The organism is Collinsella aerofaciens, assembly GCF_019131995.1.
GTDB lineage: Bacteria > Actinomycetota > Coriobacteriia > Coriobacteriales > Coriobacteriaceae > Collinsella > Collinsella aerofaciens_S.
This window is the reverse complement of record NZ_JAHONA010000002.1, coordinates 1-115,343: the sequence shown is the minus strand read 5'-3', so window position 1 is coordinate 115,343 and position 115,343 is coordinate 1. Positions and strand designations below refer to the sequence as shown.

Genomic DNA, 115,343 nt, shown 5'->3' with positions numbered 1-115,343 from the left:
CTTGAACTCGATGCTCTTGACGTCCTTGGCGTCCTTCAGCTCATGCGTAGCCACCAGCTGGCCCTTGCCGTTATCGCTGATGGTCGTCACGATGGTGTAGACCGTTTCGTCGTAGGCAATGCCACCGGCGTTACCCTTGACCTCATGCAGCTTGTAGGTGTGCTGGCCGATCTCAGTGTACTTGATGGCCTTGAACGCCACCTTGCCGCTGGCGTCGTTTTTAACGGTCTCGACAGGTTTATCTTCCTTGTCCACGACTTCGAGCAGCTCAAAGCTGAACTCGCCGGCCGCAAGATCGCGCCCGGTCAGGGACTTGGTCACGTCAATCTTGTCGGTAACGCTGGACTCAACAGGCTCCGCAGTGTAAACGTTCTTGAACTCGTTCTCGCCTGCTTCGCTCCAAGTCACCTTCACGTCAGCGCTGAGCTCGCCCTTCTTGTTGGGCGTCACCGTCACGGTGATCTCCGCGACGTTCTTGCTGTAGGCAATGCCGTCAACCGTGGTCCCAGCGTTCTTCTCGCTGACCTTGTAGACATACGTACCAGGTGCCTTGTATTCGATCGTGCCGAAGTTAATGGCCGCCTTGACCTCATTCGGATCGTCATTGGTCACGGACACAGTCACGGGATCAGTCGCGGACTCGGGCATCGGGGCGTTGTTCTCGGACGTCAGCTCAAACTCAAACGCGTCCTCTTTCGTCCAGGCGCGGCCCTCGAGCACCTTGGTCAGGCCGAAGTCGGCCTTGGTGTCCACCGTCGTCGGCGTCATGTCATACTTGTAGCTGATCTTGCCGTTGTTGCCCAGGTAGGAATTGACATGCGTCGCGGTCGCCTTGGCGGATGTGTCGTTCCACTTGGGATTGAGCACGTCGGAGGCGGTACCGGTGTTGTTGCCGCCCACGCTCTTCTTGGTGGTGTGGAGCTCGTCAATAAATGCCAGGCGCGCAGTTCCGATACTAAACACCAAGTTACCGTTCTCATCGGGAACAATCGCGCCATCGGACTTCGCAGCGTCGCCGCCGATAAACTCGATGACGGCGGTGGCGGACTTGGCCTCGCCGTTCTCGCCCTGCTCCTCAAACTCATCCTTGTAGTAATACTTACCGTCAGCAGTCAGCGAGCCCTTTGCCGGCTTCGTGCATTCCTCATCCGTGTAAATGGGCGTCTGCTTCTGGAAGTAGTAGTAGCGGTTGGTGTCGGCCGGCTCAAAGGTCGCAACCGTATCACCCAACGCACCACCGCTCCACTTGTTCGCGTAGAAATTCACGGTATTGGTGCGGTCAACGACGGTCGTATTATGCTCGATGTAGTCCTTGAGCCCCGTGACCTTCTCGGGCGTAAACAGATTGTCGAGTGCAGCGCTCTTCACGCTCGAGGCGTACTTTACGCGGATAGGCTGAGCGCTGTCGACCGAGAGCTTGCCGTCTTCGTTCTTAAAGTGGCTCTGCGGAATCAACGACGCAGGGATGCTGACCGTTACGATATCGCCCTTCTGGGGATTGTCCTTGTCAGCGTGCTGCACCGTGATAAGCAGGTCTTTTGCCTTGCCGGTAAACTCGTAGGTGCCGGTATTGGTTTCCTTGTTGAACGTCTTGCTCGTCTTGGTAAACGACGTACCGTTGATGATGGCTTCGGTAAAGCCGTCGACCTGCATAAAGTCGCCCAGCTCATCGGTAAACGTAATATAGCCGGACTTGTTCGCGTCGTAACCCTTATGGATTTCGGTCGGATGAGGTGCTTCAGACGTAATGGCCTTTGAAATGTCGTCGAAGACCTTCTTGAGCTCATCGGCATTGGTCGCCGACTTGTAGAAATCGGGGTTTTCCGCACGCGTACCAAGCTGATCGCTCGTATACGACGTGGCGCTGGGATAGTTACTCGACACGGCGTGCATGAACTTGTTGACGTCACTCGTTCCCTTTTTCGAAGGGTCGGCAGTGGGATCCGCTCCACTAAAGATGCCGATGGTATAAACGGTGGCCTTGCCGTCCTTCATCTCTTTGGCAGCCGTCACGGCAGCCTTGGCGACGCCAGAATCAAACTCGCTGACGCTCGTTGGCTTGCCGTCGGTAAAGAACACAACAATCTTCTTGGCGTCTTCGCGGCCAGAAGTGATATCCCCGGCCAGTTCCAGACCATGGTCGGCATGCGTGGCGCCGGCAGGTTTGATTCCAGCAATTTTATTCTTGAGATTGGTTGCCTTGCCGCCGGAACAATCGGACAGGCCCTCCACTACCTGCGAGTAGTTGTACCAAAATTGCCCCTGCTTGTACTGGTCATTGCCGATTTTATCGGTCTTATCGCCCGCAAACTTAACAATGGCAACCCTATGTTGCCTATCGACACCCTCGATACTCTCGTTTTGCTTGGCGATGGTATCGATAAAGCTGTTGGCAGCGCTCTTGAGCGCATCGATACGCTTGGTGCGATCTCCGCCACCCATAGGATCATCCATCGAGCCAGAGGCATCCAGCACCATCACGATATCGAGCGGCGTGGTGACCGTCACGGTCGAATTGGACGTCGAGGACATCGCCGAAAGCGTAGTCAAGAAGTCCGACTCTTCGTTTTCTCCGGTTGCCTCAACCGTTTTGTCGGTCCAGATTCGGCCGACGTTTTGGGTCGTTACTTTATTGCCGCTGTGGCCGGCCGCCCATTTTTCCCAGCGTCCGCTGGTGTCGGGGTCGACGACCGTCGGTCCACTCACTGTCGGTCCGTCCATTCCTGTGCTGGACCTGGCGTTGGCCTCGGGCAGCATGGCGAATGCTGCAGCCGGCAACACCAGCACTACGGCCAGTATCACCGCCAAGAGACCCCTCGTGTACTTACTCATCGCGTCTCCCTTCTCGCGGTCTCAGACCTTGCATCAGCCTAAAGTTACGGAATGAGACACAATTAGGGCAGGTGACACATGTTCCAGATTCGGTTTTTAGGCGTGAGACAAATGTCTCACCAAAGTTGAGACACAGCGTTTTCGCAGGAAAACGGGTGCGACTCGAGATCGACTGGTCATAATGGCCCGTTTTCTTCCATCCCCAAGGGAGCAGTCGGTGGCGTCCGCCACGAAACTGGCCCATCTACTACGTTTAGCCCGGTACCCCCGACCATGCCCACGTTTTTCGAAAAACCGCAGGCGTTCTACCTGCGGTTTTGTTTTCGCGTTATTCGTCATGGTTGAGGGTAGCCGCCCAAACGTAGTAGATGGGCCCATTTCATGGCAGACGGGTCACGCAGATGTCCTCGCGAGGCCAAAATGGTCCGTTTTCCTCCGTCCCGGGGGATCAGAGGCTGCTACTGATACGGTGCCATTTCAAAACTATGCCGATTAACGGGGCTAAAGTCAGAACCCTCATCCATACCCGCGTTTTCTGAATAACCGTAAGCCGTCTACCTGCGGTTTTGATTTCGCGATTTCCGGTATGGTCGGGGGTTCGCTCTCCAGCCCCGTAAACCGGCATAGTTTTGTTCGCGACGGCCTGACCGCGCGCTTAAGCGCGGGGCCGGCGGGGCATTTTTGCCCCGCCGGCCCCCATTTCTGCGCTATTCCGGTTTGGTTTCCACCGTGGGAGTCTTGTCCGCCGCGACTGGAGTGCGGGCGGTGTCCATAGTCAGGCAGTGTTTGGGGCAGCTCTCGATGCACTCGCCGCATACCACGCAGGCATACGGGTCAATCGACCACGTTCCTCCCTTGCGATCGACCGCGAGCGCGCCCGCCGGGCAGCGACGCGCGCACATGCCACAGCAAATGCACACGTCCATGTCGTTGACGATATGCCCGCGCAAGCGCTCGGGTGCCGCGAGCTTCTCCTGCGGATAGCACACCGTTACCGGCTGCTTGACCATAGAGCCCAAGGCCGTCTTGGCAAATGTCAGCAAACTCATGCCGCGCCTACCTTTCCGTGCAGCTAATGCAGGGGTCGATGGTCAGGATAATCATGGGCACGTTGGCAAGGAGCACGCCCTGCAGCGCATGCGTCAGACCAGCCAGGTTTTGCGACGTCGGCGTGCGCACGCGGAAACGCTCCAGGTTCTTGGTGCCGTTGCCGCGCACATAGTAATACGCCTCGCCGCGCGGCTGCTCAATCACGACTTCGCCGCGCGCACCGTCGGCCGGCGTGAGCTTGGTGCGCTCGCCGATGCCGTCGTGCGGAATCTTGTCCATGAGCTCCTTGATAATGTCCATGGCCTGCGTGACCTCGGCGCAACGCACCTGGCAGCGGGCATAGCAGTCGCCGTCGGTTGCCACGATGGGCTCAAACGCGGCCAAGTCCGCATAGGCACCGTCGCCGAACATACGCACGTCGTAATCCACGCCCGAGGCGCGACCGAACGGCCCGACCATCGAAAGATCCAGCGCGTCCTTCTTGCTGATCACGCCCACGCCATGCAAGCGCTCGCCGCAGCTGGCATCATCTAAAAACGTATGCACCAGGGCCTCGTAGTCGGGGCGCATGGCATCGAGCGTCTGGACGATTCCCGCCAACTCGGAGTCCTCGATATCGTGCTTAAGGCCGCCGATCTCGTTGATCGACAGGATCACGCGCCCGCCGCAGGTGCTCTCAAAGATCTTGAGAATCTGCTCGCGCAGGGTCCACGAACGATAGAACAGCGCCTCAAAGCCAAAGGCATCGGCGAGCAGGCCCAGCCACAGCAAATGCGAGTGGATACGCGACAGCTCGTGCAAAATGGTGCGGATATACTGCACGCGTCCAGGCACCTCGATGTCGAGCATGCGCTCGCAGGCGCTGGCGTAGCCGCAGCTATGGCCCACGGCGCAGATGCCACAGATGCGCTCGGCGATGTAGCCAAACTGATGCATGTCGCGCTTTTCGGTGAGCTTCTCGAGCCCGCGGTGCACAAAACCGATCTGCGGAATTGCCTCGATAACGCGGTCGTCCTCGATCACTAGGTCCAGATGAAGCGGCTCGGGCAGCACCGGGTGCTGCGGGCCAAACGGAATAACGGAGCGATGCGCCATGGACCTTACGCCTCCTTTTTCTGCTTGTCGCGGGCGGCCTTGGCGGCAAGCGCCGCGCGGACCTTGGCCGCTTTCTCGGGATCCATGGCGGCGAGCTTTGCCTCCATCTCGGCAGCTTTAAGCGCAGCCTTGGCAGTGGCCTCGTCATGCTGGGCATCGGAGCCGGCAGCCGCAGCGGGCTGGGCAGTGGCAGCGTCCGCGGTGCCACTGCCATCTGCGGCGCCCTCCCCCGCAGTAGCCGCGGCGGCGGCCTTCTCGGCCGCGGCCTTGCGCGCCTTGGCCTCGGCAGCAGCGCGGACCTTCATGGCCTTCTCGCGCGCGGCCTTCACCTCGGGCGTGATCACGCTCATGGGCTCGGCGGTCGAGACCTGGTAGAAAAAGCCCTTAAAGTCGATTTGCATATCGGTGATGGCAAGGCCAAACAGGTCGTGCGCCTCGTTCTCAAACGGGAACACCGCCGGATAGTACGAGCTGATGGACGGGATCTCCTGGTACTGGTCGATGCCCTCGACCACCAGATTCTCAATCGCATAGCTACCGTCCTGCGCAATGTGATCCAGGGCGGCGCGGACGTTGATAAACGTATAGACCAGGCGATACGAACCGTCGTCCACGCAGCGCTCGGCGTGCATCTGCACAAAGCGCGCGCCGGCACCCTTGAGCGCCTGCACATGCGGCAGCAACTCATCGATCCCGACGGTGGTATAGATTGCCTTTTGCATTACTCGGCCTCCTTTGCAGCGGCGGGCTCGTCGGCAGCGCCGTCAGCAGCGGCGTCGGCGCCGGCCCCATCCCCGGCCCCCGCAGCGGCCACAAACCCGTCCTCGCCCAGCTCAACGCCACCGTCCCAGGTAGCGGCGCCGCCCACGGTGAGCGGATCGCCGCCGGCGCGCATCATGGCCTCCTTCTGGTCCAGAATGCCGCACGCCTCCACGATGGCATCGATCACGGTCTCGGGGCGAATGGCGCATCCGGGCGCGTACACGTCCACGGGAATCGCGCGGTCCACGCCGCCGATCACGTTGTACGCATCGCGGAACACGCCGCCCGAGCACGCGCAAATGCCGCACGCCACCACGCACTTGGGCTCGAGCATCTGGTTGTAGATCTGGCGCACGACGGGCAGGTTCTGCGCATTGACCGAACCCGTCACCAAAAAGATGTCCGCATGCTTGGGGTTGCCGGTGTTGACCACGCCAAAGCGTTCCGCATCGAACAGCGGCGTGAGCGAGGCCAGCACCTCGATATCGCATCCGTTGCAGCTCGAGCCGTCGTAATGAATAACCCACGGCGAGCGCGACATTTTATGATCCATAAACGCCGCCTCCTAAATAAACACGTCGACGAGGATGGGCATAAGGTTGAGCAGGCCAAACACCAGCGCCACGCCCCAGCCAAGCTTAAAGCAGCTGCGCCAGGTGCTACGGGCGAAGGTGTTGTCGATCAGCACCTCGACAAAATACGTCGCGGCCATCACGACCAGGGCAACCACCCAGCTCACCGGGTTGTCCCAGACAAAGAACATGCCCACCCACATCAAAAACAGCACGGTCTCGCACCAGTGCATAAGGGTCATCTTGGCCAGCGTACTGCCGCTCATCTCGGTGGCGACGCCCTGGACGATCTCCTGATGTGCGTGGTGCGAGTACGAAAGGTCGAACGGCGACTTGCGCAGCTTGATGGTGAGCACCGCGAGCAGCGCGAGGAAAATGGGCGCACTGTACACGATGATGGGAGCGGACTGCCCCGTCACGGCGATGGAATCGAAGCTATCGGTGGCAAGATACAGGCCCACGCTCATCAGCAGAACGGCGGGCTCGTAACTCATTACCTGCAGCAACTCGCGGTCGGCGCCAACCTGGGCAAACGGGCTTTGCGTCGAGGCGGACGCCAGCACCACAAAGATCGCGGCGAGCGTAACCATAAAGGCGCACAGCAGCGTGTTGGAACCCGACACAAAGATGCCGCCGCCCACGACGGTAAAGATGAGCGCGCATGCCATATAGGTGTCGTCCATGGTGTTTACGCTGGCAGGGGCCTTGCGCAGCAGCTTGGCAACGTCGTAGAAGGGCTGCAGCAGGCGCGGGCCCACGCGGCCCTGCATACGGGCCGAAAGTTTGCGGTCAAGGCCGTCGATCAGGCCGCCCACAAGCGGCGCCAGCAAGGCAAACGCCACGGTGCCAATAAAAATGCCCACGACGCCCGAGCCTTCGAAATACTTGCCGCGCAGCACCGAGGGCGCGCTCATGGCAAGTCGCTCGGGCCCAATCCACGCGCAACACAGCAGCGCAAACAAGATAATGCTGCAGCACACGACGCTACCCACGGGGCTAATACGCTTCTCGCCAAGGGCGTCCTCCGAGTACCAATTGCGCTTTTCGGCCTTTACCTCGTGTCCCATCGAGCCGCGGAAATGACGATAGCTCTCGGTTCCAACGCCCGAAAGGTACACGTTGACGTGCGGCTTGTTGCTCACGCGGAACGAGGTCAGCAGCACCACGGCGATAAACGCCACGATGACCACCATCAGATACATGGCGTCCTTGCCAATAACGTACGGCACGCGGCCAAACACCATGGCAAGGTAAGGCGAAACCAGGCCGCTCGAAATAATCGGGAACGCCACGCAGCACAGCACCAGCAGTGCGGCGATGGTGTTGAGCGCCATCCATTCGGTCTTATGGACATTGACCTCAACGTTTTGAGCCGTGGGGTCGACGCCCGAAAGCTTGGCCAGCCACTTACCCCAAAAGAAGAACGTTGCGGCCGAGCCAAAGGCAAGCACCATGATCATGAGCACGTTGCCGGTCTGCGCGAACGCCACCAGGGCGCCCCACTTGGACACGAGCATGCCAAACGGCGCCACAAACATGCCCATGATGCCCAGCATCATCAGACGCGTCAGGTGCGGCATGCGGCTGAACATACCGTCCATATCCTCGATGTTGCGGCTGCCGATATGGTGCTCGGCCGTGCCCACGCACAGGAACAGCAGCGACTTGGCCACCGTATGGAACAGGATTAGGAAGATGGCCGCCCATACGGCCTCGGGTGCGCCGACACCCAAGCAGGCACTGATGAGGCCCAAGTTGGAAATTGTGGAGTACGCGAGCACGCGTTTGGCGTTGCTCTGCGAGATGGCCATGAGGGCAGCGAGCAAAAACGTGATGGCACCCACACTCGTGACCATAAAACCGGTCACGGGATAGATGGCATAGAGCGGGCTGAGCTTGACCATCAGGAACACGCCGGCTTTGACCATGGTGGACGAGTGCAGCAGGGCGCTCGTGGGCGTGGGGGCAACCATGGCACCCAACAGCCAAGTGTGGAACGGCATCTGTGCGGCCTTGGTGAGTGCGGCGAGCGACAGCAGAACGACCGGCATCACCAGTAGCGCGGATTGCACGGTTCCGGCGCCGGAAAGCTCGATCATGCCCGAGATGGTCAACGGCATACCGTTAACGTGCAGGAACATGAGTCCGGCCAAAAACGCGATGCCGCCCAGCATGTTAAGGATGATCTGGGTGAAGGCGTTCTTGATGGCCTCGGGCGTGCGCGTGTAGCCAATCATGAGGAACGAGCACACGGTGGTGATTTCCCAGCCGCAGAACAGCCACTCAAGGTTATCGCTCGTCACGATGACGAACATGGCCGAGAGGAACAGGAACATAAGCGCCAGGAACTGCGGGCGACGGTCGGGCGCGGTCTGCCCGCGCAGCGCGGCCTCGTGCTCGTCATGAGCCTGGAAGTCCTTCATGTAGCCCAGGGCATACACGCAGATGAGGCTGCCGACAATGCCAACGGCGAGGACCATGATCACGCTCATGTAGTCCAGGTAGAGCGGCGTCGCCGTGACGGCTTCGGCCGCGGGCAGCGTCATGGCTGCAAAGGCGAGCGAGCCCACCAGCTGGACTATGCCGAGCACCGTGGTGAGCGCGTTCCTATATTTATACGCGTTGTACAGGATGACGGCGCACAGGATGACATCGATGGCGGAGCTGATGATCGAGAGCACATGCGAGGTGCCGGGGGCAACCTCAAAGCTCTGCGGACCCGTGCCAAAAAACAAGACGGCGACTACAACTGTCACCGCCATAATAATGCCGGAGCCTACAAGCCCCACCGCATCGCGGGCGCGGTCACCGCGCGCGAGCAGCATGCCCAGCGCCGGTACCAGCGGAAACAGGGTAAGGAAATACAGTAGCGTCATACCATCACTCCCCCATGCAAAAACGCTGCAATTGTTTAACGTTATAGCTCAATTGAGGAGTAGCGGCGGCGGGTTTTCGGTCAACTGGGGAGTTTTAGGCGTACGGGGCAAGGGCACGTCCGCTTTGGAGCAGAGAGGCGACGCTCCCCCTATCGCAGCGACAGGTGCGCGGGCCACTGCTCGCAGTTTATTGACCACTTTGGAGGATGTCCCGACAGGCTCGCGCCGGTCCAAAAAGTTGGCGCGGCAAGAAAAATGCGCCCCTGTGGGCGCACCATCCCGTTTGCTATTCCGCCTTTTTAACGCGCGGCTTGCGACCGCGCGGCTTATCGACCAGTGCGGACTCACCGCTCTCGCGGTACTGACGGCACCAAGCCTTGACCGAAGACTCGCTGGGAATCTTGTGCTTGATCATGGCCTCGCGAACCGTCAAGCCGTTTTCCAAGCGGTCCTTAACCACAGCGAGCTTTACGTCGTACGAATAGGTGTGATGATGCGAGCCGGCATTGAGAACGGCGTCGGCACCGCCCACGGCATACGCGCGGGCCCACTGACGAGCCGTGGCCTGGGGAATGCCAAGCTCCGCGGCGAGGGCGCGATGACCGACCCCCTCTTGAAGGATCTCGACGGCGCGCTGCCTAACCTCGGGCGCATGCGTGCGAGTCCTAGTTGCTTCCGACATACCTGCCACTTCTTAGCCTTAACCGTTAATCTGCTTTCTTACGTGCAAGTTAGATAGTAGCATTTTACCGTTTGCTCAAAGCAGTTAATTAAAATAGACGCGGCGTTATCTGGGCATTTGGCACCAAATTACGACATTTCTTTATCGATTATTTACGCTGGTAGCTGACTCGCAGCTAATCGTCATTCGCTTGTCAACAAAATTGGCATCTCCTTATATCCTTTGGTATAGAGGATATAGTTATTAACCCCTCCCCCAATAATTTTGAGTGATCTGCAAGGCAGTAGACGTCCTCACTCCTCATGATTACCGCGCATTGCCATCCACCGGAGCAAAACAAAAAGGGCGGGACCTGCTGCGCTTGCAGGCCCCGCACCGATTGACACCCGACGGGACACAGCCGGGCGAAACGGATCCGCGCTACCGTCCCGCCTGGCCGCGATGTTCAACTACAGCTCGTTGGCCGCGCGATATGCCGTGCGAATGGCGCTCGCAATGTCGGCGGTGCGCTCGCCCGAGCAGTCGCCCACGCAGGTCACGGGCACCGTCACGCCATCCAGGTCAAATGCGTTGGCCTTGGAGCCCACGGCCATCACCACGTAATCGCAGGCGATCTTCACCGGCTCCTCGGCGCCGTCCTCGGTGGTGCGAACAGCCTCCACACCCTCGTCGGTAATGGCGGTCAGGCGGGTCTTCACGTGCTGCTCCACGTTGTGCTCGGCAAAGTCGCTCATGATCAGCGGCAGAATGGTCTCGGACTCGCCCGCGGCAATCTTGTCGAGCATCTCCACGATCGCCACCTCGCAGCCATGCTGCAGCAGGTACTCGGCAGTCTCGGTGCCCACCAGGCCACCGCCAATGACGGCGACGCGCCCGCTGAGCTCCACCTTGCCGGCCAGCACGTCCCAGCTCGAGACGACCTTCTCCGAGTCGGCACCCGGAACGGGGATGACCACGTCGTGTGCGCCCACAGCCACAATCGCGGCGTCGGCGGCGTTGAGGTCCTCAGCGGTAGCGGCATGGTTGAGCTCAACCTTCACTCCCAGGCCGGGCAGAATCTTCTCGTAGTACTCAACCGAGCGCATGATCTCGTCCTTGCGCGGAGGCGCGGCCGCCAGCACAATCTGACCGCCCAGATGATCGCTCGCCTCGTAGACGGTCACACCGTAGCCGCGCTTGGCCGCCACGCGTGCGGCCTCCAGGCCGGCAATACCGCCGCCCACCACGGCGATCTTCTTGTCGCCCTCGCCCGGCTTGATGGCGATGGTCGCCTCGTCGCCGTTCTCGGCGTTGAGCACGCACGAGATGTACTTGCGATTTTGAATCGCGTCGACGCAGCCCTTGTTGCAGTTGAGGCACTCGCGGATGGGCTCGCCGGTCGCGGCCTTCAGCGCGATGTCGGGGTCGCACATGAGCGAGCGGCCATAGGCGATGATGTCTGCCGAGCCGTCCTCCAGGATCTTCTCGCCGGCCTCGACCGAAACCACGCGGCCGACGGTTGCCACCGGCACGGAGACCAGGGCCTTGACGCGCTCGGCCACGGGCAGCGTCCAGTTGTAGGGCATGGCGCCCATGGGCGGAATGGTGTCGCCCATGTTGCCGGTGTGGTTTGCCTGCGCGACCTGGATCATGTCGATGCCGGCGCCCTCGAGCAGCTTGGCAAACTCGCAGGCCTCGTCGGGCTGCAGACCACCCTTGCCGCGCGGCGTGCCGTCGGGGTTCTCCATGATCACGGGAAGCTTGTACTCCACCATCAGCTGCGGCGCGGCCTCCTTAATGGCGGCGACGACCTCCAGCGCGTAGCGAACGCGGTTCTGGAACGAGCCGCCGTACTCGTCGGTGCGCTGGTTGAGGAGGGCCGAACATAGCGAACCCACCAAGCGGTCGCCGTGGACCTCGATGGCGTCGATCCCGGCCTGCTGCGCGCGAGCGGCCGAGGCAGCGATGGCCTCCTTGATCTGGGTGAGTTGCTCCACACTCGCCTCGTTCACAAAGTGCTGCATGTCGTGGTGCAGCTTGGCGTAGGCCTGGTTGCGGATCTCGTTGGACTCGGCCATCTTGGCGGCAAAGGTCTCCTCGTCGCCGGCGACCTTGGCCTCCTGCGCGGCCTTGGCGGCGGCCATGGATCCCATGACCATGCGGCCGACACCGGGCACATCGTACTCGGGATGGAACAGCTGCAGCGCGACCTTGGCACCGTGCTTGTGAACGGCGTCGGCCAGCGCCTTAAACGTGGGGATCTGGGCGTCGGTCGCCAACTTGGGCGTGGGGCTTGCGGTCATAACGGGAGCAACGTCGCCGATGACGATGTAGCTCACGCCGCCACGGGCCAGGCGCTCGTAAAAAGCCAGGCTGCGCTCGCCAATGGAACCGTCGCGCTCCTCGTAGCCAGTGGTCAGCGGCGGAAACATAATGCGGTTTTTGAGCTCAAGGGGGCCAACCGTAATGGGCTGGAGCAGCTTGGATACAGGTGCGGTCATGGACATTCCTCTCTTGTAGGCGCGGCGGCGATGATGCCGCGTAGTTGTCTAGAGGATATGTCATAGGAATACAACAGCGCAACGGAAATCGGCGGACAGCAGGTAGCGGCAGGTGGATGGGGCAGGGCGGCCCGCCGGTTTATCTCAATCTGTAACAGTTACGCGGCAAAACCGGGTCTTACTGTTACAGATCGAGACAAACCAAACCCGCCTGCTAGAAAATCTCAATCTGTAACGGTTACTCGGCAAAAACCGTCCCTCGTGTTACAGATTTAGACAAACACGACCAAGCCCACCGGTATATCTCGATCTGTAACACCTAGCCGCCCAAATCGGGTCTAGATGTTACAGATCGAGATTTTGTTTGAGAGGCCGAGAATTGGATCGAAAACACGGTCCCGAAATAATCAAAACCACCCCTAAAAGGGGTGGTTTGCTCTTAGGGTATAACCCTTGGATTTCCGGCACGCGTCTAAAGGCGCCGGCCCTCACGGGGTTCGGGCCGCACTGCAGATTGACCCGTGGCGGGCCGGTCAAACCGGCGCTATTTACGCCCCGGCCCCCTGCCGAAGGGGTCCTCGTACTCCTTGACGCTCAGCCGGTCGAGCGCGATGTCGGCCTTCTCCTGCTCCCGGATGTACTTCGCGATCGTGGCCTCGTTCAGGCCGACCGTGGACACGTAGTAGCCCTCGGCCCAGAACTTCCTGTTGCCGAACTTGTACTTCATGTTCGCGTGCTTGTCGAATATCATCAGCGAGCTCTTCCCCTTCAGGTAGCCCATCACGCTCGATACGCTGTACTTCGGCGGTATCGCCAGCAGCATGTGGACGTGGTCAGGCATCAGGTGCCCCTCGATTATCTCGATCCCCTTGTACTCGCACAGCTTCCTGAGGATCTCCCCCATGTCGCTCCTGATTTGGCTGTAGATCACTTTGCGCCTATACTTCGGCGTGAACACGACGTGGTACTTGCACATCCACTTCGTGTGGGAAAGGCTGTAGGCCTTCTGGGCCATACGCCACCACCGCCCTCTCGACTCGGATTCCTTGCGGCCTGAACAATCGCAAGTGTCCGGCGAGGGGGCGGCTTTGTAAAGCTGTTTGGCCCCACCCGCATAGCGGGTGGTTTCCGATGCGGCGCGCTGCGCGCCCCGCACAGGCTAAAGCCTCTAACAAAAAAGCTCGCCGGCTAGGCCGACGAGCTGCAAGTTCTTGGTCGCGGGGGCAGGATTTGAACCTACGACCTCCGGGTTATGAGCCCGGCGAGCTACCAGACTGCTCCACCCCGCAATGTCTGGGCGCTTCATGTGCGCAAGAAAGAATATTACGCGGGAGTTCGGTAAGCGGCAAGGAAAATCTCGTAGAGCATAATTCCTTCATATTTAAAACCCCTCAGCCCCTATCACCGTAAACGAATCGCAGCCGAGCGCCGTCGGCGGCGCGTATACAATGGTGCGCGTCCTTTTATGCCAACACTGGGAGTAGACATGCTGCTCGCTATCGATATGGGAAACACGCAGACGGCCATGGGCCTGTTTGACGGAGACGAGCTGGTGCAGTCGTGGCGTATGCCCACCGACCGCTCCTATACCGCCGACGAGATCCACGTGCGCCTGATGGGTTTCTTTAAGATGTACGGCCTTTCGCTCGATGCGGTCGACGCAATCGCCTTTGCGGGCGTGGTGCCGCAGCTCTCGCGCGAGTGGCACGCCGTGGCCGACCGCATTGCCGCGGACGCCATCGTCATCGGGCCGCAGACGGCCGCGGTGACCAAGCTGCGCGCGGCGCGCCCCCAGGCCGTAGGTGCCGATCGCGTCGCCAACGCCGTTGCGGCCGAGACTTTCTACGGCGCGCCGGCAATCGTGGTGGACTTTGGCACCGCGACCAATATCGACGTCATCGATGAGGACGGTTATTACATTGGCGGAGCGATCGCGCCGGGCATCCGCATCTCCATGGACGCGCTTGCCGCCCGTGCCGCCAAGCTCGCCAGCGTGCCGCTCGAGGCGCCCGAGCACGCCATCGGCCGCGATACCGAGGAGTGCATCAAGGTCGGCGCCGTAACGGGCGCCGCCGCCATGGCTGAGGGCCTGGTCGCGCGCATGAAGCGCGAGCTGGGCCGCGAGGATGCCACCGTTATCGCCACGGGCGGTCTCGCCAGCATCGTCGCCGATTCGACCGATGCCTTCGACGTGGTCGACGGACAGCTCACCATCAAGGGTATCTGCGAAATCTACCGCCGCATGCAGGAGCTGGGATAGGACAGGGGCTTAAGTCGAGCACGAGCGCGAGCGGCGAACTAGGCAACGCATCGGCCCTATTCCTCAAAATCGAAAGATTTTCAGTTTTGAGGAATAGGGCTTTCTGCTAGGCCTCGTCGCACAGCCACCTCGCCAGGTCCACGATCTGCACCCCATTGCGGTCCGTGGCCTCGTGATGCGTGCGGGCGAGAATCATCTTGGGGTACGCGTCGCCAATGCTCAGCAGTGGTGAAATCTCGCGTTCAAATGTCTTATCCGAGCTGATGTCGTCGCTCACCTGAATGTAGAGCTTCTCGCTTCGCTTGATTGCTACAAAGTCTATTTCCTTTTTATAGAGCACGCCGACGTATACCTCGTATCCGCGGCGCAGCAGCTCGATTGCCACCATGTTCTCGTATACGCGTCCCCAATCCATATCACGTGTACCGAGCAGCGCGTATTTGAACGCGTGGTCTGCCAGGTAATACTTCTCGCCGCTCTTAAGGTATTTTTTGCCGCGGATGTCGTACCGACGAACTTTATAGAAGGCAAACGCATCGCACAGGCACCCCATGTACGTGCCGACCGTCTTGTTCGTTATCTTTAGCCCATCCGCGTTCAAAATATCCGTAATGTTACGTGCCGACGTTATGTTGGATACGTTGTCCATCATGTAATCGGCAATGCGCAGCAGCGCCGATTCGTTTCTCACGTTATGCCGCTGCACGATATCTCTCACGATGAGCGTTTTGAAGACATTGGAGAGATATTGATAACGCTGCTCCTGCAGTGGATAAGGGTAGGAGCCGGACATACCGCCGGTTCTCGCGTACTCATCGAAGTCGCGGTCGACCTCGCCCTCGTCGCCATAGAGTCGATACTCCTCAAACGAGAATGGGAAAACCTCGATCTCGAACGTACGCCCCGTAAAGAGCGTCGACAGATCGCTCGACAGCAAAAAGGCATTCGATCCGGTAATGAATATGTCGTACTGCTCGGATGCGTGGAGGCTGTTGATCGCACGCTCAAAACCGTCGCACATCTGAACTTCATCGATAAGCAGAAAGTTTTGTTTGCCGGACACTCGATGCTCTTCTACATAGGCGAGCAGCGCGTGATACTCGAGCAGATTCTCGAACTCATCGAGGTTGTAGTTGATATGGATGACATTCGAATTGGACAGATTTGCCTCCACGTAATCGCGGAGGGCCTCGAGCAATTTTGATTTACCGCTACGACGGATGCCCGTGATGACCTTGATGTCCGGCACGCCAATAAGGCTCGTCAACGTGTCCATATATGACGTTCTATTGATGAGTTTCATTGGGGCCTCCTCGCGGTCTTTTATCGCTATTCCTCAAAATTGAAAAATTTTCAGTTTTGAGGAATAGGCTCTATAGCGAATATACCTCGCGAAAGACCGAGCTGCCTTAATCCTATTCCTCAAAAACGAAAATTTTTCAGTTTTGAGGAATAGGGCGCTGGCAACCCATTCCCCAGATAGGCGAAACCCTCCCCGGCACAGGCCGAGGAGGGTCTTGTTGTCATGTCTATCTTTGGGCGCGAACGCCCCGCGCTACAGCCCGCGAATGCGCACGGCCTCGGGCGGAAACTCCTGCTCGCCGGCATCGGTCTTAATGGTCGCGCGACCCCAGATGTCCAGGCCCGCAAACACACCGACCGCAAGCGGCAAGCCGTTGGGCGACACCGCCGCAACTTGGCGGCCCAGCAGCGGCACCATGTCGAAGTACTCGCCCAACACGGGGGCCAGCGGACCGGCAGCGCCCTGCGGCGTGTTGGCAACAACCGCCCAGGTGTCCACACGGGTCAGCACGGCGGCGGCCAACTCCTCGACCAGCGCTTCGTCAGCCACGTCCACACCAAGCTCGCCCAGCGCCGAACGCTCAATATCCACCGTCACGGCACCGAACATGCCCGCAGCACCGGCACCGCCGTTCACGGCAACACGCGCGAGCGACGTCTCAAACGCAGGCGCACCGCACACGATATCGCTCGGCCACTGGATACCCACCTTACCGGCAAGGCCCAACCCCGGCGTCGAAGCCGTGCCCACGAGCGCGTCCATCATGCCCATCGCAGCCACAAACGGCAGGCCGTGGAAGGCATGCATGTTCACATCCGGACGCACGACCAGCGAAAACGTCAACGACGCCTCGCCCGCGCTCCAAGCGCACCAGCCCGCGGACACACCCTCGCGGCCCGCGTCGCGCGCGGCGTCAAGCTCGGTACCGGCGGCAACAGCGTTCATCTCGATCATCTACATACGCCCCAATTCGCCCACGATATGGCCCACGCGGTCCTCGGGCTCCTTGACCTCGACGCCGTTGTAGCGGAAGAACCGCGCCGGGTCGTGCATCAAGTCCTCGAGCGGCACCAGCACAAAATCGCGCTCGCCGATCAGCGGATGCGGCAGGCGCAGCTTTTTGCCGCCGTGGGTCTCGCCGTCCATCCAGAGCAGGTCCAGGTCGATGGTGCGCGGACCGTTGGCCTTGGCCTTTTTGGAGCGGTCGCGCCCCAGCTCAGCCTCGATCTTCATGAGTTCATCGAGCAGCACCAGCGGCGCCAGCTCGGTCTTGATCTCGATGACGGCGTTGGCAAACGCGTCCTGGCGCGTCTCGTAGGCCGGCTCGCTCTCGTAAATCTTGGAGGAGTTGGACACGCAGGTGAGTGGAATCTCGGCGATCATCTCGCGTGCAGCGCGGATGTTGTCGCAGCGATGCCCCAGGTTGGAGCCCACAGCCACAAACGCGCGGCGCGGCTGCGGCTTGGCAACCGCCCAGTAACCGTTCAGGAACTGCGCAAAACCCGCGGCGTCGTGCACGCGCATGATGTTGGCACCGGCCTGGATGGCGCCCAGGCACACGCCAAACGTAGCGGCATCGCGCTCGGCGGCCTCGGTCACGCCCGAGACGGCGCCCACAAAGCGCTTGCGCGACACGGCGCACATGAGCGGATAGCCCAGTGACGCCATCTTGGCAGTCTCGCGCTGGATGACGATGTCCTCGTTAGCCGACTTACCAAAGCCCGGGCCAGGATCAATGCAGATGCGGTCGCGCGACACGCCGGCATGGATGAGCGTGCGGGCCTGGTCGGACAGAAAGCCCATGACGCGGCGCATGATGGGCGCCGAATCGGGCAGGGTGAAGCGGCGGAGCTGCGAGGTGGGCACGTAGGCTTCCTCGCGGCGGGCGCTGCGGCGCATCATGGCGGCCAGGCGGTCATTGGGCTCCGATGCGGCCTCGGTGGCTGCGGGCGCGGCCTCGGGCGCGAGCGCGACGGTCTCGGCTGCAGCAGCCTGCTCGGCGGCCGGCGTCTCCTGCTCGCTTGCAGGCTCGGACGTGGGCTCCGGTTCGCCAAACGGCAACGAGGGCTGCACCACGCCGCCCGGAAGCTTGGTCTCCGGCTTAGGATCGCCCAGCAGCTTGCCGCGACGGCGGCGAGCCGGCTTCTCGGCCTCACGCGCGGCCTCGGCAGCCGCCTCGCGCGCCTTCTCGGCAACAAACGCCGCTGCCGAGGTATCGAGCTGCACCGTTGCGTGCGTGCGGGTGGGCGCGGCGACCTCGCCGGCATGCATCACGATGACGCCGCAGGTACTCGTCTTAACAAACTCGACCATCTTGGGATCGGTGAAGCCCGTCACGTCGTTGACGATCGAGGCGCCGCAGCGCACGGCCGCCTTGGCAACCGCCACATGACGCGTGTCGATCGAGACGATGGCGCCCTCCTTGGCCAGCGCGCGCACCACGGGCAGCACGCGGCGAGCTTCCTCGTCGGGGTTGACCGGGGTAAAACCAGGGCGCGTGGACTCACCGCCCACGTCGATGATGTCGGCGCCGGCATCGAGCATCGCCAGGCCGTACTCGATGGCGGCATCGGGGTCGAAGTGCTCCCCGCCGTCGCTAAACGAATCGGGCGTCACGTTGAGGACGCCCATGATGCGCGGACGGTCAAAGCTGAGCTCATACTTTCCGCACCGCCATGTCTTGCTGTCGTTCGCCATGAACATCCTCCTAAAATGCCCACGCCGCCGAGCTTGGGGAGCTGGCGGCGGGGTCGCTTTGCACTCAGTCTTTCTATTGTATCCGCGCGCGCGGGCTAGAACGCAAACGCGGCCGCGATGTCGCAAGAAATCAGCAGGTCGGCATTTGCATCCTGATCGGTGGGAGCAAGGTTGCATATGGCCAGCGTATCGCCGGTAAAGTAACGCGTAAGGCCCGCCGCCGGATACACCACGAGCGAGGTCCCACCCACAATGAGGGCATCGGCCGCGGCGATGGCGGCAACGGCACCGGTCAACACATGCTCGTCGAGCGGCTCTTCGTAGAGCACTACATCGGGCTTGATGCGGCCACCGCACGCGGGGCACGCAGGCACGCCCGCGGCATCCTCGTGCTCGCGCGAGCAAATCCACTCGGCGCTATAGACCGCGCCGCACGACTGGCAAATGTTGCGATGGACCGATCCGTGCAGCTCAAACACTCGCTGTGAGCCGGCCATCTGATGCAGGCCGTCGATATTTTGCGTCACCACGGCGTCGAGCTTGCCGGCGCGCTCCAGCTCGGCCAGCTTGGTGTGGCAGCGGTTGGGTTTAGCGTTGAGCGCGATCATCTTGGTGCGGTAAAAGTCGAAGAACTCCGCAGGATGCGCCTCGTAAAAGCTATGCGACAGCATGGTCTCGGGCGGATAGGCAAACTGCTGGTGATACAGGCCGTCCACGCTGCGGAAATCGGGAATGCCACTTGCCGTGGAAACACCAGCGCCGCCAAAGAAGACCACGCGCTTATGGGTGCCGAACAGCTCCGCCAGCGCGGCGGAGGCCTGCTTGGGATCCGTTATTGCCTGCGTCATATGAGTCCTCCGTCCTTGTTGGTCGGGCAGCGTCGGGCGATGTCCCAGCATGCGGCCTTTGGGTCAGCACGCGCGGTGCCCACCACCGCCCCTGTTGCGCTAATCTTAAGCCTGCCAACCCCGTCGAAAGGACACCATGCCTCAGACTTACACTTTCGCCTCGTGGAACGTCAACGGCCTGCGCGCCGTGCTCAAAAAGGACCCGAGCTTTATCCAGATCGCGCAAGAACTCGACGTCGATATCCTGGCGTTGCAAGAGACCAAGCTGCAGGAGGGCCAGGTCGATATTGACCTGCCCGGCTATCACCAAACCTGGAGCTACGCCGAGCGTAAAGGCTATTCGGGCACTGCGGTCTTTAGCCGCCAGGAACCGCTGCGCGTGCTGCACGCCGACGCACTGCTACCCTACGCCGGCGAGAACGAGGCGGCCGAGCTCGTCGCCCAAGCCGCAACCGAGGGCCGCGTCTGTGCGCTCGAGTTCGACAAGTTTTGGTTTGTCGACGTCTATACGCCCAACGCACAAAATGAGCTCGCGCGCATCGACGTGCGTATGGCCTGGGACGATGCCTACCGCGGCTTTTTGAACGCGCTCGAGCGCGAGACCGGCAAACCCGTCGTAACCTGCGGCGACTTTAACGTGGCGCATGAGGAGATCGACCTTAAGAACCCCAAGTCCAACCGCGGCAACGCAGGCTTTTCGGACGAGGAACGCGGCAAGTTTACCGAGCTGCTCAACGCCGGCTTTACCGATACCTGGCGCGCGGCAAACCCCGACGTCGAGGGCGTCTACAGCTGGTGGAGCTATCGCTTTAATGCCCGCAAGAACAACGCCGGCTGGCGCATCGATTACTTTCTGGTAAGCGATTCGATCGCCGCCAACGTTCGCGACACCGGCATCCGCGGCGACATCTTTGGCAGCGACCACTGCCCCGTCACCCTCACGCTAGAGCTCTAGCCCCAAGTAATTCCTCTAGGGGACAGAGGAAAACAGATCATGTGACCCCTCTCCCCCTATAAGGTGCGGTGGAATAGTTCCTGTTTGGGCAGCAAATAGCCAAAAACGAGAACCATTCCACCGCAAGTTCGTGAGGGAACGCGAAATGCCTTACAGCCCGTATTTCACGACGACACGGTTAATGCGACGGCACCAAGGCTTGTACAAGGCAGCCAAGAACACGCAGGTCGCGAGGCCGTGTGTGATATCGAACGGCACTGCCGTGGCAAGACGTGCCATGGCACCCGCCCACGTGAGCGGTTGAACAAAACCGATAATGTCGTAGGCGTTGATCACAACGCCGTACAGCAAACCCGAAGCAAAGCCGTAGGTCAGCAGCGCCGGCATACGCACGGTGCCATCGGCGCGATCAAAAGCGCCGGCATGCGCCAGCGCACCGCCAACGTATCCCACGAGCCCCCAGGCATACATCTGCCACGGCGTCCACGTGCCCTGCCCAAAAAAGAAATTGCTGGTCAGCGCCGCCAACGCACCGACCATAAAACCATTGCGGCGACCAAGCGTCGCCCCCGCGATAATGGCGATGGCACTCACGGGTTTAAAGTCGGGAATGGGGCCAAACAAGATGCGCCCCGCCGCGGCCAATGCTGCCAGAACCAGCGTGGGCATAATCTGGCGCAAACCCGGACGAGATGCCTCGTAACCCGCAAAGAACAGCGCGAGCACCAGCGCCACCACAACCAGCATGGCCAATGCTGCCTGCTCAACACCCGACAGCAACGCGGCAGCCATCACCGCCGGCACCGCCAACAACAGCGGGACCTCCAGTTTTGCAAGCAAGCGCGCGACGCGATAATCCGTCATCCCATCACGCCCTATAAAACACGTTATCGGCAAAGAAGTCGGCCGGCGGCTCCATGCAGGCAATCTCGCCGTCAAACATCATGACGACGTCGTCGGCTACCTGCTCGGCAAAGTCCAAATCGTGCGTAGCCATGATGACGGTGCCGCCAGCCTTCGCATGGTCACGCAGGGCGCGGGCGATGATGCGGCGGCTGAACAGGTCTAGACCCTTGGTGGGCTCATCGAGCAATAGCAGTTCGGGGCCGATTAGCAGCAGTTTTGCCAATGCAAGCAGTTGACGCTGCCCGCCCGAAAGATCGTACGGATGGCGTCCATCCAGACCCGACAACCCCAAGCTCGCCGCACGCTCCCGCGCCAAGTTCTCGTCATATCCGCAGGTCGAGGCCCATTCCATCAGCTCATCGCGAACCGTCTCGGCAACCAGCAATGCTTTGGGATTCTGAGGCAGCAGCGCCGCCGAGGCCGCTCCGCGCACCATGCGGCCGCGCTGCAGCTTGGCGGTCTTCGCCAGCACCGAGAGCATCGTCGACTTGCCGCAGCCGTTACCGCCAACAACCGCATGCACCGCACCGGCCGAAAACGACGCATCGAGCCCACGCAACACCCAGCCGGACGCTCGATCGTAGCGAAACCAGCCTTCCGACAGGGTGGTAGCCGACCCGCCGTGCATTTTTTGGAGTATTCTGCTTCCATCCGTGCGCGAGAAGGCTTCCGAGCCGTTCTCGAGCGACGTTTGCGCCACAAATTCGGACGATTTGTCCAATTCCGAACTTTTTTTCGCGCTCGATACGTCCCCGGGCGGCTCCAGAGAACCCAAATTGTCCTCACGCCTGCTGAATACTCCGTTTTTTGCACATCGGATGGCACCCCACCCCAACATGTCATCGGAAAACAGCGATTCTCGGCGTCCCAAAGAAGACATATCCGCCACCTCGCGCACGCGACCGCCCTCAATCCGGTACGTACACGTCGCATACTCGAGCATCGGCCGCGGCTGATGCGTCGCCACAACAACCGTGCAGCCCAGCTCGCGATTCACACGAAACAGCGCGTGCAGGAAATTCTTCTCCGCAACCGGATCAAGCTGAGACGTGGGCTCGTCGAGCAGCAGCACGCGCGGGCGCAACGCCAGAACGGCCGCCAACGACAGCAACTGTTTGCGACCACCCGAAAGCGTGTCAGTATCGCGGTGAAGCCAATCTTCCAGCCCAAAGAAATAGCTGGTCTCAGCTACGCGACGGCGCATCTCATCACGTGCTAGCCCCAAGTTTTCCAGGCCAAACGCCATCTCGTGCCACACGGTTTCGCACACGATCTGGTTCTCGGGATCCTGGAACACATAGCCCACGCGCTCCGCCGATGCCCGCACATCCATGTCGGCGACGGGCTCGCCCAGCACGCGCAGCTCGCCGGAGCGCGTACCCGCCGGCGCGATCTCGGGCTTGAGCAGCGACAGCAGCGTCGACTTGCCCGAACCGGTACCGCCAACAAGCAGTGCAAACGCACCTTGGGAAACACGCCAATCAAGCCCCTCGAGCACCGGTGCCTCGGCCCCGGGATAGGCAAAACTAAGGCCTCGCACCTCAATCGCCGGCGCGGCCGAGCCATATGCCACACCCGCCGCCGAGCTCCTATCCAACCGAGCCATCAGCCAAACCTCTTCTCATCAATCGCGTGCGACGCGCAAGGCAGCATCATCCAGGCAGCGTACACGACATAGCCCAGCCACGGCGCCGGCACCGATAGTTGCGGGTAAAACGAATACTGCATCGTCGCAGTCCACGCCACTGCCGTCGTGGCCATGCCAAACAGCGCAAGTCCAACCAGCGCGGCAACATCGCCGCGCCCCAGCCGATACCGCGCATACGTCGTTCGACGCGTCGCGGCGCCCCACCCACGGGAGCGCATGGCGTCCGCGCGCTCCAGCGAATCTTCCATGCCCCAGCCCATCAACACGCTCGACGCCCGCAGGCGCGATCGCACGGGATCGGTGGGCGCGCGGCCCGGCACATCAATCGCATCCTGCACCGCCAGCACCGTACGACCGCGGCGTAAAAACTGCGGGATAAGCCTCATGCACATCGAGATCATGAGCGCAATCACCGGTGCGGCATTGCCCAGCAGCGCGAGCACCTTGTCGTATTCGAGCATCGACGCCGCGGCCTCAAACCACAGCACGCTCGCCACAAACAGCCCGCCCATGCACAGGCCGTATACCATGCTTTCCAGATACACCGCGCGCATGCCAATACGGAACAGCTCCGTCGAGCCCGAGGCGCTAAACAGCGGATTGACCAGCGCGATAATCAAAATCACCGGCAGCTGCCAGCGGAGTGCGCCCAGCGTGCGGGCAGCCCCGCGCGTCGCAAATCCATACGCCAGCCCGCCCGCAAGTGACAGCGCAATCAGCACCGGCTGCATCGAGAACATGGTGAGCCCCAGCGTCAGCACCATGTAGAGGGCCGGCACAGCCGGATGCGACATCGAGAATGCCGCGACGGGCTCGCCGCCAAACTCCTCTTGTATGTTGTCCACGGGCACCCCCGTCCCCTCGCTCAAACGACAGCTCCGCAGCACCGCCAACGCCGCACGCAAGCAGCGCAAACGCCACGCCGGCGGCACCGACATCGGCCGCCATGAGCCAATCGCTACGCGCTCAACATATGCCTGCGGTATCATATTGCGCCGTGTATCGTTTCCAAACACACGTCTCTATAACGTAACAGGAGATCACATGGACGCAACCGCAATTATCCTCGCTGCCGGCGAGGGCACCCGCATGAAGTCGAACCACTGCAAGGTTTCGCACAAGATCCTGGGCAAGCCCATGGTCCAGTGGATCGTCGACGCCACCATCAAGGCCGGCTGCAGCCGCGTCGTGGTCGTCATCGGCAGCCACGCCGACGAGATGCGCGCCCTCATCGACGGCGCCTATGCCAACAGCGCCACCAAGGTCGAGTGCGTTGAGCAGACCGAGCGCCTGGGCACCGGTCACGCCGTGAAAGTCGCGCTCGAGGCCTGCGGCATCACGCAAGGCCCCGTCGTCGTGCTCAACGGCGACCTGCCGCTCATCACCGCCGACACCGTCGCCAAGTTCGCGCAGACCGTCGCCACCGGCGAGCTCGCCTGCACCGTCATGACCATGACCCCGCCCGACCCCTTCGGCTACGGCCGCATCAAGCTGGGTGCCGACGGCCAGATCGAACGCATCATCGAGCAGAAGGACTGCACACCCGAGCAGGCCGCCACGCTGCTCGAGTGCAACGCCGGCTGCTACGCCTTCGACGGCGCGCAGCTCGCCGCGCACATTGACGAGATCGGCAACGACAACGCGCAGTCCGAGTACTATCTGCCCGACATGCTCGAGATCCTCAAGGGCCACGGCCAGGCAGTCTCCATCTTCCACTGCGATGACTACCGCGACGGCCTGGGCGTCAACAGCCGCATCCAGCTCGCGCAGCTCACCGCCATCGCGCGCGACCGCATCAACGAGCACTGGATGGCCGAGGGCGTTACCTTCATCGACCCCACGCAGGCCTGGATCGGCCCCGACGCCACCATCGGCCGCGACACCGTCGTGTGGCCGCAGACGCACCTGATCGGCCACGTCACCGTGGGCGAGGAGTGCCAGCTCGGCCCCAACAGCCGTCTCACCGACACCACCGTCGGCAGCGGCTGCATCATCGATGAGACCATCGCCATCGAGGCCGTCATCGAGAACGGCGTCGACTGCGGCCCGCGCGCCTACCTGCGCCCGGGTACCCACATGCTCGACGGCTCCAAGGCCGGCACGCACGTGGAGATCAAGAAGTCCACGATCGGCGAGGGCTCCAAGGTGCCGCACCTGTCCTACATCGGCGACACGACCATGGGCTCCGGCGTCAACGTGGGCGCCGGCTCCATCACCTGCAACTACGACGGCGTACACAAGCACAAAACCGTCATCGGCAAGGATGCCTTCATCGGTTCCGATACCATGATGGTCGCGCCCGCCCAGATTGGCGACGGCGCGCTCGTGGCCGCCGGCTCCGTCATCACTGAGCCGGTCCCGGCAGACGCACTCGGTCTGGGCCGCGCCCGTCAGGTAAATATTGAGGGCTGGGCCGCCGATTATCGCCGCCGCCTGCACGAGGACGACGAGGTATAACGTTTTACCAAGCATCTAAGGAGCCGCTTCCGTGGGGACGGCTCCTTTTTCTATGCTGACCTGCGCGGCCGGATGAGTGGTCGGTTCGTGTCCGTTGACGGTAAAGACGTTATCAAGACTCGATAAACCCCGCCGCGCGGTTACAATGCAACAAGGCATCTATATGGCATTCGATATAAAGGAGAAGGGTAATGCCGATTAATGATCCCGAGAAGTCGGAGAATATGCGCAAGTCCATCCGCGTGTATTCCGGTTCCTCCAACCGTCCCCTCGCTCAGAAGATCGCTGAGTACCTTGGGGTCGAGCTTTCGGGCCTTACGCTAAAGCAGTTCGCCAATGGTGAGATTTACGCCCGCTACGACGAGACCGTCCGCGGCGCCGACGTCTTCCTGATTCAGTCCGTGGCCGGCGGCAACGTCAACGACATGCTCATGGAGCTGCTCATCGCCACCGACGCTGCCAAGCGCGCATCCGCCCGCTCCATCACCGCCGTCATCACCCACTACGGCTATGCCCGCCAGGACCGCAAGGCCGGCCCGCGCGAGCCCATCACCGCCCGCCTCGTCGCCAACCTGCTCGAGCGCGCTGGCGTCAACCGCATCATCACCCTCGACCTGCACCAGGGCCAGATTCAGGGCTTCTTCGATATCCCGGTTAACCACCTGTCCGCGCTGCCGCTGTTTGGCCAGTACTACAACGACATGCACTTCGACACCGACAACCTGGTTGTCGTCTCCCCCGATGTGGGCCGCGCCAAGGCCGCCAAGAAGCTGTCCGACATGCTCGGCTGCGACCTGGCCATCGCCCACAAGGGCCGTCCGCGCCACAACGCCGCCGAGGTCATGGGCATCATCGGTGACATCAAGGGCAAGACCTGCATCATCAACGACGACATGATCGACACCGCTGGCACCCTGTGCGCCAACGTCAAGGAGCTCAAGGCTATGGGCGCTGGCGACATCTACGTCTGCGCCACCCACGGCATCTTCTCCGGTCCGGCCATCGAGCGTCTGAACGACGCCCCGATCGTCGAGTGCCTCGTCACCGACGCCATTCCCGTCGAGGTCGGCGGCAAAATCAAGACCATCTCGGTCGCCGAGGAGTTCGCTCAGGCCATCTCCGCCGTTTACCACGAGGAGCCCGTCTCCACGCTCGTCGGCGGCGACTTCGCGCTGTAATCCAGCGTGCATCTCATCATCTTTGGTGTTTTTAAAGGGTCGGAAGCTCGCTTCCGACCCTTTTTCTACCCCTCGACAACCTTCCCTGGACAATTAGTTCAGATACGTATTTTTTTAAAGCTCCAAAGGCCGTTCTGAGCCTTCTGAGCTCCCCGGCGAACGCCATACTGCCCAAAGCTCATCGCTTTCGAGTACGACCGCCGCATATTTACCCTCAAATCACCCTCGAAAGCCCTTAGAAACGCCTCGAACGCCCGCCGTCTTATACGTATCTGAACTAACTGTCCAGTAGCTATCGTCAACCTTCGCGGCAGAGCTCAATTTCCTGCAATCCCCTCAACCGATTCCACCGATTTCATAACACCCAGCCGTTCATGGCGCGCAGCGCCCCGCTGAGCGAAAAGAACGGTATGGCGGTCGCATTCTGCCGCCAACTTAGTACGTTATAGCTATGACGACCGTGATTTCACATCTCTCCGCCCTCCGCGCAATTCGTCGCGCACGACGGGCGTACTCTGCCCTACCCTGGGACTCCGTTGATAGCGAACAGCAAGCACAGGCCTTGGCTGGCTGCATTCCCAACAATGACGCGATAGACTTTGGCGCACTTTCGATACTCGACGCCTGGAATGAAGATGATTCCGAACTGCTCGATCTTCTCGTTTCAAACGAAGACAACAGGCGCCCCGACAAGCGACTTCTTCAGCATATTCTCTCCACTCCTCTTCCTGAAGGTGCAATTATGCACGTCGAGGCCGACATCTACGCAACGTCTCCTGCCATGACAGCCATGCTTTGTTCTAAAAATGAATCGGTCGCCAAAACCTTGATGCTCCTTATGGAGCTGCTCGGAACCTACTCCCTTCCGCCCGAGGCAACCTACCCCATCGCCTATGACGACATCTGGCCCAAGGGCGATAGCTGCGCAGCGACGGGCGATCTTGATTGCCTGGGCGGCCAGTCGGCAGCCAAACAGCAGAACGAAACCCGCTACGAACAGGCGCACTACAAATGCGAGCCCGCCACGACCATCGAAGATCTCGAGGCGGTCGCGCGCTTCGCCAAAAGTAGTTCCTACACCTCGTTTCGCACGGCAGTCAAGCTTGCCCGACCCGGATCTGCATCCCCAGCCGAATCCCTAATGTTAGCCGTTCTCGGAGCGCCCATGCGCTTTGGCGGATTCGGATGTTGCAGCCTGCCCATGGGAGGCCTGCTACTCAACTATCGAATCGACTTCGACACTCTTGCGGTTAACATGTCCTCCGGCATCCCTTACGCCATCTGCGACCTATATTGCCCGGCCGCCGGAGTCGACAACGAATACAACGGAATTGGGCATGAGCTTCAAAACGCTCGCATCCACGATGGCAATCGAAATAATGGCCTCAAGGCAATGGGCATCCACGTCCTGGTTATCAATCGCGACCAAATGAAAGACCTTGTTGCACTCGAAGCCTTCGCCCAAACGATGCATCGACTCGCAGGAGTCCGATTCCGATATCGCATCAAGGGCTATCGCAAGCGTCAGGCCGCTTGGCTCAACGCTCTGCGGGCCGGAATCGGCCTTGCGCCGGTCTAAACGGCGAATCACCCGTGCGCCGTCGAACAGGGCTGGACAGTTAGTTCAAATACGTATAAATAGACACATTGAATTAGGCTGTTTTGCAGCTATCTCTATACCATTCGCCCTATTTGAAAGCGGGGTAGACTTCAAAACAGCGTCATATGGACTAACTAAAGTTCCAAAACAACGTATCGGCATTGAATTGAGCAATTCGAGTCCTCAGAACTTATACGTATCCGAACTAACTGTCCACCTCGGATTTTGACGGCCGTCCAAACGCCCCCAAACAACCTCAATTGCCCTCCATTTGACAGCGGCAACAGGGTCGCTCACCATAGCAGGCGACAAATCAACGAAAGGATGAACATGGCAGCTGCACAGCCGCTTAAGATTCGCATGGTTGCCGGGCTTGGCAACCCTGGCGATGAGTATGCCGAGACCCGCCACAACGCTGGCTTCAAAGCAATCGACGAGTTGGCCCGTCAGGCCGGTGTCACGTACTGGAAAAACCAGGCAGGCGCCGAGGTCGCGCTCATCAACATCAACGATCCCGAGGAAGAGGGAGGCAAGCGCCAGATTGTACTGGTCAAGCCGCAGTCATACATGAATACCTCGGGCGGTCCCATCTCCAAGCTTTGCCGCGAGTACAAAATCAAGGCCGAGGAGCTACTCGTAATCCACGATGAGCTCGATATTCCCGCCGGCGACGTACGCGTTAAGGTGGGCGGCGGCCATGCTGGCCACAACGGGCTGCGTTCCATCATCGACAAGATGGGCAGCCGCGACTTCAGCCGCATCCGCACCGGCATCGGCAACCCTCCCGGCAAGATGGCTGTCGCCGACTACGTGCTCAAGCAGCTACGCGCCCGCGAGGCCGAGGATTTCCAGGACACCTGCACCCGCGCCGCAGATGCCGCCGGTCTGGCCATCGTCCACGGCGTGATCTACGCCCGCGATCACGTAAACGGCTCCGCCTCCGCCAACGGCAAGCACTAAAACCTACCATTTAGGGATGTTTATTTTGGCAGGTTTTATCTGCGGAAACGCCGCGGCAGCCGCGTCGCAATAAACCTTGTGCCGCCATACGTATGCAGCGCTCCAAAGGGGGCCGGCCTCATCACAACCCGAGGCCGGCCCCCTTTGCCGTTTTACCCGATAAAACTGACCAAAATAAACCTGCCCCTATTTGGTAGGCCAAAGTGGATAAACCCTGCTCCCAACCGCCAAAGATACACGTAAGCGACATTGCCATGAGGGTATAATTTGCACCGTATGTCTGCACAACGCCTGTGCGCGTACGGTTTTATTCGGGCTACCGTCCATTTCCGTGGAGGCACGGTTCGGCAGCCCTAACAAGAGAGGGGTTCTATGTATAAGATCCTGGAGAAGACGCAGTTCTCGGAGAAGGTGTTCAAGTTCCGCATCGAGGCGCCCGCAATCGCCAAGCATGCGCACGCTGGACAGTTCCTCATGGTTCGCGCCAACGAGACGGGCGAGCGCGTCCCGTTTACCCTGGCCGGCTGGAACGGTGACGAGGGCTGGGTCGAGTTCATCTTCATGGTGATCGGCAAGACCACCGAGATGCTGTCCACCTACGAGGCCGGCGAGTCGCTGCGCGACGTCGTGGGCCCGCTGGGCGTTCCCACCGAGATGGCCGAGGGCCCCTGCGCCGTCATTGGCGGCGGCGTCGGCCTAGCAATTGCCTTCCCGGTCGCCAAGCACCTGGTCGAGACCGGCCACGAGGTGCACGCCATCATGGGCGCCCGCACCAAGGACCTCCTGCTCATGGAGGACCAGTTCCGCGAGCTCCTCGACGAGGACCACATCCACATCACCACTGACGACGGCTCCTACGGCGAGCAGGGCGTTGTCACCGCTCCGCTGGAGCGCCTGCTGCAGGACAAGGCCGTGAGCCAGGTCTTCTGCGTCGGCCCCGTTCCGATGATGAAGTTCTCGACCCTCACCGCCCAGAAGTACAACACCCCCATCACCGCGTCGCTCAACCCCATCATGGTTGACGGCACCGGTATGTGCGGCTGCTGCCGCGTCGAGGTGGGCGGCGTGACCAAGTTCGCTTGCGTCGACGGCCCCGACTTCGATGCCACCCTGGTCGACTGGGATGACCTTCGTGCCCGCCAGGCCGCTTACCGTTCCGAAGAGGGCGAGTCCCTCAAGGCCTATGAGGAAAAGAGCTGCGCATGCCACTAGTTAACGGTCGTTTCGTTGCCGATATGAAGTCGCCCCGCACCCCCGATAACGAGGAGCCGGCTGCCGAGCGCGCCTGCGACTTCCGCCCCGTCGACAAGGGCTTCACCGAGGAGATGGCGCTGGCCGAGGCCGAGCGCTGCCTCAACTGCAAGAAGCCGTTCTGTGTTGAGGGCTGCCCCGTCAACATCAACATCCCCCGCTTTATCGAGCAGATCCGCGCGAAGGACTTCGGCGGCGCTCTCGATACCATCCGCGAGGACTCCATGCTTCCCGCCATCTGCGGCCGCGTCTGCCCGCAGGAGAACCAGTGCGAGGGCAAGTGCATCCGTGGTAAGAAGTCCGAGCCCGTGGCCATCGGCCAGCTCGAGCGCTTCCTGGGTGACCGCCCCGAGCTCGCTTCCACGCCCAAGATGGCCCCCAAGAACGGCAAGAAGGTCGCCGTCGTTGGCTCCGGCCCGTCCGGCATCACCTGCGCCGGCGAGCTCGCCCGCAACGGCTTTGACGTTACCGTTTTTGAGGCCTTCTTCACCGGCGGCGGCGTGCTGGTCTACGGCATCCCCGAGTTCCGTCTGCCCAAGGCAGTCGTCAAGCGCGAGATTGACGGCCTGGAGGACATGGGCGTCAAGTTTGAGTACAACTCCGTCGTGGGCAACATGGCCACGGCCGAGGAGCTGTTCGAGCAGGGCTTCGACGCCATCTACGTGGCGACCGGCGCTGGCCTGCCCAAGTTCCTCAATGTCCCCGGCGAGAACCTGCCCAACGTCTTCTTCGCGAACGAGTACCTCACCCGCGTGAACCTGATGAAGGCCAACAAGTTCCCCGAGTACGACACCCCCACCAAGCACGGCAAGAACGTCGTCGTCTTTGGTGGCGGCAACGTGGCTATGGACGCCGTCCGTACTGCCAAGCGCCTGGGCGCCGAGCACGCCATCATCGCTTACCGTCGTACCGAGGATGAGATGCCCTGCCGTCGCGCCGAGCTGCACCATGCCAAGGCCGAGGGCGTCGAGGTTCTGCCGCTCGTCTCCCCGCTCGAGTTTGTCGCTGGCGAGGACGGCTCCGTGTGCGCCGTCAAGGTCCAGAAGATGGAGCTCGGCGAGCCCGACGAGTCCGGCCGCCGTCGTCCGGTGCCCATTGAGGGCGCCATCGAGGAGATCCCCTGCGACGTCGCGATCTCGGCTATCGGCACCAACGCCAACCCCTTCGCAAAGAAGATCGGCGGCAAGATGGAGCTCAACAAGTGGGGCTACATCGTTGCCGACGAGGAGACCGGCCAGACCACCGATCCCCGTATCTGGGCCGGCGGCGACATCGTCACCGGTGCCGCAACGGTCATTCTGGCGATGGGCGCCGGCAAGAAGGCCGCCGCTTCCATCACCAAAAGCCTGCTGGGCGAGTAATCATCCGCAGCGCTAGCCATCAAATGGCAAAGTCCCCGTCGAGCACACGCCCGGCGGGGACTTTTTCTATGCCGGCCGCCCGACCACCATAAAGGGGCGGCGCCTTCGTGGTGGTTTTGGTCGGTTAGTCTTCGAGCTGCGCCACCTTGTAGCGGTAGGCGGCGGCAATAACGTCTTTGCAACCCTCGCGGCCCAGCTTGGCGCGGTTGACGACGATGTCTTTACCGCTCGTCATCTTCCACTTTCCGGCACTGTAGCGCTTATAGAACGCCTCGCGCGCCTTCTGCTGCTGCTTGACCAGCTTGGCGCCCTTCTTTTTGTTGAGGCCGCGCTTCTTGCGCACGATCTCGACGCGGTCCTCAAAGGGCGCAGTCACCAGCACGGCGATGTGGTTGGGGTTGTTGCGCAGCAGATAATCGGACAGACGGCCTTCGATAATGCAGCTCTCGGTCTCACCCAGATCCAAAATCACCTGGCTCATCTTTTGGAACAACTTGTCCGAGTACGAACGCGCATCGTAGCGGTCGGGCAGAAACGCCATGTTCTCCACGGCCAGGCGCTCGTCGTAGGCGGCCATCTTGTCGAGCGACTCGCCCGCGCGCAGCGAAGCACGCACCAGCAGCTCGTTATCGTACAGCGGAATCCCCAGCTCATCGGCGAGGATACGACCAATCTCGTGGCCCTCGGCGCCAAAGTCGCGCGCGATGGTAATGACCACAGGATTCTTCTTGTTCTCCAGATCGCTCATCGCGATTCCTTTCTCTATGTGACAAAGGGGCTGTCCCTTTGCCACATTCTACGCTGCCACCATTCGCCTCTGATATGCGCGAACCAGCAGCGAGATACCAAAGTTGAGCACAAAGTACATCGCAAACACCAGGCCGTAGAGCATAAGCACCTGCGACAGGTCGATCGCGTGGGCCATCACGACGTTAGCCGTGTACATGAGCTCGGCCACGTTAATGCCCGAAAGATACGAGCTGTCCTTGATGACGGTCGTGCACTGGCTAAACAGCGCCGGAATGATCGTCTTAAACGTCTGCGGCAGAATGATGTAGCGCATGGTGGCAAAGAAGCCAAAGCCCTGGCTCTGCGCCGCCTCAAACTGGCCGCGCGGAATCGAGTTGAGGCCGCCGCGCACAATCTCGGCCATAACGGCGCTGGTAAACAGCGTAAAGGCGATGGTCGAAATCACAATGTCCAAACCCTGCACCGTAAAGTAGATAAACAGGATCCACAGCAGGTTTGGCGTGCAACGGAACAGCTCGATATAGGCGCTTACCAAAATACGGAACGGGCGGGGCGCATAGCTCTTAACGAGCGCCAGTACCGTGCCAAAGATGAGCGAGAAAAAGATCGACAGCGCCGAGATCTCGATGGTCTTAACAAAGCCGCCCCAAATGTAGAGCAGGTTGGTCGCGTTGAAGATTTCCATGCGCTAGGCCTCCTCTACGTTGTCGAGCCCCAGCTCGGCCAGGCGCACGGCGCGCAGACGCTCCTTGGAGCGGCGCTCGAGCCACTGCACCAGCATGGCGAGCGGAAAGCATATGATGAAGTACATAAGGCAGCAGACGATGTATCCCTGCAGGTAACCATACAGACTCACAAAGTTGTCGGAACGGTACATAAGGTCGCCGCCGGCCACAAGTGCCAGCACCGACGTGTTCTTGACCAGGTTGAGCGCCTGGTTACACAGCGGCGGCAAAATGATCTTGAATGTCTGGGGCAGCACGATGTACCAGTACGCCTGCGCACGGGTGAAGCCCTGGCTCTGGGCCGCCTCCATCTGACCGCGCGGAACCGCCTCGATACCGGTGCGGATGACCTCCGAAATGTAGGCCGCGTGATACAGACCCACGCCCAAGAAGCCCAGCACGAACGGCGCGATGCGCACCGGCTGGTCGGCACCGGTTATGGCCTGCAAAAACTGCGGTCCGGCCATGTACATAAAGAGCACCTGCACGGGCAACGGGGTGTTCTGGTAAAACTCCACGTACACGCGGCTTATGGCGCGCAACACGCGCGAGCGAGTGGTAGAGAACACACCCAGTAGCGTGCCCAGCACCAGCGACAGCAGCAGACCGGCAACGACCACCTGTAGCGTCACGCCAAAGCCCTCCCAGAAGGGCCCCATGTTTTGAAATGTCGTCGACCAACGGTCGGCGTCAAATAATCCTTCGAGCATTTGATTCCTTCCTTGGACGATGCGCCTATACAAGACCCCAGGTCTTGACCTCTTGGTCGAGCCAGCCGTCGGCCAGGCGATCGCAAATCACCTGATCGACCACGGCCGAAAGGTCGCAGCCCTTCTTGGTCGCCACGCCGTAGCCCTGCTCGCCAAACTTGACCTCGGGCTGCAGCAGCTCAACGGTCTCGTTCATGTAACCGGCCAGCGTGGAGCGGTCCATGGCAAAGACGTCGATATTGCCGGCGTCGAGCGAACTCTTGATGATTGGGTAGCCGCTAAAGGCCCTAAACTCGGGCTTACAGCTAAAGCCGTTGTCCTTAATCATCTGCTCGATCAGGCCCTGCGTGGTAGCACCCTGGCTCACGCCGATGATCTTGCCGTCCAGGTCCTCAATCGAGGTAAAACCCGAACGCTTCTTGACCATGAGTCCCACGTAGTCGGTGCGGTACGGCGTCGAGAAATCCCAGCTCTTCTTGCGCTCGTCGGTGATGGTGTAGGTCGCCGCGACCACATCGAGCTGGCCGTTATCGATCAGCGGGCCGCGCGTCTTGGGCGTTACGTCGGTAAACTCGACAAGCTCCTGGGCACGGGCATCCTTGTAGCTCACGCCAAAGACGGCAGCGGCGATCTGGTAGCACAAATCGACTTCCATGCCCTCAAAGCGGCCCTTGGCGGTGTCGTAATAGCCGTAACCGGGAACGTCCTTCTTAACGCCGGCATTCAGATGGCCACGCGACTTAATGGCCGCAAGCTTAGACCCCTTGTCGGAGCCCTCGCCGCTGGTGGAGTTGCCGCAACCGGTAAGCGCGGTCCCCGTCAGCGCAAGCATGCCGGCGCCCGCCAGCTGCAAAAAATGACGGCGCGACACGGCCGCCCTCATCATATCCGTCATGTCCATCACCGCGCCTAGTGCAGAATCTTGGACAGGAACTCGCGGCAGCGCGGGTTCTCGGGGTTGTCGAAGAAGTGCTCGGGCGTGCCCTCCTCCAGAATGCGACCGTCCTCCATAAAGATGACGCGGTCGGCCACCTGGCGCGCAAAGCCCATTTCGTGCGTCACGCAGATCATGGTGATGTCCTCCTGCGCGAGCTCAATCATAACGTCCAGAACCTCCTGGACCATCTCGGGGTCGAGCGCCGAGGTCGGCTCGTCAAACAGGATGATGGGTTGCTTGGTGCACAGGGCACGGGCGATGGCGATGCGCTGCTGCTGACCACCCGAGAGATTCTGCGGATACTCGCCGGCCTTATGTGCCATGCCGACGCGCTTGAGCGCAGCGATGGCGATCTCGGTCGCCTCCTCCTTGCTCTTCTTTTGCAGTTTGATGGGCGCGAGCGTCAGGTTGCCCAGCACCGTCATGTTGGGATACAGGTTGAACTGCTGAAACACCATGGAACTATACTTGCGAGCCATCTCCAGGTGATTCTTTTTGGTGAGCGGCGTACCGTCGATGACAACCTCGCCCGACGTGGGCTCCTCCAGATAATCGACGCAACGGATGAGCGTCGATTTACCCGAGCCGGAAGGCCCGATCATTACGAGCTTCTCGCCGCGTTTGACGGTGAGGTTGATATCTTTGAGCACATGTAGGTCGCCAAAGTACTTGTTGAGATGCTTGATCTCGATCATGTCTGCCATGAATGTCCCTTCCCTGCGTTTACACGAGTTGAACTATTGTACGGAAAGAATCACGTTTCCGCAGCCCACACTACATTCCCGTAAAGAACCCGCAACCTTCCACCTAGTCATTGGGGACAGACTTAAATGAGTACCTGCTCATTGGGCACTCATTTAAGCCTGTCCCCAATGAGTGCCCAGCCCAGCAAAAAGGGGCGCGACCATGACGGCCACGCCCCCCCCTAAACATCAACTATGTACCGCTCGGCCCCTACGCGAGTTTGGCTCCGACGATCTTTGCCGCGGCCGGCTTATCGAAGTTGCCACCGGTGGCCTTGCCGAGTGCGCCCATAACCTGGCCCATCTGCTTCTTGGACGTGGCGCCCAGCTCGGCGATAACCTGCTCGATCAGGGCCTCGAGCTCCTCGCCCGAAACCTGCGCGGGCAGCAGGCTCTCCAGAATCTTGACCTGCTCGGTCAGGTTGTCGGTACGCTCCTGGTCGGTGCCGGCCTTGATGGACATCTCCAGCGTCTCGCTCGTCTGCTTGATCAGACGCTTGATCATGCTGTTGACGTCTTCCTCGGTCACATCGCGGCGCTCATTGACCTCGATATTCTTCACCTCGGCCTTAACCTGGCGAATGATGGACAGGCGAACCTTGTCCTTGGCCTTCATGGCCGCAATCATTTCCTTCTGCAGCTCTTCGTTGGTCATCTGCAAATCCTCCTCAATAGTGTGGGCGGCACTCGCGCGAGCACCGCCCCATGATTACTCAGTCGTCGACGAATCGTCGGTCGAACTCTTGGTGACACCCTTCAGACTCACGTTATAGGGTACGTCTTTGGGCATGGGGTTGACGGTGATGTCGGCATCCTTCTTGTACTGCTCCAGCCACTCGCTGTACGCGGTGCTGGCCGCTTGCGTCTTCACCACGTTGGAGACGTACTTTTTGATGTCCTTGGGCACCTGGTTGATGTCATCAACCTGATTATCGACATGGAAGTAGTCGGTGCACTTGATGATGTGGTAGCCATAGGTCGACTCGACGACTTCGCTCACGTCGCCCTTGTTGAGTCCCTCGAGCGCCGTCTGGTAGCTGTCGACAAAGGTGGTGAGCTTATCCCAGCCCACATCGCCCTTCTTCTCCTTGGAACCGGTGTCCTCGGAGTACTGCTCAACGGCGTCCTCAAAGCTCAGCTCACCGGAGTTGATCTTGTCCAGGCACTCCTGCGCCTTGGCCTTGGCGGCAGCCTTGTCCTCGTCGGAAGCGTCGGAATCAACCTTGATCAGGATGTTCGACGAGCGGCGGGCGTCGTTGTAGCTGGACAGATTTTCGTTGATGTAATCGACAATCTCGCTGTCCTTGGGCTTGCTCGTGGGCGCGACGGCATCCTTGAGTTTCTGTTGCGCCAGACTCTCCTTGAGCGAGTCCTTGTAGGTGTCCTCGGTATAGCCGTAGGTCTTGAGGGTCTTCTTAAAGGCCTTGGCTCCGCCCGCGCTCTTGCACGCGTCCTTCCAAGCCTTCTCGACCTCCTCGTCCGACACCGTCACGCCGTTCTCCTTCTGTGCCTGTTGAAGCAGAATCTGCTGCGTGTAGGAGTCGATGAGTTGCTTGCGGTACTTCTTGGGCGTGAGGTCGTTGTCAACCAGATACTGCGCCCAATCCTCATCCTTGGTGTAGCCGTAGGACGTGCGCATGCTCATGATCTGCTTGGTCACGGTGTCCTCGGTAAGGTTGGTGCCGTTGATAGTGGCAGCAACACCGCCGGTCAGCTTGTAGCCCGAGGTGTCCTCAGCCTGCGACATAAGGCCGGAGCACGCCATCGCCGAGACGGAAAGCAGCATCGCCAGCACGCCGATGACCACCAGAACGATCTTGACGGTCTTAGACACGTACGTCTTGCGCTGCTTCTTGCGAGAGCTGGAGGCAGCGCGGGACCGTTGCTCGGACGTCGGCGCGACCTCGGGGTTCTTTTTCTTATTTGCCATGTTTGGCCTTTCGCATCACGAATCGAACAAACGCCATTGTGTCACAACGCAGCCCCCGCGGCACGCTTGGTGCATTGGGGACAGGTTAATCTGCACCATTTTGGTGCAAAGGGGACAGCTCTGGCAGCCGGCAGTTAGGGACAGTCCCCAAGTGCCGGCTCAGCCCCACCTTAGAAGTGACGGCGGATGGCGTCGACCATGCCCTGGGGCGTGGTCTGGCCGAGCACGTCGGCTGCGGCATCGGCGTCCATAAAGATATTCATGAGCGCCTGCAGGGCCTCGACCTGGCCGCCCGGCTCGGCAATACCCAAATTGATGACGATCTGCGCCGGCACCGGAGCGCCCATGCCAGCCATAGCGTTAAATGTCACGGGCGCGGCGGGCTTCACCACCGCGATATAGGGCTTGGCCACAAACCCCGGATCGGTATGCGGAATGGCAATGTTTGCCGCCGGCATAGCGAGACCCGTGGGATAGGCATCCTCGCGCGTGCGGACGGCATCGAGCCAACCGGATGCAATGTAGCCATGTGGTGCAAGCTCGCCCTCAAGCCGCGCGAACACCTCATCCGGCGTCGCACACTCCCAATCAAAAAACACCAACTCAGGCGTAAACAGCGCTTCGTTATTACCAGACATAAGCCGCCTCCTTCTTTTCATTCCCTGTCTTTAGGCCCAATACGGAATATACCTTTTGTATTTGGAACCCGCGTCCTCGTCCTCTTCCTTTATCAATGCCTCTTCCAGACACTCTTTGATTAGACGAGACATCGCCACCGTGTTTTTCTTTTCATCGGAAAGTCCAAAACGCTCTCGCAGCGACTGATTGCTCATCGACTCACCTTGGGCATACAAAAGACAGGCATGCCAGTACACGGCGTTTTTTCGCTCACTTTTTTTCATTCGAGTATACGGACAGTCGCAATAGAGTGTCACGAGCGTTCCCAGCCCGCCCTCACTCTTGATAACCGGTGAAGGCATGCCGGCTTTTTCGAGCGAATCTACGATTAAATCCCAGCCCGTACCGCCTTCTTCGCAAAGATCCATTTGGCGCATGAGGGACGCCATCATCGAATTTCGCGTTTTCGGCTGAGCGTTGAGCACTCGTTCTGCCGGAATAAGCGTTGTCCCGGGATTAGAGAACTCAATGCGATTGTCGTAAATCGCAACAAGAGGCCCCGCCGTATTGTCAGCAATGTCTTGATGAATCACGGCGTTTGATAGCAACTCGCGAATCGCCCTTTGAGGATAAGCCGTCTGAATACGTCGAAATGCGCCATCCAGTGCCTCAACAGCCGGAATCATCGACATGACCAGCTGTTCAGCCTGTGGAAGCGCCAAAGCGTAGCCCTTGTCGATTTCAGTATCCCCGACAATGTCAAAACTGCCTTTTCCCGCATATCGCACGATTCGCAGCATGCGTTTCCTGAGCTCCGGGTAGCGAGAGAGCTTTTTTCCCACCAGAAGCATTCCCAAGCGCGTCACACTATATCGGCCGTTATCTTGACGACGAATCAGCTCTTGTTCACAAAGAGCAAGCATCACTCCGTCCAAATCGACAGGTCTTCTCAATCTGCACAACTCAAAATACGCATCAACATCTAGTATTTCGGCGACCTCTCGAGATGTCAGATCTCTCTCAACTACAGCGAGCTCCGCGTTCCCTGACTGTAAGCGACGCCACAGCTCCGCCTCTCGTGCACTACCGGGAACCAGTTCTGCCGTCGAAGAGCCCTCTCGAATGTAGGCTGTCTTATCAAAATAGACCGGCTGAGCGCTCGCGGCGTGCACTTTCAGCACCACAAAGTGCTTTGTCTCATGATCAATAACCGCAAACTCGTAATTCGCATTGTTTGAGAGCGCAAGCTTGAGCCACATCAAAAGCTCTTGGTTTCCCTTACCCTTTGCGTGATATGGGTTGAACTGGGTGCCCACAAGCTCATGCGTACCGTCGCTCACGCCCCAGATCTTATAGGCATATGCGCGGCCGCAGTAAGCGGCAGCATTGGCAAGCGCCGAGATGTCACGCCCCGTTCTAACGGGATCGCTATTGCCTTCTTTAAATTCAAGCCACTCGGTTTCATCAGGATAACCGACGAGTGAATAAATCAGCTCCACGCCATCTGCTTCACCCATTGAGCCAGCCTCCTTGCGCTCATTTTTGATAACAAAATGTTAAATAGATGATAAATAGAATTATGCGCAATTTGAAGCCGAAGGCCAAGTTTTCTGGTCGTTTTCCCAGATAATCTCATGCCGGAAGCTCGGCATTCCACATGAGAGTCGACTACTGTAATTGACAGGCAAGAAGAGCAGCCCATTCAATTCCAGCTAAATCAAACAACATAAAGCGCAATAAAAAAGGCGGTTAGGCGTCTTCGATGTGCCTAACCGCCTTTACAAGCGGGTAATTATTTCACAGGATCCACGGCGACCTTGCCGCTCTCCAGCACGTGGACGCGACCGTCGGCAAGCATCTGCACGACCTCGGGATACAACACGTGCTCGATCGCGTGGATGTGCTCCTCGAGCGTGTCGACGTCCCAGCCCTCCTCGACAGCCAGCGCACGCTGGGCGATGATGGGGCCGTTGTCGTAGATCTCGTTGGCAAAGTGCACAGTCACGCCGGTCACCTTGACGCCGCGAGCAAACGCGTCATCGATCGCGTGCGCGCCGGTAAAGCTGGGCAGCAGCGCCGGATGCAGATTGACCACGCGATTGGGGAACGCTGCCAGCAGCGGCGTGTGCACCATGCGCATGTAACCGGCCATGACCACGTACTCGCAGCCGCGCTCGAGCAGCTCATGCGCGATGATCTCGTCGGCAGCGATGGGATCGGCGTACACATCCTTGGACAGCGTGAGCGTCTGGATGCCTGCGCGCTCGGCACGTTGCAGGCCCTTGGCCGAAGGACGGCTCGACACCACAAGCTCAATCGAAGCGTTGAGCTTGCCGGCGGCGATCAAGTCGATGAGCGCCTGCAGGTTGGTGCCCGAACCGCTGATGAGCACGCCGATCTTGAGTGGCTCGGCCGTATCGGTGCCGGTCGGACGGGTGTAGGGATCCCAGGTCAGGCCCTCGGCGGCAGTCATCTGCTCGTTAGCGCTCATCGGAGTACACGACCTTACCGGAACCCTCGACGCACTCGCCCACGCGGAACGGCTTCTCGCCGAGCGCGACCAGAGCCTCGGTCACAGCGGCCTCGTCCTCGGGGGCAACGATCAGGCACAAGCCAACACCCATGTTGAAGGTCTTGCACGCCTCGTTGGGCGCGAGCTCGGCCTGGCGCGACACGTAGGTGATGACGGGCGGAACGTCCCAGCCCATCTCGGCACCGTTGCGGGTGACCACGGCGTCGACGTCGTCGGCAAGCGCGCGGTTGAGGTTCTCGGTAATACCGCCGCCGGTGATATGGGCAATGGCATGAACGTTGGCGCCACCGCGGAGCAGCTCCAGAATCGGCTTGACGTAGATGCGCGTGGGAGCCAGCAGAGCGTCGGCCAGCGAAGCACCGCCGAGCTCCTCGAGCGGACGGCTTAGCTCCTCGGCCTTAGCGGCGGCCTCGGGCGTGCCCGGCTTGATGCCGTCGACACCGATAACCTTGCGCACGAGCGAGTAGCCGTTGGAGTGCACGCCGGTGGAGGGCAGGCCCAGGATCACATCGCCGGGGCGAACGTTCGCGGGGTCGAGCATCTTGGGACGATCGACAACACCCACGGTAAAGCCGGCGAGGTCGTAATCGGCGGGAGCCATGACGCCCGGGTGCTCGGCCATCTCGCCGCCCACGAGCGCGCAGCCCGCGAGCTTGCAGCCGTCGGCCACGCCCTTGATGATCTTTGCCATGTGCTCGGCCTCAATGTGACCGATGGCAACGTAATCCAGGAAGAACAGCGGCTCGGCGCCCGAAGCCAAAATGTCATTGACGCACATGGCGACCAGGTCCTGGCCCACCGTCTCGTGACGGTCCATAATCTGGGCGAGCACAAGCTTGGTGCCCACGCCGTCGGTGCCGCTGATCAGGATCGGGTCTTCCATATCCTTGAGCGCGGCGGCCGAGAACAGGCCACCAAAGCCACCGATGCCGCCGATAACCTCGGGGCGGTTGGTGTCCTTGACCATCTGCTTAATAGCGTCGACGGCGCGGCCACCCTCGGCGGTATCGACGCCGGCGTCCTCGTACGTCACATGCTTGCTGTCGCTCATCTGAGCCTTCCTCTCCCACTACCGTGGCGCCGCGCGGGCGCCAAACGGTGCTCATAGTTGCGTTCATTTCGGCGCACGCCATAACAGCACGCGCCGTCATATCAACAAAACAGCAGGTAAAACCTACCAAAATAAACCTGTCCCCACATGGCAGGTTTTAGGCCTCGCCGTGCTCCTCTTCCCAGCTGCGGTCATCGTATTTCTCGACCACGGCGTCGTCGTCAAAATGCAGCGGCTTATCCAGGTTGCGGGGCTTAAAGCCCTCCATGAACTTGTCGCGGCCAAAGCTCTCGGGAATCGCCACGGGGTAGCGTCCGGTAAAGCACGCATCGCAGTAGCCGCCCTTGGGCATGACCTTCAGCAGGCCCTCGACCGAAAGGAAGGCCAGCGAATCGGCGCCGATGTACTCGCAGATCTCCTCGACCGTCTTGTTGGCGCTGATGAGCTGCGACTGCACGTCGGTATCGATACCGTAGAAGCACGGCCAGATGACCTCGGGCGAGTTGATGCGGATGTGAATCTCCTTGGCGCCGGCGTTGCGCAGCATCTTGACGAGCTGCACCATGGTGGTGCCGCGCACGATGGAGTCGTCGATGACGACCAGGCGCTTGCCCTCGATGTTGTCGCGCAGCGGATTGAGCTTCATGCGCACGCCCATGGCTCGCAGCTCCTGCGTGGGCTCGATAAACGTACGGCCCACATAACGATTCTTGATGAGGCCCTCGCCAAAGGGAATGCCGCTCTCGTGCGAATAGCCCTCCGCGGGCGGCAGGCCGGAGTCGGGCACGCCGATGACCAGGTCGGCCTCGACGGGCTCCTCATGTGCCAGCTGACGACCCATGTCATAACGGCAAGCGTAGACACTCTTGCCGTTCATGATGGAGTCGGGGCGAGCGAAGTAGACCTGCTCAAAGATGCAGTTAGCAGGCTCTTCGGCGGCAGGCACGCCCTGCTCGGACACAAGGCCCTCGGCGCTGATGCGCAAAATCTCACCGGGACGGACGTCGCGGACGTACTCGGCGCCCACGATATCGAGTGCACAGGTCTCAGAAGCGACGACCCAGCCGCCGGCGCGGGTGACATGGGTGGCAGCGTCGACCGTCGCGGCGTCGTCTTGCGACGGCAGTTGCGAAACGGAAGCGGCATCGGCCTGGTCCAGGCCCTCGTCCACGAGCTTGCCCAGCACCAGCGGGCGAATGCCATGCGGATCGCGGAATGCGTAGAGCGCCTGCTCGTTGATGAGCGTCATGGCGTAGCCGCCGCGCACGAGCTCCATGGTCTTACGAATGCCCTCGCGCAGGTGGCCCGTACGCTGGGTAAAGTAGCCGATGAGTTTGGTCGCGACCTCGGAATCCGAGTTGGAGAGGAACGGCACGCCCAGCTCGATCAGCTGGCGGCGCAGCTCGTCGGTGTTGACGAGGGTGCCGTTGTGCGCGAGCGCGATAATGACGCTATTGATGGTAGAGAGGTGCGGCTGAGAGGCTTCCCAGCTCTTGGCGCCGGCGGTGCCGTAGCGCACATGACCCACGGCCAGCTGACCGGAGAGCGTCGACAAGTCGGCATTGGAGAACACGCGGTCGAGCAGGCCCAGATCCTTGCGGACCATAACCGTACCGCCGTCACCAACAGCGATTCCCGCCGATTCTTGGCCACGGTGCTGCAGTGCACGCAGGCCAAAGTACGTCAGTCGAGCCACGTCGCGATCGGGCGCCCAGACACCAAAAACGCCGCATTCCTCATGCAGCTGGTCAGAGTCCGGATCATACGTCGACATGGCGTTCACCTGTCCCGCGGCGCGCTCGGCCGCGCGGATGGTTTCTTGAGACATGGCATCCCCTCAGAGCCTCGTATTTTGGCGTTACCCGCCTTATTATACGCACGGCGCGACGCGCTCCCCAGCGCATGAGCAGCGCTTTTTAAAAGCCCACCGAGCTAATAATCCGTTTTGCGGCCAAACATTTTATTGGTCTGCCCAGTGCAAGCGCCCGCGCCCCCATATGGCCGCCGCGTCCACCGTTGGGGATTGCAAAGTTGCAATTGGGACGTTCGTCCTGTCTTTTAGCAGGTCGGCGGCGTATCCTAGTAACCTAGGACAAAGCGAGAAAGGTTCTGTATGGATCGAAACGAACTCGACCCCAGCGTCCCCAGCGCCACGGAGGTCAAGAAGATTCCCCTCATCATTAAAGTGTACGCCGTCCTGTGCATCCTGTCCGGCGTGGGCACACTCCCGTCGGTCGCCGTCTTTATGTGGCAGGTCATCACCGCACTCATTAACGGCAACGCCGCCGCTAAACTCGGTGATAACACCCTGGTCGCGGTTGGCCTTATCGTCGCCGGCATTATGCTCTCGGCGGCAAGCGCGATCATCTTGATCGTCTTTGGCCTGGACCTCATCAAGGACCAGCGGCGCAATGCCGCCCGCCTGTCTTACGTCCTCATCGCATTTACCGTCGTGGAGCTTTTAGTTGACGTGATGCTCCAGGGTATCGGACCCTTCCTGCTGCGCCCCGCCATTCAGCTCGGTATCCTCATTGCGCTGTCGGCCACCGTCGACCCCACGCTACGCCAGGAGCGCGAACTGCAGCGCCGTCTGCAAGAGATGCTCGACCGCGATGCCGCCGCCGAGGGGATGCTCGGCCGCGACGAAACCGGCGAGGGCTACATCAAGCTCAACTACTTCAACCTGTTCTGGGTATTCTTCGTCTGCAGCGTGTTAGGTCTCATTCTCGAGGAAGTCTGGCATATGGTCGTCGTCGATCCCGGCGTCTATCAGGACCGTGCCGGTATGCTATTTGGCCCCTTTAGCCCCATCTACGGATTTGGCGCGGTGCTCATGACCATGGCGCTCAACCGCTTCTATAAAAAGAATCCTCTGATCATTTTCCTGGTAAGTGCCCTGATCGGCGGCGCTTTCGAGGTGTTTGTAGGCTGGTTTATGCAGACCTCATTTGGCGTGGTGTCGTGGAGCTACTCGCACATGAAACTGTTCGGCATGCCCGACCCACTCGCCGTCCTTACGGGCGGACGCACCTGTACGGGCTTTGCCTGCCTGTGGGGCCTGGGTGGCCTTATCTGGATCAAGCTGCTGCTGCCGAGGCTGCTCAAGCTCATCAACATGATTCCGTGGAAAAGCCGCTACTCGGCTACCGTCATCTTTACCGTCATTATGCTGGCCGACGGCGTCATGACGCTACAGTCGCTCGACTACTGGTACCAGCGCGTCAACGGCACGGAGCCGGATATTCCCGTCGCGCAGTTCTACGGAGAGCACTTCGATAACGAATACATGGAAAACCGCTTCCAGAGCATGACCATGAGCCCCAAGGATGCGACGCGCGTGTAGCGCTCACCGCGCCCAAAACGCAAAATGCCCGCCGGTATCACACGTACCGGTGGGCATTTTTATAAACGATCCTTCTATCGACGCAAGCCTCTACGCCTCGCGCTCGACCTCACTCACGCATTCGTTCTTGATGGTGCCAACGAGCGCCTGCAGCGCATCGACCACGTGTGGGCGAATGTCCCCGCCGATAAGCACGAGCATGATGTCGTCACCTACGGCAAGCCCGCCGGTTGCCAGCCACACGCGCACATAGCCGATACCCGGCATCGCGCGCGTGGCCTCGATAGCAGACCGTACCTTTTCGGCGTCGTAGTCAAAGACCATGCCGCCCACCCTGTGGCCTGGCGCCACGCCATCGGTCTCGACTCCGCGCACCTCGGCCTTGGGCGTCGCGCGCACCACACCGTTATGCGTCAGATACATCCCACAGCCTGCCGCCGAAGCATCGGCCTTGGCCTCGCGCAGCCAAGCATCAATCGAAGGCATCAATTTGCCACTCTCGAGCATCATTTCTCCCTTACCGTCGTCGAGTAGCCAATTTGGGACGGGGCCTTTTTAGCTACTCTCGAACAACTTATTCCTCGACCGGCGTGAGCACCATGACGGCGCGTGTGTTGCTCAGCGACAGCGAACGACAGGTCACAAGCGTTACAACCTTAGTTGCCGAAGCGGCACGATCGGTGGCATCACTCGCCACGGCAGAAGCGCCGTCGAGCATCTCGGACAGGTAGTTCTTGAGTCCGTCGTCGCCCTCAAAATTGGTCGTGCGCGCCTTGGCATACGTGTCCTCGACCACCTTGGTCGCCAGCGGACGCAGCTTATACGTCGCATCGCGCGTGATGTAGTACACATATTCAATGCTATCGAACGTCGCCTGATCAGTGGTGTCCGAAATCACGTTGAACATCGACCCATCGTTCATATGGTGGCCGTAGATCGTGGTCTGCTGGTCGACCATTCCCGGCGCGGTGTCATCGCTATCCAGGAAAATGGCACCGGACGCGTTAGCCGTTCCGTCGAACAGCGTGTTGAGGTATTTGGAGTTGTTGTTGGTCTGCACCACGGGATAGTTGATGTTGGTTCCCGGCACGTAAATCCAACCCACAATCTCGGGGTTCGTCTGAGCAAGCGCATCAAAGTCGATAATCGGCACGCCGCTGGCGTCCTTATCGCTTACATATTGCTTCTCGATTTTCTGATACGAATCGCTCGCCTGCTTATAGCCAATCTGGGCATTAATAAAAATAGCGGCGGCGGCGACAATCAGGCCGATACCGATGATGATGAGCAGAATGGGAATAATGGAGCGACGCTTTTTGCGCGGCGGCTCGGTGTAATCCGACGGCGCGGCATGCGATGAAGACCGGGGCGGCTTCTTAGCGTTGCTATAAGATGAAGGTCGATATGCGGCTGGCGCGTCCTGTCGACGATGCGTCGCCGGTGTCACGGGGCGCAGCGCGCGCGGCTGCTGAGGAGAGGATATCCGACCCTGCTGCGGCACGCGAGCTGCTCCCGACTTGGCTGGATCGGGAATCCGAGAAGCCGAAAAACGCTTTCCCTGATAGTCGGACATGGCTCTCCTTATGCTACAAATGGACTGGCAGAGCGCTTAGGCGTCAGCCATCTCCTGCTTCATCTTCTCGATAACCTTGCGGTACTCGGGGTCGCATGCGCCCAGAATCTGCGTGGCGCAAATGGCAGCGTTCTTGGCACCGTTGATGGCCACACAGGCAACGGGCACGCCCGAAGGCATCTGCACCATCGACAGCAGCGAGTCCATACCACCCAGATCGCTCGTCTTCATAGGCACGCCGATAACCGGCAGCGGCGTAAACGCAGCCACGACACCACCCAGGTGAGCAGCCTTGCCGGCGGCGGCGATAATCACCTTGATGCCGCGGTCGGCAGCAGTCGAGGCCCACTCATGGACCTTCGCCGGCGTGCGATGCGCGCTTGCAATGACGAGCTCATAGGGCACGCCCAGTGCCTCGAGCTCGGCAGTGCAACCTTCCATAACGCCCAGATCGGACTTGGAGCCCATGATGATCCCGACAACCGGCTTCTGATCTGCCATAAACAAAGACCTCCTGTTGAGAGCGGTGACGCGGCGAATCCGCGACCCTTAACTACTGAGAGTAGTATAGCTGCTCCCGTCCCTGCGGTCTTTGTGGCGCTTCGCGGGCGGGCCAGGCTCTATCTGAACGACTTTGCGAAGCAACCGGAGTGAAGATAAAGCCTGGCCCGCCCGCGAAGCGCCCTGCGACCTACCGGATATTGCCATGACGTACGTTGGCTGAAATAGTAAAGCAATGCCCGCCGTCCTTGACGGAGCGGCGGGCACGTTTGCTTAGTTGTCGCTGGGACTACTTAGCCTTGCTGCGACGATGGAAGAAAGCGCCGATCGCGGCGATGATGGCGCCAAGACCACCGACGGCCGCGACGGTCGCCGCCGTCTGGTCGCCGGTATTGGGGATCGCCGAACCGCTCTTCTTGCTGCCCTGGGCCTTGTCGCCTGCGGGCTTGCCCGCCTGGTTGCCGCCGTTTGAGCCATTGCCGGAACCCTGGTTGCCGGAATCGGCATCCTTGAGGCTCTCAATGGCCAGCTTGAGCTGGTCATAGGCCGCCTGGAGCTGGATGTCGGAAGCATTCTCATCACCCAAGACGTCCTCGGCGTAGGTAATGGCATCCGTCAGGGCCTTGACAGACTCGTCCGTCTTGCCCCTGGTGTCAGTCTCCTTCGCCTGCTTGACCAAGGCCTTGAGCTGCTTCTTGGTCGGGTTCTCGACCGGGGTCACCGGAGTCTTCTCAAGCGCGTCGCGAGCACTCTCGAGTGCCTTGAGTGCCTGGTCGACCTCGTCCTGCGTGGCGTTCTCGTCGTTCAGGATGGCGCGGGCGCTCGCCAAGGCGTTCTGGAACGCGGTCCAGGAAGCCTCGGTGTAGTCGCTGGCCTTAAGGTCGCCGGCTGCAACCTCGGCATCAACCTTTTCAATCGCGGCAGTGAGGTCGTCCTTCGCCACCGGATTGGGAACGGCCGTACCGTAGAACTTGAGCTCCGCCATGCTGCAGTAGGCGTCAACGCTGCCACCGCCGGCGTGGAGCACCTTGACGGTCACGTAGCGACCGCGCGCGGCACCAAAGCTCATCTGCTTCCAGTCGCCACGGTCGGTGAGCACGCGGCCGTCGTTGTCGAAGGTAAACGTACCCATCGACGTGGCGGTGCCCATCTCATAACCGTCGGCGGTGTCGGAAACCAGCACCTCGGCCTCAAAGATATCGCCGTTCGTGCCGCCGTCCTGGCGCGGCAGGAACGTGACGTCGGTGAGATCGTAGTCGCGGCCCAGGTCGACGGTCAGGTACTGGGGCATACCGGCCTTATAGGCCCAGTCGCTGTGCCAGAGCGTCTGCTCATCGCCGTCAAGAGCGTTGACGGCGTTGCTGCCCTCATAGTCGGCCTCGCTCGAGAAGCCGGTCACCTTGACGTTCTCGCGGTTCTCGGGCGTGTTGATGAGGCTCTTCTCATCGACGGGGCGCATCTTGAGGCCGTCGATTGCCTTCTCGATCTTGGCCGTGGCGTCTGCGACATCCTTCTTGCTATAGCTGCCCTGGCCGCCATCGAGGAGCTTCTGAGCCGCCTCGACCGCAGCGGTGAGGGCTGCATAGGAATCCTTGGTGTAGACGGACTCGCTGTAGCCCGCGGCCTTGGAAAGCGCTGCCATGAGCGCAGAGGTGTCGACACCAGCCTTGACCTCGACCTCATAGGATGCGGTCTTGGAGGGATCGAGCACCGACGCCACCGTGATCGTTGCCTTGCCGGCCTTGTTGGCGCGCAGGTAGTAGCTCACGCTATCGCCGGCCTGGACAGCGGAGACGCTCACCACAGAAGGATCGGAGCTCTCGACCGTCACATAGGGGTAGCCGGCGCTCTCGGGCGTGGCCTTGGCGTCGACGAGCGTCACATCGCCCTCGAAGAACTCGGTCTGGTTCTTGCCCAGTTCGACACCCTCGATGGCCTCGACACCCTGTGTGTAGTTGAAGTTGATCTCGCGCAGCGTGAGCATCTGGTCACCCGATGCCTCAAGCGGCGTGATCTCGACCTTGGTCGCCTTCTTGCCCTTGTTCTCGGCAGAGAGGCCAAAGGCGTAGCGAGCCTGATAGGAATCAAAGCTTCCGCCCGAGAACTCCTGGGTCGAGCCGTCCTCGAACGTCACGACGGACTTAATCTTCTGCACGGTGCCGTTGCCACCGTTGCGGTTAACGACCTCGACGCTATCGAGTTTCGACGGCGTCTTGAAGGCGAACGTCATCGTGGCGGGCAGCTTGACGTAGGTCGGCATCTTGCCGTCGATCCAGTTGGGCCCATAGTTCCACAGGAACTCGAAGTCGTTGCCGCCCTCATTGTTGTCGAACAGTCCGTCATAGCTCTTCTGCTGGATGAGCTTCTCGACGTTGGTGCCGTCGTCGGTGGGGAGCTCGTCGTTGGTCATCGTGATGTCAAAGGCGTCGCGGCCGTACTCGGACTTGGTGGGCTGCGGGACACCGGGCATCGTCACGGTGCCATCACTCACGAACTCGAGCGCGTCGCACGCCGGGCCGACGAGCCAAGACGTCGAGGGCAGCTCGACCTTGCCGGCCGTCTTAGCCTTGAGTTTAAAGCTCGCGACCACACCAGTACTGTTGAAGAGCTTGGCGTCGCCGCGGTTGGCGAAGGCCAGGTTGATGGTCTGGTGGCCATCCGTGAACTGCACTTTCTCGCGCGAGAGGTTCTCCATGCCCGCCGTCGACGCATCCTGCGCGATGCTCTCGGAGACATACTCGAACTGGTCGCTGTTGAAGTTGACGAGCGCACCGAGCGCGTTGATGTTCTCGGCGTCGGTGGCGTAGACGTCGACCGTGATCTCGTCGCCGGCCTCGACCTCCATCTTGCTCGGGATCACCGCGAGGGTGCCAGCAGCCTTGCCCTTTTGCTTGGTGCCGCCGTCGAGCGCCGCCATGGTGAAGGAGTAGTCGTACACGTCGTAGACGCCGTTGCCGTTGAGGTCGGCGAAGTGGGCGCGGATCTGGGAGTCGAACGTCGAGGTGTCGGGCTCGCGGTTCTCAAGACCCAGGTAATTCTTCATGTTGGAGTAGTCGCCGTCGGAGACCGTGGCCTTGTTGAGGTTGGAGCCCACAGCGAAGCCGTCCGTGCCGTCGGTCTTGTAGATGGCGATCTCGGAGGCGGAGAAGAAGTTGCCCACGGACGCGAGCGGCGTCATACGCACGTAGCGCGCGGCCACGGCGCCGTCGAACGCCACCGTCTTGCAAGCGGCGGAGCGCTCCCAGTCGACCTCCTGCGTCGTCCAATGCACGCCGTCGAGGCTCGTCTCGATGCGCATCTTGGTCACAGTGCCGTTACCGGCATCATCGCGCGGATAGTACTCGAGCTTGTCGAGCTTGTAAGCGCGACCGTAGTCAACGGTAAGCGCCTTGCCCAGATCGTTGCCACCGGAGTGGAAACCGCCGTCGCCCGACTGGAACTCATGGTCGAAGGCGAGTTCGGCCTTATGGCTACCGTAGAGCGAGCCCTCCCAAGTGATTTCCTCGGCCTCAGGCACGTTCCGCCACGGGTCGAGCGCAGAGTTCGCCTCAAGCACGTCGCTCCATGCGGAGTAGCCATCGGCGTTGCGCGAACGAATCTGGTAGGTATGCTTGCTGTTGTAGGCAAGATCGGTATGCGTGAATTCTGCCGCATCGCCCACGGCGAACACAGTGCCGTCTACCTTAAGGTCGTAGGAGGTAGCACCATCGACCTTCCCCCAGGTGAGCTTAATGCTCGTGGGGGTCGTGGCGTCCTCGGGGGCAGCAAGGTTCGCGGGTGCGGAGAGGTTCTCGTTGAAGCGGTCGGCCGCGAGCGTGGCATCGGCGTTCACGAAATCGCCCAGTTCGAGCGTCTGCGCTGCCGTGGCGACATCGGTCTTCGCGAACTTGACGTAGACCTTGGGATTCGTGGTGATCTTGGTGTTGTTGAAGCTCTCGCCCTGCTCGGCCTCGGTGCTGCCTGCGTCGCTACCGTAGTGGTTGAGGTTGGGGGTCTCGTTGTAGAAGTAGACCGCCTGGCCGGGCTCGGGGGTCGCGGCGTCAAAGGCCTCCTGCGAGTCGACCTCAACCACGTTGAGCGCGGATCCGCCGTTCTTGGCGGAGACGCTCGTGGGCTTGGCGGAGACGTTGGCCACAAAGGTCGTGGTGCGGTTGGAGTCGTAGCCGCTGTAGCCGCCCTGCGATGCCTCGGCGGTAAAGGTCGCCGTGCCGCCCACCACGCTCGACTTATAGACGGTGCTCACATGCTCACCGTAGGAAATATTGTCGATTGTGCCGTAGGAATCGTCCTCGGTCGTGTTGTTCTCGATGGAGGAGCCGTCATCCTCGTACTGCGTAAAGCTGCCCTCACCCTCGGTGGCGAAGAACTCGACGATACGCTGGCTGCGATTGGTGCCCTTGGTGTTGGTCTCGGTCACAGCCTCGGGGTTGTTGTTCTCGGCGTACATCGGCACGATGGCGTTGGCCTTAACAAAGAGTGGCAGCTTCCAAAGCGGAGCCTCGTAGTTGTTGAGGACCTGACCGCCGCGGTACTGCTTGCCCGAGAAGTAGTCAATCCAGATGGTGGGATTCTCGTCGGTACCGTAGTTGGGCAGGTAGATACCGTTGCGGACATCGTTGCCGTTCTCATCTGCCTGGGTATCCTGATACACCGGTGCCACCAGGAAGTTCTCACCGAACATGTACTGGTACTGCGTCGAGGTGCTTGCGGCGTACTCGGAGTTGTCGGAAAGCAGCATGGCGCGGATCATGGGAAGGCCGGTATCGCCGTTGCCCGTGTCGATGTTGGCCGCCGAGGCCGCGCTCGTGTAGATATAGGGCATGAGTTGTGCTTTGAGCTTGAGATAGAAGCGCGAGATGCCCGTGTATGGATCGCCGTGCGTCATGGGCGACTTGCGGTAGGTGCCCCAACCGTCCATGTCAAGCATAGAGGGCGTGAATGTCTTCCACTGGTAGTCGCGAGCGGAGATGATGGGATCGCCACCAAAGATGCCGTCCATATCGGAGCCGATGTTGGGGTTGCCCGAGAGGCTCTGGCCGATATACGTGGGGATATGGAAGCGAATGTACTCCCAGTTACCGCCGTACTGGTCGCCGGTCCAGATGCCGCCAAAGCGCTGCGTGCCGGCCCAGCCGTCAAGCGTGATGATGTTGGGGCGCTTGTTGGCGCCGGTGGTCACGGTGTCATAGGCCGTCTTGATGCCGTTGAGGCCAAAGGAGTAGCCGGAGCCGACCCAAGCGACGTCGGTCTTGAGCGTGGTGATGCCACCAGTCTTAACCTCAGAATCGAAATCGCGCAGCAGATGCCACGGGGTCTCGGAGTTGCTATCGGGCTCGAGGTTCGACTGGGTCCAGAGACCGGTGCTCACGCCCTTGGAGTTGGCATACTCGGTGAACTTCTTAAGATTGTCGACGTTGGCGCGCACGGCGTTGAGGCGCTCGGCAGAACTCGTTCCGTCGGAGTTGACGCCGCCAGTCTTGTAGTAACCGTTCTGGCCGTAGCCAGCACCGTAACCGTCGTTCGGCAGGAACCAGCCGAGCGGCATGTCGTTGTCCTCGTAGTCATTGATAACCTGCCGGGCGGAGAACTGGCGGTCGAAATCGGTCGCCTTCATGTTCTCGGTATCAACCGTAGGGCCCTCACCGTTGAGCGTCTCGGCCGCAAGCGTGCCGTCGAGCTTGTAGCCCGTCGACATGCCGGACTCGTATTTAACGTCGCCCTTCTCACTCGAGGACTTGCTGCCCTTGGTCTCCCACTTCTTTTGACCCGAGGTCGTTGACCAGCCATCACGGTTATAGGCATTAAGATGACCCAGGTAGAAACCGTACTCGGGCAGCAGCACCGGATTGCCGGTCACCTTGTAGTAGTCCTGCAGCATCTCGGTTGCCACGTTCGAGGCGCCCTCGTTGGTCGCCACGAAGTAATAGGCATCAAACTCATTCTCGCTGTGCAAAGTCGTGACCGTCGATGAGTCCGTGGAACCGAAGTCGTAGGAACCCTCTGCAAACGTGTTTCGGAGCACGCCGTAGCCGTCGCTCGTCCAATAGAACGGGTTGGGCGAGGCAACGCCGCCATCGGTCCAGTTGTTAGTGTTGGAGATGGCGATGGTCTGGTTGGTGTGCAGGAAGCGGCCGTTCTGGGTGCCGCCGCCAAAGAAGTTCTCGGACTTCTCCTTGGCGAGCGTCTGGACGGTACCCTTCTTATCAAGGTCGAGGGGCGCAGACTCAGAAACCACGCCACGGTCGCCTGACTTGATACTCATCTTGCCAGTCGCCTTGTCCAGGATCACGGTCGCCTTTCCGCCGGTGATCTCGATAGTGTCGCCCTTGTCGGCAACCGTCGCACTCGGCTTGCTGTAGGTGTCCGAGGTATCGGGCTGAGCCTGGATCTTAGCCGTGTGGGACTTACTGCGCGGCGTGGCGTACTCGGAAAACTCACCCTTGGGGTCGACGTTATAACGGAAAATACCGTCCTCGAGGAACGTAATACGGCCCTTGATGCCGTCAGCGAAATCGATGTCGACGACGTTCGAGGCAGACTGAGACACGGTCGCTGAGTCGACACCCTTGAGTGGCGTGGCAATCGCCTGCTGGGGATTGGCAAACACAAGCGTCGCTGCAGTGGCAACGAGGACCGCGCTTCCCTTCACCCACCGTTTCGTAAAAATGGAATTCCTACACACCTGGACTCCTTTCCTCCGACATGCGGAAGTGTCGCGGACGCACGCCCTGCAGCATGGCGCACGCATCAAACGGGAGGGGTGTTCGGTACATTCCGTGCAGTGGGCCCACCCGTTACCAAGTAGTCAACTGGTAGTAACCAGATATCCACCTATTAGGTTGAATCAGCATACAGGAGCAGTTGCGCAACCAAGTTCGGAATTCTCCCAGTGGTATTAAAATGAGCGTCAATGGCAAAGTGGGCTTAATAAGCCACACCAATTGGTTCTTCTCCCAAATATCAATTAAGCAAAAATGTACTGTTTATCTGGTATTACACAGACCATACCTTTCCCTCGGGAACTGGACTTCGCGAAGTTTCCCGAAGAAAAGGCTCAGCCGCCACCCTGCGACCTACCGGGGATTGCTATGACATACGTTGGCTGATTTGGTTTGAATAGAAAGGTTGACAGAGGGTGGTGGGCAGTTAGTTCAGATTTGTATTTTTTTGGCAGTGGCTTTTGCTTAATCATCTCGGTTTTTGAGTCACTGGGACCCAGCGATAAGCCTTTTCCGCCCTTGAGTAAGCATATCTGCCTCATTAGGAAAGCGAAAACAGTTCAATTGAGCCTAAATTAACCGACTTCTGCTCTTTGAGAAATACAAATCTGAACTAACTGTCCAAAGACATATCTCTCCCTTGGTAAAAGGCCTTCATATGATTGCAATTCACCTGAAGGCCCCATACAAAATGTGGGCTCTGTCGTCCGAATGAACGACAGAGCCCACACTCATTTTCTGTTCAGCCCCAATCATCGCGCAAAGCCCCTTCGGCAGCACACGGTGCAATTGAGCCACCGTAGGCCGGGGCGGGAGGGGCCGTGTTTCCTCCTGAGCGACTCTGCTTGCAGCCGGAGCGAAGGGGGGGAAATCTCGGCCCCTCCCGCCCCGACCGGCCAGGTCAACTACACCGTGTGCTGCGGCAGGTCCTGCAGGGCGATGACGTCCATGCCCATGTCGTTGGCGCTGCCGTGACCCTGCTGGTCCTCGCGCACCGCCTCGATGGCACTCACGTACGTGTTGGCCGCAGACATCGCCGTCACGCAGGTCACACCGCGTCGCACTGCCTCGGTGCGCAACAGATAGCCGTCGCCGCGCGAGCCCGGACCGTACGGCGTGTTGATGATCACCGCGATCTTGCCATCGGCGATGAGGTCGCCGATGTTGGGGCGCTCGCCGTCGTGCGGGCCGCTAATCTTCTCCACAACCTCGCACGTCACGTTGCCGCCGCGCAGCACGCGCGCCGTACCCTCGGTGGAGCAGATATCAAAGCCCAGGTAGCGCAGGATGCGAGCGACCGAAAGGATATGACGTTTGTCGCGGTCGCACACGCTAATGAACACCTTGCCGCTACTGGGATCGGGCAGCTTGTAGTCGATCGCCAGCTGCGTCTTGGCGTATGCCTCGGGATAGCTCTTGGCGATACCCATGACCTCGCCTGTCGACTTCATCTCGGGGCCCAGAATAACGTCGGCTCCCGGGAAACGGCCCCAGGGCATAACGGCTTCCTTCATGCAGAACCAGTCCAGCTGACGCTCGTCGTTCGGCAGGCCCAGGCTCGCGATGGAATCGCCGGCCATGATGCGCGCCGCGCACTTGGCCAGCGGCACGCCGGTGGCCTTGGAGATGAACGGCACGGTACGGCTGGCACGCGGGTTGGCTTCGATCACGTAGACGGTCTCGCCCTTAATGGCATACTGCACGTTAACCAGGCCGCGAACCCCCAGCGCCATCGCGATGCGGCGCGTGGTCTCGCGGAGCTTGGCCTGCAGGCTCTCGCTAAAGCTGAACGGAGGAATGCAGGTCGCGGAGTCGCCGGAGTGAATACCGGCCTCCTCGATATGCTCCAGAATGCCGCCGATGTAGACCTCTTCGCCATCGCACAAGGCGTCGACGTCGGACTCGATCGCACCCTCCAGGAAGCGGTCCAGATACACCGGGTAGTCGGGGCTAATGCGCGCAGCCTCGGCCATGTAATCGCGCAGATGCTCGGCATCGTAGGCGATCATCATGCCGCGGCCGCCCAGCACGTAGCTCGGACGCACCAGCAGCGGGTAGCCGATGTGCGCGGCCACGGCCTCGGCCTCCTCAAACGACGTGGCCTGGCCCGCCGGCGGGTACATGATGCCCAGCTTGTCGAGCAGGGCGGCGAAGCGCTCGCGGTCCTCGGCAAAGTCGATGGCGTCGGGCTTGGTGCCCATAATGTTCACGCCACTCTCCTCGAGCATGCGCGCCAGCTTAAGCGGGGTCTGGCCGCCGAGCGTCACTACGACGCCGTCGGGGCGCTCAACGTCGATAACGTCCATGACGTCCTCGTAGGTGAGCGGCTCAAAGTACAGGCGGTCTGACGTGTCGTAGTCGGTCGAGACGGTCTCTGGGTTGCAGTTGACCATGATGGTCTCGAAGCCGCGGGCCGCCAGCGCATAGCTCGCGTGCACGCAGCAGTAGTCAAACTCAATACCCTGGCCGATACGGTTGGGACCGGCACCCAGAATCATCGCCTTGGGCTTGCTTGCCGGCGTGGTCTCGTCGGGGGCAACGCACTTCTTGGCGACCGGGCTCGTGCGGTAAATGTTCTCGTAGGTCTTATAGTGGTATTCCGTGGCACTCGAGAACTCGGCGGCGCAGGTGTCGACCGTCTTCATGCTGGGAACCACGCCCAGACCCTTACGGTAAGCGCGAACAAAACGCTCATCCGAGCCGGTCAGCGCGGCAATCTCGGCATCGCTCGTGCCATACTGCTTGAGCAGGCGCATCGCGTCGGCGTCAATGTCCTCCACGCGCAGGCCGCGGATGCCCTCCTGGACCTGCACCATATCGTTGATGCGGTTGAGATACCACGGATCGATACCGCAGATGGCATGGATGTGGGCGATGTCCCAGCCACGGCGCAGGGCCTCGACCACAAAGAAGATGCGGTGCTCGGTCGGGGTTGCCACGGCCTGAGCGAGCTCATCGTCGCTCAGCTTGTCGGCACCCTCCTTGCCACCGGCGCAGATGCCCTGGTGACCGTCCTCCAGTGAGCGCATGGCCTTGCCGAAGGCCTCCTCAAAGGTGCGGCCGATCGCCATAATCTCGCCCACGGCCTTCATGCGCGTGGTGAGCGTGGGGTCGGTACCCTTAAATTTCTCGAAGGCAAAGCGCGGCACCTTGACCACGCAGTAGTCGATCGTGGGCTCAAAGCAGGCGGGCGTTGCCTTGGTAATGTCGTTGACGATCTCGTCGAGCGTGTAGCCCACGGCCAGGCGAGCGGCGGCCTTGGCGATGGGGAAGCCCGTGGCCTTGGAGGCCAGTGCGGACGAACGGCTCACGCGCGGGTTCATCTCGATGACGATCAGGCGGCCGGTCTGGGGGTTCACGGCAAACTGCACGTTGGAGCCGCCGGTCTCGACGCCGATCTTCTCCAAGATGGCGAGCGAGGCGACACGCATGCGCTGGTACTCAAGATCACTTAGTGTCTGCGCCGGCGCCACGGTGATGGAGTCGCCGGTGTGCACGCCCATGGGATCGAGATTCTCGATGGAGCACACGATGATGCCGTTGCCGGCGTGGTCGCGCATGACCTCCATCTCATACTCTTTCCAACCCTCGATGGACTCCTCGACCAGCACCTCGTGGGCAGGCGAGAGCTCCAGGCCCTGGCTCACGATGGAGACGAGCTCCTCGTGGGTGTGAGCGATGCCGCCGCCGGCGCCGCCGAGGGTAAAGCTCGGGCGCAGTACGCAGGGATAGCCCACGCGCTCGGCGATAGCCTCGGCGTCGGCCACGCTGTAGGCATAGCCCGAGTGCGCGACCTCCAGGCCAATCTCGGCCATAGCCTCGTTAAAGAGCTTGCGGTCCTCGCCGCGCTCGATAGCGGCCAGGTCGCAGCCGATCATCTCGACGCCGTACTTGTCGAGCGTACCGTACTTTGCCAGCTCGACGGCGGCGTTCAGACCGGTCTGGCCGCCCAGCGTGGGCAGCAGCGCGTCCGGGTGCTCTTTCTTGATTACGCGCTCGATAAACTCGGCGGTGATGGGCTCGACATAGGTGCGGTCGGCAAGACCCGGGTCGGTCATGATGGTCGCCGGGTTGGAGTTGACCAGGATGACCTCAAAGCCATCCTCCTTGAGCACCTTGCAGGCCTGGGCGCCGGAGTAATCGAACTCGCAGGCCTGGCCAATGACGATGGGACCCGAGCCAATGACGAGGATGCGCTTGATGTCGGTACGTTTAGGCATGTTTAAAACCTCCTAGAGAGGCTGACTCAATGTTTTGAAAAAGTCAGCGAGGGTGCAGCTGGTGCATCAGGTTGCCGTGATGCGAGGGCGCGCTGGGCTTATGCCCGCGCGTCCGAAGCAGAACGGCAAGATGATGTGCCAGATGCAGCCGCAGCGTCGACCGGTCCGCCGTTCGGTAGAACGGCGGAACCAACATCGGCGAAATTCCAGCCCTGCAGGCGGTCCTTGGCGGTATCGATGTCCAGATAGTTCTCCTCGCCGTCCATGAGTCGCGTAAAGGCGGTAAAGAGATAGTGAGCATCGGTAGGGCCAGGTGAGGCCTCGGGATGGTACTGGACCGAGAAGCACGGCGCATCGAGCAGCTGAATGCCCTCGGCGGTGCCGTCATTGAGATTCACATGCGTCAGGCGAATGCGGCCGAAACGCTCGTTCATCACGACCGGCGCGATACCGCGGCGCACCCAGACGCGCAGATCGCCATCGGCCGCGTGCTCGGTCTCGCCGCCCGAAAGCTCGGGGACAAGCTTGCCCAAGCTGGGGAACAACAGGCCAAAGCCGTGGTTTTGCGCGGTGATCTCCACACGGCGGCTGACCAGATTCATAACCGGCTGGTTGCCACCACGGTGACCGAATTTGAGCTTTTCCATCTGGGCGCCGCACGCCAAGCTGATCATCTGGTGACCGAGACAAATACCAAAAATTGGCACCTTGCCGATCAGCTGCTGCACCTGCTCGTAGGTCTCCACCACGGCATCGGGGTCGCCGGGGCCATTGGACAAAAAGACGCCATCGGGATTCATATCGAGCACCTGCTGGGCGGGCGTATCCCACGGCACGACGGTCAGGTCGCAGCCGGCACGGACCAGGCCCTCCAGAATGCCGCGCTTCACGCCGCAGTCGTAGGCAACCACTTTGTGGCGGGCAGGAGCGGCAGGGGCAAGCGCAAAGTCATGCGTAGTGGGCAGGTCGCTCGCGGCAAAAGCGTGGGGCTCAGGGCAGCTCACGGTCTTGACCAGGTTCTCGCCGACCAGCGTGGGCGCGGCGGACAGGCGCTCGGCAAGCTCGTCGACGTCGAAGATCTCCGTCGAGATTATGCCCATCTTGGAACCGTTGTCGCGCAGGTGGCGCACGAGAGCGCGGGTGTCGACGCCCTCGATAGCGACGATGCCGTGTGCACGCAGGTACTCCGGCACGCTGACAGTCGAGCGCCAGTTAGAAGGCGTGGCGCACATGTCGCGGACGGCCATGCCACGCATGGCGGGAGCACTCGCGGGGCGAGTGGTATCGCCGGGGAAGGCCGACTGGACATCGGTCTCGTCAATGCCGTAGTTGCCGATCTGCGGATAGGTCATGGTTACGATTTGGCCGGCATAGCTCGGATCGGTCATGACCTCAAAGTAGCCCTCGAGCGACGTGTTAAAGCAGACCTCGCCGGTTGCGGTACCCTCGGCACCACATGCACGGCCATAAAAAATGGTCCCATCCTCAAGATACAGGATGCAGGGACCGCAGGTGCCCTTGCTGGTTTTAGCCAGCATACGCTGGCACAGCTCGCTGGGCGCGACGGTGCGGGCGGCAGCGCCCGCAATATGGTTGTTCGCCATAGTTCTCCTTCCCGGTCTCACAGGACCGGCTTAAAGGTGTGTAGTTAGGCCTCGCGGTATTCTAACCGCAAGCATCGCCCATGGCATTAATTACATAGAATTGTTTACAAAATGATAATTATGACTTCCTATGCATAATGATTTTTCTAGGACGGGGATTAAAAATCATCCCGCGTGATCTTGTGACTCACGCGGGATGACATCGTTCTATGTGGCTGCGGACTACTTTTGCTTGTCCTGCTCCAGCAGCTCGGACGGCGTGCGATCGGGCTTTCCGCCGCGGAAGATCTCTCGACCGTGCAGACGATGCTCAAGATCGCGCTCGGCCTGCTCCTCCGTGATCTTGGTCTGGCTCACCACCGGGTCCTCGATCAGCGACGAAACCGAGTTGACCTGTTTTTGAATGCGCTCGGCAATGGTGTCGTCCATGCTTACGATGCGCATCTTCCAGTCGATACTCGTGGCGTTGGACGAGCTCTTGGTCCAAACGAACGTCAGGATGGCGCTTTGGTGCCCCTGAGCAGGAAACATGCCAAAGAAGGAATCATGCTGGATCCTGCTGTCCTCGTCGATATAGGCGTGAACGTTATACACCACGCGGTCGATCTTGTCGTTGAGCAGAGCATTGGTTGCGAGCGCCGCCGCCTGAATCTGACCGTTGGACAGCAGCTCGAGTTCATTGGCAGAAGACGTGTCCAGCACCGTCACCTCAACCGTGCCCGTGCGCTCATCTGCCTCGTCGACGGTAAAATCGAGCGGGAACTGCGTAAAGCCATTGCCCCATTCAAGTCCACCCTTGAGCGCGGTCGAAACGGTATCCACCGAAACGCTCTCGGAGAGGTTCGCGGTATTCAGACGTCGCATCACGCCGTAGCCAATCTGCATGCCAACAATCAGCACCAAAATGCCGATAACCACGGCCATGGCGGTCTTCGTAATGGTATGGCTCACCTGCGAGCCCGAAGGGTCGTCCTCGGACAGCGGGTCGATATGTTTTGCCTGGCTCGCGCGATCCTCGCTGCGCAGCCGCGCCAGCGTCGCCTTGTCACCGCGCTTGACGGCGGCCTCTTTCTCGCGCATGCGCTCGGTGCGCTTTTTGGCGAGCGTAGGATCCAAGACGCCGGATGCATCGATTTCGGAGAATAACTCCGTCACTTCTTCCGGAGTCAAAGGGTTCTTATCAGCCATGATCTTCCTGTCATATCAATCAGTCGAGCTCGTGCGCACGCGCACCTTCGAACTGCATTCGATAGTAACGGGCATAGGTGCCGCCACGGGCGAGAAGCTCCTCGTGCGTGCCACGTTCCACAACGCGACCATGCTCAACGGTCGCAATCTCGTCAGCATGCTTAATAGTCGAGAGACGGTGGGCGATGATGATTGTGGTACGGCCGCGTGCCAGCTCTTCGAGCGACTTCTGCACCGCTTCCTCGCTCTCGTTATCCAGGGCACTCGTCGCCTCATCCAAAATAAGAATCTTGGGATTCTTGAGAAACACGCGTGCAATGGCGACGCGCTGCTTTTGACCACCCGAAAGACGGCTGCCACGCTCGCCCACCACGGTGTCGTAGCCTTGCGGAAGCGATTCGATAAAGGTATCGATATTGGCGCGGCAGGCCGCCTCGGCGATCTCTTCTGCCGTGGCGCCCGGCTTGCCGTAGGCGATGTTCTCGCCGATCGTTCCATCGAACAGGTACACATCTTGCTGCACCAGGCCGATGGCACGGCGCAGACTATGTTGCGTCACGTCGCGCACATCCTGGCCGTCGATGCTAATGGAGCCGGCGGCAACGTCGTAAAAGCGCGGCAACAGCGAACAAGTCGTCGATTTTCCGCCGCCCGAGGGACCAACCAAAGCGATGGTCTGACCGGGCCTAATGGACAGATCCATATGGTCGATAACGGGACGTGCGCCATCACCCGCGAGCTCGACATCCTCGTAGTTAAAGCACACGTTGCGGTACTCCACGGCACCAGCCGTCACCTGCAGATCTGCAGCACCCGGCTTATCCTGAATATCGGGGACAGTCGAGAGCACCTCATCCATGCGCTTAAAGCCGGCGATGGCTTTCTGATACGTCTCGGCCGAATTGACGAGCGTCTCGAGCGGCGTGCAGAACAGCGAAATGTAGAGTGCGAAGGTTGCCATATCGACCGCCTGCAGCTGACCCTGGGCAACGAGCCAACCACCCAGCAGCACCACGATCACATAGAGCACGCCCGAGAGCAGGCCATACGTCGCGGTGTAGACGCCCATGGCGTGATACATGTTTTCCTTGGACGAAAGGTAGCGATTGTTCGAGGCACGAAACTTAGAGCGTTCGGTCTGCTCGTTGGCAAAGCTCTTGACCACACGCATGCCCGTCAGCGAATCCTGCAGCTGCGCGTTGATGCCGCTAATCTTTTTGCGGTTATCGCTAAAGACCTCGCGCATGCGCATATTCTGCCAAAACATAATGACCGCGAACACCACCGTCACCACAGCCATGGCGAGTGCGAGCACCGGCGCGATGGTAAACAGAATCACAAACGAGCCGATGATCTCGATGCCGCAAATAATGATCCACTCGGGCACGTGGTGCGCCGCCTCGCAGATATCGAACAGGTCGTTGACCACGCGGCTCATCATGTCGCCCGAGCTGTTGCGGTCGAAGTACGCAAAGCTAAAGCGCTCATACTGGTCGAACAGGTCCTCACGCATTTTGGACTCCATACGCGCGCCCATCACGTGGCCCCAATAGCTCACAAAATAGCGGCAGGCACAGCGGACGGCATACATCAGCACCAGCCCCACCGCGATCATACCGAGCGCCTGCATAATAGCAGCCTGGCCCTGAGTAAACAGCCCACCGGTCAAATTGCGCAGAATAATGGGGAACGCCAGGTCAATGGCGGCAAGCACCAGAGCACAAACAGTATCAGCAACAAAAAGCCCCATCTGGGGCTTGTAATAAGACAAGAATCTTCTAAACATGCAGTCCTCGGAGATAAAACAACAACGTGAAACCCTGGGACAAAATAATCAGTAGTGTTTGTCCCAGGGTTGCCCTCGCTTTTAAAGATCAGTTCCACCCAAGCGGTGCGCGATGCTATCGCAGGCCAAGGCGCCTACGACGGTCTTGGCGTCTTCGATTTTGCCGTCGAGTACGGCGTCGATCAGCTCGTGCAGCGGCACCAGGTCCACGTTGACAAACTCGTCATCATCGGGGTTGGGCGCGTCGAACTCGAGCTTGGTGGCCAGGTAGATATGAATAATCTCATCGCAAAAACCGCAGGACGTGACAATCGACGTCAAAAAGCGAATACGACCAGCCCTAAAGCCCGTCTCCTCATGCAGTTCGCGCTTGGCGCAATCGAGCGGGTCCTCGCCTGGATCGAGCTTGCCGGCGGGAATCTCGACCGTCACGCGGTCGATGGCGGTGCGGTACTGACGCACCAGTACGATCTTGCCGCTCTCGGTCAGTGCCACAACGGCCGCCGCACCCGGATGGCGAACGATATCGCGGGCGCTGTGGCGACCGTTGGGCAGCTCAACCTCAAGACGGTGGACGTCGAGGATCTTGCCCTTCCAGGCGCACTCCTCCGAAAGAATCTTCTCGTGCAGCTCGGCATCGTGCGGGTCGTCGCCGCCCAGCACCAGTGCCGGCTCGTCAGCGACCTCGCCACCAGGCTCGCCCTCGGCGTGCCCATACATGCGGCTGTCCTCTTCGACGACCTGCGCGTCCACGAGCTCTTCGTTCTTCTCGTCCATCCGTCTCATTCCTCTCGGATTTTAGGCATCCCAGGCGTCGCGACCGCGCAGCGCGCGCAGGCCGATGTCGTGACGCAGGGTCTTGCCCTCAAAATCAATCTTCTCGCAGGCCTCGTAGGCAAGGTTGCGAGCGTTCTCGAACGTGTCGCCCAGAGCGGTCACGGCAAGCACGCGGCCACCATTGGTCACGAGCTGGCCGTCCACCACGGCAGTGCCCGCGTGGTACACGGTCACGTTCTCCATGGCCTCGGCATCGGCGATACCGGTGATGACCTTGCCCTTCTCGTAGCTGCCGGGATAGCCCGCGCTCGTCAGGACAACGGCCACGGCCCACTCGTCGCGCCAGTCGAGTTCAATCTGGTCGAGCTCGCAGTTGGCACAAGCCAACATAACCTCGACCAGGTCGTTCTTAAGGCGCGGCAGCACGACCTGAGTCTCGGGATCACCAAAGCGGGCGTTGAACTCCAGTACCTTGGGGCCGGCGGGGGTGAGCATAAAGCCGCCATACAGGCAGCCGCGGTAGTCGATACCCTCGGCAGCGAGCTCGGCCACGGTCTGCTTCATGACCGCCACCATGGTGGCGTGCTCCTCGTCGGTCACGATGGGCACTGGGCTGTAGACGCCCATACCGCCGGTGTTGGGGCCCTTGTCGCCCTCGAGCGCGCGCTTGTGGTCCTGCGAGGTAGCCATGGGGCGCACGGTCTTGCCGTCGGTAAAGGCCAGCAGCGAGCACTCGGGACCAACGAGCATCTCCTCGATAACCACGGTGCTGCCGGCATCGCCAAAGGTGCCGCCAAAGCACTCGCGCACGGCCTCCTCGGCCTGCTCAAGTTCGGTCGCCACGATAACACCCTTGCCCGCGGCAAGGCCGTCGGCCTTCACGACCAGCGGAGCGCCCTGCTCGCGCACGTAGGCGAGAGCCGAAGCCTCGTCGGTAAACGAACCATAGGCTGCCGTCGGAATGCCCGCACGCTCCATGAGCTGCTTGGAGAACAGCTTGGAACCCTCCATCTGGGCACCCTCGGCACCCGGGCCAAAGCAAGGAATACCCGCCGCGCGCACGGCGTCGGCCACGCCCGCCACGAGCGGAGCCTCGGGGCCAATTACCACGAGTCCGCATCCGTGGCTCTGTGCAAACGCCGCCACGGCCGCAGGATCGCAGTCGTCGAGAACAACGTTCTCGCCACAGCTCGCGGTGCCGCCGTTGCCCGGCGCGATGTAGAGCTTGCCGGCGCGCGGTGATGCTGCGAGCTTAGCTGCCAAAGCATGCTCACGGCCGCCGCTGCCCAACAACAGGATGTCGATGGTTTGAGTGTCCGCCTTCAAGGGTGCCTCCTCTATGGATGAACGGCCCGCTCCGCGCGAGCCCTTTGCAAGCAAATATACCCCTCGGCCGCCCGCTTGGGCTGCAAAGGGGTATATCGCAATAACCAAATAGTCCCGATTACTTCCAGAATCGGTTGATGATCTGCTCGCGACCAGCGCCAACGCCAATGAACGTCACGCGGGTGTGTGCCAGATCCTCGATAAACGCCACGTAGTCCTGCGCCTCCTGCGGCAGCTCGTCAAAGCTGCGGCAGCCGGTAATGTCGCACTTCCAGCCGGGGAGCTCCTCGTAGATGGGCTTGGCGTGCTCAAAACGAACCTGATGCTCGGGCACGCTGGTGTAACGCTCGCCGTCGACGTCGTAGGCCACGCACACCTTGATGGTGTCGAAGGCCGAAAGCACGTCGAGCTTGGTCACGGCGATGTCGGTGAGGCCGTTGACGCGCGAGGCATAGTTGGCGATAGGGCCGTCGAACCAGCCGCAGCGACGACGGCGACCGGTGGTCACGCCGTACTCATAGCCCTCCTCGGTCAGCGTGTGGCCGGCCTCGGACTCATAGGAAAGCTCGGTGGGCATGGGGCCCGAACCGACGCGGGTGATGTAGGCCTTCATGACGCCCAGCACGCGGTCGACGTTCTTCATACCCACGCCGGAGCCGGTAATGGCGCCGCCGGCGGTGCAGTTGGAAGACGTCACGTACGGATAGGTTCCGTGGTCGATGTCGAGCAGCGTCGCCTGGGCACCCTCAAACAGCAGGTTCTTGCCCTCATCGATCATGTTGTTGAGCAGCAGGCTCGTCTCGGTGATGTAGGGGCGCAGGCGCTCGGCCATGGGCAGATACTCGTCGCAAATCTGGTCCACGGTGTAGGTGGGCAGGTTGTAGATGAGCTCGAGCTCGGGGTTCACGCGGGCGAGAGCGGTCTCCAGCTTGTCGCGGAACAGCGCCTCGTCCAGCATGTCCTGCATGCGCAGACCAATGCGGGCCATCTTGTCCTGATAGCACGGACCGATGCCGCGCTTGGTGGTACCGATGTTCTTCTTGCCGAGCTTCTGCTCAAAGGCGCCATCCAGATCGATGTGGTACGGCATGATGACATGCGCATTGCCGCTAATCTTGAGGTTCTTGGTGGTGATGCCGTCGGCCTCGAACATGTCGATCTCCTCAAGGACAACCTTGGGGTTGACGACGCAGCCGTTACCGATCACCGACACGTGGTCGGAATACATGATGCCGGAGGGCACCTGGTGCAGGCCGTACTTCTTGCCGTTGACGACGATGGTGTGGCCGGCGTTGTTGCCGCCCGAGTAGCGCACGACGGCATCGAAGTCGCCGGCGACCAGGTCGCAAATCTTACCCTTGCCCTCATCGCCCCACTGGGCACCGACCAAAACGGTTGACGGCATGTTTACTCCTTACATTCATGGACTGTCTACGCGCCACGCCGGCACGCAGAAGCACAAAACATTCCCAGTATACCCGTGCAACGGGCGCCTGTCCTACTCCTCGGCATGTGCCCCATCAAGCTCATAGAACTTGGTGGATGCCGGCAGGAACATCAGGTCGACGTCGCCGATCGGGCCCGAACGGTTCTTGGCCACGACGATACGCGTAACGCCCTCGTCGGGTCGATCGTCGCGCGAGGCTTCGGCCTCGTCGGCGGAGCGGTCCAAGAACATAACGATATCGGCGTCCTGCTCGATGGAGCCCGATTCACGCAGGTCGGACAGCTGCGGGCGCTTGCCGGTACGGGACTCGACCTGACGCGACAGCTGCGACAGCGCGATCAAAGGAATCTTAAGCTCCTTGGCCATGATCTTTAAACCACGCGACATCTCGGAGACCTCGACGGTACGGCTCTCGGAGCGACGCCCCGGCGGAGGACTCACCAGCTGCAGGTAGTCCAGGATGATGATGGCCTTCTCCTTATTGTGGAGCATGCGGCGGCTCTTGGCGCGGATCTCGGTCACCGTGGTGCCGGGCGTATCGTCAATCAGGATGTCGAGCTTAGACAAGGTCTGCGTGGCCTCGTTGATATTGGCCCACTGTTCGGGACTAATGCGGCCCGTACGGAAGTCGCTGATTGAAATCATGGCGTAGGCGCAAATCAGGCGCTGGGCAATTTCCTTGCCCGACATCTCCAGCGAAAAGAAGCCGACGGTATAGCCCGCAGCGGCGGCATTCAGCGCCAAGTTCAGAGCGAACGACGTCTTACCCACGGCAGGGCGGGCGCCGATAATGATGAGCTGGCCCTCGCGGAAACCCATGAGCATGCGGTCGAGCGACGGGAAGCCGGTGGGCACGCCCGCGGCCTGTCCGCCGGCCTTACACACTTCCTCGGCCTCGTTATAGGCCTCGACCATAAACTCGGTCAGTGTCTTATAGCTCGACTTGACCTCGCGCGCCGTGACCTTGAGCAGCTTGCTCTCGGCCAGCTCCACGACCTCTTTGGTGTCGGTAGGGGCGTTATAGGCCAGGGCGTTGATCTCGTTGGTGGCACCGATCAGCTCGCGCAGCATCGAGTCGCGACGGACGATGGCGGCATGGTGCTGCCAGTTCACGAGCGACAGGGTCTGACCCATCAGCTCCAAAATGTAGGCCTCGCCGCCCACGGCATCAAGCTTGTTGATGCTGCGCAGGTAATCGATCAGCGAGATAGAGTCGATGGGAATGCGGCTGTTGTACATATCGACCATCGCGGTGTAGATGGTCTTATGAATGGGTCGGTAGAAGTCATCGGGCTGCAGCTCGACCTGGGCCTCCTCGACCACCTCGGGCGACAGCAGCATGGCGGCCAGTACATTGGCCTCTGCATCTTGGTTTTGAGGGAGACCCAACTTGGAGCCACGGTCCTCGACCGTCAGCCCCGTCTCCCTTTCGTCATATGCCATGAGCATCCTCATTCATATCGCTTGCGAGCATCCATAGTATCAGCCACAGTCCCAAAACGGGCCGCGCCCCGGCAATCATCACCGAACGAAACGGATGAACGGTCCCGTATATAGGACTTCGACGCAACGTTCACCATGACACTCACTCAGCGCAAAAAACAAAAGGGCGCCCTGGTCTCCCAGAGCGCCCTTCTTAGAACAAGATTGTTGCGTTGCAGCAAATGCTACTCGGCAGCAGCCTCAGTCTCGACCTCGGCGGTCTCGGCCTCGGCGACCTCAGCGGTCTCCTCAGCCTCAGCCTCGGCAGCGAGCTCCTCGGCGGTAACGCCAACGAGAACGACAACCTCGGCCTTGATCTCGCGGTACAGCGAGATGGCAACGGTGTGGGCGCCGGCAACCTTGATGGGCTTACCGAGCTCAACGCGCTTGCGGTCGATGTCCATACCGAGCTGAGCCTTGATGGCGTCAGCGATCATGGCGGCGGTAACGGAGCCAAAGAGGATGCCCTCGTCGCCGACCTTGACGTCAACGGTGACCGTCTTGCCCTCGAAGGCAGCCTTGGTCTCGTTGGCGGTAGCCAGACGGACGGCCTCGCGCTTGGCGATGTTGTTGCGACGCTCGTCAAGCTGCTTGAGGTTGCCCTTGGTGGCGGCAACAGCGAGCTTCTTGGGGAACAGGAAGTTCTCAGCGTAACCCTGAGCGACCTCTACGACGTCACCCTCGCCGCCCTTGCCCTTGATCTCATCGAGAAGAATAACCTTCATGATGCGTCTCCCTTCTTAGCCGCGGTCGCGGTTGCCACGAGAGGAAACCACGGGGACGGTGTACGGCAGGAGAGCCATCTCGCGGGCGCGCTTGATGGCGTTGGCGATGTCATGCTGATGCTGCGTGCAAGCGCCAGTGACGCGACGGGGCTTGATCTTGCCACGGTCGGTCATGTACTTACGGAGAAGCTGAGTGTCCTTATAGTCGATGAACTCAGTGTTCTCCTTGCAGAACTGGCAGTACTTACGACGCGGCTGACGTGCAGAAAAATCATTAGCCATGTCAAAATACCTTTCGTTTGGCAACTTCGGCGAACCGAAGCCGCCTCTCACTCAAAAATAGGTGAACAACCCTTAGAACGGGATGTCCTCATCGTAGACGTCGACCGCGGGCGGCGTAGCCACCGGTGCGGCGGGACGTGCTGCAGGCGCGGGAGCTGCGGGGGCGTAACCGCCCTGATCGTAGCCACCCTGACCACCACGGGAGCTCATAAACTCGATCTCATCGACGATGACCTCAAGCTTGCTCCGGCGCTGGCCGTCGCGCTCCCAAGAGCTGTAGCGCAGCTTGCCCTCGATCGCGACCTTGTTTCCCTTTGCCAGGAAACGGCTCACGGCCTCGGCGCGGGTGCCGAACATGGTGCAGTCGACAAAGTTGGGATAGTCCTCCCACTCGCCAGTCTGCGCGTTGCGGCGACGATCGTTCACGGCGACGCCAAAGGACAGAACCTGGGTTCCGCCGGCGGTGGCGCGCAGCTCGGGATCGCGGGTGAGGTTACCGGTGATGTTCACTCGATTGATGCTCATAACTCACTACTTCCTCTTGGGGCACAAGCCCAGTCCAAAACGACAGTCTTACTCCTGGTCGTCGCGACGGACGATCATGTGGCGGACCACAGCGTCGGTGATGCGCAGGACGCGATCAAGCTCGGCGATCTGGGTAGGATCTGCGTGGAAGTTGATGAGGGTGTAGTCACCATCGGTGAGGTCGTTGATCTCGTAGGCGAGCTTGCGCTTGCCCCACTCGTCAACGGAGTCGACCTTGCCAGCGCCCTCAGCGATCGTGGTATCGATACGCTTCATAACAGCGAGACGAGTCTCGGGGTCGAGCGACGGGTCAACAAAGAACAGCAGTTCATAAGCCTTCATATTGTCACCTCCTCTGGGCAAATGTGGCTTCAGGTCGTGAAGGTGCGCCTGAAGCAGGAAAAGACTTGGTAATAATATCTTTCAACCTCCTAGGCTGCAAGAATATGCAGCTACAACCTCATGACCTCCACATATGCCCATACTCGCACGGTGTTTCATGCGCATTCCAACCAAATGCCGACCAAATGCTTGACGGATTTGTGGACAAGATACGGTGCCGCGGGGACAAGCTGAGCCAAGCCGCAGGTCAACGGGCACAAGGCTGTGGTCGCAAAATGCATACCAGTGGCCCACAGCACCAATCAAAGATTTTTAAATTCATTGCCAAGTCGCTTATGAATACCCTTTTTGAACAATTGAGTTGATCAACCACGCTGGTCGGAAGCCGTTTTTTGGCACCTCAAACCCCACTGCAACGCCAAGTGCGGCCAAGCGTTTTAAAAAATGCTAAGTTTTCGGCTTGCACCTTGCGATTCCTCGTGTATACTAACTTTCGCATTTAACGGAGAGTTGTCCGAGTGGCCGAAGGAGCACGATTGGAAATCGTGTAGGCGTCAAAAGCGTCTCCAGGGTTCAAATCCCTGACTCTCCGCCAGTTAATTCCAAAGCAGGCCTTTGAGCCTGCTTTGTTTTTACCCCACGCGGAGGGGTGGCAGAGTGGTTGAATGCGGCGGTCTCGAAAACCGTTTGGCCTGTATAAGGTCACGAGGGTTCGAATCCCTCCTCCTCCGCCATTTTGGTTGAGAAAGCTCCCAAGAATGGGAGCTTTTTTTTATCGAAATACGTCTCGATCCCACGCTTCCCCAAACATGTACGTCAGCCTCAAAAAACGACATTTTTCGACATCTTTGGAGGCTGACGTACACGTTTGGATTGAGCTCACGGGAGCGGCGCTATTCGGAAGGTGCCTCCTCGTCTCGTATGCTTTTCCAGTTGCGGATAAGTGCCTTGCGTAGTTCGTTTTGTTTTCTCTGGTACCCGGTGTCGGTACAGCGAGGCATGCCGAGTGCTTCGCGAATGTTGTTCATGGCGCGGTGAAAGGCGAGCTGGCTGCCGAACTGAGCCGAAGTGAGCGTAACGATTCGATATCCCATTTGGGAGAGAACGGCCTCTCGCTCCGCATCTGCTCCCTTGCGCTCGAGCTCATCGTGAAAACCGCCCTTATATTCGATACCGAGCGCCCTGCGCTTATAGGTCACGAGCGCATCGATTTTGAGCGTTCGAGCTTTGGCGCAATGCCAGAGACGTTGAGGGATCTCGAGCGGTTTGTTGAGTTCGACACCTCGGATGCCAACGCCGCCTTCGCTTGTTGGGAGCGAGAGGGCGATTGCCGAAGCGGTCTCCATAGGCGAGGCCGAGCGATCGTAGATGTGCCTGAGCGCGAGCCGTGCACGTGTGGCACCGGGTTTGCCGGGGTGCCGATCGAGCAGTTCGGTTATTTCATCCTTGGAGGTGGTGGCTGGTTGCTCGGTATAAGGGTCGGCGGGATTGAGCCTCATGCGATAATCGCCGCAAACTTCATAGCCATATTCGAGATATTCGATCTTATCCATCCACTCGGCAGCGAGCACGAAGGCGAAGGCTTCGTCGGTGATGAAGATTCCGGGCGTCAACTCGTTAATATGCTCGTAGGGAAGATTTTGTCCAAGAATGTGGCAAACGACGCCTTTGGTACGAATTCGCTCAAATTCGAATACAACCGCGATATCGATAGTCTTAAGTATATCGGACGGAATGCCGCAGTCGGTAAGGGCCTGTCGTATGCGCGCAACACGTTGCTGGGTGGAGATGCCTTGTGCGCCTATCTGGTAGTCGTGCCGCGCAAGAGACTGAACCAAATTCTGGGGTGCATGATGGACAAGCCATGCGGTTTTATGCGAAATGAGAACAGGGGTATCCATTGAGGGCCTCTCGCTCTGAGCCGGTATCCAACTCTTATGTCCGTTGAAGTGGGGAAATATACCGGATGTGAGTAAATCAACTCACTCATGCTGTGAGCTCAATCCAAACATGTACGTCCTCCTCCAAAGATGTCGAAAAATGCCGTTTTTGGAGGGTGACGTACATGTTTTGGATCCCTGGCATTCCAGCAATGCCATGTCAGCATCCAGTCCCGACCGTTTGCCGAGCAATAGGATCGCAATCGGCGCCGAACATGTACTATGTACGGGCATTGTCTAAACCCACAATCCAAAGGACCCCATCTTGCCCGTCGCCGCCGCCATAACCATTACCTCACATGCCTCGGATGCCATGGTCGCTATTCCGTTTTGGCTCGAGATGTTCGCTGTTGTCGCTGCATCGATCTCGGGTGTGCTGGTTGCGCGCGAGCACAAACTCGACCTGGTGGGTGCAGTTGCGCTCGCGGTGGTCTGCGGTCTGGGCGGCGGTCTTTTGCGCGATATGACGCTGCAGGTAGGCAACGTCTACATCCTCAACCAGCCAATGGCGCTGCCGCTTTCCATTGCCACGGCAGCCATCATCTACATTTTCCCGGCAATCGTCGACAAACCCGAAAAGCTCATTCCCCTGCTCGATATCATCTCGGTGGGTATTTATGCGGCAACCGGCGCAGACAAGGCGCTGGTCTACGGCTTTGCGCCGGCGGTGTGCATCATGATGGGCTTTTTTACCGCGGTGGGCGGCGGCATGCTGCGAGATGGTTTTATGGGTGTGGTGCCGGGTATCTTCCAGCGCACCAACTTCTATGCCATCGCGGCCATCGCCGGATCGGCAAGCTATGTTTGCCTTGTCATGAGCGGCTTGGTCAGCAATGTCGTCGCACTGGTCGTTTGCGTCGTGGTGACCATGGGACTACGCTGGCTGTCGCTGCGCTTTGATATCAAAAGCCCCACCGAGGATGACATCGCACGCTTTTTGCATCGCAAAAAGTAGGTAGCGCGGGCTCATCCTTCGAAATGCAACCGAGAGGTTCTTTTAGAGCGCCCACGCGTTGGGTACCCTGTTAGGTATATGCCGAGTATCTAACGAAGGATTCACTATGCCCTGCAATCAACTCCCGTTGACCCAGCGCCGTAAAGCATGGGGCCGCATCACCATCCTATTCGCGCTCATCGCGCTGGCGATCACCGTGCTTCCCACGGCGTCGTTCGCCGGCACGGACACCGCAGGAAACGTACTTGCGACCGACAATGACGCCAATCCGTCCGGCGTCGAAGGTGACCTGTACTGGGCAGGTCAGGCCCTCAACTTGGATGATGTGTCCATCGGCCGCGATATCATCGCCGCGGGCGATACCCTCTCGATCCGTGACTGCACAGTGGGCGGCGCCGTCCGTCTGGCGGCACGCACCATCGACATTGCCAAGACCACGGTTGATGGCAGCGTGACCGTCGCTGGCCAGCATGTCGTGCTCAATTCCGACAGCACCGCCAACTGTTTCTACGCGATAGGCGAGACGGTTGCCCTGCGAGGCTCCACCAAGTCGGCAGCGCTTGCGGGCGACACGGTGACCATCGATGGCACCGTCAAGGGCGATGTCGAGGTTTGGGCCGACAAGCTCATCCTGGGCAAGAACGCCCACATCACCGGCACCGTGAACGCGCACGTCTCCGAGGACCCCGAGCGCGCCGCGGGAGCCGAGGTCGGTGCGCTCAAGATCGACCGCACCGAGAACGAGGATACTTCCACCGTTAACGATGTCATCGGCGGTATCGTCGCCGCGGCACTCTCGACCTGCTTTGTCGCTCTGCTGCTCGAGCTCATCTTTCCGCGCGCGACCGCCAGCGCCGCCGGCATGCTCCACCAGCGCTCCATGCCCCTGTGGGTGAGCGGTCTTCTGGGCACGATTGCTATCGTCCCCGCCGTCCTACTGCTGATTATCTCTATCGCTGGTCTGTCGCTTGCCGGAACCCTCTTGTGCGGCGTTATCGGCATCGCGTTGATGTCGAGTGCCTTTGCGGGGTGCGCGATCGCCCGCATGGTTGGACACAACCAAAACCGCTACGCCATGGCAGCCGTGGGCGGCGTAATCGCAGGCGCCCTCACGGGGCTTCCCCTCGTAGGTGACTTCATCAGCGGCGTGGCCTTTGTCTTTATGCTCGGTTACATCATCCAAATCATCTGGCGCAACGCCCGCGTCAAGCCGCAGCAGCCGGCTAACACGCCAGGACTCCCCACCGCTTAGCCGCCAACCACCACAAAGGGACCAGGCACCTTTGTGGTGGTGCAGACCAGCTCAGTCCCTATGCACAAAAAGGGCGCCGACCATTACGGTCGACGCCCTTTCTTGTTAGACGCTATAAAGTCCAGCGCTTATTTGTTGACCTGGCCGGCGCGGACGGCGGCCTTCTTGCGGTCGGTGGCGTTGAGCAGGCGCTTGCGCAGGCGGATGTTCTTGGGGGTAATCTCAACCAGCTCGTCGTCGGCGATGTACTCCAGCGCCTCCTCCAGCGAGAAGGTGCGGGGCGGCACCAGCTGAACGGAGATATCGGAGGTCGAGGAACGCTGGTTGCCCAGGTTCTTGGTACGGGCGATGTTGACGACCATGTCGCCAGCCTTGCTGCGCTCGCCCACGATCATGCCCTCGTAGCACTCGGTGCCCGGCTCAACAAAAAGCTGGCCGCGCTCCTGCAGCGTACCCAGAGCATAGGCAACGGCCTTCTCGGTGGTCATGGAGATCATTGCGCCGTTCTGACGGTTGCCGATCTCGCCGGCGTAGGGACCGTACTCCAGGAAGGTGTGGTAGAACACGCCCTCGCCGTGGGTGACGTTCATGATGCGGTTCTTAAGGCCCATGATGCCGCGGGTCGGGATCTTAAACTCGAGGTGCGTCACGATACCCGAGGTATCCATGCTCGTCATGATGCCACCGGAGGTACCGAAGACCTCAACGACCTTGCCCGAGTACTCGTCCGGGCACTCAACGACGGCCTGCTCGACAGGCTCCATCTTGTTGCCGTTCTCGTCCTTCTTAAACAGAACGCGGGGACGGCCGACCTGGAACTCAAAGCCCTCGCGGCGCATGGACTCCATCAGGACGGACAGGTGCAGGATGCCGCGGCCAGAGACCTCGACGCCGCTCTTGTCCTCGAGCTCCTCGATCTTCATGGTCACGTTGTTCTCGGCCTCGTTGAACAGGCGCTCCTTGAGCTGACGGGCACCCACGATGTCGCCGTCACGGCCGACGAGCGGAGAGGTCGAAGCCTCAAAGACGATGGACAGGGTCGGCGGGTCGATCTCGATGGGCTCGAGTTCAACGGGGTTCTCGGGGTCGGTGTAGACATCGCCGATATCGGTGCGATCGATGCCCACGACGGCGGCGATGTCACCGGCGCCGACTTCCTGGCACTCGGTGCGGCCCAGGTAGTCGAAGGTAAAGAGCTGCTTGACGGTAGCGGTGGCGCTGGAACCGTCATTCTTGACAACCTGGATCTGGTCGCCCTGGTGGATGGTGCCGGAGTACACGCGACCGATGCCGATACGGCCAACGAAGTTGGAGTGGTCGATGGTCACGCACTGCATGGCCAGCGGGGCGTTCTCGTCAACCTCGGGCGCGGGCATGTCGTCGATGATCATATCGAGCAGCGGATACATGTCCATGTTGCCGTCGTTGGGGTCAAGGCGGGCAAAGCCATTCATGGCGCTGGCGTAGACCACGTGCTCCATGGCGAACTCAAGCTGGTCGTCGGTAGCGCCCAGGTCGGCCATAAGGTCGAGGCAGTCGTTGTAGGCCTTCTCGGGGTTGGCACCCGGACGGTCGATCTTGTTGATGACGATCATGATCTTAAGACCGGTGTCGATAGCGTGACGCAGCACGAAGCGGGTCTGGGGCATGGGGCCCTCAAAAGCGTCGACCAGCAGCAGGGCGCCGTCGGCCATACGCAGCACGCGCTCGACCTCGCCGCCAAAGTCGGCGTGGCCCGGGGTGTCGATGACGTTGATCTTGACGTCCTTGTACTCGATAGAGATGTTCTTGGCGAGAATCGTAATGCCGCGCTCGCGCTCCTGGTCGTTGGAATCCAGGACGCGGTCCTCGACCTGCTGGTTGGCACGGAAGGCGTCCGTGGCACGCAGGAGCTTGTCGACCATCGTCGTCTTGCCGTGGTCGACGTGAGCGATGATGGCGATGTTCCTCAGATTGTCTACGCGCATGTAGTTCCCCTATCTTCTATCTATATACAACCGGCACGCGTATGCGGCCCGCCCAGCGATACAACGCTCAGCGGGAATATTGAGCCTTTTACCGAAAACTCGTTTATTTTAGCGATTTTAGATGAGAGGGGTTTCCTCACCTGCAGGTTCAGGGTCGCTCCACATAAAACCATCGCCGGCGCCCATGCCCTCATACAGCACGTATGCCGAAAAACCACTCTCGAGCGTGGTTTCGAAGAAGCTCACGAGCAGAGCATCGTGATAGCCGCCGTCAATCTCGACGCAGCCGGTGTAGCCGATGGCATAGCGAGCGATACGGCCCAGGCCCTCGTCCTTAAGACCCATCTTGTGCTCGGAGATAAAGTTGGTGGCCGCCTCGAGGCACGCCTCTTCGCCATCCTCATCGAGCGCCGCCAGATAACGGTTGGAAGCGGCGTCCTCAATTGCCACGACCACGCCAGGGTTTTCACCGGCGGCAAGGTCGTCCAAGAACGCGCCGATCAGATCGCACACCATGGCGTCGAGCTCGGCGGAGACGTTACCGGCGTCCTGCATATCCTGTGCCATCTTTAGACCTTCCCATCGAGTCTGGCGTCGTTACAGTTCTTGTGCCTCGGCGGCGATCCTGGCGGCAGCGTCGCGGGCGCGCATCATGTCCGCTGCGCGCTTGTCGAGCACCTTGATCTGACTGGTCAGCATTACCGCATCGACCACACCCCAGATCACAAGGCCCGTAGAGATCGAAAACCCAAGCGCACCAACTGTACCACGAAGGCGCGAGCAGATTGCCGCGACAAGGACGGAGACGACAACCATCTTGATAAACGAGCCGCGGCGCTCGCGAAGCGTGCAGGCCTGCGTCACATAGGCAATGCGAGCCGCCTCAGAAGCCTCCGAGCGCATCTGGGCCTCGCGGGCAATGGCCGCCGCCTCAGCCGACATACCGCCGGCCATCAGCGAACGCTCCACATCCTGGCCGCCCCGCATTTAGAAGTCATCGGGGGAGAGTGTGTGGACGAACTCGTCGAACTTCTCGAACTCCTGCTCGTCGTCAACTTCCTCGGCATGGGCAAAAACGGTGCCCAGGCGATTCATGATGTCGTCCTCCACAAACATGGGGGCATTGCTGCGCACGGCAAGGGCAATGGCATCACTGGGGCGGGCGTCAATCTTGAGCTCGTCACCATCGGCCAGCACGACGATCGTCGCGTAGAACACCGGCGGCTCGGCGCGAACGATCTCGATGCGCTCGAGCTTGGCGCCCAGGGCGCTAACAGTATCGAGCAGCAGGTCATGGGTAATCGGGCGCTCGGCGCGGCCGCTATCGATGCCGCGGCTAATGGCAGCAGCTTCAAACGAACCAGTCTGAATGGAAAGGGAACGCAACGGCGCGGGCGAGTCCGACTTGCTGCAGCGCTCACGAAGCACAATAAGCGATGGCACGGGACCGGCGGCCATGACGATGGTCTCTATGTCGACACGAACCATGGAACACCTCCGGTACGTAGCGGTTAACACGCGGCAGCCCGCCGCATTGAATAGCTATACTACCCAATCTTTCGCACAGCACACAAAACCAAAATGAGATTTATCGCAGACAAGAAAAAAGCCCCGAGGCAACGCCCCAGGGCTCTTCACAGTTTTGATGGTGGACCTGACAAGATTCGAACTTGTGACCTCCCGGTTATCAGCCGGACGCTCTAACCAACTGAGCTACAGGTCCATCATGGTGGAGGTTAGGGGGATCGAACCCCTGACCTCAGGCTTGCAAAGCCCGCGCTCTCCCAGCTGAGCTAAACCCCCACGGAGACAGTAATAAACACCCCAGCGGCGACTCGGCTCTCGCTGGGGTGTTTATTGCGAAAGAAAGTGGTGGACCTGACAAGATTCGAACTTGTGACCTCCCGGTTATCAGCCGGACGCTCTAACCAACTGAGCTACAGGTCCATCGCGCAAGGGATATATTAGACGAGTCGTTACGCGCGCGTCAACAACTTTTTTGAAAATCTTTGAAGTGTGTTCGCCCCGGTCGCACGGCGGCATGTGAAGTCGCCTGCTCGGACAGTCCTGACTCGCACAGAGAGCACATTAAGTGCTCTCTGGCTCGTGCGGAACTCGCGATCGACTTCACATGCCGCCGTGCGACCGGGGCGAACGCGAGTCCCAAGGTTTTCGAAAAAGCGGTCGGCGCGCAGTGCGCCGACCGCCGATATATGGGGTCTGATTTTCTACCAGCTAGGGCCTCTTACTCGTCTAGGAGATCTTCTGGCATTTCGTTGTCGTCGCCTAGATCAACAGGGGCTTCTTCGGGGGCAGAGCCGTCTTCTGCACCTTCGCCTTCGGGCTTTTCCTTGGCTGCCGTCATGCGGGCGACAGCGCATACGCGGTCGTTGTCGTCGACGGTCATCATCTTGACGCCCTGGGTGGCGCGGCCGGTCTGGCTGATCTCGTCGGTCTTGACGCGAATGACCGTCGCGCCTTCCGTCACGATGAACAGCTCGTGCTGCGGACCCACCGTCTTCATGGCCGCGAGGTTGCCCTTACGCTCGGTCATCTGGATGGTGTAGACGCCCTGACCGCCGCGATTCTGCTCCGGGTAATCCGCAACCGGCGTGCGCTTGCCGTAGCCGCGCTCGGTGATGACGAACAGGTCACCGTTGCCGTTGGTAACCTCCATACCCAAAACGCTCACGCCGTCTTTCATGCCGATGCCACGAACGCCACTGGTGTCGCGTCCCGTGGCGCGAACCTGGTCCTCGGGGAACACGATCGCCTTGCCCGCAGTGGTGGCCAGGATGATCTTGTCGCCCTCGCGCACACGGCGCACGGCGAGCAGCGCGTCGTCGTCTCTCAGGTTGATGGCGATCAGGCCATCACGGCGGCTGCGGTCGTAAGCGCTCATCACGGTCTTCTTGACCATGCCGCTCTTGGTGGCAAACATCAGGTACTCGTCGGCGGGGAACTCGCGGCAGCTGATGACGCTCGCGATCTTCTCGCCTTCCTCAAAGGGCAGCAGGTTGACGATCGCCGTGCCGCGCGCCTGGCGCGTACCGACCGGCAGCTCGTGCACCTTCAGGCGGTAGACCTTGCCCTTGCTCGAGAAGAACAGCACGTACTCGTGCGTGGACGCGATAAACATCTCGTCGATGACGTCGTCCTCTTTAAGGTTGACGCCCGACACGCCCTTGCCGCCGCGCTTCTGGGCGCGGTAGGCGGCCACCGGGATGCGCTTCACGTAGCCGGTGTGGGTAATGGTCACGACCATGTCCTCGTCGGCGATGAGGTCCTCGACATCCAAGTCCTTCTCGACATGGCTGATCTCAGTGCGGCGTTTGTCGCCGAACTTCTTCGAGATCTCGCGCATCTCCTCCTTGATGACGCCCAGGATCTTCTCCTCGTGCGCCAGCAGGTCCTCGTAGTAGGCGATGGCGCGGCGCAGACCGTCCAGCTCTTCTTGGATCTTGTCGCGCTCCAGGCCGGTCAGGCGACGCAGCTTCATCTCGAGGATGGCCGTGGTCTGCTCGGGCGTAAAGCCAAAGCGCTCGATCAGGCGGCTGCTTGCCTCGGAGTCGGTCTGCGAGGAGCGGATAATGCTGATGACCTCGTCGATATGGTCGAGAGCCATCAAGTAGCCCTCGAGGATATGGGCGCGCGCCTGGGCCTTTTTGAGGTCAAAGCGGGTGCGGCGGGTGACGACGTCGACCTGGTGGTCGATGTAGTGCTGCAGCATCTCGCGCAGGCTCAGACATTTGGGGACGCCGTTGACAAGCGCCAGGTTGTTGGCGCCAAAGGTCGTCTGCAGCGAGGTGTACTTATACAAGTTGTTGAGCACGACCTGCGGAATGACACCCTTCTTGAGCTCGATGACCAGACGGATGCCCTTCTGGTTGGACTCGTCGCGCATGTCCGAGATACCCTCGATGCGCTTGTCGTTTACGAGCTGGGCGATCTTCTCCTGCAGGGTGCCCTTGTTGACCATGTAAGGGATCTCGGTAAAGACCAGGCGGCTGCGGCCGGTCTTGGTGGATTCCACGTGGGCCTTGGCGCGCACGGTAATGGAGCCGCGACCGGTCTCGTAGCTCTGCCTAATGCCGGCGCTGCCCATGATGATGGCACCGGTGGGGAAGTCCGGACCGGGCATGATCTGCATAAGCTCGTCGACGGTGGCGTCGGGATTGTCGATCAGGTAGCAAGTGGCCTCGATCGCCTCGGTGAGGTTGTGCGGGGCGATATTGGTGGCCATGCCGACGGCGATACCCTGGCTACCGTTGACCAGCAGGTTGGGGAAGCGTGCGGGCAATGCCACGGGCTCGGCGAGCGACTCGTCGTAGTTGGGCTGCCAGTCGACGGTGTCCTTTTGCAGGTCGCGCAGCAGCTCCATGGCGGGCTTTGCCAGGCGGCTCTCGGTATAACGCATGGCCGCCGCGCCGTCGCCATCGATGTTACCGAAGTTACCGTGGCCGTCGATGAGCGGCGTGCGCATGGAGAACCACTGCGCCAGACGAACCATGGCCTCGTAGACCGCGAAGTCACCGTGCGGATGGTACTTGCCGATAACCTCGCCGACCGTCCAGGCCGACTTCTTATGCGGGCGGTTGGGGTAGATGCCGCTCTCGTTCATGGCGTACAGGATGCGGCGGTGCACCGGCTTTAGGCCGTCGCGCACGTCCGGCAGGGCGCGCGCCGTGATGACCGACATCGAGTACTCGATGAACGACTGCTTCATCTCGCGGCCGAACTCCGAAATCTGGAGCTGACCGCCGTTGATGTCCTCGCCGGCCGAAGCGCCACGATCGACCGCGCCGAAGCTCTCCTCGAGCTCGGCGTCGTCGTCCTCATCATCTTCATCCTCGGCGTCGGGGTTATAGGAATCCGAATCGCCGTCCTCGCCCTGCTCAGCGCGGGCGAGCAGGCGCTTCAGATCATCGGGCATACCGGCGTCGCCGGCCTCATCCATACCCTCGTTGTTGTTGATATCGTCTGCCACGTTACCTCCTCATGGTTTGCGTGGTCCATTAGTTCCCTACCACGGAGACGGCTTTTCCAGGTGCCGCAGATTCGCCCGAAAGAGGAGGGAAGCGTACTTGGGTACGCGACCGACGATTGAGGGCGAAGGTGCGGTGGCTGGGAAAGCCGCAGGGATTAGGCATCCAAGAATCGTGCATCATGCGCATGCTTTTCAATGTACTCGCGGCGATAGCCGACCTCGGAACCCATGAGCTCGCGCACGGCGCGGTCCGCCACCACGGCGTCCTCGATCGACACGCGCTGCAGGATACGGGTCTTGGGGTCCATCGTCGTCGAGGCAAGCTGCTTGGGGTCCATCTCGCCCAGGCCCTTGTAGCGCTGGACGGTATAGCCTTTGCGCTTCTTGGTAATCTTGCCGTCCTTGGCCTTGCCGTCCTCGTCGTTGTCGTCGGGGTTCAGGCCCAGGCTCTGAATGGTGTCGCGCAAAATCTCGTCTTCGGGCTGGCGGCCGTTGGGATACACGTAATGGATCTTGTTGCGCACCTTAATGCCAAAGATAGGCGGGCAGGCAACATAGACATAGCCGGCATCGATCAGCGGGCGCATGTACTTGTAGAAGAACGTCAGCAGCAGGATGCGGATATGCGCGCCGTCAACGTCTGCATCGGTCATGATGATGATCTTGTGGTAGCGCGCCTTGCTGATATCGAAGTCGCCGCCGTCGCCGGCGCTCGTCGTGACGCCGCAACCGATCGCGGTGATCAGCGACTGGATGGTGTCGCTCGAGAACGCGCGGTGGTCGCCTACGCGCTCGACGTTCAGAATCTTGCCGCGCAGGGGCAGAATCGCCTGGATGTCTCGGCGACGGCCGTCCTTGGCCGAACCGCCTGCCGAGTCGCCCTCTACGATAAAGAGCTCGGTCAGCTCGGCATCGCGCACCGAGCAGTCGGCGAGCTTGCCGGGCAGCGACGCCGTCTCGAGCAGGCTCTTGCGGCGGGTCGCCTCGCGCGCCTTGCGGGCGGCGTTGCGGGCCTTGCAGGCCTGCTGGGCCTTCTTGACGATCTCGCGGGCGGGCTTGGGGTGCTCCTCCAGATAATCGGTCAGCCCATCGGTCACGATCTTGAGCGTGAGCGCGCGCATGTAGGAGCTGCCGAGCTTTGCCTTGGTCTGACCCTCAAACTGCGGGTCGGGCAGCTTGACCGAGATGACGGCCGAAAGGCCCTCGCGCACGTCGTCGCCGCTCAGGTTGGCGTCTTTCTCCTTGAGCAGGTTCTGCTTGCGGGCGTAATCGTTGATCACGCGGGTGAGGGCGGTGCGGAAGCCCTCGAGATGCATGCCGCCCTCGGGGGTGTAGATGTCGTTGGCAAACGACATGACGTTCTCGCCATAGCCGGCATTCCACTGCAGGGACACCTCGACCTCGCCCATCTTGGTCACGGGCGCATCCGGGTCCGATTTACCCTCGATGTAGATGGGCTCCTTAAAGGCCTCGGGGACATCTTTGCCGTCGTTGAGGAACTTAACGAAGTCGATGATACCGCCCTCGTAGCAAAACTCCTCCACGTGGGGAGTCGCCTCGCGCTCGTCGGTCAGCACAATCTTTAGATTCTTATTGAGGAATGCCGTCTCTTGCAGACGGTTGTGCAGCGTATCGAAATCGTAGACACAGGTCTCGAAGATCTCGTCGTCGGGCCAGAAGTTGACGGTGGTGCCCGTCGAATCCGAGGTGCCCACGACCTCCATCTTCTTGACGGTCTTGCCGCGCGAGAACTCCATCTCGTAGACGCTGCCATCACGGCGCACCTGCACGACCACGCGCTTGGACAGCGCGTTGACGACGGAGATGCCCACGCCATGCAGGCCGCCCGAGACCTTGTAGGCCGAGTTATCGAACTTACCGCCGGCGTGCAGGATCGTCATAACGACCTCGAGCGTCGGGATCTTTTTGATGGGATGCTCGTCGACGGGGATACCTCGCCCGTTGTCGACGACCGTGATGGAGTTGTCGGCGTGGACCGTCACCTGAATCTCGGTGCAGAAACCGGCCATGGCCTCGTCAACGGAGTTGTCAACGATCTCCCACACCAGGTGATGCAGGCCGCTGGCGCTCGTCGAGCCGATGTACATGCCCGGGCGCTTACGAACGGCCTCGAGACCTTCGAGAATCTTAATCTCGCCGCCATCGTAATCGTTTTCGTTTGCCACACGTCCTCCTTCAGCTAAGAAAATGTGTACAGCCTTACTAGTTTATCGTAAAAAAATACCCTCGGGAGCGAGGGTATTTGGCTCTACAAGGCCACCAGATGCGATTTAAGGCTCTTTTTTGCTTTGCACGCCCTTGGCCCACTCGGCACTGGCTCTCATGGCATTCTCGAGGGCCTCGCGCAGTTTTTGATCTTCGATGGGTGCCACTTGGCGCTCGATCTCGCCGCGTTCGTCTTCACTGAGATCGGCGTGCGGAGCCGGCGGGCGCTCGGTCACGGCTGGGCGCAGGCGCCCCTTGGCAGCCGGCGGCGTGTGACCGGGCGCAGTCGTTTTGAACACCAGGCCGTCCACATGCGCGCCGGCCCGCTCCATGCGTGCCCGGATGATCTCGCGCAGCAGCGTCATCTCCTGCGTCCACGAGGGCGAATCGAGATACACCAGCAGCTCATTGGACTCGGGCAGGTAGCGCAGGCCCGTCACATGGCGTCCCTCGCGCGTGCCCGAGCACACCGCATTCCAGGCACGATAGACCGCGCGCGACTCCTCGGCAGCCTCCATTTGCGCGCGGCGCTCGGGTGTCGCGGCGGCCAGGATGCGCTGACGCTCGGCATCCAAAAAGCCGCCAAAGGCAACCGTTCCGTTCTCGCGCTCGTAATTAACACGTCTCACCCATGCTCACCACCTTGGCTCGATCAAGCAGGTCATCGGTAAAATACCCCAGATTGGTGGTGGTTATGACAGTCTGGATATCATCACCGATCAGCTGCAGAAAAGCGCCTCGGCGCCCGGCATCGAGCTCGCTCATCACGTCGTCCAAAAGCAGCAGCGGCGCGGTGCCCAGGATATCGCGCGCCACGGCCACTTCTGCCACCTTCCAGGCAAGCACCAGCGTTCGCTGCTGGCCCTGGCTGGCAAATGAACGGGCCGATCGGCCCGCGACGGAAAACTCAATCTCGTCGCGATGCGGACCCACGAGCGTCACGCCGCGGCGCATCTCCTCATCGGCACGCTCATCGAGGGCCGCGAGCATATGCTCGTACGCCCAGTCCTTAAGTTCCTCGCGACCTTCGGTTTGAGGTAAATCCCCCAGCGTGGACACATAGGACACGCCTGCGTCCTCACCGGACGCCACCTGCCCGTACGCGGCGCGCACATGGCCCGCCAGTCGGTCGAGCAGGGCCAAACGATGCACGAGCAGGGCTGACCCAGCGCGGGCGATGGAGTCATTCCACGCACCGAGCATCTCACGGCAGCACCAGGTCTCCTTGAGCAGGGCATTGCGCTGCGTCACGCAACGCCCGTAGGTGCTCGCCAGGTCGGCGTAACGGGCGCTCAGTTGCACGCCAAAGTCGTCGAGGGCGGCGCGGCGCACGCTGGCGCCGCGTTTGACCATATCCAGATGATCGGGGCAAAACAGCACGCTCGGCAAAACCCCACGTACGCCGGCGGCCGAGCATCTCTTGCCGTTGCGGCTAAACGAGCGCTTGCCGTCCTCAACGCCCAGCCCCATATCGAGCACGCGGCCATCGCCCTCGAGCCTCAACTCGAGCCTGCACGAGCCCACGCCGTCGTGCACGAGCTCGGTAGCGGTGGGATGCCTAAACGAGGCGCCGCTCGTCAAAAGCTGCAGCGCCTCTATAAGGTTGGTCTTTCCCGCCGCGTTGGGCCCCGCGAGCACCGTCACGCCCTCGTCCAGGTCAAGACGGTAACTATCGAAACTGCGGTAGCGCGCGACGGAAAGGCTGCGGGCAAACATGGTCATGGCGCAGCGCTAGATGCGAACCGGCATGACCAGGTACAGGTAGTTGATCTTGTCGTAGGACTTAAAGATGCCCGCCTGCGAGTAGCTCTTGAGCTCCAGCGTGATCTCCTTCTCCTTGGACAGGGCATTGAGGCAGCCGAAGATGTAGTGGTAGTTGAAGGCGATGGTGCCCGACTCGCCCTCGGCCTCGACATCGATCGTCTCCTGCGCAAGGTCCTGGTCATTGGAGATGGAGGACAGGCCCATCTGCCCGTTCTCGACATCGATCTCGAACTTGACGGCGGGGTTGGCGCTCGCGATAACGGCCACGCGCTTGAGGGCGGCGTTAAAGGCGGCGACGTCGATCTTGACGCTCGTCACGCACGAATCGGGGATGAGCTGCTTGTAGTTGGGGTACACGCCCTCGATGCGGCGCGACACGTAGGTGGTGTTGCCGGCCTCGAAGACGACCTGGGTGTCGGTAGCCCCGATCATGATGGTCGCCTGGCTGGCCATGATGTTCAGTGCGTCGTTAAAGGCGTCAGCCGGAACGTTGAGCTCAAAGGAGCCTTCGAGGGTCGAGGTCTCTACCTGCGTATCGCACACGGCCAAACGGAAGGAATCGGTCGCCACCAGGCGCACGGTGTTGTTCTCGACCTTCATGTGCACGCCTCCCAGGATAGGGCGGGCCTTATCGGTCGAGGTGACGCGCCACACGCGGCCGACCATCTCGGACAAGATATCGGTCGGCAGTTCCACGGCGCTCTCGATGGCATAGGCCGGAAACTCGGGGAAGTCATTGGCATCGAGCGTGTTCAGCCTAAAAGAGCTCTTCTCGCAACCAATCAGCACCTGGCGCTCGGACAGCTCAAAGGTGACCGGGGCATCGGGGAGGGTCTTGGTGATATTGGAGAGCATCTTACAGGGGATAACCATCTCGCCCTCTTCTTCGACATGCGCCGCGATGCGATGACGGATCGAGATGGTGTAGTTAGAGGTCTGGAATTCCAAGATGCCGTCTTGGGCTTTGACGAGCACGCCCGACAGGATGGGAAGGGTGGATGCCGAAGCGACACCCTTCATAACGACGCCGATGGCTTGTGTAAGCGAGCTCTGGCTGACGGTGAACTTCATCTTTTAATACCTTTCTATAGATATAAATATCTTAATAATAGTAATAGCACTGACGAAACTGTTGATTACTCCCAAAGACGCAGGTCAGACCCAGAAAGAGAATCGACAGCAACCTGTGTGCAACAGGGGTGGTTTTCCACGTTCAAAACCTGCGCAAAACTTTTCATCACCGCGGGTTGGGTTTTAGACACCTTATGCCCGTGGTTTCGACAAGTTTTCAACAGGTGTCTCTATTTCCCTACGAGCGCAGTGTAATTTTATCGCGCAGCGACTTGAGGTCTTCGGTGACGGTGCGGTCTTCCTGGATCATCTTCTGGACCTTTTTGTAACTCGTGCTGACGGTCGAGTGGTTGCGGTTGCCAAATTCGGCGCCCACCGCCGTGGTCGTCATCTCGCACATCTCGATGGCCAGATAGATGGCAATATGGCGTGCTTTGGCGATATTGGCGTTGCGACGCGGGCCGATGAGCTCCTCGTGCGTCACGCCGTACTGCTCTTCGATGACGGACTGAACCGTCTGGACGTTGATCTTTTTGGCCGATGTGTCGAAGTACTGGCTGGCGATGGCGTCGATATCGTCAAAGGTGAGCTCCCCGCCCTCGCCCTCGCGCTCGCGGTCGCCCGCCTCGCCGGCGCAACGCTCGCAAAAGCTCTCGAGCTCGCGGATGTTGGTGCCCGAGACCTCGGCCATGTGTTTAAAGTGCTCGTCGGTCAGGTGCCCGCCGTCGCCCCCATAGGCCGCCAGCAGCGAGTCGTCGCCTGCCTCGGGAGCGGCGACGATGGTGTTCTCGTAATAGCGCTGCAAGATCTTGTATTTCATCTCGTAGCTGGGCTCTGCGACCAGGCAGAGCATGCCGGCGTTGAAGCGGCTGGTCAGACGCTCGTCCATGCTCAGGTCCTTGGGGGCGCGGTCTGCCGCGATGACGACCTTCTTGTTGTTGCGGATGAACTCGTCCATGAGCTGGAAAAAGTAGTCCACGCTCGCGCGCTTGCCGATGATGTTTTGGATGTCATCGATGATGAGCACGTCCACGCCGTGGTATGCCTGCATGATAGGGGCGTTGCTCTTCTTTTGGCGGTCGAACTCGGTCATCAGGTCGTCCAGATATGCCTGGGAGTTGGCATACTTGACCTTGATCTCGGGCGACTTCTCGGCGAGCTCGTTTTTGATGGCAAGCAGCAGGTGCGTCTTGCCCAGGCCCGATTTGCCGTAGATGAACAGTGATGTGCATGTGCCGCGCTCGTCCGCGAGGGCGGCAAACTTGAGTGCCGAGCGATAGGCATGGCTGTTCTCTGGGCCGTAGACAAAGTTCTCAAAGGTAAATTTTGAGTTCGCGGCGAGCGGGGCTCCGTCCGTATTCTGCTCGGCCGGCACGGTCGGTGCTGACATGGGTGAAGCGGGGGTCGCAGCTTGCGTGGGTTTAGTCGGCGCTCCGCCCTTCATCTGGTTCATCATGCGACGAAAATCATCGGCCGAGAGCGTGTTCTTGATTGCAATGCCCGAATCAGCGCCCGCCGCTGCGTCGTGAGCGATGGGCATGTGCGTGACGGGTGCGTTCGTTGACGTCGCCGCCGCGGTCGGCAATGGTGCCATGGTTTCACGGGAAACATCACCGTGCTGGTGCTCGATTGTCGGCGCGTCGCCTGCGGAGGCCGGCACCGCCGGGGAAGCAGCGGGAGCCGTGGCGGGCGCCGTCGCGGCAGCGGATTCCGTCGCGGCGCCTTGCGGTGCCACGATGTCGAGCGCAATCGGTGCAAAGGCGATTTCTTCCAGATAGGCCTCAATAGTCGGCTGATGCTTTTTGAGCTGCGCGATGGCAAAGCGCGAGGGCGCCTCGATCGTGAGCGTATCTTCGGTCAGGCTTATGGCGCGCGATTGCCCCAGCATGTTGATGAGGCGTGCATCTTGGCCGTCGCGCTGGCAAAAGGCGATGGCATCCCCCAGGATGATGCTTGCTTCCTCGTCCACTGTCTCTCCCGTTCTTTAGCTCTGAGCTCGCACGCGAGCGGCGCCGAGTTCGGTCAGATGGTATTTCTGGCCATGCTTGATGGCCAAGCCAGCCTGCGCCAAGTCATTGAGCGTGCGTGACCAAGTGGGGGCCGAGTTTCCAAACGCCCTCGCAAGATCGGTTGCGCCGCACGCTTGATTTTGCGCCAGATAGCCCAGCGCGGCGTTGCCGCGATCGCTTACGAACACGTCCGGTTGTGGCTGTGCATACTGATTTACTGCATTAGGATACATCATTTGAGCTGCTGGTTGTTGAGAACTCTGCGTCGGCGGCATTTGCTGTTGAAAACTTTGAGGCCACTGTTGGTAAGGCTGCGGAGGCGTCTGCTGGGCCCAGGGGTTGTACTGCTGCTGCGGCATCTGCTGGTACGGCTGCTGATATCCCTGCTGGTACTGCTGCGGGAACTGCTGGCCATACCCCAGTGGCGGCATCTGCTGATATGGATATCCCTGTTGGTACGGCTGATAGCCCATTTGCTGGCCACCCGGCGCCCCCGTCGCCTGCTGCATTGCTGCTGCATCCTGATCAGCCAGCGGCATGGCCTCTGGCATGTTTGGCGGCATCGACATAGATGCCGCCTGGGGTTCTTGTGTGGGAAGCATTCCGGGCTGCTGCATCTGTGCCACGGGGGGCTGCACCTGCTGCGTTGCCATGGGCTGCTGCGCAAAAGCTCCCGGCAGGGGATATGTGGGCTGTTCCGTCTCGGGCCGCACGGCAGCGCCGCGTCCGCCGGCACGCTCGATTTCCTGCACGCGTTTAGGGTTCAGGCTTACCGTAACCACGGTGCCGTTGCCCATGTTGTCCTCGATGGATACGGCACCGCCGGCGTTTTCCAAATACTCCTGCACCATGGGAAACCCTGCTCCGGTTCCACGGATATAGCGCTTCATCTTGCTGTTTGCGCTGGTAACGCCAAAGTCGAAAGCACGTTCCTTGTCGTCGATGCCGGGTCCTTGGTCAGCAAAGCGGATGGTGTCTCCGCCGTCCAGAATTGAGATGATGGGCTCGGCAAAGTGTGCGTGGATAAAGTTTTCGACAATCTCGCGGATGACCATGAGCGAGATGTGGCCACCTTGTTCTTTCATGCACTGGTAGACGGTGTTGGTCGTCTCTTCCAAATACGTGCGGACATCTTGCGGATCAATGACGATCACCCGCGGTGTCGACAGCATGTCGTCATAGACGGCGATGCGCGCGGCGTACATGGCTTTTGGCGCCTGCGTGGTCGTCTGCTCGCCTTCCGCACGCTCTTCGCGCACGCCGGTGATGTGCTCGTTGTCGGGTGCCGGGTCTCCGGAATCGACCATGGTGTAAAAGTCGTCAGACATGCCGCTCGCAATCTTTCAAAAGGTTTCGAACAAATAGTAGCTCACCGTGCAACGTTTCTCATCTTTCGACAACTTTTCAAAACTTGTTGAAAACTTTGGAAAACTGGCGAAAGGTTCTCAACATTGCCAACATGACCTGTTGAAAACTCGATGAAATATCGTGAAAGGTTGCCATGAGGCGCAAATTTCGGTTGTGCTTATGGGGGAACCGTGTGAACTGCGCAACCTTTTACCTTTGATTTCTTGACATTTGAACATTGATTTCCCTACAATCTTCAAGCTCACGTGTCTATATCTGCGTCCGCGTCCCCGCGGACACTCGAAATGCAGCAGGAGGAACTTAAGATGAAGCGTACGTATCAGCCTAATAAGCGTAAGCGTGCCAAGACCCATGGCTTCCGTGCCCGTATGGCCACTAAGGGTGGTCGTGCCGTGCTCGCCCGTCGTCGTGCCAAGGGCCGCAAGCGTCTCACTGTCTAGCAGCGATACACACATCTCGCATGAAGACTATTAAGTCTCGGCAAGATTTCGAGCATGTGTTCAGTCAGGGGCGTCGTTTCAATCACCCTCTGATTCGAATGACCATATGTGAATCGGTTGGCGAAGGCGACTCCGGAAGGGTCGCCTTCGTTGGTGCTAAGCGACTCGGTTGTGCCGTCGTGCGCAACCGATCTAAGCGTGTGATGCGCGAGGCCGCCCGCAGCTGCGGATTTCCCGTTGCGGGTTATGACATCATCTTGTTTGCAACTCCCAAGACGAGGGTTTCCTCGCCGCAGGAGATGGACAAGGCGTTGCGTTCGCTTATGAAGCGCGCCGGCGTTGCCGGGGAGGAGCGATGAGCAATCACGTTTTGCGACGTGTTGCCATCGCTCCTATTCGCATATATCAACAGGTTATTTCGCCCTTATTGCCTGACGCCTGCATTTATTACCCAACGTGCTCGCAATACGCCGTCCAGGCGATTGAGAAGCACGGTGTTTTGAGAGGCTGCTGGCTTGCCGTGAGGCGCATCGCTCGCTGCAATCCCCTGCACGTCGGCGGTTATGACCCTGTGCCCTAGCGGGCACTCGCTATCGGAGGAAAACTTACATGTGGGATTGGATCGTTAACATCCTTTTCGAGCTGCTCAAGCTCATCCAGACCTTTGCGGTCGACTGGGGCCTGTCCATCATCATCCTGGTGGTCATCATCCGTCTGCTGCTGACGCCGCTCATGCTCAAGTCGACCAAGTCGACGGCTCGCATGCAGGTGCTGCAGCCCAAGATGCTCGAGATCCAGGAGCGCTATGCCGACGATCCCCAGCGTCAGGCCGAGGAGATGCAGAAGTTCTACAGCGAGAACAAGTTCAACCCCATGGCTGGCTGTCTGCCGCTGCTGATTCAGATGCCTATCCTGTTCGCCCTGTTTACATTGCTGCGCAACCTGCCGCAGTACTTTAACGACGGCACGTTCTCGTTCTTCAACATCCTGCCCGACCTGACCACCACGCCGAGCGCTTCCTTTGCCGATGGCTTTATGGTTGCACTGCCTGCGCTGGTTTGCCTGATCCTGTTCGCCGTCCTGACCCTGATTCCGCAGCTCTATATGTCGCGCAACCAGACCGGCCAGCAGGCTCAGAGCATGCGTATGATGGCCGTTGTCATGACGGTCATGATGCTTTGGATGGGCTGGAGCCTTCCCGTTGGTGTTCTGCTGTACTACGACGTCTCGTCTGCTTGGCAGGTTATCCAGCAGATTTTTGTGACGCAGAAGGTCATCGACAAGGCGAAGGCCGATGAGGAGGAGCGTCTTAAGAACGCTCCGCTGCAGGTTGAGGTCACTCGTCGAGAGAAGAAGCCGCGCCCGCACAAGAAGAAGTAACGGGATATCAATCTTATTTAGGTACCTAACTTTTGGAGTACGTTATGTCTGAAGAGATCATCGAGGATATGCTTGAGGAGGTTGCCCCGCAGGTCGCGGGCGATTATCCCGAGATTGCACAGCGCTACAAGGCTGGTGAAGAGCTGACCGATGAGGAGCTCGACACCATTGCCGATGTTGCGATTTCCATCCTGCGTTCCATCCTTTCGCACTTCGATGCCGCCAACTCTCCTATCGATGAGTATGAGGGCGACGAGGGTGAGCTGATTTTGGATGTAACGGCTCCCGACCTTGCTGTTCTCATTGGACGTCATGGTCGCACCCTTGATGCCCTTCAGGTTATGTTCTCTTTGCTGGTGAGCCGCAAACTTGGCTTTAGGTATCCGGTTGTAGTGGACGTAGAGGGATACAAGAGTCGCCGTCAGGACAAGGTTGCTTCCATGGCTCAGTCTGCTGCCGAGCGTGCCATCCGCACTCATAAGAGTGTTTCGCTTCCGCCCATGAATGCCTACGAGCGTCGACTGGTTCACATTGCACTTCGTGGCAATGATGCCGTCGATACTCATTCTGAGGGTTCTGACCCTGATCGCCATGTGGTGATTGTTGCTCGATAATCTTCTCGAGCTTATGCTAAGGGGACGTGGTTTCCACGTCCCCTTTTTTTGTCAAAAGTTCTCGATACACTGATTTTTGTCAGAAAGGAGCTTTCGTTGTTAGTACTTACTGATCAGCAGGCTGACGAGATGTTGAGTCATCTAACTTCCTATTGCAAAGAGTATTCCTTGAGCATAACTGATGTTGAGCTGAGGAAATGTATTCAGCATTTGGATTTGGTTCTGGAAACAAATAAGACAACCAATCTCACCCGTATTCTTAACATAGAAGATGCTGCGGTACTACATATCCTCGACTCTCTTGTTTTGCTCCCTTATATCAATAAGGCTCCTGAGGGAGCTTTGCTCGATATGGGAACAGGTGCGGGCTTCCCTGGTATTCCTTTAACTATAACCACGCATCGTAAAGCTACTTTTATTGACTCCGTTGGCAAGAAGGTTGATGCTGTCAATTCTTTTGTTCATGATCTTGGATTGAAACATGCTCATGCGGTTCATGATCGCCTTGAAGAATATGCTCGAAGCCATAAGAAGCAGTTCTCTGTCGTAACTGCCCGCGCACTGGCTCCACTACCGATTCTTGTTGAGTATGCAGCTCCGTTCCTCAAGGATGGAGGGCTATTTGTTATCACCAAGGGTAATCCTTCGGATGAGGAGCTTGCTTCTGGCATGTCAGCAGCTAGGATTTGCGGCTTCACTTTGCTTCTGAATGACGCAACCGATTTGCCTGAGGGCTTGGGCCACAGGGAGTTCATTGTTCTTAAAAAGAGTCATCCAGCATCCGTTTCGTTGCCTCGTGCAAATGGCATGGCAAAGAAGAATCCGCTTGCCTAGATGTTTCACGTGAAACATAATGGATACTAACAACTTGCAGTGTTTCACGTGAAACACGGCGGTTGATATCGAATCGGAATGTTTCACGTGAAACATCCTCCGTTTGACAGCTTTAATACACACCAGGAGGGACCGTGGGATTTCGCGACGTTAAGCGTTCTAAGAGCGCAAAAGACACGCGTATCATTGCAATCATCAATCAAAAAGGCGGCGTCGGTAAGTCAACGACGGCTGTAAACCTTGCAGCAGCACTGGGTGAGCAGGGTCGTAAGATACTGATTGTCGATTTTGATCCGCAGGGAAACAGCACCAGTGGATTTGGAATTGAAAAAGAAGACCTTGATCACTGCATCTATGATGCATTGTTGAATGATGTGCCGGCAGAATCGCTTGTTCTTGATACAAATTGCAAAAAGGTATTCATAATTCCAGCTACGATTCAGCTTGCAGGTGCCGAAATTGAGCTCGTAAGCGCAATTGCTCGTGAAACCCGCCTCAAAGATTTGCTTGAGCCGATTCAGGACGAGTTCGATTTTATTTTCATTGACTGTCCTCCTTCGCTCGGCCTGCTTACTATCAATGCCTTGACCGCAGCAGACAGCGTTTTGATTCCAATCCAGTGTGAGTATTACGCACTCGAGGGCGTTACGAAGCTGCTTGAGTCAATGAAGATGGTCAAATCACGTCTGAACAAGGGCTTAGACACCTATGGCGTGCTTATGACCATGTATGACTCACGTACTTCATTATCGAATCAGGTTGTTGAGGAAGTTCAATCGTACTTTGGTGATAAGGCGTTTAAGACACTGATTCCCCGTACTGTTAAAATCTCTGAAGCCCCGTCTTTTGGAGAACCGGTAATTACCTATGCACCTCAAAACAAGGGTGCAAAAGCGTATATGAACCTTGCAAAAGAGGTGATCAAGCGTGCCTAGCGCAAAGAAACGTGGTGGATTGGGACGCGGACTCAATGCTTTGGTCTCAGAGGCTGAGTATGAGACTGGTGGTTCTGCCGCATCTGCTTCAAATGCCGTATCTGAAACAAAACTACCTATTGAGGATATCGTTCCCAACCCTAATCAACCGCGAATTCACTTTAATGAAACTGAACTTCGCGAGTTGAGCGAGTCAATCCAAGAACATGGCGTTCTGCAGCCGCTCTTGGTTCGCAAGCATGGAAACGGCTATGAGATCATCGCTGGTGAGCGTCGTTACCAGGCGTCAAAGCTTGCTGGTCTTGAGGAGCTGCCGGTCATCATTAAAGATGTTAATGATGAAGAGATGCTGGCTCTTGCTCTTATCGAAAACCTTCAGCGTTCTGATCTGAATCCCGTCGAAGAGGCTAAGGGCTATCGCCAGCTCATCGATGCTAGCGGTATGACCCAAGAGGCATTGTCGAAGGCCGTAAGCAAGTCACGCTCTGCAATTACAAACTCGCTGCGCCTTCTCGATCTCCCCGAAGTAGTTCAGCAGATGATTTTTGAGGGTAAACTTACTGCTGGTCACGCACGTGCGATTCTTGCAGTTCCCTATGAGGATGCTCGAATTCGACTTGCAGAGAAGGTTGTTGCGGAGGGTCTTTCCGTAAGAGCGACAGAAAATCTTGCTCCATTGTTTTCTGCCGGAGAGACACCTAAGACGCCGCGGCCTGCAACGCCTCAGTCTTTTAAAAAGGCTGCGCGTGTGCTTCGTCAGGTATTTAATACCAACGTGCGTGTGAAGAGCTCGCGAGGAAAGAATAAGATTGAGATTGAGTTTAAAGACGAGGAAGAGCTCTCTCGTATTCTTGGTGAAATGATTCAGTTTGATCAAGGAGGCCAAGATGAGGAATAAGATTTTTACTGCGATTGCATTGGTGACGACTGTCGCGGCTGGTGCCTTTGCTGGCTATAAGATCGCGACAGACGATGAACTTCGAGGTCGTTTGCTTCGTGGCGCGCAAGATATCGTTGATACATCCAAGAAGAAAATGGATGTTATGACAGAAGATGTTGCCATGCGCACTGCTCAGGTAATGAAAAATCCTAAGATTAATCAAGGTTGGGTTAGCAACCAATGGGAAAATGTAGGCTATTAGGTACCTAACAATTACCCTGCATATTTTGAGGGGCCCTTGTCTGATTCATGAGACAAGGGCCCCTTATTTTGTCCGTAAAAAATGGGAAAGGTAGCAGCTGGTCCAAAATTGAGGTCAATAAATGAAACGGCCCCGGTTGCATATCCTGCAACCGGGGCCGTTCGATGTTTCACATGAAACGTATTGGGGTGCGACTCCCCTATGCGTTCTTCTGAACTTTGAAGCGCTGCTTCAGCTGTCCACAAGCGGCGTCAATATCGTTACCACGGGAGTTACGAATCGTGGTCTCGATGCCACGGGACTCAAGACGACGCTGAAGATCCTCGACCTTATGAATCGGCGACGGCTTGAGCGGGCTGCCCTCGATGTCGTTAAGCTGAATCAGGTTAACGTGGCACAGCGTTCCCTCGCAAAAGTCGCAGAGCGCCTGCATCTCGGGATTTGTATCGTTGACGCCTTCGATCATGGCATACTCATAGGTCGGGCGGCGGCCAGTCTTCTCGGTGTAGCGCTGAAGCGCTTCGTGAAGGCGAAGCAGCGTGTACTTCTTAACACCGGGCATGAGCTTATTGCGCGTCGACTGGATGGCGGAATGCAGGGAAACGGCAAGCGTGAACTGCTCGGGGATATCGGCAAATTTGCGAATACCGGGAATAACGCCACTGGTAGAGACGGTGAGGTGACGAGCGCCGATACCGATGCCATCGGGGTCGTTGAGGATACGCAGTGCCTTGAGAACCTCGTCGTAGTTGGCAAACGGCTCGCCCTGGCCCATGAAGACGACGCTCGTAGCACGCTCTCCAAAATCGTTGGAGACGTGCAAAACCTGGTCGACGATCTCCTGGGCAGTTAGCGAGCGCTTAAGGCCGTTGAGGCCCGTGGCGCAAAAAGCGCACCCCATGCCGCAACCGGCCTGGGTGGAAACGCAGACGGAAAGCTTGTTACGACGGGGCATGCCGACAGTCTCGACGGAAATGCCATCGTGGTACTCGAGCAGATACTTGCGCGAGCCATCTTTGGAAACCTGCTTGGTGAGTTCAGTCGGCGTATCAAAGGCAAAAGCCTCTTTAAGCTGCTCACGGAAAGCCTTGGGAAGGTTGGTCATATCGTCAAACGAACAAACGTTCTTCTCAAAGACCCATTCGATGAGCTGCTTCGCGCGGAAGGCGGGCTGGCCAAGTTCGGCCACGAGCTCGCGAATATCGTTTTGGCTCAAGTCGCGAATGTCCTGAGATTTAGTCCTGGGATTCATGGAAGCCTTTCGATTTTGGGGAAACGTAGAGGGTATCGCTACAATATGGTATCAGCTGCAGAAATTATAGAGGAGGAGTCTGCCCATGCCGGGTAAAAGCCTAGAGAACATGCACGTAGCGGTCTTGGCGGGCGGTCATTCCGCCGAGCGCGAGATCTCGCTCGATTCGGGAAAGAACGTTGTGGTGGCACTGAAGGAAGCCGGCTACACCTCGGTGGAGCTGCTTGACACGGCCGCTGATGACTTTATGGTAACCATGGCGACCGGCGGATTCGATGTGGCATTTATCGCCATGCACGGCGCCGGCGGTGAGGATGGCGCCATGCAGGGTGCCATGGAGACCCTGGGTATCCCCTACACGGCCTCGGGCGTACTTGCCAGCGCCTGCGGTGCCGACAAGGAGGTCTCTAAGCTCCTATACGCCAAGGCGGGCATTCCCATTGCCCCCGGCCTTGCGCTCGAGGTGGGCGATGAAGTCGATATCGATCATATCGTCGAGGTTTGTGGCGAGCGCTGCTTTGTGAAGCCGGCCGTCAACGGTTCCAGCTATGGCATTTCCCTGGTCCATGAGCCCTCCGAGCTGCCCGCGGCAATCGCCAAGGCGTTTGAGTACGGCGACAAAGTGCTGGTCGAGAAGTGCATCGAGGGTACCGAGATCACCGTCGGCGTATACGGCGAAGATGACGTGCGCGCCCTGCCGATTGTCGAGATTCGTAAGCCCGAGGACTGCGAGTTCTACGATCTGGACGTGAAGTATGTCGACCCTACGGATATCCATCGCATTCCGGCGCAGATTTCACCCGAGAATTACGCTCGCGCTCAGGAACTTGCCTGTGCCGCTCACAAGGCCCTCGGTTGCCTGGGTATCTCGCGCAGCGACTTTATTGTGAGCGAGGACGGCCCCGTTATCCTCGAGACCAATACCATTCCCGGCATGACCGATACGTCGCTGTATCCGGATGAGATCCGCCACACCGACGACATGACGTTCCCGCAGGTCTGTGACAGCCTGATCCGTATGGGCCTTCGTCGAGCGGGCATTGCATGCTAATCGAGGACGCGGTTTCGTCAGGAACGCCGCAGTTTGTCATCGACTCCTATGCCACGCTTGCCGACCGCGCCAAAACGCAGTCCTTCGGTCTTATCGAGGAAGATGTGATTGTCCTCGATACCGAGACCACGGGTCTTTCGGTGCAGGACAATGAGCTGATCGAGATCTCGGCGGCCCGTCTTTCGGGCCGCGAGATCGTCGACCGCTTCGATACCTTCGTGCATCCCAAGCAGCTGATTCCCGCCGAGATTACCGAGCTCACGAGCATTACAAATGCCGATGTGGCAGATGCCCCGTCGGCCGTTGAGGCCGTCGCCGCTCTCGCCGATTTTGTCGGTGGTTGCCCGGTGATCGCACATAACGCCACGTTCGACCGCTCGTTTATCGAGTCTGTCAAAGGCGGCGTCAACGTGAGCGATATTTGGATCGATTCGTTGGCGCTGTCGCGCATCGCGCTTCCGCGCCTGGCCTCGCACAAGCTGTCTTTTATGGCCGATCTGTTTGGCTGCGACTCGGTATCACACCGTGCCAATGCCGACGTCGACGCCCTGTGTGGCGTATGGCGCGTGTTGCTCGTGGCGCTCACCGACTTGCCCCAGGGCCTCATGGCGCGCCTAGCCGACATGCATCCGGACGTGCCTTGGTCCTATCGTCCTATCTTCTCATTCTTGGCAGGGCAGAACCCTGGTTCTACCTTCTCTCTCAGCGCCGCTCGTGCTGACGTTCTCAAGGCCGATCGCGCCGACGATCGGGTGGACGCCGATGAACTGCCGGTACTCAAGATGCCGAGTCGTGAGGAGATTGAGGCAGACTATGCGCCAGGTGGCCTGGTCAATCGCATGTATCCCACCTACGAGCCGCGTGATGAGCAGATCGCGATGGCGCTCGAGGTCCGCGATGCGCTGGTCACGGGCACTCATCGTGTAATTGAGGCGGGCACGGGCGTCGGCAAATCGATGGCCTATCTGGTGCCTTTTGCCGAGGCAGCACGCCGTAACAACATCACGGTTGGTATTGCGACCAAATCGAACAATCTTGCCGACCAGCTCATGTACCATGAGCTGCCAAAACTTGCCGAGCAACTGGACGGTGGCCTGTCATTTTGCGCTCTCAAGGGCTATGACCACTATCCGTGCCTGCGCAAGCTTGAGCGCATGAGCCGCGGCCAGGTCGAGATTACCACCAAGCGCGATCCGGCGGACACGCTCACGGCGGTCGCGGTCATTATGGCGTACGTCTGCCAATCAGCCGATGGCGACCTCGACTCGCTCGGCATTCGGTGGCGCAGCGTCAACCGCCCCGACTTTACGACGGCCTCGCGCGAGTGCGCTCGTCGCCTCTGCCCGTTTTTCCCTGAAAAATGCTTGGTCCACGGCGCTCGCCGTCGTGCGGCGCATGCCGACGTGGTGGTTACCAACCATTCCCTGCTGTTCCGCAATGTTGCGGCCGAGGGCAGGATTTTGCCTCCGATTCGTCATTGGGTAATCGACGAGGCTCATTCTATCGAGCGCGAGGCGCGCCGTCAGTGGGCGCGCGTGGTGTCGGCGGACGAATCACGCGTTCTGTTTGAGCGCCTGGGTGGCTCGAGCACCGGTGCGCTAAGCCAGGTCTCCCGTGATTTGGCAACCTCTGAGGGCTCTACGCTCTATCTGGGCCTTACTGCCAAGGCGACGTCGACGGTTGCGCGCGCGAGCATGGCAATCGCCGACGTGTTCGATGGCGTTCGCGAGCTCGGCCGCCGTGCCCGTGGGGGTTATGACAATGCCAATCTATGGATTGGCCCCGAGCTGCGCGAATCTGACGACTGGCATGATTTCTTACAGTCGGCCTACGCTGCCATCGATGCGTTGGAACAAGCTGACAAGTGCGTCGACGCGCTGGTGCAAGCCGTCGCCGCCGACAAGCCCGAGGTTGTTGTCGACTTGGGCGATATCTCGCGCCGCCTGCACGAGCTGGCCGAGAACCTCAAACTCATCATCGACGGCACCGATGAACACTATGTGTATTCGCTGCAGGTCAATCGCAGGTTGCGTGCCGGCGGAGAGTCAATGACCGCAGAGCGCATCGACATTGGCGAGGCCTTGGCAACCGAGTGGCTGCCCGAGGTTCACACGGCTATCTTTGCCTCGGCGACCATGACGGTGTCCAAAAGCTTTGAACACTTTAACCACGCGGTCGGCCTCGATCGCATCGGTGCTTCAACATCTTCATCGCTGCACTTGGACTCGAGCTACGACTTCGATTCGAACATGGCTGTAGTCGTTGCGGGCGATATCCCCGATCCGCGCGATCGCGAGAGCTATCTTACGGCGCTCGAGCGCGTGCTGGTCGACGCCCATCTTGCCATGGGCGGATCGGTGCTCACGCTGTTCACCAATCGGCGCGACATGGAAGACCTGTACACCCGCGTTGAGCCCAAGATGGCCCGTGCGGGTCTGGAACTCAACTGCCAGCAGCGCAACTCATCTCCTCGTCGCCTGCGCGACCGGTTTATCAATGAGCCGACCTCGTCGCTTTTTGCGCTTAAGGCCTTCTGGGAGGGGTTTGACGCCAGCGGCGAGACGCTGCGTTGCGTCATCATTCCCAAGCTGCCGTTCTCGAGCCCCACGGACCCGCTCTCGTGCGAGCGCAACCTGCGCGAAGACCGCGCTTGGGCGCGCTATTCGCTGCCCGAGGCGGTGCTCGAGGTCAAGCAGGCGGCCGGCCGCCTTATCCGCTCGTCGACCGATTGCGGCGTGCTGATTCTGGCCGACCCGCGCCTGGTGACGAAGGGCTACGGAAAGAAGTTCTTAACGTCGCTGCCCACGAGCTCCTACCAGCGCATCGAATCGGCGCAGATCGGTCACTATCTGCAACTGTGGCGCGCACGTCACGAGCGGCGGTGCTAAAGCGGACAGACGAGGGTTTTTGCCATATCGCACAGACGCTTTGACAGGGCGGGGTCATCCAAGATGCGGATGGCTCCGCCCGCTGCGATTATCTGGCTCAGTAGCCAACGCTCGGAGCCGTAATGCACGGTTACCGTTGCCATGTCTGCCCCGCTGCGCTCGATTAGGGTGATGCCGGCCCAGTCCAGATGCTCCGCCATATCGAATGGCATCAAGAGCTTTGCGCTACGCTGCGTCCGGGCAAGGGAATCGTGGAGGGATGCGACGCCCGGTGTGTGAGGCACGACGGAGTCTTCCGTCAAGGTGAGTCCCTCGATTTTATCCATGCGATAGGTGCGCTGCTCATCGACCGCGATGTCCCAGGCAATCAGGTATGTTTGGTCGCCGTTTGCCGTAATGCGCAAGGGGTCGACCAGACGCTCGCGTGGCCGCGCATCGTCCATCGAGCGATACGAGATGCGGCAACGAACACCGTCCTGAATGGCGCAGCTCAGCTGCTGCCAGTGCGACCCGTGGTTGACGGTGTCAAAGACGCGCTGGTTATAGCCGAGCTCTTCGGGCAGAAGGGCATGTCGAATCCGAGCTGCCGTCTGCGGCTCGATCCCCAACGATTCAAGTTCATGGTTGAGCACAGCGCCTTCGGCGGCACTCAGGCGCAGCGGTAGCACACGTCCGGCGTCACCGGTGAGGACCACACGCTCGCCGCGGCATTCGCAGATGATGCGCGCGCCCGATTCTCGGTCCGCGAGCGCCGAGACGATCTCGAGAATCTCGTCGAGCGACACCCCTGTGATGTCAAAGCGGCTGCAAATCTCGGCTCGTGTCATGCCGCTCTCGCCGGCGGCGTAGAGGGCCTCCATGATGTCGATGGCGCGCGAGAGTCTCTGCTCGCTGGTGAGTTTACGCACGGGCATGCTCGTGCACCGTCCTTTCAATGAGGCGGTTCCACGCCTGCTTGAGCGATTTGGGGGCCACGGGCCTCATGCCGTCCACGGCGTGGGCCATGCAAAATGAGGCGGCGGCTTCAAGGTCGCGCACGTCAACGGTCCAGATCCATCCCGCATCGGTGTGTGTGAGCTCACCTCGCCCGCGCGTGAGGCCGTTGATCATATCGATCTGCGTCTGAGGGGCGAACGAGAACGTGGCTGCAACGGGCGGGCGGTCGGCAAAATCGAATTCAAAGAACAGGTAGTCGTTGAGATTGAAGTCTGCAGGGATGGCGTAGGCCTTCGAAGGACGCCAAGCGCGAACGATACGGTCGCAGCGGAATGTCCTGATGTCGTCGGTGGCATTGTCGAGGCCGCAGAAGTACGCAACGCCCTCGCGCTCGAACATGCCGTAGACGCAGACGGTACGCTCTTTCTGCTCACCGCGTCCGTTCTGATATAAAAATCGCAGCGCGCACCACTCGGCAAAGGCGCTCCATACCGCATCGACGGTGGGAGAGCGGCGGATCGGTGCTTCGTCCGCCGTCGTCCTGCCGGTGAGGTAGGCAATCTTGGAACGAATATCGGCAAGCGGCGCGGCAAAAGTGGATGAGCCGGCCGCTATTGTCTGGTCGATAGCGTTGAGCAGGATATCGGCGTCGTCTGCGGTGATGAGGCCGCCTGCCGCAAACGTGTGCTCGCGGTCGATTGTCCATGAGCTTTCCTCGGTCTCCTGCGCGCCGGCGGGGCGAACCTCCTTGATTAAGATGCCGCGTTCGAGCAGTTTGTCACGATCGCGCCGAAACTTGCGCTTATCCGAGTCGATATTGCCCGAGCCATATCCCAGGTCAGAATCCAAGACGATCTGCTCGGTCGTCAGCGGTTCGGGGGAGCTGTTGAGCACAAAGAAAAGATTGAGGATGCGCTGAGCCGTTTTATCGAAACTGGGCTCCGAATTCCCCTTTTTAATTGTCGCGGTCGCGTCGCTTGCCGTCATAGAGTCCTCGCATGAGAAGGTGGTTTGCTGCCATGATTTTAGTCCGATATGGAGATTAGGCTATATCCTTGTCCGCTCGGGGCGTTAAGATGGCCCGAATTCGGTCGTTTGCGCTCGCTCGGGGTATACTTTCGACTATATACGGTTCTAATGTGCATGCATTGGGCCTATTTGTCGGATTATGGATGTGGAGCGCACATGGCGAACACCCAGAACTATATTAACCACCTGCTGCAGAACACCGGCATCACGCCGGCATGCAGCGAAGAAGAGCGCTTGGCTGCCGAGGATATCGCTCAGATCTTCCGCAACCACGGCTTTGATCCCGAGGTTCAGGAGTTCAATGCCCCGGCGCCCAGCAGGTTGGCATTTGCCGTTACCGGTATTCTTGCGTTTGCCGGCGCCCTGCTGATGGGCATCGGCGGCGGCATCGGCTTGGTCGGCACCTTGCTGGCCATTGTCGGTGCCGTTCTTTACGTGCTCGAGCGCACGGGCCACCCCGTGGTTTCGCGCCTGGGCAAGACGGGCGTGAGCCAAAATGTCATCGCCTACCACAAGGCCTCGGGCCCGCTCGCGTCTCCGCGCAACCGCCCGGTGGTCGTTGTCGCACACTACGACTCTCCCCGTGCTGAGCTGCTCGCCCGCGAGCCCTATGCTTCGTATCGTGCGCTCATCGCCAAGCTGCTGCCCGTTGCCACGGTTGCCCCTGCTGCCGTTGCCATCTTGCGTATCCTGCCGCTCCCCGGCGCGCTCAAGGTTCTGCTGTGGATTGTCGCGATCCTCGCTTCCCTCGTTGCGCTCGCCAACGCGGCAAACATCATTTCTAACCGTTTTGTGCTTCCCTATACGTCCGGCGCAGTGTGCAACAAGTCTTCTGTCGCCGCTATGCTCGGCGTTATGGACAACGTTGCTCCCTTCCAGGGCGAAAACGAGTTTCCCGACGATGTTCCGTTCGATACCTATTTTGGGGAGCAGAAGCGTCGTGCCGAGGAGATGGCGCGCGCAGCAGCGGAGTATGCCGCGGCCCAACAGCAAAACGACTACGGCAACACCATCGAGTATGAAGAGCCTACCTACGCCGAGGACGAGTTCGGTCAGCCGATTGCTCCCGACGCTCAGACCGAGCCCGAACAGGGCGAGGCTTTCGACGAGCAGATCGAGGGCTTTGAGGGTGCGTCTGCCGACGAGACGCTGATTGGCGCCATCGTGCTCGAGGATCAGAATCAGGCTGTCCAGGCCGAAGAGTTCAATGACGAGGTTCCCACTGCCGAGCCGGCGGAGGAGCCTGTCGCGGCCGAGCCCGAGCCCAGGCTCTATCGCAATGCCGCCGGCAACATCCGCTTTGGTTCGGATGCCATCCGTGCGCTCGGAATGCTTCCCGAGTCCTGCACGCTCGATTACGAGGAAGGCGAGGAGCCGACGTTTGAGCCCGAGCCTGCCCCCGTTGCACAGGAGCCTGCGCCCGCGGCCAATACGGCTGTTGCTCCCGCCGAGCCGGTCGCTGCCACTGTTGCTTCCGCGGAGCCTGACGATAAACCCGCGCTCGATTCTGCAGCTGGTCTGGATATTCTGGCGCCTGCCGCTCCGGCACAGGTTGAAGACGAGACCGCCGACGAAGACTATGACGAGTATCCGCAGCGCGTGTCCTATGAGAGTGACACCGATTTCTCGGCCGAGCTTCCCTCGACAACGCCCCATGCCGATATCGCTTCTGCGTTCTCCTCGATTGGTGCCAGCGCTTCTAGCTTCTTTAAGGGCGCCTTTGCGAAGGGCAAGAAGTTCGTCGACGACTTTGAGGAAAAGCGTGCCGCTGCCCGCGAGGCCGCCGAGCGGGAGGCCATCGCCCAGCAGCAGGCCGCCGAGGCCGAGCGTGAGCGTGCGGCACAGGAGTTCGAGCAGAGCGAGGCCGAGCAGCCGGAGCCTGTCGATGTTGCCGGCGCCACGACGTCCTTCGAGGCTCCGCAGCCGACATCCGCTGACGTTTCCGCGGCTGCGGCGTCCTCTGAGGCGCAGCAGCCGGTCGATGGCACCATGTCATTTGGTGCCACGATGACGTTTGAAAAGCAGGGCACCGCAATTGCCGAGTCCCTTCCCATCTCTGATGATGCCCAGGACGCCGCCGATGATTCGGTTGTCGACGAGGCCGATTCCGTTGAGGCCAGCGCACCCGAGCAGGTCGGGGCTCCTGCTATGGAGCAGAAGCCCCCTGCGGTTGACGAGGCTCCCAAGATGGATGAGTCCAGGCCTTATTCTACGCAGATCTTTACCATGCCCGCGCCGAGCGACCCCGGTGCCACGGTGGCCAATGTCGCTCCCACGCAAGACGAGACAGTTGACTCCCTCATGGCGCAGATTTCGTCTCAGGTGCCTCCGTGCCAGCAAATGAATATCCCCGATCCGGCCTCAGCGCCTGCGCCCTCTTCGTCACCGCTGGCCTCGGTCCCCGATCCGTCGCTGCCTTCGATACAACAGGCCAACGCCGCGTCCCGCACGTCGCTGTTCGATCTCCCCGATCCTTCGGCACAGACAAATGATCCCTTTGCGACGGCGCAGGGCCCCGAGCCCACATCGGCACCGGTCGCGACCCCCATACCCATCTCCCCGGGCGCACAGCCGCTCGAGACCATCTCGGCTCCCGCTTCGACGGGCGCCAAGCCGCAGAAGCGTGGCCTGGGCGGCTTGTTCGGCCGCAAAAAGAAGAACGAGCAGGACAGCATGAGTGACTGGCTGGGAGTCGAGGACGATTACGATGCCAAGAAGTCTGGCCGCGGCATTGGCTCGTGGGATAACTTCGAGGATGACGACGACGGCTGGAAGGGCGGCGCCACCTCTTCCGATGGCGCTTCTTCCGAAGATATGCTCTTGGCTGTCGCCTCTATGGGCGATGATGAGCTGCTCGGTCACGATATCTGGTTTGTGGCAACGGGCGCCTCGGATTGTGATGGCGCTGGCATGAAGGCCTTCTTGGCTTCGCATCGCGATAAGCTCCGCGGCGTATTCTTTATCAATCTTGAATCCGTCGGCGCCGGTAGGCTTTCGGTGGTGACGGTCGAGGGCGAACAACAACTGCTCAAGGGCGATCGCCGCATCATGAACCTGGTCAGCAAGGTCTGCAAGTCGTTCCATGTCGATTGTGGCGCGCTCGAGATGCCCTATGCCAAGACCGATGCCTATGCTGCGCTCGAGGCGAGCCGCCGAGCCCTTACCATCGCCGGCGTGGACGGCACGCGTCTGGCTTGCGCTCGTACCGAGGACGACCTGCCCCACAATGTCAACCCGACGAACATTGCTGCGGTATCCGAGGTCGTGACCGAGGTTATCCGCCGTTCGTAGACGGAGCTCTAAGGAGTCAACGTGTTTTCGTATATTAAGCGCCATTGGCCTGTCTACGTGATTTTGACCTTGATTGCCATTGCGTTAGGATTTGGGGCTGCCTACATCGTGGGTGCAAAGGGCTCGACCCCCGCCTCCGCAATCAGCGAAGAGGTGGAGCAAGAACAGAGTACGGGTGCCGATGGGATTCCTGAGTCCGAGCAGGCAATCGTTGATGGTGGATCTTCGTCTGCAGAGTAGATGCGGCGATTTAAATGATTGAAAGCGGGCGAGCCAGGGGACTGGCTCGCCCGCTTTTTCATCGCGCTAGCGCTTCTTTGGGATCGACCTAAGGCGAGCGAACCATAGGGCTGCGGCACCCGAGGTCAGGAGCGCGGTGATGCAAGCGGCGATGGGAACTGATCCTGTTGCCGGTAGGTCCTGCGGTAGGGTACAGCGTTGAATGACGCTGTCCTCGTCATGTGACTCAAGTTTATCGCCGCCACCGTTGCGGCAAAGATCGACGCGCGCGCTGTTGGTGAGTGCGGTTTGGGGCGTATAAGCCGACGTTGCCTGCATGTGTACGACTGCGCCCCGAGCGTCTGTGCCAAGGATTGCTTTGGCATCGTCAAGGTCGTCGTGCTCATCTTTGAGATCATCGCGGGTCCAAGAATCCGCATCGCTTCGAGTCGTAAAGTCGGCGGCTACCGCACCGTATTCAATTCGAATGCCTGTTACGACGGTATTGGATGCAAGGTCGAGCTCTTCCGCCTCGAGTGTGGTGGATTCCGTGGTCGAGACATCCGCCTTCCAGAGGCGCCAGCCGTCGTAATCGACGAGGCGGCAGTCCTCACCAAGGCTCTCTTTTACTTCGTCGGACTCAAGCCAAGGATTTTCGTGTCCATCGTCAAGTGTCGCGTTCGCCGGCTCATCGACGTCTGTCGAGTCCAACGGCGTCGTGCGATACCACACGTTGCACAGACCGTTGAGGTCGCCGATGGCGACGGGGGTTTCGATTGAGATGAATCTCGCCGTGCCGTCTTTGGCGCACTCAAGATCATCGGTAATCGTAAACTCATCAACCCAAGTAGCGGAATCGTTTCGAGCGTCGATGGTATAGGAGAAAAGTCCATCCGTATTAGTTTGCGTCGCGGCGCGATTTTTACCATCGCCGTTAGCCAACAGGCCCTTTTCGATAGGTTGGACAAGTTCCTGACGCTTGTCGACCTGTCCCTTGATCTCGATGGGCGCATCCTTCATCGCGACGGATTGGACTTCTCCCGTATCCTTTATTTCAAACGTTATTTCCTCGGCAAGGTCATAGGTCCGCGGAGACATCATTTCGCGCAACGAGTAGGTGCCGGGTGCAAGATGTTCGACGCGGTGTGGCTTGTCGGATGAGGTCCAGGAGTCTATTTCGGTTTTATCGGGACCATATAAGGTGAGTTGTGCGCCTTCCACTTCCTGCTCACCGCTTGCATCGACCTTGGAGATATCAACCTTGGTGTAATCGTCGGATACGTTAAGCCGTGCTTCTACAACGGGTGTTTTCTGGTCGGCATAAGTAAGGTCGACAATATGGGTTGTCCGATCGAGCAAGAAGCCTGCCGGCGCTTGAGTCTCGACAACCTCGTAGCGTGCGGTGCCAAGTCCCAGCGGGAGGTTGTCCGCGCGTGCTTCTCCAGTTTCATCCGTCGTGATGGTAGCGACAGTCTCACCGTCGAGCGCGGCAATGCTACCGTCGGGGCGCACGATATCACTCGAGGCACGGATCTCAAAGACGGCGCCCGCGAGGCTGCTGCCGTCTATGGCATCGGTTTTAACGATCCTGATGTTTCCGGTCGCGGCGTGGTCATAATACGAGGCGATTGCAACGGGTGTTAGGTTCATGTCGGAGGGTATGTTTACCTCGATCTCCTCGCCGACAAGATAGGGCTCTTTGGCCGAGGTTTCGCGTACATAATAGGTGCCCGGCACGAGCGATTCGGGCAGTGTGACGGTCCCGGTCGCGTCAGTCGTAAAGGTGTCCATTACGTTATGTGTTGGATACCAGCAAGTTTGTGAGACAGATTCGTGATTGCTGTCGAGTAGTTGGAAGGTGAATCCGGCTAGTGGAACAGAAGCGCCTGTTTGGGCATCGCGTTTTACAATCTGGAGATGCGTCGACAGAGCATGGTTGTCCACGATATATTGAAGCTCGGCGCCGTTGGAAATCTGATTGGCCCCGACGGTCCATTCCCCTGCACGTTTAAAACCCTCGGGGACGGTTTCCGGAACCTCGCGAACCGTGTAGCCGGCACGGTCGTATGGGACGGCTCCGTGGACACCGGCGGGTCGCTTGCCTGCGCCGAACCATGCTTCGGGCTGATCTTTGGTGGAGGCAAAGCCATAGACGTTTGTGGTCAGTGTGCCAACAACCTGCTGAGAGCTGTTGCTGACAACCTCAAAGACAACACCTTCCGCCGGCTGCTCCAGGCCGGATTGGTCGCTATTGCCGTAATCCTTGAATTTGGAAATCTCAAGGTTAAACGCAATGGGGATATCGGAAACGCGAGATTCGATCTCGACCACGCCTGAATCGCCGAGCTGGTCGGCTCCAACGGTATAGGTCCAGCTGTCGTTGGATGGCAGGTAGCCCTCGGGGGTTTTTGATTCGTAGATGGTAAAGGTTCCTAAGGGGACATCGGCGAGGGTGGCCCGACCGCTTTCGTCGGTCGTGAGGATTTGTGCCCATCCAGGGGTTGATTGCGACACACACGTGAACTCTGCTCCTGCGAGTGAAGATCCCACCTGGGGGCCGGCATTCGTCGCGGCATCGAGTTTTACGATACGCAGATTGATGGTGCCGGGCTGTTCATCAATGGCGACCCGCCCGCCGTCATTCCCCGTGGTAAAGGCAATACGATCGTGGCGGGGGACATAGCCGGCCGGCGCCTTCGTTTCAACTAGGTAGTATGCCGTGTTGGGCAGAAGTGTTGCTTGCGCTCGACCGTTGCTGTCCATCTTGATGGTGCCGACACGCGCGCCGCTGGCGCTCTCAAAAATATCGAATGTTGCCCCGGTAAACTGATAGGTATTGTTTCCGCTGGTAATAACGGTGTTAGCAGACTGCTTTTGGAAGGAAACAGAGACCGCCGGCAGTACATAGAGCATGTCTTGACGTTTGCTGCCGCCCGATACGGCCCCTAGATAGCGTCGCGCGCGGTGCGGAGCGGCTTCGATGCTTCCTGATTTTGCGCTGTCGTGGAGCCACCGCGCAGCCGCCACGACTTCATTGTCGGCGGTAAAGTGTCCGCTCTTGGTTTTACCCTGAGCGGTCGTGTAGGAGTAGGTGCCGTCGACATGGGTAGTGCCGTTGAGCATCCATACGGCAAGCTGGGTGGCGGCGCGGGCGCGATCGGGTGAAAGATGGTAACCGCCAAACGACGTGGTGGTGGGATATCCGTGACAAACGATTGCCGCGAACTCGTCGTCGAGCCACACCCAGCCTTGATCAAAGTTGAGCCATGGGCCGCCCGGTTTGGTGGGGCCGGGGCGCTCCTGGTTCATGCAGTAGGCAATCGAGGTGTCTTGAGCTTCATACTTGCCGATGAAGAAGGGCCCACAATCATCGCTAATAGTGCGGAAGCCGAGCTGGTCGTAGCCATCGACGGCAAATGCGGCTCCCGGTGCCAGGCAGCCGAAAAGCAGGAAGAGGAGCAGGAGCAGCGGACCCGTTGCGATTGCGCTGTGGACAGAGTGCGTGGGTGCGTTGGACATGGCTGCTCCTTATCCCTCGTGCGCCGCACGGGGAGGCTGCGACGCGTAGGATGAGGCTACCCCCGAGGTTCATGCGGGTAAGTACCGGAGCCTGACCAAAAGCTTGCCCAATTCCTGACAAATTGAGCTCAAATACAACAATCAAGCAAAAGCGCAGGTAGAAGATAAGGAGAACAGGAGGTCAAAGGTCCTCATCTCCACAATTGACGCGATTTTCAAACGAATCTCCATAGCTAAAACAAGCATCGCCACCCTTGTATCGAACAAGACAACCGCGTTATACTATCCCCCACATATGCGGGCATCGCCAAGTGGTAAGGCATCAGCTTCCCAAGCTGACACTCGCGGGTTCGAGTCCCGTTGCCCGCTCCAGTAAAAAGCACAAGCACGGCAGCGTTACGTTGCCGTGCTTTTTACTACCAAGCGCCGGGACTCGAACCCGCCAGGGTGCGAGCGTTAAGCAAACGCGAAGCGTTTGTAGCGAGCAGGCGAAGGCGCCGACAGGCGCCTGAAGCCGGTGCGGATTTGCGAAGCAAATACGCGGACGTCCCGTTGTCCGCTCCATGGAGCACAGAAGACCTCGGGACGGTCAATTCAACAAAGTCTTCCCCATCGTCACCGTGAATCCGAGGGGATCGACCGCAGCCGGTGCGGATTTGCGAAGCAAATACGCGGATGTCCCGTTGCTCGCTCCAATTCCAAAATGTTAGGTTAATGCCTGCTGCCCATACTTGCACCTGCGCACGGTACAATGGATGGGTTACGACCAACGTGCCAATAACCAAAAAGGAGCCGCTATGATCGATCGCTATACCCGCCCGGAGATGGGACACATTTTCTCCCTCGAGAACAAGTACGCCATTTGGCAGGAGATCGAGGTCTTGGCCTGCGAGGCCCAGGCGGAGCTCGGCAAGATCGGTATTTCCAAAGACGAGGCCCAGTGGATCCGCGACCATGCCAACTTTGAGAAGGCGAAGGTCGATGAGATCGAGGAAGTCACGCGCCACGACGTCATTGCCTTCCTGACCAACATGAAGGAGTACATCGATGCCGATGTTCCCGAGGGCGACCCCAAGCCCAGCCGCTGGGTTCACTATGGCATGACCAGCTCCGATCTGGGCGACACGGCCCTGTGCTACCAGCTCACCCAGGCCTGCGACCTGATCATCGAGGACGTCAAAAAACTCGGCGAGATCTGCAAGCGTCGCGCCTTTGAGGAGCGCAACACGCTCTGCGCCGGCCGTACTCATGGCATCCATGCCGAGCCGATGACCTTCGGCATGAAGTTTGGCTCTTGGGCCTGGGAGCTCAAGCGCGATCTGGATCGTCTTGAGGACGCCCGCAAGAATGTTGCCTTCGGTGCTATCTCGGGCGCTGTCGGCACGTACAGCTCCATCGAGCCGTTCGTCGAGGAGTACGTCTGCGAGCACCTGGGCCTGGTCCACGATCCCCTGTCCACGCAGGTCATCAGCCGCGATCACCACGCCTACCTTGCCGGCGTGCTTGCCACTACAGCGGCCACCTGCGAGCGCATCGCGACCGAGGTCCGCAACCTGCAGAAGACCGATACGCTCGAGGCCGAGGAGCCGTTCCGCAAGGGTCAAAAGGGCAGCTCCGCCATGCCGCACAAGCGCAACCCCATCACCATGGAGAAGGTCTGCGGCCTGTCGCGCGTCGTGAAGTCCAACGCTCAGGTCGCCTTTGACAACGTTGCCCTGTGGCACGAGCGCGACATTTCGCACTCTTCCGCCGAGCGTGTCGCCCAGGCCGATAGCTTCATCGCGCTCGACCACATGTTCCAGTGCCTCATTCGCGTTATCGACGGCCTGCAGCTGTATCCGGCCCGCATGATGGCCAACCTCAACAAGACCCGCGGCCTCATCTTCTCCTCTAAGGTGCTGCTTGCCCTCGTCGACACGGGCATCACCCGCGAGGACGCCTACGCTATCGTGCAGGAAAATGCCATGGCCACCTGGCACGAGGTGCAGGATTGTGTCTCTGGCCTCACCTTTAAGGAGCGTCTCGAGGCCGATCCGCGCTGCACCGTCAGCCAGGAAAAACTCGACGAGATCTTTGATCCGTGGGACTTCCTCACCCGCATCGACACGGTCTTCGACCGCCTGGAGCAGCTCGAGTTCTAATTGACCGATCGGGGAGGTAGTCAAATCGATCAATTCTCCGCGGCCCTCGTTCGAGTGCGACTTTCCAACACAAGCCCCGCTCGCAGCTCGCTCTGCCAGCGGGGCTTGTGCATGAGCGCACCTAGAAAGCTGGACGTCAGCGATATATGCGCGTCAACTGTGCTGCTTGCCGATAATTTGAGACATCTGACAAACATTACCTTGCCGGTAACTGTCGGGGGGGGGGTATCCTTAAGCCAATTTTAAGGTGTGGGAGAATGCTGCGTTTTTTCACGAGAGATTGGACTTAGGGGAATGAGAAAAGGGTTTTGGAGGATAGCCACAGGCATCTGTGTTGCTTTAACGGCGGCAACGTTTGGGCTGACGGTGGCCGCTCCGCATGCGGATGCTGTCATGCTGGAGTCGCAGGACGGTTCCATGGGTGCATCGTTTCTCCCATACGATTCGTCTACAGGCGATGTGTGGTCAGAATTTGATGTCGCTGTTGGACAGACGGTGAAAGGAAGGCTTTCCTTTTTTAATAAAAATCACGAATGGGCGCACATTGACCCTAGCGATATCGATATCACATCGTCTGACGAGGATATCGCTAAGGTAAGTTATGAGTCACATAGTTGGGTATTGACAATTAGCCCCACCAAAGTTGGCACAACGACTATAACCCTGAAGAGCAAGACCGACGAGAGTTTAAACGGTTCTCTTAAGATTAAAAGTGTGGCTAAAGTCAATCCAATTAAGGTCAGTTTCGTTTCTTACGACCAATCTGGTGCGACAACAAACACCGCAACGCTGGGTTACACGGATGATTGTCCGCAAAAATGCGGGAACACGCATTATGCATTACTAGAGGGGAGAGTTGACGTTCGTCCCGTGGACGAGAGCCGTGCGGCCACATATTTTGTTATTAAGGAAGACCCCTCAAAGGATTCCAAAGTCCAGGCAAGGGTGAATTCGAATTATTCATCATATGGAACTTCCGAGCTAAGCGCTTCTTTGCAACTCGAGGCGTTGTCGAAAGATGCTAAAGAGGCCAAGGTTCTTGTCGACTATTGCAACGGTGAAGTTGAGACGAAGAAGCTATGTGATGTTGTAACCGAGAATCAGGAGCCCGGATTCAATGAGCGTGGGAACAAAAAGCAAAAGATGCTGGTTGGGGACAGCTATTATCTGACTGCCATTCTCAACGTTTCTCCAAATGAAGTACTGAAGGCATGCCAGCGCGCACATTGGGGTGCGGACTTTGGCGCTGTAACCTATTCTCTGGAAAGCAACGATGTCGTTGAGCTTATCGATGGTGAAAACTCGTTTAAGGCAATAAAGCCTGGCACCGTTAAGGCTCATGCTCGTGATGGCCTTGGCAATGACCATCCCTTTGAGATAGAGGTTGTCGACCCTGCGGAAGTGAGCCTTTCGAAGGCTAAGTTTGTGTCGAGTGATTATACATTTCCCTGTGAGGTCAGTTCAGATAGTATATCCAAAGATTGGCTTTGGCTGGAATGTGACAGGGGGTTTGAATATCCAAAGGGCGTGCTGAGTAAAAGCGCTGAGGAATTGATGGACTCCTATGCCGGCGCAAAGTATTCTTTCACTTCAGATAATCCGGATGTCCTCGAGGTAAAAGGACCGATGTTTAGTGGTGGCAGTTACTTGGGGTATTTAGTGCCTCATAGTTACGGCGATGCAACGGTTTCAATGTACTTGGGTGGTCGTCTCTGCGACACGATGACCGTTCATGTTGTCAAGCCTGGCGAGGAGCCTGTAAAGACTGCGGTTTCCATTGCGGACAGCTACTCAACCTCCATGGATAAAGGCACGACTCAGCAGCTGAAGGCAAAGGTCTCCCCTGATGACAAGGCCAGCCAAGTTGTTTGGTCCTCTTCCAACGAGAGCGTCCTTACCGTCGACGCTAACGGTCTTGTTACCGCTGTCGGTGACGGTGATGCCACGATCACGGCAACGGTTGATGGGGTCTCTGCAACCACGGATGCGATTACGGTAACCACTCCGGTTGTAAAGGTGTCGGGCGTCAAGCTCAGCGCTTCAAACCTTAAGCTTGCTGTGGGCGGTGAGCCCTCGACGTTGACCGCAGCGGTTGAGCCCGATAATGCAACGAACAAGAACTTGTCCTGGTCGTCGAGCGATCCTACGGTCGCCACGGTTGCAGACGGCGTCGTGACCCCGGTCAAGGCAGGTGTTGCTACGATTACCGTCACCACTGAGGACGGAGAGCATAGCGCCACGTGCAAGGTGACGGTTATTCAGCCTGCTACGGGCATCACGCTCGATAAGCAGAAGGTCGTGCTTGTGGGCGCTGCAACCGAGCAGCTTAAGGCGGCGGTCGTTCCCGCGGAGGCTAACCAGACGATTGTCTGGAAGTCCAGCAACGAAAGTGTCGCTACAGTCGATCAAACCGGAAAGGTGGCGGCTGTCTCCAAGGGCGCCGCAACCATCACCGTTTCGACTGAAGACGGCACCTATTCTCAGGATTGCGCGGTGACCGTCTCTAATCCCGCAACGAACCTTACGGTCGACCAGAGCGTCCTCGGCCTCAAGAAGGGCGAAGAGGGCACCGTGAAGGTTTCTCTTGCTGGAACCCTTGCGGGTGAGGTCGACGAGACCAATCTTGCTCTGGATGACACGGGCGCTTCGAAGGCGTTTAAGGTTGTCGACAACGGTGATGGCTCCTACACCGTTACCGCCCTCAAGACCGGTTCTGGTTCATTTGTCATCACTGCAGGGTCGCTCTCCCAGACCGTTTCGGTGACCGTGACCAATCCCGCCCAAAAGGCTGAACTCAACAAGACGAGCCTGTCCTTTACCGTCGGTGATGCCTCCACAAAGCTCTCCGCAACGGTGAGTCCTGCCGATGCAGACGATACGACGGTGAGCTGGACCTCCAGCGACTCGTCGATCGCCACGGTCAAAGACGGCGTCGTGACGCCGCTTAAGGCCGGTACCGCCACGATTACCGCCACCTGTGGCGACAAAACCGCGACCTGCGCCGTTACCGTAGCGGCAAAGACCATTGCAGGCGTTGCGGGTAGCAACGGAACGGACGTTAGCGTAAGCGCCGAGAACAATGTCGCTGCCGGCATTGCCCAGAACAACAGCATCTCTCTTGTGGTCGAGGAACCGACGGATCTTACCGATGCCGCCAATGCTACGATTTCCGGCCTTGAGCAGGGGGCTACCAAGGTTGCCGATAAGCTCGATATCAAGCTTCTCAAGGACGGCGAGGTTATCGAGGACTACGAAGGCATGTCCTTCATCGTCCGTGTCAAGATGACTGCCGCCATGAAGGCGCTCACCAACCTCAAGGTGCTCTACGTTGCCGAGGATGGTTCCACTCAGGCTATGGATACGTGGACCGAGGGCGACTACCTCTGCTTCCGCACGAGCCACTTCTCGACGTACGTGGTGACGGGCGAGGAGGCCAATGGTGAGCCGGTTCAGCCTACGCAGCCCGTGACGCCGTCCCAGCCTAGTCAGCAGACGACGACTAAGGTGACCAAAAAGTCTGTTAAGGCTACTAAGGGCGCGCTTGCCAATACGGGCGACCAGGCCCTTGCTGTCGCCTTTATTATGGCCGTTGCCGGCGTTGCGCTGATCGCTTTCGCTCTTATGCGTAAACGTTTCGAGCGTTAGGGTACCCCGCTCGTCACCCGCATCGATACGGTCTTCGACCGCCTGGAGCAGCTGAGCTTCGAGTAGGGTTAACCTAATTCGACCGCTTGCGGTTGCATTTCGACCATTGGCGCCTTGCCCATCTAATATGAGAAAGCCATTGTCAATAGGCGTGTTTGTTCGAGCCCGGTTTTAAACCGGGCTTTTTCGTTTCCCGTCGGGAGGGCCCGCGCACGCTGCACGTTTAGTCGACGCTTGCCTGGCAAGCTAATATCCGCGGGCTCTTGCGGGCGCGCTGCCGGCGGTCAGCCCGGTATGTCCGCGCACCCCACCGCATTTCGATTCTCCGTCCGGCGCGCTCGTCCGAAACCAGTCTTGTTCACGGGCGCGGCCCTTGGGCTGCCCAAAAAGGGCTCGTGAACGCGCGCCGGCGATGCGTCGAGGCGCGGGCCCTCCCGGCGGGAGGCTTGTTGTCCGACGGGGTCAGCCGAGGGTCCCCTCCGCCCGGCGCCCGATCTCCCAGACCCAGCAGGCGAGCTCGCGCGCGACGGCGGCGTTGGCCTTGCACGCGCTCTTGCCCGCCGCGGCCAGCGCCTCGCGGCGGCGGTGGAGCCTGGCGGTGCAGTCGTCGGCGCGCGCCCGAATCGCCGCGGGGACGTCCGCGCCGGGCGCCGGGGCCTTCGGGCGGGGCGTGCACGTCAGGTAGTGCCACGCCGACTCCACCAGTGCCGTCCTGGCGAGCCGGTTGCCCGTCTTGGTTATCCCGCCGCGCCGCTCGGTCTCGCCGCTCGAGCGCTCCGACGGGACCAGCCCGCACCAGCTCGCGAAGGCCGGGGCCGTCCGGAACCTCGTGAAGGAGCCCGCCTCGGCTGCGAGCCTGAAGGCCGTCAGGGTGTCGA

Annotated in this window: 87 protein-coding genes and 7 tRNA genes (1 of these 94 running past the window's edge); 29 read left to right on the top strand and 65 right to left on the bottom strand. The window is 59.6% G+C overall.

From position 1 onward, the window contains the following. From KSY82_RS01105 to KSY82_RS01060, 10 genes are all read right to left on the bottom strand, one after another. Positions 1 to 2,832: the start of a Spy0128 family protein gene (locus KSY82_RS01105; protein ID WP_217749907.1), read on the bottom strand. The gene continues 3,477 nt to the left of window position 1, outside the view; only the first 2,832 of its 6,309 coding nucleotides appear in the window; its start codon is at positions 2,830 to 2,832; the stop codon falls past the left edge of the window. Positions 2,833 to 3,539: 707 nt separating this feature from the next. Next, positions 3,540 to 3,881 (bottom strand): 4Fe-4S dicluster domain-containing protein, encoded by a 342-nt coding sequence (locus KSY82_RS01100; RefSeq protein ID WP_055251494.1) that lies wholly within the window; start codon positions 3,879 to 3,881, stop codon positions 3,540 to 3,542. 7 nt (positions 3,882 to 3,888) lie between these two features. After that, a complete protein-coding gene (locus KSY82_RS01095; protein WP_217749906.1) occupies positions 3,889 to 4,977 on the bottom strand; it encodes a hydrogenase large subunit in 1,089 nt (362 codons plus the stop codon). A gap of 5 nt (positions 4,978 to 4,982) precedes the next feature. Then, the gene (locus tag KSY82_RS01090) at positions 4,983 to 5,699 is read right to left on the bottom strand and encodes an NADH-quinone oxidoreductase subunit C (RefSeq protein ID WP_217749905.1); all 717 of its coding nucleotides are present in this window, start codon (positions 5,697 to 5,699) and stop codon (positions 4,983 to 4,985) included. Beyond that, the gene (locus KSY82_RS01085; RefSeq protein WP_217749904.1) at positions 5,699 to 6,292 is read right to left on the bottom strand and encodes an NADH-quinone oxidoreductase subunit B family protein; all 594 of its coding nucleotides are present in this window, start codon (positions 6,290 to 6,292) and stop codon (positions 5,699 to 5,701) included. The genes KSY82_RS01090 and KSY82_RS01085 overlap by 1 nt, the downstream gene beginning before the upstream one ends. Positions 6,293 to 6,304: 12 nt before the next feature. Beyond that, positions 6,305 to 9,187: a proton-conducting transporter transmembrane domain-containing protein gene (locus KSY82_RS01080; protein ID WP_217749903.1), complete on the bottom strand. Its 2,883-nt coding sequence runs from the start codon at positions 9,185 to 9,187 to the stop codon at positions 6,305 to 6,307. 286 nt (positions 9,188 to 9,473) lie between these two features. Then, on the bottom strand, positions 9,474 to 9,869 hold the full coding sequence (locus KSY82_RS01075) for a helix-turn-helix domain-containing protein (protein ID WP_006235758.1): 396 nt from the start codon (positions 9,867 to 9,869) through the stop codon (positions 9,474 to 9,476). A 449-nt stretch (positions 9,870 to 10,318) separates the two neighbouring features. Next, complete coding sequence (gene bilR / locus KSY82_RS01070) at positions 10,319 to 12,349, bottom strand: bilirubin reductase, long form (protein ID WP_254881650.1); 2,031 nt, start codon at positions 12,347 to 12,349, stop codon at positions 10,319 to 10,321. A gap of 544 nt (positions 12,350 to 12,893) precedes the next feature. After that, positions 12,894 to 13,364, bottom strand: coding sequence for an IS200/IS605 family transposase (tnpA, locus tag KSY82_RS01065; protein ID WP_217749901.1), 471 nt, complete (start codon positions 13,362 to 13,364; stop codon positions 12,894 to 12,896). Between the two features lie 197 nt (positions 13,365 to 13,561). Next, positions 13,562 to 13,638 (bottom strand) — tRNA-Met (locus KSY82_RS01060). A gap of 197 nt (positions 13,639 to 13,835) precedes the next feature. On the opposite strand from KSY82_RS01060, the gene KSY82_RS01055 reads away from it, so the two are divergent. Further along, positions 13,836 to 14,609 (top strand): type III pantothenate kinase, encoded by a 774-nt coding sequence (locus tag KSY82_RS01055; protein WP_158554584.1) that lies wholly within the window; start codon positions 13,836 to 13,838, stop codon positions 14,607 to 14,609. A 106-nt stretch (positions 14,610 to 14,715) separates the two neighbouring features. Here the strand turns inward: KSY82_RS01055 and KSY82_RS01050 are convergent, their stop codons facing one another. From KSY82_RS01050 to KSY82_RS01035, 4 genes are all read right to left on the bottom strand, one after another. Further along, the gene (locus KSY82_RS01050; RefSeq protein ID WP_217749900.1) at positions 14,716 to 15,912 is read right to left on the bottom strand and encodes an ATP-binding protein; all 1,197 of its coding nucleotides are present in this window, start codon (positions 15,910 to 15,912) and stop codon (positions 14,716 to 14,718) included. 252 nt (positions 15,913 to 16,164) lie between these two features. Next, on the bottom strand, positions 16,165 to 16,866 hold the full coding sequence (locus tag KSY82_RS01045) for a hypothetical protein (protein WP_217749899.1): 702 nt from the start codon (positions 16,864 to 16,866) through the stop codon (positions 16,165 to 16,167). Further along, positions 16,867 to 18,609 carry a dihydropteroate synthase gene (gene folP / locus KSY82_RS01040; RefSeq protein WP_217749898.1) on the bottom strand — a complete coding sequence of 581 codons (1,743 nt, stop codon included), beginning with the start codon at positions 18,607 to 18,609 and terminating at the stop codon, positions 16,867 to 16,869. Between the two features lie 95 nt (positions 18,610 to 18,704). Next, entirely contained in the window at positions 18,705 to 19,457 is a 753-nt protein-coding gene (locus tag KSY82_RS01035) for an NAD-dependent protein deacylase (RefSeq protein WP_217749897.1), read from the bottom strand. Positions 19,458 to 19,593: 136 nt separating this feature from the next. On the opposite strand from KSY82_RS01035, the gene KSY82_RS01030 reads away from it, so the two are divergent. After that, entirely contained in the window at positions 19,594 to 20,412 is an 819-nt protein-coding gene (locus KSY82_RS01030) for an exodeoxyribonuclease III (protein WP_217749896.1), read from the top strand. Between the two features lie 150 nt (positions 20,413 to 20,562). On the opposite strand, the gene KSY82_RS01025 is transcribed toward KSY82_RS01030, so the two are convergent. Genes KSY82_RS01025 through KSY82_RS01015 form a run of 3 tightly spaced genes read right to left on the bottom strand, consistent with a single transcriptional unit; the run spans position 20,563 to position 23,811 of the window. Continuing rightward, complete coding sequence (locus KSY82_RS01025; RefSeq protein WP_217749895.1) at positions 20,563 to 21,276, bottom strand: DUF6580 family putative transport protein; 714 nt, start codon at positions 21,274 to 21,276, stop codon at positions 20,563 to 20,565. Positions 21,277 to 21,280: 4 nt separating this feature from the next. Next, positions 21,281 to 22,924 carry an ABC transporter ATP-binding protein gene (locus KSY82_RS01020; RefSeq protein ID WP_006235786.1) on the bottom strand — a complete coding sequence of 548 codons (1,644 nt, stop codon included), beginning with the start codon at positions 22,922 to 22,924 and terminating at the stop codon, positions 21,281 to 21,283. After that, positions 22,924 to 23,811 carry an energy-coupling factor transporter transmembrane component T gene (locus KSY82_RS01015; RefSeq protein ID WP_225094074.1) on the bottom strand — a complete coding sequence of 296 codons (888 nt, stop codon included), beginning with the start codon at positions 23,809 to 23,811 and terminating at the stop codon, positions 22,924 to 22,926. Before KSY82_RS01015 ends, KSY82_RS01020 begins: the two co-directional genes overlap by 1 nt. Before the next feature lie 199 nt (positions 23,812 to 24,010). Between KSY82_RS01015 and glmU the strand changes: the two genes are divergently transcribed. From glmU to gltA, 6 genes are all read left to right on the top strand, one after another. Next, a complete protein-coding gene (gene glmU, locus KSY82_RS01010) occupies positions 24,011 to 25,423 on the top strand; it encodes a bifunctional UDP-N-acetylglucosamine diphosphorylase/glucosamine-1-phosphate N-acetyltransferase GlmU (protein ID WP_195544072.1) in 1,413 nt (470 codons plus the stop codon). A gap of 191 nt (positions 25,424 to 25,614) precedes the next feature. Then, on the top strand, positions 25,615 to 26,601 hold the full coding sequence (locus KSY82_RS01005) for a ribose-phosphate diphosphokinase (protein WP_022094252.1): 987 nt from the start codon (positions 25,615 to 25,617) through the stop codon (positions 26,599 to 26,601). 562 nt (positions 26,602 to 27,163) lie between these two features. Then, on the top strand, positions 27,164 to 28,180 hold the full coding sequence (locus KSY82_RS01000) for a putative endonuclease domain-containing protein (protein WP_254881649.1): 1,017 nt from the start codon (positions 27,164 to 27,166) through the stop codon (positions 28,178 to 28,180). Positions 28,181 to 28,531: 351 nt separating this feature from the next. Continuing rightward, positions 28,532 to 29,161: an aminoacyl-tRNA hydrolase gene (gene pth / locus KSY82_RS00995; RefSeq protein WP_217749893.1), complete on the top strand. Its 630-nt coding sequence runs from the start codon at positions 28,532 to 28,534 to the stop codon at positions 29,159 to 29,161. A 372-nt stretch (positions 29,162 to 29,533) separates the two neighbouring features. Further along, positions 29,534 to 30,373, top strand: a complete 840-nt coding sequence (locus KSY82_RS00990) for a sulfide/dihydroorotate dehydrogenase-like FAD/NAD-binding protein (RefSeq protein WP_117716181.1) — start codon at positions 29,534 to 29,536, stop codon at positions 30,371 to 30,373. Beyond that, complete coding sequence (gene gltA, locus KSY82_RS00985) at positions 30,364 to 31,773, top strand: NADPH-dependent glutamate synthase (RefSeq protein ID WP_022094914.1); 1,410 nt, start codon at positions 30,364 to 30,366, stop codon at positions 31,771 to 31,773. The genes KSY82_RS00990 and gltA overlap by 10 nt, the downstream gene beginning before the upstream one ends. Before the next feature lie 124 nt (positions 31,774 to 31,897). Here the strand turns inward: gltA and KSY82_RS00980 are convergent, their stop codons facing one another. The 12 genes from KSY82_RS00980 to KSY82_RS00925 form a co-directional block, all read right to left on the bottom strand. Continuing rightward, positions 31,898 to 32,521, bottom strand: a complete 624-nt coding sequence (locus KSY82_RS00980; RefSeq protein ID WP_117746190.1) for a cytidylate kinase-like family protein — start codon at positions 32,519 to 32,521, stop codon at positions 31,898 to 31,900. 48 nt (positions 32,522 to 32,569) lie between these two features. Further along, positions 32,570 to 33,208: an amino acid ABC transporter permease gene (locus KSY82_RS00975; protein WP_006235796.1), complete on the bottom strand. Its 639-nt coding sequence runs from the start codon at positions 33,206 to 33,208 to the stop codon at positions 32,570 to 32,572. A 3-nt stretch (positions 33,209 to 33,211) separates the two neighbouring features. Next, the gene (locus tag KSY82_RS00970) at positions 33,212 to 33,958 is read right to left on the bottom strand and encodes an amino acid ABC transporter permease (protein ID WP_217749892.1); all 747 of its coding nucleotides are present in this window, start codon (positions 33,956 to 33,958) and stop codon (positions 33,212 to 33,214) included. Between the two features lie 25 nt (positions 33,959 to 33,983). Further along, positions 33,984 to 34,859, bottom strand: a complete 876-nt coding sequence (locus KSY82_RS00965; RefSeq protein ID WP_217749891.1) for a transporter substrate-binding domain-containing protein — start codon at positions 34,857 to 34,859, stop codon at positions 33,984 to 33,986. A gap of 8 nt (positions 34,860 to 34,867) precedes the next feature. Beyond that, positions 34,868 to 35,599 carry an amino acid ABC transporter ATP-binding protein gene (locus KSY82_RS00960; protein WP_022094215.1) on the bottom strand — a complete coding sequence of 244 codons (732 nt, stop codon included), beginning with the start codon at positions 35,597 to 35,599 and terminating at the stop codon, positions 34,868 to 34,870. A 250-nt stretch (positions 35,600 to 35,849) separates the two neighbouring features. Then, entirely contained in the window at positions 35,850 to 36,293 is a 444-nt protein-coding gene (locus tag KSY82_RS00955) for a GatB/YqeY domain-containing protein (RefSeq protein ID WP_006235801.1), read from the bottom strand. A gap of 54 nt (positions 36,294 to 36,347) precedes the next feature. Beyond that, positions 36,348 to 37,568 carry a peptidylprolyl isomerase gene (locus KSY82_RS00950; protein WP_217749890.1) on the bottom strand — a complete coding sequence of 407 codons (1,221 nt, stop codon included), beginning with the start codon at positions 37,566 to 37,568 and terminating at the stop codon, positions 36,348 to 36,350. Between the two features lie 170 nt (positions 37,569 to 37,738). Further along, the gene (locus KSY82_RS00945; protein WP_217749889.1) at positions 37,739 to 38,206 is read right to left on the bottom strand and encodes a PTS sugar transporter subunit IIA; all 468 of its coding nucleotides are present in this window, start codon (positions 38,204 to 38,206) and stop codon (positions 37,739 to 37,741) included. A 30-nt stretch (positions 38,207 to 38,236) separates the two neighbouring features. After that, complete coding sequence (locus KSY82_RS00940; protein WP_217749888.1) at positions 38,237 to 39,703, bottom strand: ATP-binding protein; 1,467 nt, start codon at positions 39,701 to 39,703, stop codon at positions 38,237 to 38,239. A 275-nt stretch (positions 39,704 to 39,978) separates the two neighbouring features. After that, the gene (gene purN, locus KSY82_RS00935) at positions 39,979 to 40,677 is read right to left on the bottom strand and encodes a phosphoribosylglycinamide formyltransferase (RefSeq protein ID WP_217749887.1); all 699 of its coding nucleotides are present in this window, start codon (positions 40,675 to 40,677) and stop codon (positions 39,979 to 39,981) included. After that, positions 40,667 to 41,770: a phosphoribosylformylglycinamidine cyclo-ligase gene (purM, locus tag KSY82_RS00930; protein ID WP_055251557.1), complete on the bottom strand. Its 1,104-nt coding sequence runs from the start codon at positions 41,768 to 41,770 to the stop codon at positions 40,667 to 40,669. Before purM ends, purN begins: the two co-directional genes overlap by 11 nt. 157 nt (positions 41,771 to 41,927) lie before the next feature. After that, complete coding sequence (locus KSY82_RS00925; RefSeq protein WP_196022316.1) at positions 41,928 to 43,598, bottom strand: amidophosphoribosyltransferase; 1,671 nt, start codon at positions 43,596 to 43,598, stop codon at positions 41,928 to 41,930. A gap of 285 nt (positions 43,599 to 43,883) precedes the next feature. Here KSY82_RS00925 and KSY82_RS00920 point away from each other — a divergent pair, with 285 nt between their 5' ends. Next, positions 43,884 to 45,113 carry a putative ABC transporter permease gene (locus tag KSY82_RS00920; protein WP_217749886.1) on the top strand — a complete coding sequence of 410 codons (1,230 nt, stop codon included), beginning with the start codon at positions 43,884 to 43,886 and terminating at the stop codon, positions 45,111 to 45,113. Positions 45,114 to 45,203: 90 nt separating this feature from the next. Here the strand turns inward: KSY82_RS00920 and KSY82_RS00915 are convergent, their stop codons facing one another. The 16 genes from KSY82_RS00915 to rpsF all read right to left on the bottom strand — a co-directional run bounded on the left by KSY82_RS00915 (position 45,204) and on the right by rpsF (position 69,610). Further along, positions 45,204 to 45,623, bottom strand: a complete 420-nt coding sequence (locus tag KSY82_RS00915) for a molybdenum cofactor biosynthesis protein MoaE (protein WP_254881648.1) — start codon at positions 45,621 to 45,623, stop codon at positions 45,204 to 45,206. Between the two features lie 64 nt (positions 45,624 to 45,687). Next, on the bottom strand, positions 45,688 to 46,686 hold the full coding sequence (locus KSY82_RS00910; RefSeq protein ID WP_217749885.1) for a class B sortase: 999 nt from the start codon (positions 46,684 to 46,686) through the stop codon (positions 45,688 to 45,690). Positions 46,687 to 46,722: 36 nt separating this feature from the next. Next, entirely contained in the window at positions 46,723 to 47,187 is a 465-nt protein-coding gene (gene purE / locus KSY82_RS00905) for a 5-(carboxyamino)imidazole ribonucleotide mutase (protein WP_217749884.1), read from the bottom strand. A 289-nt stretch (positions 47,188 to 47,476) separates the two neighbouring features. Further along, on the bottom strand, positions 47,477 to 53,836 hold the full coding sequence (locus tag KSY82_RS00900; protein ID WP_217749883.1) for a discoidin domain-containing protein: 6,360 nt from the start codon (positions 53,834 to 53,836) through the stop codon (positions 47,477 to 47,479). A gap of 975 nt (positions 53,837 to 54,811) precedes the next feature. Further along, positions 54,812 to 58,126, bottom strand: a complete 3,315-nt coding sequence (gene carB / locus KSY82_RS00895; protein WP_217749882.1) for a carbamoyl-phosphate synthase large subunit — start codon at positions 58,124 to 58,126, stop codon at positions 54,812 to 54,814. Positions 58,127 to 58,224: 98 nt separating this feature from the next. After that, positions 58,225 to 59,730 carry a glutamine-hydrolyzing carbamoyl-phosphate synthase small subunit gene (gene carA, locus KSY82_RS00890; RefSeq protein WP_254881647.1) on the bottom strand — a complete coding sequence of 502 codons (1,506 nt, stop codon included), beginning with the start codon at positions 59,728 to 59,730 and terminating at the stop codon, positions 58,225 to 58,227. Between the two features lie 222 nt (positions 59,731 to 59,952). After that, positions 59,953 to 60,918: a hypothetical protein gene (locus tag KSY82_RS00885; protein ID WP_118080038.1), complete on the bottom strand. Its 966-nt coding sequence runs from the start codon at positions 60,916 to 60,918 to the stop codon at positions 59,953 to 59,955. A 19-nt stretch (positions 60,919 to 60,937) separates the two neighbouring features. Next, on the bottom strand, positions 60,938 to 62,704 hold the full coding sequence (locus KSY82_RS00880; protein WP_217749881.1) for an ABC transporter ATP-binding protein: 1,767 nt from the start codon (positions 62,702 to 62,704) through the stop codon (positions 60,938 to 60,940). Positions 62,705 to 62,785: 81 nt separating this feature from the next. Beyond that, positions 62,786 to 63,481 (bottom strand): NUDIX domain-containing protein, encoded by a 696-nt coding sequence (locus tag KSY82_RS00875; RefSeq protein ID WP_217749880.1) that lies wholly within the window; start codon positions 63,479 to 63,481, stop codon positions 62,786 to 62,788. 21 nt (positions 63,482 to 63,502) lie between these two features. Further along, positions 63,503 to 64,807 carry a phosphoribosylamine--glycine ligase gene (gene purD / locus KSY82_RS00870; protein WP_217749879.1) on the bottom strand — a complete coding sequence of 435 codons (1,305 nt, stop codon included), beginning with the start codon at positions 64,805 to 64,807 and terminating at the stop codon, positions 63,503 to 63,505. A 118-nt stretch (positions 64,808 to 64,925) separates the two neighbouring features. Then, positions 64,926 to 66,212: an adenylosuccinate synthase gene (locus KSY82_RS00865; RefSeq protein ID WP_161160904.1), complete on the bottom strand. Its 1,287-nt coding sequence runs from the start codon at positions 66,210 to 66,212 to the stop codon at positions 64,926 to 64,928. A gap of 93 nt (positions 66,213 to 66,305) precedes the next feature. Continuing rightward, on the bottom strand, positions 66,306 to 67,703 hold the full coding sequence (gene dnaB / locus KSY82_RS00860) for a replicative DNA helicase (RefSeq protein ID WP_217749935.1): 1,398 nt from the start codon (positions 67,701 to 67,703) through the stop codon (positions 66,306 to 66,308). Between the two features lie 218 nt (positions 67,704 to 67,921). After that, positions 67,922 to 68,461, bottom strand: a complete 540-nt coding sequence (gene rplI / locus KSY82_RS00855) for a 50S ribosomal protein L9 (RefSeq protein WP_215673713.1) — start codon at positions 68,459 to 68,461, stop codon at positions 67,922 to 67,924. A 15-nt stretch (positions 68,462 to 68,476) separates the two neighbouring features. After that, complete coding sequence (gene rpsR / locus KSY82_RS00850; RefSeq protein WP_006235829.1) at positions 68,477 to 68,743, bottom strand: 30S ribosomal protein S18; 267 nt, start codon at positions 68,741 to 68,743, stop codon at positions 68,477 to 68,479. A 72-nt stretch (positions 68,744 to 68,815) separates the two neighbouring features. Next, positions 68,816 to 69,268 (bottom strand): single-stranded DNA-binding protein, encoded by a 453-nt coding sequence (locus KSY82_RS00845; protein ID WP_006235830.1) that lies wholly within the window; start codon positions 69,266 to 69,268, stop codon positions 68,816 to 68,818. A gap of 48 nt (positions 69,269 to 69,316) precedes the next feature. Then, complete coding sequence (gene rpsF, locus KSY82_RS00840) at positions 69,317 to 69,610, bottom strand: 30S ribosomal protein S6 (protein ID WP_006235831.1); 294 nt, start codon at positions 69,608 to 69,610, stop codon at positions 69,317 to 69,319. Positions 69,611 to 70,114: 504 nt separating this feature from the next. On the opposite strand from rpsF, the gene KSY82_RS00835 reads away from it, so the two are divergent. Both KSY82_RS00835 and KSY82_RS00830 read left to right on the top strand, forming a co-directional pair. Continuing rightward, positions 70,115 to 70,205, top strand: a tRNA-Ser gene (locus KSY82_RS00835). A gap of 48 nt (positions 70,206 to 70,253) precedes the next feature. Then, positions 70,254 to 70,344 (top strand) — tRNA-Ser (locus tag KSY82_RS00830). Positions 70,345 to 70,503: 159 nt separating this feature from the next. Here KSY82_RS00830 and KSY82_RS00825 read toward each other — a convergent pair. Next, positions 70,504 to 71,511, bottom strand: a complete 1,008-nt coding sequence (locus KSY82_RS00825; protein ID WP_217749878.1) for a putative endonuclease domain-containing protein — start codon at positions 71,509 to 71,511, stop codon at positions 70,504 to 70,506. 304 nt (positions 71,512 to 71,815) lie between these two features. Here KSY82_RS00825 and KSY82_RS00820 point away from each other — a divergent pair, with 304 nt between their 5' ends. Beyond that, positions 71,816 to 72,505 (top strand): trimeric intracellular cation channel family protein, encoded by a 690-nt coding sequence (locus KSY82_RS00820; RefSeq protein WP_254881646.1) that lies wholly within the window; start codon positions 71,816 to 71,818, stop codon positions 72,503 to 72,505. A 106-nt stretch (positions 72,506 to 72,611) separates the two neighbouring features. Further along, on the top strand, positions 72,612 to 73,757 hold the full coding sequence (locus KSY82_RS00815) for a bactofilin family protein (RefSeq protein WP_138113613.1): 1,146 nt from the start codon (positions 72,612 to 72,614) through the stop codon (positions 73,755 to 73,757). Positions 73,758 to 73,885: 128 nt separating this feature from the next. On the opposite strand, the gene typA is transcribed toward KSY82_RS00815, so the two are convergent. From typA to KSY82_RS00745, 14 genes are all read right to left on the bottom strand, one after another. Next, a complete protein-coding gene (typA, locus tag KSY82_RS00810; RefSeq protein WP_217749877.1) occupies positions 73,886 to 75,724 on the bottom strand; it encodes a translational GTPase TypA in 1,839 nt (612 codons plus the stop codon). 117 nt (positions 75,725 to 75,841) lie between these two features. Further along, a complete protein-coding gene (locus KSY82_RS00805; RefSeq protein ID WP_089572580.1) occupies positions 75,842 to 76,291 on the bottom strand; it encodes a hypothetical protein in 450 nt (149 codons plus the stop codon). A gap of 30 nt (positions 76,292 to 76,321) precedes the next feature. Further along, a complete protein-coding gene (locus KSY82_RS00800; RefSeq protein WP_217749876.1) occupies positions 76,322 to 76,693 on the bottom strand; it encodes a hypothetical protein in 372 nt (123 codons plus the stop codon). Positions 76,694 to 76,711: 18 nt separating this feature from the next. Next, complete coding sequence (locus KSY82_RS00795; RefSeq protein WP_217749875.1) at positions 76,712 to 77,212, bottom strand: bifunctional nuclease family protein; 501 nt, start codon at positions 77,210 to 77,212, stop codon at positions 76,712 to 76,714. A gap of 158 nt (positions 77,213 to 77,370) precedes the next feature. Continuing rightward, positions 77,371 to 77,447 (bottom strand) — tRNA-Ile (locus KSY82_RS00790). Positions 77,448 to 77,451: 4 nt separating this feature from the next. After that, positions 77,452 to 77,527 (bottom strand) — tRNA-Ala (locus KSY82_RS00785). 67 nt (positions 77,528 to 77,594) lie between these two features. Then, a tRNA-Ile gene (locus KSY82_RS00780) sits at positions 77,595 to 77,671 on the bottom strand. A 298-nt stretch (positions 77,672 to 77,969) separates the two neighbouring features. Further along, positions 77,970 to 80,681 carry a DNA gyrase subunit A gene (gyrA, locus tag KSY82_RS00775; RefSeq protein ID WP_217749934.1) on the bottom strand — a complete coding sequence of 904 codons (2,712 nt, stop codon included), beginning with the start codon at positions 80,679 to 80,681 and terminating at the stop codon, positions 77,970 to 77,972. Between the two features lie 185 nt (positions 80,682 to 80,866). After that, on the bottom strand, positions 80,867 to 82,897 hold the full coding sequence (gene gyrB, locus KSY82_RS00770) for a DNA topoisomerase (ATP-hydrolyzing) subunit B (RefSeq protein ID WP_217749874.1): 2,031 nt from the start codon (positions 82,895 to 82,897) through the stop codon (positions 80,867 to 80,869). Positions 82,898 to 83,002: 105 nt separating this feature from the next. Continuing rightward, positions 83,003 to 83,566 (bottom strand): DciA family protein, encoded by a 564-nt coding sequence (locus KSY82_RS00765; RefSeq protein ID WP_368042016.1) that lies wholly within the window; start codon positions 83,564 to 83,566, stop codon positions 83,003 to 83,005. Next, positions 83,553 to 84,659: a DNA replication/repair protein RecF gene (gene recF, locus KSY82_RS00760; RefSeq protein ID WP_217749873.1), complete on the bottom strand. Its 1,107-nt coding sequence runs from the start codon at positions 84,657 to 84,659 to the stop codon at positions 83,553 to 83,555. Before recF ends, KSY82_RS00765 begins: the two co-directional genes overlap by 14 nt. A 9-nt stretch (positions 84,660 to 84,668) precedes the next feature. After that, positions 84,669 to 85,772 carry a DNA polymerase III subunit beta gene (dnaN, locus tag KSY82_RS00755; RefSeq protein ID WP_022094338.1) on the bottom strand — a complete coding sequence of 368 codons (1,104 nt, stop codon included), beginning with the start codon at positions 85,770 to 85,772 and terminating at the stop codon, positions 84,669 to 84,671. A gap of 238 nt (positions 85,773 to 86,010) precedes the next feature. Beyond that, a complete protein-coding gene (locus KSY82_RS00750) occupies positions 86,011 to 87,741 on the bottom strand; it encodes a DnaA ATPase domain-containing protein (protein ID WP_368042015.1) in 1,731 nt (576 codons plus the stop codon). Positions 87,742 to 87,756: 15 nt separating this feature from the next. Next, positions 87,757 to 89,109 (bottom strand): ATP-binding protein, encoded by a 1,353-nt coding sequence (locus KSY82_RS00745; RefSeq protein WP_195444045.1) that lies wholly within the window; start codon positions 89,107 to 89,109, stop codon positions 87,757 to 87,759. Between the two features lie 345 nt (positions 89,110 to 89,454). Here KSY82_RS00745 and rpmH point away from each other — a divergent pair, with 345 nt between their 5' ends. From rpmH to KSY82_RS00700, 9 genes are all read left to right on the top strand, one after another. Then, the gene (gene rpmH / locus KSY82_RS00740; RefSeq protein WP_019127408.1) at positions 89,455 to 89,589 is read left to right on the top strand and encodes a 50S ribosomal protein L34; all 135 of its coding nucleotides are present in this window, start codon (positions 89,455 to 89,457) and stop codon (positions 89,587 to 89,589) included. Positions 89,590 to 89,609: 20 nt separating this feature from the next. Further along, the gene (rnpA, locus tag KSY82_RS00735) at positions 89,610 to 89,948 is read left to right on the top strand and encodes a ribonuclease P protein component (RefSeq protein WP_006236191.1); all 339 of its coding nucleotides are present in this window, start codon (positions 89,610 to 89,612) and stop codon (positions 89,946 to 89,948) included. Continuing rightward, on the top strand, positions 89,945 to 90,169 hold the full coding sequence (yidD, locus tag KSY82_RS00730; RefSeq protein WP_082421942.1) for a membrane protein insertion efficiency factor YidD: 225 nt from the start codon (positions 89,945 to 89,947) through the stop codon (positions 90,167 to 90,169). Before rnpA ends, yidD begins: the two co-directional genes overlap by 4 nt. A 29-nt stretch (positions 90,170 to 90,198) precedes the next feature. Beyond that, positions 90,199 to 90,969: a YidC/Oxa1 family membrane protein insertase gene (locus KSY82_RS00725; protein WP_006236192.1), complete on the top strand. Its 771-nt coding sequence runs from the start codon at positions 90,199 to 90,201 to the stop codon at positions 90,967 to 90,969. A gap of 44 nt (positions 90,970 to 91,013) precedes the next feature. Then, positions 91,014 to 91,583, top strand: coding sequence for a Jag family protein (locus KSY82_RS00720; RefSeq protein ID WP_022093802.1), 570 nt, complete (start codon positions 91,014 to 91,016; stop codon positions 91,581 to 91,583). Positions 91,584 to 91,751: 168 nt separating this feature from the next. Next, positions 91,752 to 92,417, top strand: a complete 666-nt coding sequence (rsmG, locus tag KSY82_RS00715) for a 16S rRNA (guanine(527)-N(7))-methyltransferase RsmG (protein WP_254881645.1) — start codon at positions 91,752 to 91,754, stop codon at positions 92,415 to 92,417. Positions 92,418 to 92,551: 134 nt separating this feature from the next. After that, positions 92,552 to 93,352: a ParA family protein gene (locus tag KSY82_RS00710; protein WP_217749871.1), complete on the top strand. Its 801-nt coding sequence runs from the start codon at positions 92,552 to 92,554 to the stop codon at positions 93,350 to 93,352. After that, positions 93,345 to 94,250 (top strand): ParB/RepB/Spo0J family partition protein, encoded by a 906-nt coding sequence (locus KSY82_RS00705; protein WP_199410954.1) that lies wholly within the window; start codon positions 93,345 to 93,347, stop codon positions 94,248 to 94,250. Before KSY82_RS00710 ends, KSY82_RS00705 begins: the two co-directional genes overlap by 8 nt. After that, positions 94,240 to 94,494 (top strand): hypothetical protein, encoded by a 255-nt coding sequence (locus KSY82_RS00700; protein ID WP_217749870.1) that lies wholly within the window; start codon positions 94,240 to 94,242, stop codon positions 94,492 to 94,494. The genes KSY82_RS00705 and KSY82_RS00700 overlap by 11 nt, the downstream gene beginning before the upstream one ends. 199 nt (positions 94,495 to 94,693) lie before the next feature. Here KSY82_RS00700 and rlmN read toward each other — a convergent pair whose 3' ends face one another. After that, positions 94,694 to 95,746 carry a dual-specificity RNA methyltransferase RlmN gene (gene rlmN, locus KSY82_RS00695; RefSeq protein WP_217749869.1) on the bottom strand — a complete coding sequence of 351 codons (1,053 nt, stop codon included), beginning with the start codon at positions 95,744 to 95,746 and terminating at the stop codon, positions 94,694 to 94,696. Positions 95,747 to 95,831: 85 nt separating this feature from the next. On the opposite strand from rlmN, the gene KSY82_RS00690 reads away from it, so the two are divergent. Both KSY82_RS00690 and KSY82_RS00685 read left to right on the top strand, forming a co-directional pair. After that, a complete protein-coding gene (locus KSY82_RS00690; RefSeq protein ID WP_117637917.1) occupies positions 95,832 to 96,797 on the top strand; it encodes a D-alanine--D-alanine ligase family protein in 966 nt (321 codons plus the stop codon). After that, the gene (locus KSY82_RS00685) at positions 96,791 to 99,685 is read left to right on the top strand and encodes a helicase C-terminal domain-containing protein (RefSeq protein ID WP_217749868.1); all 2,895 of its coding nucleotides are present in this window, start codon (positions 96,791 to 96,793) and stop codon (positions 99,683 to 99,685) included. Before KSY82_RS00690 ends, KSY82_RS00685 begins: the two co-directional genes overlap by 7 nt. Here the strand turns inward: KSY82_RS00685 and KSY82_RS00680 are convergent. Together KSY82_RS00680 and KSY82_RS00675 are read right to left on the bottom strand one after the other, a co-directional pair. After that, a complete protein-coding gene (locus tag KSY82_RS00680) occupies positions 99,682 to 100,599 on the bottom strand; it encodes a helix-turn-helix transcriptional regulator (protein WP_217749867.1) in 918 nt (305 codons plus the stop codon). The genes KSY82_RS00685 and KSY82_RS00680 overlap by 4 nt on opposite strands. After that, positions 100,586 to 101,608, bottom strand: coding sequence for a helix-turn-helix transcriptional regulator (locus KSY82_RS00675; protein ID WP_217749866.1), 1,023 nt, complete (start codon positions 101,606 to 101,608; stop codon positions 100,586 to 100,588). Before KSY82_RS00675 ends, KSY82_RS00680 begins: the two co-directional genes overlap by 14 nt. A 198-nt stretch (positions 101,609 to 101,806) precedes the next feature. Between KSY82_RS00675 and KSY82_RS00670 the strand changes: the two genes are divergently transcribed. Then, positions 101,807 to 104,941: a M28 family peptidase gene (locus KSY82_RS00670; protein WP_217749865.1), complete on the top strand. Its 3,135-nt coding sequence runs from the start codon at positions 101,807 to 101,809 to the stop codon at positions 104,939 to 104,941. 21 nt (positions 104,942 to 104,962) lie between these two features. Then, the gene (locus KSY82_RS00665) at positions 104,963 to 105,181 is read left to right on the top strand and encodes a hypothetical protein (RefSeq protein ID WP_022094153.1); all 219 of its coding nucleotides are present in this window, start codon (positions 104,963 to 104,965) and stop codon (positions 105,179 to 105,181) included. A 66-nt stretch (positions 105,182 to 105,247) separates the two neighbouring features. On the opposite strand, the gene KSY82_RS00660 is transcribed toward KSY82_RS00665, so the two are convergent. After that, the gene (locus KSY82_RS00660) at positions 105,248 to 108,679 is read right to left on the bottom strand and encodes a SpaA isopeptide-forming pilin-related protein (RefSeq protein ID WP_217749864.1); all 3,432 of its coding nucleotides are present in this window, start codon (positions 108,677 to 108,679) and stop codon (positions 105,248 to 105,250) included. Positions 108,680 to 108,976: 297 nt separating this feature from the next. Here KSY82_RS00660 and KSY82_RS00655 point away from each other — a divergent pair. The 3 genes from KSY82_RS00655 (at position 108,977) to KSY82_RS00645 (ending at position 114,465) form a co-directional block, all read left to right on the top strand. Continuing rightward, positions 108,977 to 109,051, top strand: a tRNA-Gly gene (locus tag KSY82_RS00655). A gap of 425 nt (positions 109,052 to 109,476) precedes the next feature. Beyond that, positions 109,477 to 110,820, top strand: a complete 1,344-nt coding sequence (purB, locus tag KSY82_RS00650; protein ID WP_217749863.1) for an adenylosuccinate lyase — start codon at positions 109,477 to 109,479, stop codon at positions 110,818 to 110,820. A gap of 1,722 nt (positions 110,821 to 112,542) precedes the next feature. Beyond that, on the top strand, positions 112,543 to 114,465 hold the full coding sequence (locus KSY82_RS00645; protein WP_217752362.1) for an Ig-like domain-containing protein: 1,923 nt from the start codon (positions 112,543 to 112,545) through the stop codon (positions 114,463 to 114,465). Positions 114,466 to 114,927: 462 nt separating this feature from the next. On the opposite strand, the gene KSY82_RS00640 is transcribed toward KSY82_RS00645, so the two are convergent. After that, the coding region (locus KSY82_RS00640) for a transposase (RefSeq protein WP_217752361.1) at positions 114,928 to 115,343 on the bottom strand (416 nt) is incomplete at its 5' end.

What these genes read in the sequence shown, in the direction of transcription:
- KSY82_RS01050 (WP_217749900.1), bottom strand. Translation starts at nt 15,912, where the DNA reads ATGAAACTCATCAATAGAACGTCATATATGGACACGTTGACGAGCCTT.
- KSY82_RS00660 (WP_217749864.1), bottom strand. Translation starts at nt 108,679, where the DNA reads ATGTCCAACGCACCCACGCACTCTGTCCACAGCGCAATCGCAACGGGT.
- KSY82_RS00920 (WP_217749886.1), top strand. Translation starts at nt 43,884, where the DNA reads ATGGATCGAAACGAACTCGACCCCAGCGTCCCCAGCGCCACGGAGGTC.
- KSY82_RS00680 (WP_217749867.1), bottom strand. Translation starts at nt 100,599, where the DNA reads ATGCCCGTGCGTAAACTCACCAGCGAGCAGAGACTCTCGCGCGCCATC.
- folP (WP_217749898.1), bottom strand. Translation starts at nt 18,609, where the DNA reads ATGGCGAACGACAGCAAGACATGGCGGTGCGGAAAGTATGAGCTCAGC.
- carB (WP_217749882.1), bottom strand. Translation starts at nt 58,126, where the DNA reads ATGCCTAAACGTACCGACATCAAGCGCATCCTCGTCATTGGCTCGGGT.
- KSY82_RS01080 (WP_217749903.1), bottom strand. Translation starts at nt 9,187, where the DNA reads ATGACGCTACTGTATTTCCTTACCCTGTTTCCGCTGGTACCGGCGCTG.
- KSY82_RS00825 (WP_217749878.1), bottom strand. Translation starts at nt 71,511, where the DNA reads ATGGATACCCCTGTTCTCATTTCGCATAAAACCGCATGGCTTGTCCAT.
- KSY82_RS01055 (WP_158554584.1), top strand. Translation starts at nt 13,836, where the DNA reads ATGCTGCTCGCTATCGATATGGGAAACACGCAGACGGCCATGGGCCTG.
- rlmN (WP_217749869.1), bottom strand. Translation starts at nt 95,746, where the DNA reads ATGAATCCCAGGACTAAATCTCAGGACATTCGCGACTTGAGCCAAAAC.
- KSY82_RS00915 (WP_254881648.1), bottom strand. Translation starts at nt 45,623, where the DNA reads ATGATGCTCGAGAGTGGCAAATTGATGCCTTCGATTGATGCTTGGCTG.
- KSY82_RS00745 (WP_195444045.1), bottom strand. Translation starts at nt 89,109, where the DNA reads ATGTCTGACGACTTTTACACCATGGTCGATTCCGGAGACCCGGCACCC.
- purM (WP_055251557.1), bottom strand. Translation starts at nt 41,770, where the DNA reads ATGAGCGACAGCAAGCATGTGACGTACGAGGACGCCGGCGTCGATACC.
- bilR (WP_254881650.1), bottom strand. Translation starts at nt 12,349, where the DNA reads ATGACCGCACCTGTATCCAAGCTGCTCCAGCCCATTACGGTTGGCCCC.
- carA (WP_254881647.1), bottom strand. Translation starts at nt 59,730, where the DNA reads ATGGCGAACAACCATATTGCGGGCGCTGCCGCCCGCACCGTCGCGCCC.
- KSY82_RS00925 (WP_196022316.1), bottom strand. Translation starts at nt 43,598, where the DNA reads ATGTCTCAAGAAACCATCCGCGCGGCCGAGCGCGCCGCGGGACAGGTG.
- yidD (WP_082421942.1), top strand. Translation starts at nt 89,945, where the DNA reads ATGAGCAATCACGTTTTGCGACGTGTTGCCATCGCTCCTATTCGCATA.
- rpsR (WP_006235829.1), bottom strand. Translation starts at nt 68,743, where the DNA reads ATGGCTAATGATTTTTCTGCACGTCAGCCGCGTCGTAAGTACTGCCAG.
- pth (WP_217749893.1), top strand. Translation starts at nt 28,532, where the DNA reads ATGGCAGCTGCACAGCCGCTTAAGATTCGCATGGTTGCCGGGCTTGGC.
- KSY82_RS00990 (WP_117716181.1), top strand. Translation starts at nt 29,534, where the DNA reads ATGTATAAGATCCTGGAGAAGACGCAGTTCTCGGAGAAGGTGTTCAAG.
- KSY82_RS01005 (WP_022094252.1), top strand. Translation starts at nt 25,615, where the DNA reads ATGCCGATTAATGATCCCGAGAAGTCGGAGAATATGCGCAAGTCCATC.
- KSY82_RS01045 (WP_217749899.1), bottom strand. Translation starts at nt 16,866, where the DNA reads ATGATCGAGATGAACGCTGTTGCCGCCGGTACCGAGCTTGACGCCGCG.
- KSY82_RS00880 (WP_217749881.1), bottom strand. Translation starts at nt 62,704, where the DNA reads ATGTTTAGAAGATTCTTGTCTTATTACAAGCCCCAGATGGGGCTTTTT.
- KSY82_RS00725 (WP_006236192.1), top strand. Translation starts at nt 90,199, where the DNA reads ATGTGGGATTGGATCGTTAACATCCTTTTCGAGCTGCTCAAGCTCATC.
- KSY82_RS00965 (WP_217749891.1), bottom strand. Translation starts at nt 34,859, where the DNA reads ATGGACATGACGGATATGATGAGGGCGGCCGTGTCGCGCCGTCATTTT.
- KSY82_RS00845 (WP_006235830.1), bottom strand. Translation starts at nt 69,268, where the DNA reads ATGAGCATCAATCGAGTGAACATCACCGGTAACCTCACCCGCGATCCC.
- KSY82_RS00645 (WP_217752362.1), top strand. Translation starts at nt 112,543, where the DNA reads ATGACCGTTCATGTTGTCAAGCCTGGCGAGGAGCCTGTAAAGACTGCG.
- rnpA (WP_006236191.1), top strand. Translation starts at nt 89,610, where the DNA reads ATGAAGACTATTAAGTCTCGGCAAGATTTCGAGCATGTGTTCAGTCAG.
- KSY82_RS00805 (WP_089572580.1), bottom strand. Translation starts at nt 76,291, where the DNA reads ATGGCACAGGATATGCAGGACGCCGGTAACGTCTCCGCCGAGCTCGAC.
- KSY82_RS01090 (WP_217749905.1), bottom strand. Translation starts at nt 5,699, where the DNA reads ATGCAAAAGGCAATCTATACCACCGTCGGGATCGATGAGTTGCTGCCG.
- gltA (WP_022094914.1), top strand. Translation starts at nt 30,364, where the DNA reads ATGCCACTAGTTAACGGTCGTTTCGTTGCCGATATGAAGTCGCCCCGC.
- KSY82_RS00670 (WP_217749865.1), top strand. Translation starts at nt 101,807, where the DNA reads ATGGCGAACACCCAGAACTATATTAACCACCTGCTGCAGAACACCGGC.
- dnaB (WP_217749935.1), bottom strand. Translation starts at nt 67,703, where the DNA reads ATGCTCATGGCATATGACGAAAGGGAGACGGGGCTGACGGTCGAGGAC.
- purN (WP_217749887.1), bottom strand. Translation starts at nt 40,677, where the DNA reads ATGAGCGCTAACGAGCAGATGACTGCCGCCGAGGGCCTGACCTGGGAT.
- purB (WP_217749863.1), top strand. Translation starts at nt 109,477, where the DNA reads ATGATCGATCGCTATACCCGCCCGGAGATGGGACACATTTTCTCCCTC.
- glmU (WP_195544072.1), top strand. Translation starts at nt 24,011, where the DNA reads ATGGACGCAACCGCAATTATCCTCGCTGCCGGCGAGGGCACCCGCATG.
- KSY82_RS00940 (WP_217749888.1), bottom strand. Translation starts at nt 39,703, where the DNA reads ATGGGTGAAGCAGATGGCGTGGAGCTGATTTATTCACTCGTCGGTTAT.
- KSY82_RS01075 (WP_006235758.1), bottom strand. Translation starts at nt 9,869, where the DNA reads ATGTCGGAAGCAACTAGGACTCGCACGCATGCGCCCGAGGTTAGGCAG.
- KSY82_RS00885 (WP_118080038.1), bottom strand. Translation starts at nt 60,918, where the DNA reads ATGGCTGATAAGAACCCTTTGACTCCGGAAGAAGTGACGGAGTTATTC.
- KSY82_RS01095 (WP_217749906.1), bottom strand. Translation starts at nt 4,977, where the DNA reads ATGGCGCATCGCTCCGTTATTCCGTTTGGCCCGCAGCACCCGGTGCTG.
- KSY82_RS00685 (WP_217749868.1), top strand. Translation starts at nt 96,791, where the DNA reads ATGCTAATCGAGGACGCGGTTTCGTCAGGAACGCCGCAGTTTGTCATC.
- rpmH (WP_019127408.1), top strand. Translation starts at nt 89,455, where the DNA reads ATGAAGCGTACGTATCAGCCTAATAAGCGTAAGCGTGCCAAGACCCAT.
- purE (WP_217749884.1), bottom strand. Translation starts at nt 47,187, where the DNA reads ATGGCAGATCAGAAGCCGGTTGTCGGGATCATCATGGGCTCCAAGTCC.
- KSY82_RS00960 (WP_022094215.1), bottom strand. Translation starts at nt 35,599, where the DNA reads ATGGCAGACATGATCGAGATCAAGCATCTCAACAAGTACTTTGGCGAC.
- KSY82_RS00875 (WP_217749880.1), bottom strand. Translation starts at nt 63,481, where the DNA reads ATGGACGAGAAGAACGAAGAGCTCGTGGACGCGCAGGTCGTCGAAGAG.
- KSY82_RS00945 (WP_217749889.1), bottom strand. Translation starts at nt 38,206, where the DNA reads ATGTCTGGTAATAACGAAGCGCTGTTTACGCCTGAGTTGGTGTTTTTT.
- KSY82_RS00975 (WP_006235796.1), bottom strand. Translation starts at nt 33,208, where the DNA reads ATGGAAATCTTCAACGCGACCAACCTGCTCTACATTTGGGGCGGCTTT.
- KSY82_RS00690 (WP_117637917.1), top strand. Translation starts at nt 95,832, where the DNA reads ATGCCGGGTAAAAGCCTAGAGAACATGCACGTAGCGGTCTTGGCGGGC.
- KSY82_RS01025 (WP_217749895.1), bottom strand. Translation starts at nt 21,276, where the DNA reads ATGACGGATTATCGCGTCGCGCGCTTGCTTGCAAAACTGGAGGTCCCG.
- rpsF (WP_006235831.1), bottom strand. Translation starts at nt 69,610, where the DNA reads ATGAAGGCTTATGAACTGCTGTTCTTTGTTGACCCGTCGCTCGACCCC.
- typA (WP_217749877.1), bottom strand. Translation starts at nt 75,724, where the DNA reads ATGCGCGTAGACAATCTGAGGAACATCGCCATCATCGCTCACGTCGAC.
- KSY82_RS00950 (WP_217749890.1), bottom strand. Translation starts at nt 37,568, where the DNA reads ATGGCAAATAAGAAAAAGAACCCCGAGGTCGCGCCGACGTCCGAGCAA.
- tnpA (WP_217749901.1), bottom strand. Translation starts at nt 13,364, where the DNA reads ATGGCCCAGAAGGCCTACAGCCTTTCCCACACGAAGTGGATGTGCAAG.
- dnaN (WP_022094338.1), bottom strand. Translation starts at nt 85,772, where the DNA reads ATGAAGTTCACCGTCAGCCAGAGCTCGCTTACACAAGCCATCGGCGTC.
- recF (WP_217749873.1), bottom strand. Translation starts at nt 84,659, where the DNA reads ATGACCATGTTTGCCCGCAGCCTTTCCGTCGCGCGCTACCGCAGTTTC.
- KSY82_RS01085 (WP_217749904.1), bottom strand. Translation starts at nt 6,292, where the DNA reads ATGGATCATAAAATGTCGCGCTCGCCGTGGGTTATTCATTACGACGGC.
- KSY82_RS00970 (WP_217749892.1), bottom strand. Translation starts at nt 33,958, where the DNA reads ATGCTCGAAGGATTATTTGACGCCGACCGTTGGTCGACGACATTTCAA.
- KSY82_RS01035 (WP_217749897.1), bottom strand. Translation starts at nt 19,457, where the DNA reads ATGACGCAGGCAATAACGGATCCCAAGCAGGCCTCCGCCGCGCTGGCG.
- KSY82_RS00910 (WP_217749885.1), bottom strand. Translation starts at nt 46,686, where the DNA reads ATGTCCGACTATCAGGGAAAGCGTTTTTCGGCTTCTCGGATTCCCGAT.
- KSY82_RS01030 (WP_217749896.1), top strand. Translation starts at nt 19,594, where the DNA reads ATGCCTCAGACTTACACTTTCGCCTCGTGGAACGTCAACGGCCTGCGC.
- KSY82_RS00720 (WP_022093802.1), top strand. Translation starts at nt 91,014, where the DNA reads ATGTCTGAAGAGATCATCGAGGATATGCTTGAGGAGGTTGCCCCGCAG.
- KSY82_RS00955 (WP_006235801.1), bottom strand. Translation starts at nt 36,293, where the DNA reads ATGACCAACGAAGAGCTGCAGAAGGAAATGATTGCGGCCATGAAGGCC.
- KSY82_RS00700 (WP_217749870.1), top strand. Translation starts at nt 94,240, where the DNA reads ATGAGGAATAAGATTTTTACTGCGATTGCATTGGTGACGACTGTCGCG.
- KSY82_RS00815 (WP_138113613.1), top strand. Translation starts at nt 72,612, where the DNA reads ATGCCCTGCAATCAACTCCCGTTGACCCAGCGCCGTAAAGCATGGGGC.
- KSY82_RS00795 (WP_217749875.1), bottom strand. Translation starts at nt 77,212, where the DNA reads ATGGTTCGTGTCGACATAGAGACCATCGTCATGGCCGCCGGTCCCGTG.
- KSY82_RS00865 (WP_161160904.1), bottom strand. Translation starts at nt 66,212, where the DNA reads ATGCCGTCAACCGTTTTGGTCGGTGCCCAGTGGGGCGATGAGGGCAAG.
- rplI (WP_215673713.1), bottom strand. Translation starts at nt 68,461, where the DNA reads ATGAAGGTTATTCTTCTCGATGAGATCAAGGGCAAGGGCGGCGAGGGT.
- KSY82_RS00980 (WP_117746190.1), bottom strand. Translation starts at nt 32,521, where the DNA reads ATGAGCGATCTGGAGAACAAGAAGAATCCTGTGGTCATTACCATCGCG.
- KSY82_RS00675 (WP_217749866.1), bottom strand. Translation starts at nt 101,608, where the DNA reads ATGACGGCAAGCGACGCGACCGCGACAATTAAAAAGGGGAATTCGGAG.
- KSY82_RS01020 (WP_006235786.1), bottom strand. Translation starts at nt 22,924, where the DNA reads ATGGCTCGGTTGGATAGGAGCTCGGCGGCGGGTGTGGCATATGGCTCG.
- KSY82_RS01100 (WP_055251494.1), bottom strand. Translation starts at nt 3,881, where the DNA reads ATGAGTTTGCTGACATTTGCCAAGACGGCCTTGGGCTCTATGGTCAAG.
- gyrA (WP_217749934.1), bottom strand. Translation starts at nt 80,681, where the DNA reads ATGGATGAGGCCGGCGACGCCGGTATGCCCGATGATCTGAAGCGCCTG.